100 protein-coding genes (2 of these 100 cut by a window edge) are annotated in these 115,343 nt (G+C 40.3%); 61 read left to right on the plus strand and 39 right to left on the minus strand.

Annotated features, from left to right (window positions below):
- Positions 1–788 carry the 5' portion of a pyridoxine/pyridoxal/pyridoxamine kinase gene (pdxK, locus tag ACIH2S_RS08990; RefSeq protein ID WP_108478183.1) on the minus strand. The gene continues 61 nt to the left of window position 1, outside the view, so 788 of the gene's 849 nt are visible here — the first part of the coding sequence; it begins with the start codon at positions 786–788; its stop codon lies off the left edge, out of view.
- Positions 789–1,444: 656 nt separating this feature from the next.
- Here pdxK and mdtJ point away from each other — a divergent pair.
- On the plus strand, positions 1,445–1,873 hold the full coding sequence (gene mdtJ / locus ACIH2S_RS08995) for a multidrug/spermidine efflux SMR transporter subunit MdtJ (protein WP_036948234.1): 429 nt from the start codon (positions 1,445–1,447) through the stop codon (positions 1,871–1,873).
- A gap of 1 nt (position 1,874) precedes the next feature.
- Positions 1,875–2,207, plus strand: coding sequence for a multidrug/spermidine efflux SMR transporter subunit MdtI (gene mdtI / locus ACIH2S_RS09000; protein WP_036948232.1), 333 nt, complete (start codon positions 1,875–1,877; stop codon positions 2,205–2,207).
- 1,002 nt (positions 2,208–3,209) lie between these two features.
- On the opposite strand, the gene ACIH2S_RS09005 is transcribed toward mdtI, so the two are convergent.
- Positions 3,210–3,557 (minus strand): RidA family protein, encoded by a 348-nt coding sequence (locus ACIH2S_RS09005; protein WP_036948225.1) that lies wholly within the window; start codon positions 3,555–3,557, stop codon positions 3,210–3,212.
- Between the two features lie 148 nt (positions 3,558–3,705).
- Between ACIH2S_RS09005 and ACIH2S_RS09010 the strand changes: the two genes are divergently transcribed.
- The 9 genes from ACIH2S_RS09010 to ACIH2S_RS09050 all read left to right on the plus strand — a co-directional run bounded on the left by ACIH2S_RS09010 (position 3,706) and on the right by ACIH2S_RS09050 (position 17,173).
- The gene (locus ACIH2S_RS09010; protein WP_036948222.1) at positions 3,706–5,631 is read left to right on the plus strand and encodes an ATP-dependent DNA helicase; all 1,926 of its coding nucleotides are present in this window, start codon (positions 3,706–3,708) and stop codon (positions 5,629–5,631) included.
- 103 nt (positions 5,632–5,734) lie between these two features.
- Positions 5,735–6,430 carry a tRNA (adenosine(37)-N6)-threonylcarbamoyltransferase complex dimerization subunit type 1 TsaB gene (gene tsaB / locus ACIH2S_RS09015; protein ID WP_108478182.1) on the plus strand — a complete coding sequence of 232 codons (696 nt, stop codon included), beginning with the start codon at positions 5,735–5,737 and terminating at the stop codon, positions 6,428–6,430.
- Between the two features lie 220 nt (positions 6,431–6,650).
- Complete coding sequence (locus ACIH2S_RS09020; RefSeq protein ID WP_036948218.1) at positions 6,651–7,253, plus strand: Slp family lipoprotein; 603 nt, start codon at positions 6,651–6,653, stop codon at positions 7,251–7,253.
- A 332-nt stretch (positions 7,254–7,585) separates the two neighbouring features.
- Entirely contained in the window at positions 7,586–9,274 is a 1,689-nt protein-coding gene (gene fadD / locus ACIH2S_RS09025; protein ID WP_108478180.1) for a long-chain-fatty-acid--CoA ligase FadD, read from the plus strand.
- 109 nt (positions 9,275–9,383) lie between these two features.
- Positions 9,384–10,505 carry a ribonuclease D gene (gene rnd, locus ACIH2S_RS09030; protein ID WP_349487799.1) on the plus strand — a complete coding sequence of 374 codons (1,122 nt, stop codon included), beginning with the start codon at positions 9,384–9,386 and terminating at the stop codon, positions 10,503–10,505.
- 524 nt (positions 10,506–11,029) lie between these two features.
- Positions 11,030–11,782 carry a Slam-dependent surface lipoprotein gene (locus ACIH2S_RS09035; protein WP_349487800.1) on the plus strand — a complete coding sequence of 251 codons (753 nt, stop codon included), beginning with the start codon at positions 11,030–11,032 and terminating at the stop codon, positions 11,780–11,782.
- 103 nt (positions 11,783–11,885) lie between these two features.
- Positions 11,886–13,295 (plus strand): surface lipoprotein assembly modifier, encoded by a 1,410-nt coding sequence (locus ACIH2S_RS09040; RefSeq protein WP_430248512.1) that lies wholly within the window; start codon positions 11,886–11,888, stop codon positions 13,293–13,295.
- Between the two features lie 18 nt (positions 13,296–13,313).
- The gene (locus ACIH2S_RS09045) at positions 13,314–16,343 is read left to right on the plus strand and encodes a TonB-dependent receptor domain-containing protein (RefSeq protein ID WP_349487802.1); all 3,030 of its coding nucleotides are present in this window, start codon (positions 13,314–13,316) and stop codon (positions 16,341–16,343) included.
- Between the two features lie 50 nt (positions 16,344–16,393).
- Positions 16,394–17,173, plus strand: coding sequence for a TonB family protein (locus tag ACIH2S_RS09050; protein ID WP_430248514.1), 780 nt, complete (start codon positions 16,394–16,396; stop codon positions 17,171–17,173).
- 73 nt (positions 17,174–17,246) lie between these two features.
- Here ACIH2S_RS09050 and minE read toward each other — a convergent pair whose 3' ends face one another.
- The 3 genes from minE to minC are packed head-to-tail and all read right to left on the minus strand — an operon-like array spanning position 17,247 to position 19,111.
- Entirely contained in the window at positions 17,247–17,543 is a 297-nt protein-coding gene (gene minE / locus ACIH2S_RS09055) for a cell division topological specificity factor MinE (RefSeq protein ID WP_036948203.1), read from the minus strand.
- Positions 17,544–17,546: 3 nt separating this feature from the next.
- Complete coding sequence (gene minD / locus ACIH2S_RS09060; protein ID WP_036948201.1) at positions 17,547–18,362, minus strand: septum site-determining protein MinD; 816 nt, start codon at positions 18,360–18,362, stop codon at positions 17,547–17,549.
- A gap of 23 nt (positions 18,363–18,385) precedes the next feature.
- Positions 18,386–19,111, minus strand: a complete 726-nt coding sequence (gene minC / locus ACIH2S_RS09065; protein WP_036948199.1) for a septum site-determining protein MinC — start codon at positions 19,109–19,111, stop codon at positions 18,386–18,388.
- Between the two features lie 129 nt (positions 19,112–19,240).
- Between minC and ACIH2S_RS09070 the strand changes: the two genes are divergently transcribed.
- The 8 genes from ACIH2S_RS09070 to ACIH2S_RS09105 all read left to right on the plus strand — a co-directional run bounded on the left by ACIH2S_RS09070 (position 19,241) and on the right by ACIH2S_RS09105 (position 28,327).
- Positions 19,241–19,510, plus strand: a complete 270-nt coding sequence (locus ACIH2S_RS09070; protein WP_036948197.1) for a YcgL domain-containing protein — start codon at positions 19,241–19,243, stop codon at positions 19,508–19,510.
- A 49-nt stretch (positions 19,511–19,559) separates the two neighbouring features.
- Positions 19,560–20,663 (plus strand): lytic murein transglycosylase, encoded by a 1,104-nt coding sequence (locus ACIH2S_RS09075; RefSeq protein WP_036948195.1) that lies wholly within the window; start codon positions 19,560–19,562, stop codon positions 20,661–20,663.
- A 20-nt stretch (positions 20,664–20,683) separates the two neighbouring features.
- Positions 20,684–21,340 carry a fumarylacetoacetate hydrolase family protein gene (locus ACIH2S_RS09080; RefSeq protein WP_036948193.1) on the plus strand — a complete coding sequence of 219 codons (657 nt, stop codon included), beginning with the start codon at positions 20,684–20,686 and terminating at the stop codon, positions 21,338–21,340.
- 17 nt (positions 21,341–21,357) lie between these two features.
- Positions 21,358–21,801 carry a YcgN family cysteine cluster protein gene (locus tag ACIH2S_RS09085; protein ID WP_196231028.1) on the plus strand — a complete coding sequence of 148 codons (444 nt, stop codon included), beginning with the start codon at positions 21,358–21,360 and terminating at the stop codon, positions 21,799–21,801.
- A gap of 1,670 nt (positions 21,802–23,471) precedes the next feature.
- Positions 23,472–24,047, plus strand: coding sequence for a fimbrial protein (locus tag ACIH2S_RS09090; RefSeq protein WP_036948189.1), 576 nt, complete (start codon positions 23,472–23,474; stop codon positions 24,045–24,047).
- Positions 24,048–24,135: 88 nt separating this feature from the next.
- Positions 24,136–24,837 carry a fimbrial biogenesis chaperone gene (locus tag ACIH2S_RS09095; RefSeq protein WP_108478174.1) on the plus strand — a complete coding sequence of 234 codons (702 nt, stop codon included), beginning with the start codon at positions 24,136–24,138 and terminating at the stop codon, positions 24,835–24,837.
- 8 nt (positions 24,838–24,845) lie between these two features.
- Positions 24,846–27,320, plus strand: coding sequence for a fimbria/pilus outer membrane usher protein (locus tag ACIH2S_RS09100; protein ID WP_349487804.1), 2,475 nt, complete (start codon positions 24,846–24,848; stop codon positions 27,318–27,320).
- Positions 27,311–28,327 carry a fimbrial protein gene (locus ACIH2S_RS09105; protein WP_196712347.1) on the plus strand — a complete coding sequence of 339 codons (1,017 nt, stop codon included), beginning with the start codon at positions 27,311–27,313 and terminating at the stop codon, positions 28,325–28,327. The genes ACIH2S_RS09100 and ACIH2S_RS09105 overlap by 10 nt, the downstream gene beginning before the upstream one ends.
- A gap of 239 nt (positions 28,328–28,566) precedes the next feature.
- On the opposite strand, the gene ACIH2S_RS09110 is transcribed toward ACIH2S_RS09105, so the two are convergent.
- On the minus strand, positions 28,567–28,878 hold the full coding sequence (locus ACIH2S_RS09110; protein ID WP_132495890.1) for a helix-turn-helix domain-containing protein: 312 nt from the start codon (positions 28,876–28,878) through the stop codon (positions 28,567–28,569).
- A 622-nt stretch (positions 28,879–29,500) separates the two neighbouring features.
- On the opposite strand from ACIH2S_RS09110, the gene grxB reads away from it, so the two are divergent.
- On the plus strand, positions 29,501–30,145 hold the full coding sequence (gene grxB, locus ACIH2S_RS09115; protein ID WP_036948175.1) for a glutaredoxin 2: 645 nt from the start codon (positions 29,501–29,503) through the stop codon (positions 30,143–30,145).
- A gap of 82 nt (positions 30,146–30,227) precedes the next feature.
- Here grxB and ACIH2S_RS09120 read toward each other — a convergent pair whose 3' ends face one another.
- Together ACIH2S_RS09120 and ACIH2S_RS09125 are read right to left on the minus strand one after the other, a co-directional pair.
- Positions 30,228–30,665 (minus strand): META domain-containing protein, encoded by a 438-nt coding sequence (locus tag ACIH2S_RS09120; RefSeq protein ID WP_108478170.1) that lies wholly within the window; start codon positions 30,663–30,665, stop codon positions 30,228–30,230.
- A 14-nt stretch (positions 30,666–30,679) separates the two neighbouring features.
- The gene (locus ACIH2S_RS09125; RefSeq protein WP_036948169.1) at positions 30,680–31,678 is read right to left on the minus strand and encodes a 2-hydroxyacid dehydrogenase; all 999 of its coding nucleotides are present in this window, start codon (positions 31,676–31,678) and stop codon (positions 30,680–30,682) included.
- A gap of 276 nt (positions 31,679–31,954) precedes the next feature.
- Here ACIH2S_RS09125 and ACIH2S_RS09130 point away from each other — a divergent pair, with 276 nt between their 5' ends.
- From ACIH2S_RS09130 to ACIH2S_RS09145, 4 genes are all read left to right on the plus strand, one after another.
- Positions 31,955–32,464: an AAA family ATPase gene (locus ACIH2S_RS09130; protein WP_230083116.1), complete on the plus strand. Its 510-nt coding sequence runs from the start codon at positions 31,955–31,957 to the stop codon at positions 32,462–32,464.
- 235 nt (positions 32,465–32,699) lie between these two features.
- Complete coding sequence (locus ACIH2S_RS09135; RefSeq protein WP_430248518.1) at positions 32,700–35,342, plus strand: YdbH family protein; 2,643 nt, start codon at positions 32,700–32,702, stop codon at positions 35,340–35,342.
- A gap of 38 nt (positions 35,343–35,380) precedes the next feature.
- Positions 35,381–35,566, plus strand: a complete 186-nt coding sequence (locus tag ACIH2S_RS09140; protein WP_036948339.1) for a YnbE family lipoprotein — start codon at positions 35,381–35,383, stop codon at positions 35,564–35,566.
- The gene (locus ACIH2S_RS09145) at positions 35,563–35,892 is read left to right on the plus strand and encodes a YdbL family protein (protein ID WP_036948161.1); all 330 of its coding nucleotides are present in this window, start codon (positions 35,563–35,565) and stop codon (positions 35,890–35,892) included. The genes ACIH2S_RS09140 and ACIH2S_RS09145 overlap by 4 nt, the downstream gene beginning before the upstream one ends.
- Positions 35,893–35,991: 99 nt before the next feature.
- Here ACIH2S_RS09145 and ACIH2S_RS09150 read toward each other — a convergent pair whose 3' ends face one another.
- Positions 35,992–36,591, minus strand: coding sequence for an FMN-dependent NADH-azoreductase (locus tag ACIH2S_RS09150; protein ID WP_036948157.1), 600 nt, complete (start codon positions 36,589–36,591; stop codon positions 35,992–35,994).
- Between the two features lie 222 nt (positions 36,592–36,813).
- Here ACIH2S_RS09150 and hrpA point away from each other — a divergent pair, with 222 nt between their 5' ends.
- Positions 36,814–40,713 carry an ATP-dependent RNA helicase HrpA gene (gene hrpA / locus ACIH2S_RS09155; RefSeq protein WP_349487806.1) on the plus strand — a complete coding sequence of 1,300 codons (3,900 nt, stop codon included), beginning with the start codon at positions 36,814–36,816 and terminating at the stop codon, positions 40,711–40,713.
- Between the two features lie 395 nt (positions 40,714–41,108).
- On the opposite strand, the gene ACIH2S_RS09160 is transcribed toward hrpA, so the two are convergent.
- Positions 41,109–42,500, minus strand: a complete 1,392-nt coding sequence (locus ACIH2S_RS09160) for an amino acid permease (RefSeq protein WP_036948151.1) — start codon at positions 42,498–42,500, stop codon at positions 41,109–41,111.
- 331 nt (positions 42,501–42,831) lie between these two features.
- The gene (gene ydgH, locus ACIH2S_RS09165) at positions 42,832–43,782 is read right to left on the minus strand and encodes a DUF1471 family protein YdgH (protein WP_036948148.1); all 951 of its coding nucleotides are present in this window, start codon (positions 43,780–43,782) and stop codon (positions 42,832–42,834) included.
- Between the two features lie 387 nt (positions 43,783–44,169).
- Between ydgH and pntA the strand changes: the two genes are divergently transcribed.
- Together pntA and pntB are read left to right on the plus strand one after the other, a co-directional pair.
- Positions 44,170–45,699: a Re/Si-specific NAD(P)(+) transhydrogenase subunit alpha gene (gene pntA, locus ACIH2S_RS09170; RefSeq protein ID WP_154599294.1), complete on the plus strand. Its 1,530-nt coding sequence runs from the start codon at positions 44,170–44,172 to the stop codon at positions 45,697–45,699.
- A gap of 13 nt (positions 45,700–45,712) precedes the next feature.
- Positions 45,713–47,101 carry a Re/Si-specific NAD(P)(+) transhydrogenase subunit beta gene (pntB, locus tag ACIH2S_RS09175; RefSeq protein WP_036948336.1) on the plus strand — a complete coding sequence of 463 codons (1,389 nt, stop codon included), beginning with the start codon at positions 45,713–45,715 and terminating at the stop codon, positions 47,099–47,101.
- Between the two features lie 185 nt (positions 47,102–47,286).
- Here the strand turns inward: pntB and uspE are convergent, their stop codons facing one another.
- Positions 47,287–48,231 carry a universal stress protein UspE gene (gene uspE, locus ACIH2S_RS09180; protein WP_036948142.1) on the minus strand — a complete coding sequence of 315 codons (945 nt, stop codon included), beginning with the start codon at positions 48,229–48,231 and terminating at the stop codon, positions 47,287–47,289.
- 126 nt (positions 48,232–48,357) lie between these two features.
- Positions 48,358–49,113, minus strand: coding sequence for an FNR family transcription factor (locus ACIH2S_RS09185; RefSeq protein WP_006659880.1), 756 nt, complete (start codon positions 49,111–49,113; stop codon positions 48,358–48,360).
- A gap of 342 nt (positions 49,114–49,455) precedes the next feature.
- On the opposite strand from ACIH2S_RS09185, the gene ACIH2S_RS09190 reads away from it, so the two are divergent.
- The 5 genes from ACIH2S_RS09190 (at position 49,456) to ACIH2S_RS09210 (ending at position 55,107) form a co-directional block, all read left to right on the plus strand.
- Positions 49,456–50,466 carry an NAD(P)H-quinone oxidoreductase gene (locus ACIH2S_RS09190; protein WP_080675593.1) on the plus strand — a complete coding sequence of 337 codons (1,011 nt, stop codon included), beginning with the start codon at positions 49,456–49,458 and terminating at the stop codon, positions 50,464–50,466.
- 402 nt (positions 50,467–50,868) lie between these two features.
- Positions 50,869–52,809, plus strand: a complete 1,941-nt coding sequence (locus ACIH2S_RS09195; protein WP_036948139.1) for a pyridoxal phosphate-dependent decarboxylase family protein — start codon at positions 50,869–50,871, stop codon at positions 52,807–52,809.
- A gap of 82 nt (positions 52,810–52,891) precedes the next feature.
- Positions 52,892–54,040: a tyrosine transporter TyrP gene (gene tyrP, locus ACIH2S_RS09200; protein WP_230480559.1), complete on the plus strand. Its 1,149-nt coding sequence runs from the start codon at positions 52,892–52,894 to the stop codon at positions 54,038–54,040.
- Positions 54,041–54,347: 307 nt separating this feature from the next.
- Complete coding sequence (locus ACIH2S_RS09205) at positions 54,348–54,887, plus strand: PadR family transcriptional regulator (protein ID WP_230082446.1); 540 nt, start codon at positions 54,348–54,350, stop codon at positions 54,885–54,887.
- Position 54,888: 1 nt separating this feature from the next.
- Positions 54,889–55,107, plus strand: a complete 219-nt coding sequence (locus ACIH2S_RS09210; protein WP_036948133.1) for a hypothetical protein — start codon at positions 54,889–54,891, stop codon at positions 55,105–55,107.
- Between the two features lie 199 nt (positions 55,108–55,306).
- Here ACIH2S_RS09210 and ACIH2S_RS09215 read toward each other — a convergent pair whose 3' ends face one another.
- Positions 55,307–57,052 (minus strand): ABC-F family ATP-binding cassette domain-containing protein, encoded by a 1,746-nt coding sequence (locus ACIH2S_RS09215; RefSeq protein ID WP_321146646.1) that lies wholly within the window; start codon positions 57,050–57,052, stop codon positions 55,307–55,309.
- Between the two features lie 414 nt (positions 57,053–57,466).
- On the opposite strand from ACIH2S_RS09215, the gene ACIH2S_RS09220 reads away from it, so the two are divergent.
- The 6 genes from ACIH2S_RS09220 (at position 57,467) to ahpF (ending at position 65,815) form a co-directional block, all read left to right on the plus strand.
- A complete protein-coding gene (locus ACIH2S_RS09220; RefSeq protein ID WP_036948127.1) occupies positions 57,467–57,943 on the plus strand; it encodes a GNAT family N-acetyltransferase in 477 nt (158 codons plus the stop codon).
- A gap of 401 nt (positions 57,944–58,344) precedes the next feature.
- The gene (locus tag ACIH2S_RS09225; protein WP_108478161.1) at positions 58,345–59,415 is read left to right on the plus strand and encodes an HlyD family secretion protein; all 1,071 of its coding nucleotides are present in this window, start codon (positions 58,345–58,347) and stop codon (positions 59,413–59,415) included.
- Between the two features lie 41 nt (positions 59,416–59,456).
- The gene (rbbA, locus tag ACIH2S_RS09230; protein WP_196712452.1) at positions 59,457–62,198 is read left to right on the plus strand and encodes a ribosome-associated ATPase/putative transporter RbbA; all 2,742 of its coding nucleotides are present in this window, start codon (positions 59,457–59,459) and stop codon (positions 62,196–62,198) included.
- Positions 62,199–62,200: 2 nt separating this feature from the next.
- Positions 62,201–63,328 (plus strand): ABC transporter permease, encoded by a 1,128-nt coding sequence (locus ACIH2S_RS09235; RefSeq protein WP_036948121.1) that lies wholly within the window; start codon positions 62,201–62,203, stop codon positions 63,326–63,328.
- Between the two features lie 222 nt (positions 63,329–63,550).
- Positions 63,551–64,114, plus strand: a complete 564-nt coding sequence (gene ahpC / locus ACIH2S_RS09240) for an alkyl hydroperoxide reductase subunit C (protein WP_006659869.1) — start codon at positions 63,551–63,553, stop codon at positions 64,112–64,114.
- A gap of 126 nt (positions 64,115–64,240) precedes the next feature.
- Entirely contained in the window at positions 64,241–65,815 is a 1,575-nt protein-coding gene (ahpF, locus tag ACIH2S_RS09245) for an alkyl hydroperoxide reductase subunit F (RefSeq protein ID WP_108478160.1), read from the plus strand.
- 107 nt (positions 65,816–65,922) lie between these two features.
- On the opposite strand, the gene ACIH2S_RS09250 is transcribed toward ahpF, so the two are convergent.
- The 3 genes from ACIH2S_RS09250 to ACIH2S_RS09260 all read right to left on the minus strand — a co-directional run bounded on the left by ACIH2S_RS09250 (position 65,923) and on the right by ACIH2S_RS09260 (position 68,659).
- Positions 65,923–66,249 carry a hypothetical protein gene (locus tag ACIH2S_RS09250; protein WP_108478159.1) on the minus strand — a complete coding sequence of 109 codons (327 nt, stop codon included), beginning with the start codon at positions 66,247–66,249 and terminating at the stop codon, positions 65,923–65,925.
- A 246-nt stretch (positions 66,250–66,495) separates the two neighbouring features.
- The gene (locus ACIH2S_RS09255; protein ID WP_036948113.1) at positions 66,496–67,077 is read right to left on the minus strand and encodes a YebB family permuted papain-like enzyme; all 582 of its coding nucleotides are present in this window, start codon (positions 67,075–67,077) and stop codon (positions 66,496–66,498) included.
- 94 nt (positions 67,078–67,171) lie between these two features.
- A complete protein-coding gene (locus ACIH2S_RS09260; RefSeq protein ID WP_430248524.1) occupies positions 67,172–68,659 on the minus strand; it encodes a PLP-dependent aminotransferase family protein in 1,488 nt (495 codons plus the stop codon).
- A 102-nt stretch (positions 68,660–68,761) separates the two neighbouring features.
- Between ACIH2S_RS09260 and ACIH2S_RS09265 the strand changes: the two genes are divergently transcribed.
- Positions 68,762–69,220 carry a GNAT family N-acetyltransferase gene (locus ACIH2S_RS09265; protein WP_036948107.1) on the plus strand — a complete coding sequence of 153 codons (459 nt, stop codon included), beginning with the start codon at positions 68,762–68,764 and terminating at the stop codon, positions 69,218–69,220.
- Positions 69,221–69,283: 63 nt separating this feature from the next.
- Here the strand turns inward: ACIH2S_RS09265 and ACIH2S_RS09270 are convergent, their stop codons facing one another.
- On the minus strand, positions 69,284–69,823 hold the full coding sequence (locus tag ACIH2S_RS09270) for an NADAR family protein (protein WP_036948323.1): 540 nt from the start codon (positions 69,821–69,823) through the stop codon (positions 69,284–69,286).
- A 216-nt stretch (positions 69,824–70,039) separates the two neighbouring features.
- Between ACIH2S_RS09270 and ACIH2S_RS09275 the strand changes: the two genes are divergently transcribed.
- Positions 70,040–70,948 carry an AEC family transporter gene (locus tag ACIH2S_RS09275; protein ID WP_036948104.1) on the plus strand — a complete coding sequence of 303 codons (909 nt, stop codon included), beginning with the start codon at positions 70,040–70,042 and terminating at the stop codon, positions 70,946–70,948.
- Positions 70,949–71,026: 78 nt separating this feature from the next.
- Here the strand turns inward: ACIH2S_RS09275 and ACIH2S_RS09280 are convergent, their stop codons facing one another.
- Positions 71,027–71,359: an MliC family protein gene (locus ACIH2S_RS09280; RefSeq protein ID WP_132495912.1), complete on the minus strand. Its 333-nt coding sequence runs from the start codon at positions 71,357–71,359 to the stop codon at positions 71,027–71,029.
- Between the two features lie 452 nt (positions 71,360–71,811).
- Here ACIH2S_RS09280 and ACIH2S_RS09285 point away from each other — a divergent pair, with 452 nt between their 5' ends.
- The 4 genes from ACIH2S_RS09285 (at position 71,812) to ACIH2S_RS09300 (ending at position 75,820) form a co-directional block, all read left to right on the plus strand.
- The gene (locus tag ACIH2S_RS09285) at positions 71,812–73,278 is read left to right on the plus strand and encodes an AMP nucleosidase (RefSeq protein ID WP_036948100.1); all 1,467 of its coding nucleotides are present in this window, start codon (positions 71,812–71,814) and stop codon (positions 73,276–73,278) included.
- Between the two features lie 18 nt (positions 73,279–73,296).
- Complete coding sequence (locus ACIH2S_RS09290) at positions 73,297–73,818, plus strand: GNAT family N-acetyltransferase (protein WP_108478156.1); 522 nt, start codon at positions 73,297–73,299, stop codon at positions 73,816–73,818.
- Positions 73,819–73,925: 107 nt separating this feature from the next.
- Positions 73,926–74,885 (plus strand): acetyl-CoA carboxylase carboxyl transferase subunit alpha, encoded by a 960-nt coding sequence (accA, locus tag ACIH2S_RS09295; RefSeq protein ID WP_430248528.1) that lies wholly within the window; start codon positions 73,926–73,928, stop codon positions 74,883–74,885.
- 44 nt (positions 74,886–74,929) lie between these two features.
- Complete coding sequence (locus tag ACIH2S_RS09300; RefSeq protein WP_036948093.1) at positions 74,930–75,820, plus strand: LysR family transcriptional regulator; 891 nt, start codon at positions 74,930–74,932, stop codon at positions 75,818–75,820.
- Positions 75,821–75,877: 57 nt separating this feature from the next.
- Here the strand turns inward: ACIH2S_RS09300 and ACIH2S_RS09305 are convergent, their stop codons facing one another.
- The 3 genes from ACIH2S_RS09305 to ACIH2S_RS09315 all read right to left on the minus strand — a co-directional run bounded on the left by ACIH2S_RS09305 (position 75,878) and on the right by ACIH2S_RS09315 (position 77,459).
- The gene (locus ACIH2S_RS09305) at positions 75,878–76,345 is read right to left on the minus strand and encodes a DUF1456 family protein (protein ID WP_036948092.1); all 468 of its coding nucleotides are present in this window, start codon (positions 76,343–76,345) and stop codon (positions 75,878–75,880) included.
- Between the two features lie 101 nt (positions 76,346–76,446).
- Positions 76,447–76,761 (minus strand): AzlD domain-containing protein, encoded by a 315-nt coding sequence (locus tag ACIH2S_RS09310; RefSeq protein ID WP_036948090.1) that lies wholly within the window; start codon positions 76,759–76,761, stop codon positions 76,447–76,449.
- A complete protein-coding gene (locus ACIH2S_RS09315; RefSeq protein ID WP_036948088.1) occupies positions 76,758–77,459 on the minus strand; it encodes an AzlC family ABC transporter permease in 702 nt (233 codons plus the stop codon). Before ACIH2S_RS09315 ends, ACIH2S_RS09310 begins: the two co-directional genes overlap by 4 nt.
- A 460-nt stretch (positions 77,460–77,919) precedes the next feature.
- On the opposite strand from ACIH2S_RS09315, the gene leuE reads away from it, so the two are divergent.
- Entirely contained in the window at positions 77,920–78,561 is a 642-nt protein-coding gene (leuE, locus tag ACIH2S_RS09320; protein ID WP_036948086.1) for a leucine efflux protein LeuE, read from the plus strand.
- Positions 78,562–78,726: 165 nt separating this feature from the next.
- A complete protein-coding gene (locus ACIH2S_RS09325; protein ID WP_430248531.1) occupies positions 78,727–79,533 on the plus strand; it encodes a tetratricopeptide repeat protein in 807 nt (268 codons plus the stop codon).
- A gap of 85 nt (positions 79,534–79,618) precedes the next feature.
- Here the strand turns inward: ACIH2S_RS09325 and ACIH2S_RS09330 are convergent, their stop codons facing one another.
- From ACIH2S_RS09330 to ACIH2S_RS09340, 3 genes are all read right to left on the minus strand, one after another.
- Positions 79,619–82,705, minus strand: coding sequence for an efflux RND transporter permease subunit (locus ACIH2S_RS09330; protein ID WP_132495920.1), 3,087 nt, complete (start codon positions 82,703–82,705; stop codon positions 79,619–79,621).
- Positions 82,702–83,793 carry an efflux RND transporter periplasmic adaptor subunit gene (locus tag ACIH2S_RS09335; protein WP_230083251.1) on the minus strand — a complete coding sequence of 364 codons (1,092 nt, stop codon included), beginning with the start codon at positions 83,791–83,793 and terminating at the stop codon, positions 82,702–82,704. Before ACIH2S_RS09335 ends, ACIH2S_RS09330 begins: the two co-directional genes overlap by 4 nt.
- Positions 83,794–83,905: 112 nt before the next feature.
- Complete coding sequence (locus tag ACIH2S_RS09340) at positions 83,906–84,817, minus strand: DMT family transporter (RefSeq protein ID WP_154599278.1); 912 nt, start codon at positions 84,815–84,817, stop codon at positions 83,906–83,908.
- A gap of 86 nt (positions 84,818–84,903) precedes the next feature.
- Between ACIH2S_RS09340 and ACIH2S_RS09345 the strand changes: the two genes are divergently transcribed.
- Together ACIH2S_RS09345 and ACIH2S_RS09350 are read left to right on the plus strand one after the other, a co-directional pair.
- Positions 84,904–86,241, plus strand: a complete 1,338-nt coding sequence (locus ACIH2S_RS09345; RefSeq protein ID WP_036948074.1) for a PLP-dependent aminotransferase family protein — start codon at positions 84,904–84,906, stop codon at positions 86,239–86,241.
- A gap of 28 nt (positions 86,242–86,269) precedes the next feature.
- Entirely contained in the window at positions 86,270–86,749 is a 480-nt protein-coding gene (locus ACIH2S_RS09350) for an NUDIX hydrolase (protein ID WP_272533949.1), read from the plus strand.
- Positions 86,750–86,755: 6 nt separating this feature from the next.
- On the opposite strand, the gene ACIH2S_RS09355 is transcribed toward ACIH2S_RS09350, so the two are convergent.
- The gene (locus ACIH2S_RS09355) at positions 86,756–87,379 is read right to left on the minus strand and encodes a LysE family translocator (RefSeq protein WP_036948068.1); all 624 of its coding nucleotides are present in this window, start codon (positions 87,377–87,379) and stop codon (positions 86,756–86,758) included.
- A gap of 219 nt (positions 87,380–87,598) precedes the next feature.
- Between ACIH2S_RS09355 and ACIH2S_RS09360 the strand changes: the two genes are divergently transcribed.
- Positions 87,599–88,474, plus strand: coding sequence for a LysR family transcriptional regulator (locus ACIH2S_RS09360; protein ID WP_036948066.1), 876 nt, complete (start codon positions 87,599–87,601; stop codon positions 88,472–88,474).
- 135 nt (positions 88,475–88,609) lie between these two features.
- Positions 88,610–89,713, plus strand: coding sequence for a D-alanine--D-alanine ligase (ddlA, locus tag ACIH2S_RS09365; RefSeq protein WP_036948064.1), 1,104 nt, complete (start codon positions 88,610–88,612; stop codon positions 89,711–89,713).
- A gap of 70 nt (positions 89,714–89,783) precedes the next feature.
- On the opposite strand, the gene ACIH2S_RS09370 is transcribed toward ddlA, so the two are convergent.
- Positions 89,784–90,572, minus strand: a complete 789-nt coding sequence (locus tag ACIH2S_RS09370; RefSeq protein WP_036948060.1) for a GNAT family N-acetyltransferase — start codon at positions 90,570–90,572, stop codon at positions 89,784–89,786.
- A 522-nt stretch (positions 90,573–91,094) separates the two neighbouring features.
- On the opposite strand from ACIH2S_RS09370, the gene ACIH2S_RS09375 reads away from it, so the two are divergent.
- Positions 91,095–92,024, plus strand: coding sequence for an acyl-CoA thioester hydrolase/BAAT C-terminal domain-containing protein (locus ACIH2S_RS09375; protein WP_036948058.1), 930 nt, complete (start codon positions 91,095–91,097; stop codon positions 92,022–92,024).
- Between the two features lie 49 nt (positions 92,025–92,073).
- Here ACIH2S_RS09375 and ACIH2S_RS09380 read toward each other — a convergent pair whose 3' ends face one another.
- On the minus strand, positions 92,074–92,856 hold the full coding sequence (locus tag ACIH2S_RS09380; RefSeq protein ID WP_349487810.1) for a GNAT family N-acetyltransferase: 783 nt from the start codon (positions 92,854–92,856) through the stop codon (positions 92,074–92,076).
- A 118-nt stretch (positions 92,857–92,974) separates the two neighbouring features.
- Between ACIH2S_RS09380 and yqfB the strand changes: the two genes are divergently transcribed.
- Positions 92,975–93,304, plus strand: coding sequence for a N(4)-acetylcytidine aminohydrolase (yqfB, locus tag ACIH2S_RS09385; RefSeq protein WP_349487811.1), 330 nt, complete (start codon positions 92,975–92,977; stop codon positions 93,302–93,304).
- On the opposite strand, the gene ACIH2S_RS09390 is transcribed toward yqfB, so the two are convergent.
- Positions 93,301–94,170, minus strand: coding sequence for a LysR family transcriptional regulator (locus ACIH2S_RS09390; protein ID WP_108478148.1), 870 nt, complete (start codon positions 94,168–94,170; stop codon positions 93,301–93,303). The genes yqfB and ACIH2S_RS09390 overlap by 4 nt on opposite strands.
- Before the next feature lie 108 nt (positions 94,171–94,278).
- On the opposite strand from ACIH2S_RS09390, the gene ACIH2S_RS09395 reads away from it, so the two are divergent.
- A complete protein-coding gene (locus tag ACIH2S_RS09395) occupies positions 94,279–95,202 on the plus strand; it encodes a DMT family transporter (protein ID WP_108478147.1) in 924 nt (307 codons plus the stop codon).
- A 45-nt stretch (positions 95,203–95,247) separates the two neighbouring features.
- Here ACIH2S_RS09395 and ACIH2S_RS09400 read toward each other — a convergent pair whose 3' ends face one another.
- From ACIH2S_RS09400 to ACIH2S_RS09410, 3 genes are all read right to left on the minus strand, one after another.
- Positions 95,248–96,237 carry a D-cysteine desulfhydrase gene (locus ACIH2S_RS09400; RefSeq protein ID WP_036948052.1) on the minus strand — a complete coding sequence of 330 codons (990 nt, stop codon included), beginning with the start codon at positions 96,235–96,237 and terminating at the stop codon, positions 95,248–95,250.
- Between the two features lie 15 nt (positions 96,238–96,252).
- A complete protein-coding gene (locus ACIH2S_RS09405; RefSeq protein ID WP_036948049.1) occupies positions 96,253–97,680 on the minus strand; it encodes a Na+/H+ antiporter NhaC family protein in 1,428 nt (475 codons plus the stop codon).
- Positions 97,681–97,880: 200 nt separating this feature from the next.
- The gene (locus tag ACIH2S_RS09410; RefSeq protein ID WP_036948047.1) at positions 97,881–98,423 is read right to left on the minus strand and encodes a GNAT family N-acetyltransferase; all 543 of its coding nucleotides are present in this window, start codon (positions 98,421–98,423) and stop codon (positions 97,881–97,883) included.
- Between the two features lie 174 nt (positions 98,424–98,597).
- Here ACIH2S_RS09410 and ACIH2S_RS09415 point away from each other — a divergent pair, with 174 nt between their 5' ends.
- Positions 98,598–99,440 carry an AraC family transcriptional regulator gene (locus ACIH2S_RS09415; protein WP_108478146.1) on the plus strand — a complete coding sequence of 281 codons (843 nt, stop codon included), beginning with the start codon at positions 98,598–98,600 and terminating at the stop codon, positions 99,438–99,440.
- Here the strand turns inward: ACIH2S_RS09415 and ACIH2S_RS09420 are convergent.
- Positions 99,437–100,336, minus strand: a complete 900-nt coding sequence (locus ACIH2S_RS09420) for a LysR family transcriptional regulator (protein ID WP_036948044.1) — start codon at positions 100,334–100,336, stop codon at positions 99,437–99,439. The genes ACIH2S_RS09415 and ACIH2S_RS09420 overlap by 4 nt on opposite strands.
- A 107-nt stretch (positions 100,337–100,443) precedes the next feature.
- Here ACIH2S_RS09420 and ACIH2S_RS09425 point away from each other — a divergent pair, with 107 nt between their 5' ends.
- The 3 genes from ACIH2S_RS09425 (at position 100,444) to ACIH2S_RS09435 (ending at position 104,675) form a co-directional block, all read left to right on the plus strand.
- The gene (locus ACIH2S_RS09425; RefSeq protein ID WP_108478144.1) at positions 100,444–101,628 is read left to right on the plus strand and encodes an MFS transporter; all 1,185 of its coding nucleotides are present in this window, start codon (positions 100,444–100,446) and stop codon (positions 101,626–101,628) included.
- Positions 101,629–101,704: 76 nt separating this feature from the next.
- Positions 101,705–102,769, plus strand: a complete 1,065-nt coding sequence (ada, locus tag ACIH2S_RS09430) for a bifunctional DNA-binding transcriptional regulator/O6-methylguanine-DNA methyltransferase Ada (RefSeq protein ID WP_430248534.1) — start codon at positions 101,705–101,707, stop codon at positions 102,767–102,769.
- Between the two features lie 499 nt (positions 102,770–103,268).
- A complete protein-coding gene (locus tag ACIH2S_RS09435; protein WP_230083118.1) occupies positions 103,269–104,675 on the plus strand; it encodes a PLP-dependent aminotransferase family protein in 1,407 nt (468 codons plus the stop codon).
- A gap of 99 nt (positions 104,676–104,774) precedes the next feature.
- Here ACIH2S_RS09435 and ydeE read toward each other — a convergent pair whose 3' ends face one another.
- Together ydeE and ACIH2S_RS09445 are read right to left on the minus strand one after the other, a co-directional pair.
- Positions 104,775–105,968, minus strand: a complete 1,194-nt coding sequence (gene ydeE, locus ACIH2S_RS09440; protein ID WP_036948034.1) for an efflux MFS transporter YdeE — start codon at positions 105,966–105,968, stop codon at positions 104,775–104,777.
- Positions 105,969–106,418: 450 nt separating this feature from the next.
- Positions 106,419–107,576 (minus strand): iron-containing alcohol dehydrogenase, encoded by a 1,158-nt coding sequence (locus ACIH2S_RS09445; protein ID WP_430248535.1) that lies wholly within the window; start codon positions 107,574–107,576, stop codon positions 106,419–106,421.
- 286 nt (positions 107,577–107,862) lie between these two features.
- Here ACIH2S_RS09445 and ACIH2S_RS09450 point away from each other — a divergent pair, with 286 nt between their 5' ends.
- The 3 genes from ACIH2S_RS09450 to ACIH2S_RS09460 all read left to right on the plus strand — a co-directional run bounded on the left by ACIH2S_RS09450 (position 107,863) and on the right by ACIH2S_RS09460 (position 110,803).
- Entirely contained in the window at positions 107,863–109,128 is a 1,266-nt protein-coding gene (locus ACIH2S_RS09450) for a M24 family metallopeptidase (protein ID WP_132495942.1), read from the plus strand.
- Positions 109,129–109,165: 37 nt separating this feature from the next.
- A complete protein-coding gene (locus ACIH2S_RS09455; RefSeq protein ID WP_154599270.1) occupies positions 109,166–109,828 on the plus strand; it encodes a CerR family C-terminal domain-containing protein in 663 nt (220 codons plus the stop codon).
- Positions 109,829–109,918: 90 nt separating this feature from the next.
- Positions 109,919–110,803 (plus strand): 4Fe-4S binding protein, encoded by an 885-nt coding sequence (locus ACIH2S_RS09460; RefSeq protein ID WP_187129099.1) that lies wholly within the window; start codon positions 109,919–109,921, stop codon positions 110,801–110,803.
- A 43-nt stretch (positions 110,804–110,846) separates the two neighbouring features.
- On the opposite strand, the gene ACIH2S_RS09465 is transcribed toward ACIH2S_RS09460, so the two are convergent.
- A complete protein-coding gene (locus tag ACIH2S_RS09465; RefSeq protein WP_430248536.1) occupies positions 110,847–111,740 on the minus strand; it encodes an alpha/beta fold hydrolase in 894 nt (297 codons plus the stop codon).
- 136 nt (positions 111,741–111,876) lie between these two features.
- The gene (locus tag ACIH2S_RS09470) at positions 111,877–113,064 is read right to left on the minus strand and encodes an MFS transporter (RefSeq protein WP_430248537.1); all 1,188 of its coding nucleotides are present in this window, start codon (positions 113,062–113,064) and stop codon (positions 111,877–111,879) included.
- A 110-nt stretch (positions 113,065–113,174) separates the two neighbouring features.
- On the opposite strand from ACIH2S_RS09470, the gene ACIH2S_RS09475 reads away from it, so the two are divergent.
- Positions 113,175–114,101 carry a LysR family transcriptional regulator gene (locus tag ACIH2S_RS09475; protein ID WP_108478136.1) on the plus strand — a complete coding sequence of 309 codons (927 nt, stop codon included), beginning with the start codon at positions 113,175–113,177 and terminating at the stop codon, positions 114,099–114,101.
- On the opposite strand, the gene ACIH2S_RS09480 is transcribed toward ACIH2S_RS09475, so the two are convergent.
- Together ACIH2S_RS09480 and ACIH2S_RS09485 are read right to left on the minus strand one after the other, a co-directional pair.
- Positions 114,098–114,727 (minus strand): helix-turn-helix transcriptional regulator, encoded by a 630-nt coding sequence (locus ACIH2S_RS09480; protein WP_036948015.1) that lies wholly within the window; start codon positions 114,725–114,727, stop codon positions 114,098–114,100. The two genes, ACIH2S_RS09475 and ACIH2S_RS09480, sit on opposite strands and share 4 nt — an antisense overlap.
- A gap of 85 nt (positions 114,728–114,812) precedes the next feature.
- Positions 114,813–115,343: the 3' portion of a threo-3-hydroxy-L-aspartate ammonia-lyase gene (locus ACIH2S_RS09485; RefSeq protein ID WP_196712355.1), read on the minus strand. 438 nt of this gene lie beyond the right edge of the window; only the last 531 of its 969 coding nucleotides appear in the window; the start codon falls outside the window, past its right edge — the gene reads right to left on this strand; it ends in the stop codon at positions 114,813–114,815.

Genomic DNA, 115,343 nt, shown 5'->3' on the forward strand with positions numbered 1-115,343 from the left:
AAACACGCCATTTTGGCTGCATCAGGAACCGATAATCCGGCTAATAATTGAGCGGTAAGCTCAGCGCCGAATAGGTCTCCAGTGCCCTTGGGTGTGACAGGGTAACGTTTATGGCGAATAACGGCGACATCCTGTTTAGTCACACAAACCACTTCAATGCTTTCCTCATCAGGTTGGAAAGCGCTCGTAATGATGACCCACTGCGTGTGACCTTTGAGTAACGAACGCGCTGCACGGGTGGCATCGTCTAGATTGTTTATCTCTTGCCCGCTGAGTGTGGAAAGTTCAAATTTGTTCGGGATAATCCCTGTCGCGAGTGGAATGACTTCATGACGATAAACATCAGCTATCGCTGGAGGAATATAAAAGCCACTATCTTCATCTCCCATGACAGGGTCGACAATGACAGGCATTTTAGGGTGTTGCTCGCGCACAGAGCCAAGCCAATTTGCAAGGTCGTGAGCTTTATCTGGGGAACCTAAATAACCCGTCAAAATGGCTTTAATGCTGTTTAAACTGCCACGTTCAACAAAGCCTTGTAAATAGCCACGAAACCATTCACCGGGTAATTCTCCACCATAACAAGTGGCATAGTGGGGCGTGTTGCTTAGAATAACGGTGGGAACTGCAGCAACGCGTAATCCTTGTTTGGTCAATGCGGGGACAGCGATGCTATTACCCACACTGCCATAGACAACTTGTGATTGAATGGAGACAACATCATAAGGAAGCGGGGTGGCATCGGCGGCGTTTTGAAAGCTATTTGACGTTAGCGTAAAGGTATCCATGACTCTCTCTTATTTGGTGTTCATTATTGCTATTTTCTAACGGATAACACGATAAGAAGCGTGTTGGCGTTAATTGTCAATCGTAACCGAAAAAATTCATATTGAATGGGATGTTAGCAGCATAAAAAAGGGTAAAAAAATTTTTTTTTGCTCAGATCCTCTAAAAATAAATGCGAGGAAAATTACAGAATTATTCGCAAAATAGACGCTGGCACTGTATTGCTTAGCATATTAATGAATATTTATGCATAAATATGATGGATTCAAAAAGCGTTTGTATTCATTGACTTAATAATTTTGGCGTGGTAGAAATAGCTTGAAACTAACAATTATATGAGGGTTCGGAGTAACTTGGATGGATGTCCATCCGATGAAATGAATGAGATATCATGCTTAGCGTGACTAGCATAAAGATCAGTAAGTCCCAAAGAAGATCAACACACAAGCTTTTCCTTTCCGCTATTCTTTCCAGTGAGTATCACTGGTGTGGCGCATTATAGCGTCCTTCTAGATTATTCAATTCGCTGAATAAAATCAGCACTCTTTTATTTTTATTTGAATTTTAAACAGCTTAAAGCTTAGCCATTAAGCTAATTGCCTTTCTGTCTTGTTCAAAAAACAGGCTATGGCGAAGCTGTATCTAGAGGGATACTATAATGATTTATTGGATATTTTTAGCATTAGCTATCGTGACTGAGGTCATTGGTACGTTATCAATGAAACATGCCAGTGTAAGCGGTGATTTCACTGGTATGGCTGTGATGTATGTGATGATTGCGACTTCCTATATTTTACTGGCGGTTGCGGTAAAAAAAGTGGCACTGGGTGTTGCTTACGCTATGTGGGAAGGTGTTGGTGTTCTGCTAATTACGACGTTCAGCGTATTGTGGTTTGGAGAATCACTGTCACCAATGAAAGTTGGTGGATTAGTTTTCCTGATCACAGGTATTGCATTGATCAAATCAGGCACCAAAAAAGCGACTGTTAGCCAATCAGCTCAGAAAGTAAAACAAGCTGCAAAAAATGCGGTTGATTCCGCCAAAGCCCGAGCTTTAGTGACAAAGACCGCTAAATCGGAGGTGTAGTATGGCCAGTCAATTTGAATGGTGGCATGCGGCATTTTTGATCCTCGCAGTGGTACTGGAAATTCTTGCCAACGTATTTTTAAAAATGTCAGATGGTTTTAGACGTTATTGGTTAGGAATTTTGTCTCTCATCGCCGTATTAGGGGCATTTAGTGCACTGGCGCAGGCAGTGAAGGGAATTGAACTGTCAGTCGCTTATGCATTATGGGGAGCATTCGGTTTAATCGCCACAGTTGCTGCTGGCTGGATCCTGTTTAATCAACGCCTAAACTATAAAGGCTGGGGTGGGTTAGTCCTCTTACTTATCGGTATGGTGCTGATTAAAATGTCGTAACGGACAATACAATTCTTAAAGCTATTAGTGTTTATTCTACAATATAGTACTAATAGCTTTTCAATATATAATTACATCTAAAATTAATACTTTCAGTGAAGTAATATATTTAAAATATTGAACTAATTTTCATAGAATAATATATGGTTATTCATTCGTTAATGAAAATAATTTTATCTCTATTTATTTTTTGAATGGCCGCCATTAGGCAGCCTATGGGCAAGGTAACGCAACAATTAAAGGTTACCAAGGGCGTTTAAGTGTGGATTATAGCATCTCAATAGCTCAGTCTACTCAACTTTCTGATATATCTATTAATTATAAAGACACTAGCTGTAGTGGCTATTTTACAATTCAATCACGACGTCATTTCCAAAAATGAATTTACTACAGTATTCACTAGTTTTTGAGAAAAATTAGACTCTCTTTATTGTATTAATTCATTTTTATGAAAAAAGGCATAAAATCCTTCAGAGTAGAAAATTTATTTATATCTATCATATTTTAGATGGAATGACTGAAAAGGTATGTTTATTTTTAAAAGTCAGCAATAAAGATAATGTTTACATTTTTATAATGAAGGTTGTTATATTTTATATATTACATGGGATTGGTTTTTATTTTATTTAATAAATATATTCATTTTTATGCCTCATAGAAAGGAAATATCATGAATGATGTAATGATAGTAACTCCACACAGTAGTTTCCGCGATAGATTGATTTATGATGGAATGGCTTTTCATTTGAGATGAAAAAAGAAGATGGGCAAACAGTAAGGCACTAAATAATACATTTTTTTACTTTCAATAAATAAATCAAATAGATCTGTAAAATAGGAGCCAAAAATTAGCTACTATCGTCATGCTATGGTATGTAGTGAGACAGAAAAGAAGTAAGAGAAGTGAGAAAATAAAAGGTCAAAACATCACGTTAAAAAATAATGCCGCTCAATTCAAGTGACGGCATTAAGCTGATGTTCTTTTTCAAGTATCAATCAAGACTAATCAATCGCCGCAACGATTTTGATCTCAACTTTATATTCAGGCTTCATCAGAGCCGCTTGAACAGTGCAACGAACAGGTGCGCTACCCGCAACAACCCATGCATCCCACGCTTGGTTCATGCCAGCAAAATCCGCTTTATCTGCAAGGAAGATAGTCGCATCTAAAATTTTGCTTTTATCTGAACCCACTCGGCCTAACATGACATCAATAGCGGCTAAGGTATCTGCGGTTTGAATAATAATGTCGCCATCCAGTTTTTCTGGGACGCTAGTGTAATAGACCACGTTGTTGTGGATAACAGCTTCAGACCAACGGGTATCTGGGTCAATGCGTTCAATAGTCATAATTGTTCCTTATTATCAATGCTAACAAAGGATATCAGTTTGCTACTATGATGAAAATCAGTTCATTGATGAAACGATAATTAGCTCAGCAGCCATCTTGAACTCATGGTAAAGTGTGCTCATCAACAGTAAGCAATATAGGTTCGTAGTGTCTAACGACTTTTCAGCAGATGGCTTTCTAGCAAAAACAATTCCCGGTTTCCAACCTCGAGCTGCGCAGGTCACCATGTCTGACGCGGTTACTCAATCTATTGAGCAGCAGCATGTGCTGGTGGCTGAAGCGGGTACAGGAACAGGGAAAACCTACGCTTATCTCGTCCCTGCATTACGAAGTGGCAAAAAAGTGATTGTCTCTACAGGGTCGAAAGCACTACAAGACCAGCTTTATCACCGAGATCTACCTACGATTATCGATGCGATGAACTACACGGGTAAAACGGCGCTTCTAAAAGGGCGTTCAAATTATCTGTGTCTTGAAAGGTTAGATCAGCAATCCCTTGGTGGAGGTAGCCTTGAACCCGAGATCCTCTCAGCGGTTGTCAGATTACGCAGTTGGTCCATCGAATCAGAACTGGGGGATACCAGTACTTGCCATGATATTGCTGAAGATAGCCCCGTTTGGCCGTTAGTCACGAGTACCAACGATAACTGTTTAGGCAGTGATTGCCCCCGCTACCAAGAGTGCTTTGTACTCAAAGCGCGTCGTAAAGCCCTTGATGCAGATGTGGTGGTCGTTAACCACCATCTTTTTATGGCTGACAGAGTGGTGAAAGATACAGGTTTTGGGGAGTTGATCCCCCAAGCGGATGTGATGATTTTCGATGAAGCCCATCAAATCCCTGATATTGCAAGCCAATATTTTGGTCAGCAACTCAGTAGCCGGCAACTGTTAGATTTAGCTCGCGATATGATAATGACGTATCGTACAGAACTAAAAGACCAAGCTCAATTGCAAAAAAGTGCCGATCGACTGACGCAAAGCACACTGGATTTTCGCCTTAACTTAGGGGAAAACAGCTTTAGAGGGAATTTACGGGAATTACTGAAGTTATCCGAAGTTCAGCGAGCGTTAACGCTACTGGATGATGCACTGGAACTCTGTTATGAAGTCATCAAAACGTCATTAGGGCGTTCCCAAAGTTTGGATTCTATTTTTGAGCGCGTGACGATTTACCGCAACCGTCTTAACCGCTTAAAGGATGTCACCATACCGGGTTATAGTTACTGGTTTGAGAGCTACGGACGTCACTTTTTATTAGCCTTAACACCACTCACTGTCGCGGATAAATTCAGTGAAATGATTGCTAGTACACCGGCTAGTTGGGTGTTCACGTCAGCAACCCTTTCTGTTAACGAAAAACTGAGCCACTTTACTGACCGCTTAGGTCTCAGCTCTGCGAAAACATTATTGCTCGCAAGCCCGTTTGATTATGAAAGCCAAACTTTGCTGTGTGTGCCTCGCTTTTTACCGGAGCCTAATCAACGGGGGAGCGCTCAAAAGCTTGCCAATATGTTACGCCCGTTAATTGAAAAAAACCGAGGTCGATGCTTCTTTTTATGTACCTCTCATTTAATGATGAGGGAATTAGCTGAAGAGTTTAAAGCGTCGCTGACATTGCCTGTGCTTATGCAGGGGGAAAGCAGTAAAAATAAATTGCTGGCACAGTTTATTGCGGCAGGAAATGCCGTTTTGGTCGCTACGAGCAGTTTCTGGGAAGGAGTTGATGTTCGGGGCGATGAACTGACCTGCGTGATCATCGATAAACTCCCGTTTACCGCGCCGGATGACCCGTTATTGCGTGCTCGTATTGAAGACTGTGAACTTCGAGGGGGAGACCCATTTACCGATGTTCAACTGCCCGATGCCGTCATCACATTAAAGCAAGGGGTGGGACGCTTGATCCGTGATACTAAAGATTACGGCGTGATTGTGATTTGTGACAATCGGCTCGTGACTCGCCCTTATGGAGAGGTGTTTTTGCGAAGTTTACCACCTTCGCCTCGTACGCGAGATCTGAATAAAGCGATTGAATTTTTGGCAACTAAGCGCGCGGAAGCGATTGAGAAACACTAATTTTATGCAATCCTGTGGGCGGTTTATGTTAAGATACCGCCCATCTTTCAGGTTGCCGTCATAAGGCGACAACAAAAAACCTAATATTTGCCGGAGTTTAGGCATGTCGAGTCGTATTCTAGCTGTTGATACAGCCACTGAAGCTTGTTCTGTTGCATTACTGTGCGACGGTGAAATTATTTCGCGTTTTGCAATCTCTCCTCGCGAACATACTCAAAAAGTATTACCGATGGTAGAAGAAGTATTAGCGCAAGCAGGCATTAAACTTAATCAATTAGATGCATTAGCATTTGGGCGTGGACCGGGTAGTTTTACTGGGGTTCGAATTGGTGTGGGCATTGCTCAAGGCTTAGCTCTGGGCGCCGATTTACCCATGATCGGTGTTTCCTCGCTGATGACGCTGGCACAAGGTGTATATCGAACAACGAATAGTTCCCGTGTGTTGGTGGCGATTGATGCTCGAATGTCCGAAATATATTGTGCGCAATATCAACGCGATGAGCAGGGTTTTTGGGTAGGTGAAGAAACTGAAGCTGTGATGCTTCCTGCTGATTTCAAATTAAAATTCACTGAATTAGAAGGGCAATGGAGTCATGCAGGAACGGGCTGGGCTGCTTATCCTGAATTATTAGAAGGCTTGTCCTTAAGTGACAGCCTAATCACGTTACCTGCAGCGCAAGATATGCTGCCAATTGCTGAGCAGCTGTGGCTAGCAGGTAAAGTGACTGCGGTTGAGAATGTCGAACCGACTTATTTGCGTAATGAAGTGACTTGGAAAAAATTACCGGGTCGCGAATAAATAGAATCAGCATGATTTTTTTCGAATGAAAAAATAGCTATCAGGGTAAAACCGATAGCTATTTTTTTAATCTAAGATATAGAATCGGTGTTTAATTGAGCTATTATTGAATAAATAAGCGTTAATAAAAATTGGATTGCACATATAATGTGATAAGGAATACCAGCAGTTTTAATACGTACTATCTCACTTTATAATGACTGCTAATTGGAGGTGGTAAATGAAAATTCAATTTAGCTACCGCTCGGCAATGAAAACTCTATTACTTGCGGGCATATTAGCGCTGGCAGGTTGCGTATCTATCCCTCAGTCTATTAAGGGATCAGTACCTAATCCTGCAGATAATCTTAAGTCGGTGCAAAATGCGCCGGAGATGTATATTGGTCAAGAAGCGCGTTTTGGCGGTAAAGTGTTATCTGTCTTTAATGAGCCGAAAAGAACGCGGATTGAGATAGCCGTCATGACGTTAAATAAATATGACGCTGCGCCTGAATTAAACTCCGCATCGCTTGGTCGAATCTACGCTTATATTAACGGGTTTGTTGAGCCAAACGATTTTAAAAACCGCTATGTCACTGTTGTGGGTAACATAACTGGAGAACAAGCAGGGAAAATCGGAGAGGTACCTTATCAATATGTGACAATGAATGTCACAGGCTTCCAACGTTGGAGCATTGCACAAAGCGTGATGATGCCACCGCCTGCGGGTCCATGGGGGTACGGGTATTATGGCTCCCCATATTACTATAATCATCCTTGGGGATGGGGCTATGGGTATCCAGTGGGGCCGGCTCAAGTACAGACGTATTTAACGGAAGATTAAGCAATAGTATTATTCTGCTAAAAATCCTAGTTAAGCTAGGATTTTTTTTATAAAAATACTGAGCATGAGTGGACTATTAATCGCTTAATTCTCCAAAAATTCCTGCCAACAGTGTATAATTACAGGTTATAAGCAGACTAAAGTTCTGGTGAATTAATCATAAGTTGATAGGGCGGCATTGACCGCCTTATTTTTATCTCGAAGGAATGAAATTTATTTAGTGATATAGCTCTCAACCTTAACATTGTCTAATTTTCAAACTGGTACAATGAGTTAATAATTTGTTAAAGGGTTGTGTAAAATAATAACTCACTAAATTCAGGAGTAACATTTTGGAAAAAATCTGGCTAAAAAACTATCCTGCTGATGTACCTGAAGAAATAAGTCCTGATGACTTCGCGTCATTAGCAGAGTTACTTGAAAACGCCGTTTCTCAATATGCGGATCAACCAGCGTTCATTAATATGGGCGCAGTGATGACCTACCGTAAACTTGAAGAGAGAAGCCGCGCATTTGCCGCATACCTACAAAATGGATTGGGTCTTAAAAAAGGTGACCGAGTTGCTTTAATGATGCCAAACTTGTTGCAGTATCCTATTGCACTGTTTGGGATCCTACGTGCGGGTATGGTAGCGGTTAATGTTAACCCACTGTATACCCCGCGAGAGTTAGAACATCAGTTAAATGATAGCGGGACGACAGCGATTGTCATCGTTTCTAACTTTGCACATACATTAGAAAAAATCGTTTTTAATACCAAAGTTAAACACGTTATTTTAACCCGCTTAGGGGATCAGCTACCGCGCCCGAAAGCCACAATTGTGGATTTTGTGGTGAAATATGTAAAACGGTTGGTTCCAAAATACAATTTGCCGGATGCCATTTCGTTTCGTCGCGCTATGCATCAAGGCTATCGAATGCAATATATCAAGCCGAATATTATTGGCGAAGATTTAGCATTCTTACAATATACCGGTGGTACGACTGGGGTAGCCAAAGGTGCGATGTTAACGCATCGTAATATGCTTGCGAATATCGCCCAAGCTAAAGCTGCGTATGGTCCTGTTTTACATTTTGGGCATGAATATGTGGTAACGGCACTGCCGCTTTATCACGTCTTTGCGCTGACCGTAAACTGCTTATTGTTTATCAGTGTGGGTGGCGTGAATCTGCTTATCACCAACCCGCGAGATGTGCCAGATACGGTGAAACAATTATCCCGCTATCCATTTACCTCGATCACGGGTGTTAACACGCTCTTTAATGCATGGTTGCAAAACCCTGAGTTTCAGAAGCTTGATTTTTCCCGTTTAAGGCTGTCTGTTGGAGGCGGAATGCCTGTCCATAAAGCGGTTGCTCAGAAGTGGCAAGCGCTGACGGGGCGGCATTTACTCGAAGGTTATGGCTTAACGGAATGTTCGCCATTAGTTTCTGGTAACCCATATAATTTAACCGCTTATAGTGGTAGTATCGGGATACCTGTTCCATCAACCGATGTGAAGTTTTTAGATGATGATGGGCATGAAGTTCCTCATGGTACTCCTGGGGAAATGTGGGTAAAAGGCCCGCAGGTGATGAAAGGATATTGGAATCGCCCTGATTCGACCAGTGAAGTGCTTATCGATGGTTGGTTAGCGACTGGCGATATCGCAGAAATAGATGACGAAGGCTATATTCGTATTGTTGATCGCAAAAAAGATATGATTATTGTCTCTGGTTTTAATGTCTATCCAAATGAAATCGAAGATGTTATTTCCATGCATCCTGATGTTATCGAATGTGCTGCAATTGGGGTGCCAAGCGAAAGTACTGGGGAAGCGGTGAAGGTTTTTGTGGTTACCAAAAATTCAGCGCTGACCGCAGCAGATCTAAAAACATTCTGCCGCCGTTCGCTAACGGCGTATAAAGTCCCGAAAATTTTTGAGTTTCGTGATGAGTTGCCGAAATCTAACGTAGGAAAAATTCTACGAAAAGAATTACGAGCCGAAGAGCAGCAAGAACGAGAAAAATCACCGTCATAGCCAACTAGCTGGTGAATTAACAAAAGCAATGTGTGTAACGCCGGTTTTTACCGGCGTTACTGTGTCAGTCAGATACACTTAACCAAATTATAATAAAGAGAAACTTGTTTTGAATTACCGTTTAGTCACAACAGATAGCGAATTAGCCCAAGTCTGCCAAGAGGCCAGTGATGCGCCGTGGTTAGCATTAGATACTGAGTTTGTTCGCACTAGAACCTATTACCCACAGCTGGGCTTATTGCAGTTGTATGATGGGAAACAGGTTTCACTGATTGATCCGCTATTAATGACGGATTTTAGCCCATTTAAGGCATTGTTAACCAATCCAAACCAATTGAAATTTTTACATGCAGGCAGTGAAGACTTAGAAGTGTTTATGCATGATTTTGGTTGTGTGCCTGAACTGATGATAGATACCCAAATCGTAGCGGCATTTTTGGGTTATCCTATTTCCTGTGGCTTTGCGACGTTAGTGGCAGAACATTTGGGAGTTGAGTTAGATAAAAGCGAATCTCGAACAGACTGGCTTGCCCGTCCTTTAAGTTCAAAGCAGTGTGATTATGCGATGGCGGATGTGCTTTATTTATTGCCGCTGGCTAAAATTCTGATGGAAAAAGTGACGGAAGCTGGCTATTTGGCCGATGCCCAAGACGAGTGTCAGCGTGTGGTTGCTCGCCGCCAAAAAACAGTCAAACCTGAAAAAGCCTACTTAAATATCACGAATGCATGGCAATTACGCGATGAACAACTTGCTTGCTTACAGTTGCTGGCGGCATGGCGTTTGGATCAAGCAAAAGCACGGGATATGGCGATCAATTTTGTAATTAAAGAAGAAAATCTGTGGAAAGTAGCGCGCTATTTACCGAGCTCTTTAGGTGAACTGGATGCCCTTGGGTTATCTGGACAAGAAATTCGCTGCCATGGTCGTCGTTTATTAAGTATTGTCGAAGATGCGAAGAAACTGGACGCCAGCCAGTATCCTGCACCCGTTGCTAATATTACTGAGCAGAGCCAATACAAAAGCATTTTTAAAGAGATCAAAGGGGTGGTGAAAGAAATCGCCGAGAATGAAAAATTCAACCCAGAGTTATTGGCATCTCGTCGACAAATTAACCAGTTATTAGCGGTGCATTGGGGGCTAAAAGAGAAATCATGTCAGCCTGAACTGCTTGCTGGTTGGCGAGGCCGGTTACTAGAAGCGCCATTAACCCGATTACTTAGCCAAGCGTAATTATGATAAAGGTACAAAATAGCGATAATTTTGTGCCTTTATACCATTTCTAAAACACTTTTTTTCTTGGGTAATTTGTTATTCATATCAATAAGCTTTATTCTCATCCCGCCAATATTAAATACTTATTCTTCTTTAAATAATAAAGATTATTATTTAGCACTAATCTAAAAATAACACTGCACTTTGGCATTAATGACACTATTTAATGCATTTCAATTCTGTAATTACTCTTAAAAAATTTGAAATATAAATAAAAACCAGACTTAAAATAACCCATTACAGCGATGATTAACATTTGTAGGGGGAGGGTTATTTTATAGTTTATTGAAAAATAAAAAGAAAAAAATCATTCTAATACAATGATTTTTAATTGAATTATAAAATCTCTATTTGTAAATAAAACTCATTCTCATAAAATCATTTCCAGTTTGTGGGCCTACAAATACGTCTAAGAGTACCAAGTAAAAAGTAAGAAGCATCATCTCCTTTTAATTTCTTATTTATATATAAGGAAATAACTTATGAATAAAAGCACTAAAGTTACATTAATTGCTATTTTGGCGGGTGTATCTGCTTATGCGAGTGCGGTAACGGAATCCGCGCAGAGCCAAACGTATGAGACAGAAAGATCGGATATAACAATAGGGGAAACTCAAGTAGCCCATGGGCCGTTTGGTGGTGAGGAAGGCTCACCTGGCGTTGGCTATCGTTATAAATCCGAAGGGAAACGAATATCATTTTCTGGCTTAACTAAAATGATCATGTTCCCAAAAGAGGGCAACGTCTATGTTCTTCCTAGAACTCCGCACGGTAATATTGATATGGGGAAATTCCAGTTCTCCAAAATCGCGGATGCTGAAATCTATTATGGAGATTGGTCACAAACTGGAGAGGAGGACGATGCCAAACATACCGCTTTCTTTTCTGGAAAAGATGCGACAACAGCTGTACCAACTGAAGGTAAAGCCACTTACACCATTGCTGGTATCAACCAATATGATGGAGAGAAACAACTCTCTGGTACATTTGAAGCCGACTTTGGTGATAAGGGCTATACAGGTTCATTACAGGGTCAAAATCTAAAAATTGCACTTGAAGGTAAAATTCAAGATGCGGGTTCATTCTCTGGTTCGGCAGTTGCCAATGATACCGTAACGGGTATGAACTATGGTCGCTTCTTTGGTGAGAATGCAGAGCATGTGGCGGGTATCGCGGTGTTTAACAGTAATCATGAATATGACACTGCCTTTGGTGGTAGCCAAACCGAAGAGTAATTTCTTTATTTAACACTCTTTGTTTAGCAATATCGTTGTTATCAGGTAGGCAAAAGTTATTTTGCCTACCTGTATTGTTATGGAAGAAGAAAAAGGAAGACGGATGAAAAAAATAATCAGCAAGATTGAGGTATTAATTCTATTATTGTTCTCTGTGAATTCATTTTCTAAGCAAAATTATGGGCAACAACAATATGAACAAATAATTGGATTTTTAACTGAAATAAATAACACAAGAAGTAAATCCTTAAATATAATTCCACTTAAAATAAACAAAAATGTCGACGACCTTGGTTTTATTCTTTATGATTTAGTCAATCGGCAGAAATTCCAAAAAATCGATGAAATATTACCTGAATATCTAAATGATAAAAATCATGACAAAGGTATGGTGGATTATATTTCAGCGGAGAGAGCCTATTTTAATGGTGATTACCCATTGGCGCTTAAATTTTATTTAAAAATGGTTAATGGAAGCCCTGATTCAGTATTTGCTGAAATGAAATTGGCTCATATCTATATAAAGAATAGTTATTATCGTGAAGCATTAGTTTTATACGGAAAAATAAAGAATAAATATCGAGTAAGTTTACCTGAAGAGCGAATAAAACAGATAGACAGTGAAATTACAGCATTAGAAAATCGAGCTAATTGGCAGGGAAATTTCAATGCGGATTTAAAGTATGACACAAACTATACCGAGGCTCACGGTAACAAGGAACAGCAATGTAATTCGATGTGGTGCATGCAAGGTAGCGAAATCAAATCCGGTTTGGTGTATGGCTTTTCAGGAAATGCCAATAAAGTCCTTTGGCAGAATCGAGGACATTCACTGTTGGCCAGCCTTGGTGGATACGTATGGGAATACCCACATCGCTCAGTAAAAAGGCGTTTTTCAAGTTATTCATCAGTAAGCTATCAGTATCTTTATGGGAATAAAAAGATCGCTTTTTCACCGATTGTAGATATTAATTGGCGAGGGCATTTGTTTGACCATTACAGTGTCGGCGCGAGCATTACAGGGGCATACTCCCCTAGTAATAAGCTTTATTTGCTATCCAATCTAACGTATAAAAATCAAGCTTTCTTTGGGAAACGAGTATCGCGATCAGGTTATGATATTAATTATAGTATAACGGCAATTTATTCGGTCAATCCACAATGGAGCTTATTTTCAAATTTATATGGTGGTAAAAACATTGAGCAATATAAAAGTGACAGTTATCAAGTGTCAGGGTTAACTGTGGGCTCAATCAATGTATTTAGCTCGAATAAGTTAGTCAATAAATTAACAAGTAGTAATCATACGTTTTTTGATTTTGACAGTGCACTTAATACAAAGCGACACGATGAGTCATGGGCGTTAAATAGCCAAATAATCCTATTAGGACACAAGTTTTTATCATTAACTCCAACACTCTATGTTAATTACAAATTCAATGATAGCAGTGCAAAAATAAGCTATTCCTATAATAAAAGCGAAGTGGGTTTAAATTTAAGTAAAACGTTTTAGTTCGTATTGAGATTTAGTATGAAAGTAACAGCAGTGGTGGCAATGAAAATTGCCACAGGGTTAACGATGGGTATCATTTCACTTTCGTCTTATGCCAGCTCAAGGGAACAGGTGGGCAATATACAGGTAAAAGATAGAACAGATACTATTAAGCTACGTGACCAAAAAGGTGCGGATGACCAATATGATAAAGATGAATCCAATATTTATATAAGTAAAGAAGCGGTAGAACGTTACAAAGGAACGAATCCCGCAGATGTTCTTAACCACGGTATTGGTGTGTATAGCGGGGATGCGCGCAATAGCGGTGCATTAGACCCGAATGTTCGCGGTATTCAAGGGCAAGGGCGCGTACCCGTCACAGTAGATGGTACAGAACAAGCCATCACAGTGTGGCGTGGCTACAACGGGGCTAATAACCGAAATTATGTAGACCCTAACATGATCAGTAGTATTACCGTAGTAAAAAGCCCAATGTTAGACCGTGATATTCGTACTTCAGTTGGTGGCGGCGTTGCGGTTAAGACTCTCAGTATTGATGATGTTGTGCCATTCGATGAACGCTTCGCAATAGATTTTAAATTAGAAACACGGACTAACTCAACCAAACCAAGAATTAACCAACTGCATTTAGGTACGGATTACCGTGATGATTTTCAGTTAATGGACAGTTTTAAAAAATATGATGAAAGAATGTCATTGATGATGTTTCGAGATCCGGAAGTTTCAGTTGAGCCGGATCAACCGGGAAGTTCAAATTTTTTTAATTTAAAAGATAGTGCTATGCGAGTAGCTCTGGGGTTACGGCAAGATAAATTCGACTTGTTATTTGCATATAGCCACCGAAACCAAGGTAATTATTTTGCGGGGCGTCATGGCGCAAACTATTTCCGAGAACCAATTATTCCTCGAGACAATAAATACTCAGAAAAAACGTTAGATCCTAATATCCCTTTTGTTGCCAATGTTTACTTGCCAACCAAAGAAGTGGGTAATACCTCCAGTAATATCGAAACCTTTCTTCAAAAAATAAATTTGCAGCTCTCTGAATCACAAAAAATATCCCTTGGTTATGTACACACAAAAAGCCATTACGGGGAAATTATGCCTTCACAAATTCGTTTTCATGATTTGGCTGGTGAAATTCCTCAATGGCCTTTAGCCAATATTAGCTTAAGTTCTTTCTATGCAAATTATGGATTTAAGCCCAACGACCAGTCATTATTGGATTTTAAATTGAGTTATTGGCTAACAAAAACAGATTTAAATTCCAATACGGCGGGTGGTGCTCCTAGGCAACCATTAGAGGAAGATTGGACAATTGAAATTAATGGCAAAAATCCTTATATGAACGGAAAATTGGTGGATGCCATTAAATTAAATCAACTTAATGACCGACAAGGTATTTCTTTATCGAATAAATCACAGTTAACTCCTAATTTTGATATTACGTTTATTGGCAATTTTATCCATGAAAGAATTAATAGTCATGAGGATTTATATGCGCCAAATGCAGAAATTCCTAAACGTAATGTTTTTAGAGCTATTCCACGAGAAGGTAAGCGTCAAGAATACAGCGGAGCAATTAAACTGGATTGGCGCCCCACGGATTGGTTAAATGTAAATGCGGGTCTACAGTACCAAAACTATTGGTCACGAGATTTATTAAGAGAACGTCGATTAAAAGTCAAAGACTCACGATTTGCTGTGCATCGAATTCAGCAAGCTATGAATTTCGAGTATTCGAGACCATTTACTGAAGAGGAAGCGCGTAAAGTGAGAGAGTATGTGGATAACAAAGGGCGTACTTTTGATGGCTACGATAAGGTTGGCAATTGGCATGACTATAGCATTGGTACTTCTAGAATTGAGTGGTTTGTCGCAGAAGCATTATCACTTCCTAAGTATTCCCTAAAAAAAGCCGAACACTATTCTACAATCCATGAAGAGTATGAGGGATTCCGTATTACCGGATTCGACTATATCAAATGGCGAGTGGATGAAGACGGCAAGCTGACAGTGGAGAATAACCCATTCTATAATGGGGAAATTGACCTCACAGAAGAAGTAATTGACCCGATTAGCCAGAAAAAAGTGAAAGCAATCATAGCCTATCGCGCTCCAAATAAAGAATGGGACTATATTTCAGTCAGTGAGAACGAAAAGTATAAAAACCCAGGTAAACGTATTAATTCCGCGTGGAGCCCATCACTGGGAGGATCAATTTACCTTTCAGAAAATGATCGTGTTTTTGCTCGTTATGCTGAAACCGTTAGAATGCCAAGTATTTTTGAAGATACCATTGGGTTTTCTGGTGCGGGTGATAGCGCCATAAGAACGCGGCCCTTTAAGCCAGAGCGCAGCCATACTTTTGAAATCGGTTATGTACGTAATTTGCAAAGTTGGTTGAAAGCAGAAAATGCTGCCGATTTTAGAATCAATTATTACCATAATATTATCGATAATGCGTTTGATCGTGATGGCAAGTTAGTTTTTGCGCAAATGGATCAGCACCGAACCGCCGGATTAGAAGTGTTAGCCCGCTATGATAATGGGCGTTTCTTTGGGGATTTAGGGGTAGATTTCCGGCTGAAAAATGAAGTCTGTGATGATGCTTCGATGGTTCATTTAGACCCGTTGAACAAGTACAAAGGATCAATCTGTACTGAAGGCGGTTTTCCGAATGGTTATCTTCGAACCCAGTTACAACCTAAGTACAGCATTCACACTAACTTAGGAATGCGTTTCTTTAATGAAAGTATGGAAGTTGGTGGGCGCGTAAGGTATCACGCCAAAACAGAGAATAAAGATGAAGCACAGATGGCGAGCAAGTTTGGTCCTTCTTATGCACCTTTAAACAATAACCCGATGAGTTGGAATGCGGTATTTGTCACGGATGCTTATGTTACCTACCAAGTGAATAAGAACCTGTTAGTGGAATTGTTAGCCTCTAACGTATTAAACGAATATTACATTGACCCGCTGACACGTAGCATGATGCCAGCACCGGGGAGATCCCTTCGTTTAAGTGTGACCAGTCACTTCTAAGGCTCAGCCCCAGCAAAGCACATTTGCTGGGGCTGATTAGGAATATCGCCATGAATTATTTTCGAATTTATTATGGATTACCGCTTTCTGGCTTATTACACGGCACCATTATTTATTTCTGTTTTTTTGCATTCAATTCATTGTCATTCAAAATGACAGCACCGTTAATTTCGCCAGTAGTGACCGTCGCGTTAACCCAGTTTTTAGTTGAGCAACAAGTGAGCATCCCCCAAGAAAGCCAATCGGTAACTGGCGGTGAACTCAATGTTATTGAGGAGCTTGAGTACGCCAATATCAAGGTCAGCAAGCAGCGTAACCAGCAAGATAATACCTCAAATACCGTCGCTGAAAGAACACCCAAAGAAGTGAAATCTGAAAAACGTAGTTCTGTAAAAAATAAGGCTAAGCCGGAAGAAAAAACCAAGAAAGAAAGCCTTCGAGATGATTTGCAAACTCAAAGAGCTAAAGAAGGAGAAAACACAGCAAATTCTTTAGCAGCAGGGCAGCAAGGTGATCTCGCTCATTTTTCTGATGGTGAAAATAGCATCAATGCCAAACAGCGCTATTTAGACCAGATCAAACGGGAAATTGATAGACATAAACAGTACCCGCGACGAGCCCGCAAAATGCGTATACAAGGTGATATTCAAGTTCAGTTTGATGTCACAGAGAAAGGTGAGTTGGTCAATGCGAAAGTGGTGGATTCAGAAAAGAGCCAATTTTTCGAGCAGGCAATATTGGATGCGATTAAGCGTTGCAAGCCACTCGGTAAGCCACCTGAAAATATGAACAGAAAAATGATATTAAAAATTAACTTCAAGTTAGACTAATACTGAAATCGCTAACAAAATCAAGCCGCTATGGCGTTATATAAATATAGCGATATAGCGGCATTGTACAATATTACTGTTCTGCTGGTTTTGCTTCTTTAACGTCTTTACCTTCTTCCGCTTCAGGAAGGGTGACGTTTAATTCGAGAACAGAAATATCATCATCTTTTTGTTCAAATTGTACGGATAACATTTCTGGGTCAACTTGAACATACTTGCAAATAACTTGCAAAATATCTCGCTTCATATCAGCAAGATAAGCTGGCTCACTATCACCGCGGCGACGTTCAGCAACGATGATCTGCAGTCGCTCTTTTGCGATATTTGCTGTCGTCTTTTTTCTCGACAGAAAGAAATCCAATAAAGCCATTATTTATCCCCCAAATAGACGCTTTAAGAAGCCTTTTTTCTCTTCTTCAATGAAACGCATAGGGCGATCTTCACCTAAAATACGTTCTACACAGTCGCTATATGCTTGTCCTGCTTCAGAGTCAGAGTCCAGAATGACAGGTTCACCTTGGTTAGATGAACGTAAAACAGACTGATCTTCTGGGATCACACCCACTAATGGAATGCACAGAATTTCTAAAACGTCTTCCATACTCAGCATATCACCACGAGTCACTCGACCTGGGTTGTAGCGAGTTAGCAATAAACGTTCTTTAATTGGGTCTTGACCTTGTTCTGCTCGGCGAGATTTAGAGGATAAAATCCCTAAAATACGGTCTGAGTCACGAACAGAAGAAACTTCTGGGTTAGTTGTGATAATGGCTTCATCAGCAAAATAAAGCGCCATTAATGCACCACTTTCAATACCGGCAGGAGAGTCACAGATAATAAAGTCAAACGCCATTTCGTTGCTGAGTTCATCAAGAATTTTTTCAACGCCTTCACGAGTCAGCGCGTCTTTATCACGAGTTTGTGATGCAGGAAGAATATAAAGGTTTTCAGTACGTTTATCTTTGATTAACGCCTGATTAAGAGTTGCATCACCTTGGATAACGTTAACGAAGTCATAGACTACTCGACGTTCACACCCCATGATTAGGTCAAGGTTACGCAGACCGATATCGAAATCGATAACTACGGTTTTCTTCCCTTTTTGAGCTAGGCCGGTAGCTATGGCCGCGCTTGAAGTGGTTTTACCAACGCCACCTTTACCAGAAGTAACAACAATTATGCGTGCCATGAATAATTCCTTGTAAATAAGGTCTAATTTAAGTATTCAATATTAAGTTTGTTATCAACTAAACAAAGTTTAGCTGCTTTGGCGAGAAATTCAGTAGGTATCTGATCGCTCAACCAATACTCGCCTGCAATGGACACTAGCTCTGCTTGCAAATGAGTACAATAAATCTGGCTTTCCATATCACCTGAGGCACCAGCAAGGGCACGACCTCTCATAACGCCATAGATATGAATATTACCATCTGCTAATAATTCTGCACCTGCACTAACATTACTTGTGACGATGAGATCACTATTTGGCGCATAAATACGCTGACCTGAACGAACAGGCGTATTGATAATACGGGTTTTGCGATAAGCAGATTCAATTGGAGCAGGTTGTGGGGCAATATCCGATTTCGCAAAAGTAACGTCATCCGTTGATGGTTCTGGCGCTTTTTTGCTTTTACCTTCAATAAGCACTGGTAAGCCCGCTTCATTGATCTTTTGTCTTAACAGTGGATCAGTACAGCCGCTGACACCCACAATTCGAAGACCTGCAGAGACAATCGCTTTGTGGATACTGTACATATCCGCATGGTGAGTTAATTCCGCAACATTAATAACAACTGGGGCATTTTTAAGAAAATCAGGAGCCTGATTGACCTTGTCTTGCAGCGCTTTTTTGATGAGTTTAGGCTCTTCACTGTGTAAGTGAATGACTGAAAGAGTAAAACTGCTGCCTTTAAGTTCTATTGGCGATTGTGGCATCTATCTAGACTCAGCAAATTAAAATTTCCGAAACAATCCTCGGGTGAAGATACTCAGTAAAACAATAGCATGTTATAGTTACTGCATACTTCAAGCAAGCTTACGAACTAAGAAAAAGAGTTAAATATAATGATTTGTGCAATTTATAGAAGCCCGAACCGTGATCAGACTTATTTATATGTCGAAAAGAAAGATGACTTTTCACGCGTACCAGAAGAACTCCTGAAGCAATTTGGCAAACCACAGTTTTCAATGTTAATTTCATTGGATAAACGTGAAAAGCTAGCAAATGCGGACATTGAGCGAGTTCGAGCTGACCTTCAAGACGTTGGCTACTACTTGCAATTTCCACCTCCGGTTGAAAATTTACTTTCTGAATATCGCGAATTAAACGACTAAGACAATTTAGGATGATCCTTAAAAAGCCATTATCGTCAGGAGGATAAAAATGAAGCCAACGTTATTATATACCTTAGTCGCTGGTGTACTTTTAGCAAGTTGCAGTGCTCCGCAAACCCAAAAAGCTGCAACTCAAGCAAACGAAACTCGAATTCTGACAACGGCACAAGAAGCTGCGATTGAGAAAGAAGTTATCGCACTAGATAAAGCTTTTCCAATTGAACAACGTGAGCCTTCACAATTTCCTGCCTATGTGGAATTGCTGAAACAACATGCTGCGGCTCAAGGTATCAAACAGTCTACGATTGATCGTGGCTTTGCTAACATTTATTTCCTTGAACGTGTCGTAAAAGCGGATAAAGGGCAACCTGAAAAACGCGCAACAGTGACGTTAGCCAGCTATTTAAAAAATGTCTTACCACAATCTCGCATTAATGCGGGTGTTGAAAAGTACTATGAAAACCAAGCGGTATTGAACGCAATTAGCCAGAAATATGGTGTACCGCCACAGTACATTGTCTCTTTATGGGGACTCGAAAGTGGTTTTGGTCGTTCACAGGGTAAAGAAGATGTAATTTCAGCGCTTGCCACACTCTCTTTTGAAGGGCGTCGTGAAGCACTGTTTAGTAAGCAATTATTAGCAGCCTTGGAAATCATGGATAAAGGTTATATTCCTGAAGATCAGCAACTGAAAGGTTCATGGGCTGGGGCGATGGGGCAGAGCCAATTTATGCCAACGTCTTATTTATCCTATGCCGCAGATGGCGATGGTGACGGCAAAATGGACATTTGGAATAACAAAGCCGATGTCTTTGCTTCAGTTGCCAACTATTTATCCACGGAAGGATGGCAATCTGCATTACCATGGGGCTATCAAGTTTCACTACCAGCTGATTTTAACCGTAGCTTAGAAGGGGTTAAAACGGAACAAGGAAAAACCGTTCAGGAGTGGGAAAAATTAGGGGTTAAATTACCTGCATTTTCTCGACTATCGCCAGATTTAAAAACATGGGTGGTTATTCCTGATGACCCTGAAGGTCGAACGTTCTTAGTGACCCAAAACTTCCGCACGATTATGCATTGGAATCGTTCATATTATTTCGCATTAAGTGTTTGTATGATGGCGGATGGTATCGCTGCAAAAATACAATAACGATAATAGGAGTTACCGATATGTATCAACATCGCGACTGGCAAGGTGCTTTATTAGATTTCCCTGCCAATAAAGTAGTTTGTGTGGGCAGTAACTATGCCAAACATATTAAAGAAATGGGTTCAGCATTACCTGAGGAACCTGTCTTATTTATTAAACCGGAAACTGCCCTGTGTGATGTGAACCAGCCAATTGTTATTCCTAAAGAATTAGGCTCGGTTCACCATGAAGTTGAGATGGCGATTTTGATCGGTATGCCTCTTAAAAATGCGGATGAAGATAGGGTTGCTCGTGCAATTGCCGGTTATGCAGTCGCACTTGATTTAACCCTAAGGGATTTACAGGCGAAATTTAAGAAAGCAGGGCAGCCATGGGAAAAAAGCAAAGCTTTTGATGGTTCATGTCCAATTTCAGGATTTATTCCCGTTAGTGGTACCAGTGACCTGCAAAATATGTCACTGAGTTTAGAAATCAACGGCGAGATTCGTCAGTCTGGCTCGACCCGTGATATGATCACGCCTGTTTTACCGCTCATTAGCTATATGTCCCGTTTCTTTACCCTACGTCCTGGAGACGTTATCTTAACCGGCACACCGGAAGGTGTGGGACCATTGGCTTCTGGGGATATGTTAAAGCTAACGATTAATGATAATTCACTGACCACTAGAGTCATTTAAGTATAGGATTTTGCAGTATTATGTCTCAGTTTTTCTGGCAGGTTAAAACCTTAGATGAAATGACCGATGAAGAGTGGGAATCTCTCTGTGATGGATGTGGGCAATGCTGCTTGCATAAATTAATGGATGAAGACACCGATGAGATCTATTTCACTAATGTGGCTTGCAACCAGTTAAATATTAAAACCTGTCAGTGCAGACATTATGCAGATCGTTTCAAATATGAAGCGGATTGCATAAAACTGACTCGGGATAATCTGGAAACATTCGCTTGGTTACCAAGTACCTGTGCATACCGTTTGTTAATGGAAGGAAAGCCGCTTCCTGCATGGCATCCATTGAAAACTGGTTCAAAAGCTGCAATGCATAATGAAGGTATTTCAGTTCGCCATATCGCAGTACGAGAAATTGATGTGGTAGAGTGGGAAGATCATATTATGAACCGACCAAACGACAGATAATGCATCACTAATCGACTCTTCTAAAAACCCGCTTCATTTACACTGAGCGGGTTTTTTATCCTTACGCCCTCATTAGATCCAACGCCATCAATTCGATTAAAAATGACAAATCGAACAAAAAAAAATCACTATTAATCACCTGTCAAGATTTTTTATTACAAAGAAGATATTTGTACTTTGTGGAACCTATTGAAATAGATTACTTATAAATGAGAACAAACTCGGTTTATATTTAGTAATGTTCAAATGTTAAATATTCTTTAATAAAAAGTAGAGTGATATTTAAATAATATTCAGTCAGCCTAATTCACACACATGGTGATTTTAAGTGATATTTCATAGCATATTGAAATAATATACTTTTTCTGTCTTATTTCACTCAAATATCATATTGTCATTCAAGAGCTAATTTAATGAGTCAATGTTATCTAAATAGAACTATTATTAACGTTATTGTCACGTTAGTTCACTGAAAAGATGGGTAGAATAGGTAGTGTTAAAATCGATTAGCACTTAGCTTTAAATGCTTTTTTGTTCGAAATGAAGACATAAGACAAATCAAAAACTCACAAAATGCGTTTTTAGGAATATTCCTAATATGCATTTTTTAGGCAATTTTTATAAATTTGGTCGAACTGTTATTATTGGCAAATAACCTTATATATCAATGAATTACGCAAATTCGCCAAATTTTGATACAGATCAAGTTTTTGGTTAAAAAGTACCACTTATTTAGTATTGTTAGATCAGAAATGATTATTTCCGCTTACATAGCCTCACACCCTGATACTCTTAATAAGATTAAATTGTCAAAGTCTTATTATATGACAGGAGCATTATCTTGCGGTATTTATGATTTTTTATCATAAATATTCTCCCTGCTTCTTTACTGTGTTTTTTCTATTCCCTCTACGATAGTGGTAGTCACTAAAAAATTGTTGTTATATAACTTTTTACTTTGCCCTAATGCGCAATAAAGTTATAGATAATTCTTTTACTCTCAATGAGAGTTAATTTGTGGGTTGGAATAATAATTCGATATTTAATTTTATTTATTGGCAAATGTTTCAATATGAACATGGGTTATTTTAATAAGAAAAATTTATCAATTACGTATTTTTAACACGTATAGCGTGACTCTATTTTGTAATCAAAAGACTAGAAAAAGTGTCTAAATGTAAATAAAAATACAAAATTTAACTTATATCTCAAATTTAAAATATTCACAAAAATCTTTTATATCTTATAAAATCGAAATTAAATTTTATAAATTTAAATATTTATTTTTGAATATGCTTATTCGGCCTCTAAATATGACTTATTAAGTGTAATTAATATATTGACCATTTCGATTAATAGATCATTTGCAATAGTCTATGCCTATCAAAATGTTAATAAGCTAAGGTAAAAACGATTTAATGACACATAAGTTTTTATGTATTCTTTGCTTCGAATTAGATGGTCATACAAGTTGTTGGTCAAAAACAGAATGCACTGAGCTACTTTTGATTTGTGCATTACAGGGATCTGTTAGAAGCTTTAAATATGCTGACTTCTGGCTGTATTTTAATACGGTCGAGCTCTGTTTTTGCTGTTACCCAAGACTGAATAAAAGACCTCTTAATAATTTGTATAAGCAATAAATAAAAAACTCATCTTAGGAATTGAAAATGAAAAAAGTTTTACTGACTGCTATCGCAGCAACAGTTCTTGGTTTCACAACAGCAAATGCAGCAACTTCAGTTGGCGGTGGCCAAGTTAACTTTAACGGTAAAGTTATGGATGTTTCTTGTAACGTTTCTGTTGATGGTCAAGGCAGCGATGCAACTGTGTATTTAGCACCTGTTTCTTTACAAGAAGTTAAAAACGGTGGCGCTAATACTATTCTAAAACCAAAAACTTTCGCTATCGAAATCAGTGATTGTGCACAAAGCGGCAAACCTGTTACTGATACTGCAGCCTTAGGCGTGCGTTGGACTGGTGGTAACTTAGCTGCTAATACTAACGGTAGCTTAGCTAACACTGTTGTTAATGGCGCTAAAAACATCCAATTAGCACTGTCTACTGACGGCGAAAAAACCACTAAAATTTTCCCAGGTCAAGCAAGCCAACCAAAAGCAGTTGGTGAGAAAAACGGTAGCAATACCCGTTTCACTTACTATGTTGGTTACTCAACAGCAACTCCTGACACTGTAAGCGCGGGTGAAATCCAAAGCTACGCGACTTACGAAATTACTTATAACTAATTTTTCAGTCAGTTTTTATCGACATTTTCGATAAAAGCATGAGTTAGTAAGCGGTGGGCTAACTGCCGCTTTTTGCTTTGAGGCCTACATGAAAGCCATTCTATTTAGCCTTTGCTTACTGTCGAGTATGACAGCATTTGCAAATAACATCATCGTTAACGGTACTCGTTTTGTTTATCCTAGCGATGAGAAAGAAATCACTATCCAATTAAATAATACGGCTGACCGCCCGGCTATGGCCCAGGCATGGCTTGATACAGGTGATGCATCTGAAACACCTGATACGATTAAAACGCCATTTCAACTCACGCCACCGATTTCCCGAATTGAAGCAAAAGGTGGACAAACTATCCGCATTAAGCTGATGGATAAATCCGCCTTACCACAAGACAGAGAATCCTTATGGTGGCTGAATTTGTTAGACATTCCACCAATGGTCAAAAATAAAGCAGAAGAAAATCAAAATGTGCTGCAATTGGCTATCCGTTCTCGTTTTAAATTTTTCTATCGCCCATCAGGCCTAGGTAGCCGAGAGCTTGCTCCTGAGCAACTCGTTGTTAAAGCAGATGGCAGCAAACTTAATATCGGCAACCCGTCGCCATACTTTATTACTATTACAAAAATTTCTACTGATGGTTCTAACGGATTGAATAATGAAACAATTTTTTTAGAGCCTAAAAGCCAGTCGACAGTGATACTCAAGCGAGCACTGACGTCAGGAACTAAAATTATTATTAACAATATCAACGATTACGGCTCAGATGTAGCGGTAAAAACTACCGTTAAATAGGATTTAGAATGAAGCAGAGAGAGTTAAAAAATAAATATACAAACTTACTCTCAGTGACAGGTTTAGTCACAGTCTGTGCTTTACCGTCGTTTTATGCTTGGAGTGAAGAAGATACCACGTATGAATTTAACAGCGGTTTCATTATAGGTAGCCAAGAAAACGTTGATTTTGACAGATTTAATACAACAGGGATTGGCCCAGGAAAATATTCCGTTGATGTATATACCAATGGGAGTTGGAAAGGGCGATACGACCTTGATTTCGTCGCAAAAGAAAATGGACAGTTAGGAACCTGCTATACCCCAGCCCTGTTATCTGACTTGGGTATTAATGTCGAAAAGTTTGCCCCGACGGCGAAACCCGATAGCAAAGAGTGTCTCTTTTTAACTCAGTGGAATAGTGATCCTGATGTTAGTGACACATTTCACTCATCAACATTACGAGTTGATATTTCTGTTCCTCAAATTTATGAGCAGAAATCATCTCGTGGCTATGTCTCTGAACAATTTTGGGAAACTGGAGTCCCTGCGTTGAATCTGGGGTATATGAGTAACTATTATGATAGTCGCTCAAACGGTAACAATAATGCGAGTGCTTATCTCGGATTAAATGCAGGATTAAGCTATGACGGTTGGTTATTAAAGCATATTGGAAATTTAAATTGGCAACGTAAAGAGGGTGCTAATTGGCATAGTAACCAAACCTATTTACAACGTCCTATTGTTGGATTGAAATCTAAAGCAACCGCAGGTCAGTTTTATACTGACGGGGATATGTTCGACAGTATCAGTTTATTAGGGGCTAAAATTGCCACTGACGATACAATGTATCCTGATAGCATGAGTTCTTTTATACCTGAAATTCGAGGTGTTGCACAAAGTAATGCCCTTGTTACCGTCAAACAAAATGACGTCGTTATTTATCAAACCTCGGTTTCCCCTGGGCCATTTAACCTCAATGATGTGTACCCATCTGGTTATGGTAATGACCTTGTTGTGACTATCAAAGAGGCAGATGGAAGTGAATCTTCTTTTAGTGTGCCTTACACGTCTATGGCACAGTTACTACGTCCCGGTTATACCCGTTATCAACTGTCAGGTGGTAAATCAGATGCTAAAGGCATCAGTAACCAACCGTTCATTATGCAAGGTACTTTGCAGCACGGTTTAAATAACACGTTCACACTGTATGGTGGAATCACGGCATTTGATGACTATCAGGCTTATTTGCTAGGTGCGGGTGTGAATACGGTTATTGGTGCGGTTGCCGTCGATGTTACCCAATCAAGAACGGTATTCAATCAAAAAACGGATATGGGGCAGAGTTATCGGTTTACTTTTAATAAGTTATTTTCTGATACTGACACAAACCTTGTATTAGCGGCATACCGTTATTCAACAGAAGATTATTACAGTCTTTCTAATGCGATTTACACGATTGATGCGGATAAGAAAGGAATAGATAGTTCATTAGGGCGTGAGAAAAACGGTTTTAGCTACACAATTAACCAAAATTTACCGTACGACTTAGGTAGTTTCTATTTCACTGGACGTATTTCAAGTTATTGGAACCGTAGCGGTATCGAAAAACAGTACCAATTAAATTACAACAACCAATTTGAACGTTTTTCGTATGGCATCTCATTTATGCGAGTCTATTCAGATAATACGCAAAGAACGCAAGATGACCGTGTGAGTTTAAATGTGAACTTCCCTCTCTATTTCGGGGATCGCAATTACGCTGCCATTACCTCAAACACCATCTTTAATAATGATAAATTTGGTTCTTCACAAGTGGGAGTTAATGGGTCAATTGATACAGATAATAATTGGACTTATGGTTTAAATACGTCGTTTGAAGAACATGGTAATAGTAATTTTGCACTGAATACGGGATATCAAACTTCGGTTGTGAATACGAATGCTAACTACAGCCAAGGTAATGGTTATCGTCAATATGGTGCTTCTGCTAATGGATCAATGGTGGTGCATGAGGGTGGAGTCACATTCTCGCCGAATACCTCTTCAACGATTGCATTAATAGAAGCGAAGGGGGCCGAAGGAGCTTCTGTCATGGGGTCACAGAACACCAAAATTGATAGCCATGGGTATGCGTTAGCGCCTTATGTTCGCCCTTATCGTATTAATAATGTCGACATTGACCCGAAAGGTAGCCCTGAAGATATCGTGTTTAACAGTACCACAGCGCAAGTTGTACCGTATGAAGGTAGCGTTGTAAAAGTTGTTTTTGATACGAAAGTTGAGAAAAACGCAGTGTATAGCGTCGTTCGACCGAACAGTAAAGCGCTGCCATTCGGTGCCAATGTGTTGGATCCTCAAGGGAATTACATTGGTGTTGTAGGGCAAGGTGGGACAGTCTTTATCAGTAATAATGAATCTAAACTTGCGACAGTGAAGTGGGAAGGCGGAGAGTGTTCGTTCCCATTAACGACGGAAAATAGTCAGGAGAGTCTATGTCAATGATCAAAAAATGGCGCTGGCTAATTGGTGCTGGTGTTCTCCTTACTACTCAGTATGCATTAGCTTTCGGGTATGCAGATGTTTGTTATCGCAAGAATGTAAGACCCATAGATCTCAATATGACCTTAGGCAATGTTGTTGTTGATCCAAACCTTCCTGTTGGAGGGGTTATTATGAGAAAACAATGGCCTATGCGTACTAATGGCTATCAATCGTATTTAACATGTTATGGAACGAATACGCTTCAAGCTGAAGTGGTGATGGGGGGTCTGCGTCATTTAGGTGATGGCGTTTATCAATCCAGTATTCCAGGAATAGGTATGAAATTTGAACGAGGTGGAAACCAAGTCAATATTCTCTATCCCGGTACTCATACGATTTATGGCGGACGAAATGGCGTAAGCGTATACCTTGAAAACTCAACGTTCACATTAACGTTGATAAAAACCGCAAGAAAAACAGGTTCTGGCACAATTGCCAATGGGCAGTACACCGAATATGGTTATAAACATAATACGGATCCATTAATTCGAACGTATCTACAAGGAAATGCGATCACGATTGTATCGCCATCTTGCTTAATCAATGGTGGACGAGAACAGAATGTGACACTCGCGCCGATAAAGCGTAATCAATTGACCGCTTATCAAGCGCCTGTAGGAGATATTGATTTTGATATTACCATGGAGTGTAACGGTGGAATTACCTCTTCAGGATTAACTACATTTAATATTGATTTTCGTGGAAATGCGTCGGCGAGTGATGTTAATGGCGTACTAAGAAATGAAGAAGCTGGAACTAATGGTGCAAAGGGTGTTGGTATTCAAGTAATAGAAAGAAGTAGTAAAGCACCATTAAGTTTTACTCGTAGTTATAAAGTCGGTACGGTAGTGAATAATCAGGATGACTTATTGATTTTTCCTTTAACCGCTCGATATTTTCCTTATGAGAGAGCCATTTCGGCAGGTGATGTTCGGTCACACTTAGTTTTCAATGTCACTTACGATTAAAAATCATATTCAACTTCAATAGGAAATCGCATATTTTTAATAAAACATATGCGATTTTTTTGTTTTTAAATTAATGCTGGTCAGTGGTGTGAGGTCGGATGTTTTATTATATATATAATATGCAGCTTTAATTTTTTAAAAGAAATAAAAAAATACCCAGAAAGCTAATTTTAATCGATGAAGATTAATGGTCTACATTAGCGTTAACTGGGTATTTTTAGATAATCGAAAAAAGATTATTATGCGTGATGTTTAGATGGAATAATTACACTTTCTGCTGCGTATTGTAATTCTCTATTCGGAATGTCGAATGAATGGTCATCGTTATTATTAATTTCACTTTTATAACCGTTAAAGAACCATTCAATAGGACACATTAAAATTTCAGCAATATCAAGCAGATGGTCAATTGGGATCTTGTTAACACCATTTTCATACCGCGATATTTGCTGCTGACTTAAATGTAACTTATTTGCTAGATTTGCACCTGACAAGCCTAGCTCTTTTCTCCGGTTTTTTATTCTAAGACCAATGACACTATGAATGTCCATATGACATACTCAACTTATTATTAAGGTTATTATCAGTCGTTTTCACTATATATTATATTAAATTACAAGCTGGTTTAAAAGCTAATAATTAAAATTAACGTCAAATTAAAGTATTTAACTTTCAATGATGGTCTTTCATTTTGTGATAATCACATTCAAAAATTCGACGTTTGTTTCTGTAGTGCCATTTTGAATATTCCGAATTAAAATAACAATAAGAATATCCCGCTAGAATTACGCGGTTAAACCTGTCTGTTTAATAAAATCAACATTTATCTTATTTGTTAGTTAATTGTTTAATATGTTAATTAGATTAGTTGAATCGTTTCATTATGAAACGTTGGGGTTGATTTTGGATGGTTTTCATTTTTGTTATCCTATAATTTATTCATTTTAATTCTAAATTAAAATATAAAATCAGGAATTTAAAATGCAATGTGTTACTTTTTTTGTGAATTAAATTTCAATTAATTTTATTTATTTTTGTTTTTATAATTAAATATAACTAGATTTATTATATTAAATAATAAAAAAGAAATTTCTTTAGCACTACACTAAGTATAAATATCAAGTATACTTAAGTTAACTTAATTCGCTTTATCACTGAGTGTGTGAGGGTAATATGAAACTGTATATCTATGATCATTGTCCATTTTGTGTTCGCGCCAGAATGATTTTTGGCTTAAAAAAAGTTGCGGTAGAAGAAGTGATTTTGTTGGATAACGATATCGAAACCCCAACACGTATGATAGGGCGTAAAATGGTACCTATTCTAGAGAAAGAAGATGGTAGCTATTTACCTGAGAGTTTAGATATTGTGCGCTATATTGACCAATTAAGTGAGCCTCGTTTAGCCGCAGGGGAAATTAGCCCTGAAATTGATAGTTGGTATAAAGCAGTTTCGTCGACGGTATCTAAATTAGTGACACCACGTTTTACTGAATCTGAGTTTCCTGAAATAGCGACGGAAGCGGCTAAAACCGCGTATATCCAGCGTGTTAGCAAGTTTCATGGAGATGATTTATCTGTACTGCGTAAAGAAACGCACACGCTGTTGATTGAGTTAGAGCCGCATATGGATCTATTAGATGTATGGCTAGAAAAGCGTAACAAAGCACTTGTAGATATTAATGATTTTATTATCTTCCCTGTGTTGCGTAGCTTAAGTATTGTGAAAGAAATAGGTTTTAGCACCACAATTCATGACTATATGGACCGCACATCAAAAGCGACAGGAATTAATTTGTTATTCAGCCAAGCCAAATAATATTTAAGCAATACTAATATAGGAAGATAAAAAAACCGCCAAATTAAGAATGGCGGTTTTTTATTTTGCAATAAAAGCAGAATTACTGCATATAATCACTCAAGATATAAACAAGTTTATAATGGCCTTGTGTCAACGTTAAATGATCTTTGGTTAATGTTACTGTTGCACCATTTGTCAGCATACGGTTAATTAAGGTATCCCATCGTGAAAGATCTTCATCTACGCACTCTAATTCTGTTTTACTTAATGTTTTAACTTTTAGTGTTGCATTATTAATTGCACCCATTCCGTTAAAGTCATTACACATAGAGGCAGAGACAAACATTTTTTCACCGAATGAAATGGACGGTGCGGTCTGTTTTTTGGCAATGCGCTGACCATCCACTTCAGTTAAGACAAAATTATGATGCATCAGCTGCTGCTCAAGGGATTGCTGACTACTACCTGCCTTTACCTGATGGGTTTGGCAAGCTGCAAGTAACAACCCAAAGAGCGTTAGAGGGATCAATCTTTTCATGATGCGAGATCCTGCTAAGGCTTCACTACGTTCGGGCAATTTTCGCCACGACTGATTTGTTGAATATTACTCAGTGTTGTTAAGCTGATACTTGTTAAGGCTTCTTCGGTTAAAAACGCCTGATGGCCGGTAAATAATACGTTATGACAAGAAGATAATCGGCGGAAGATATCATCTTGAATTACATCATTAGATTTATCTTCAAAGAATAGATCTCTTTCATTCTCATACACATCCATACCTAATGCGCCAATTTTTTGGGATTTGAGCGCATTAATCGCGGCAGCCGAATCGACTAAAGCTCCACGGCTGGTATTGATGATCATTACGCCTGATTTCATGCGATTAAACGCGTTTTCATCCAGCAAATGGTGGTTTTCCGGTGTTAAAGGACAGTGCAGAGAGATAACATCGGATTCTCGATACAAGGTGTCTAAATCGACATATTCGGCACCCAGATCAAGGACGGCTTGGCTTGGGTATGGGTCATGAGCCAGTAGGCGCATTCCAAACCCTTTTAAAATTCGTAACGTGGCTTGACCAATTTTACCTGTACCAATAATGCCCGCAGTGCGGTTATGCATGTTAAAGCCAGTTAGGCCTTCGAGAGAAAAGTTAGCATCTCGAGTACGTTGATACGCGCGATGAATACGGCGATTCAAGCATAGCATCATGCCAACAGCATGTTCTGCAACAGCTTCAGGAGAATAAGCAGGAACGCGAACGACTTGAATTCCCAACTCATGGGCTGCATCTAAATCAACATTATTAAAGCCAGCGCAGCGTAACGCGAGAATATGCACATCGAGAGCCGCGAGCTCTTCCAGCACAGCACGGTTTGCTTCATCATTAACGAAAATGCAAACTGCGTCAGCACCGACGGCATTTTTAGCTGTCTGAACCGTTAATGGAAAATCAAAGTATTCAATATTAAAATTAAACTCTGATTGTTGGTTGACCTGTTCCATATGTTTGCGATCATACTGTTTGGTGCTATAGGAAACAATTTTCATCAGAGGAACTCCATAATTTATAGGAACCAATAAATGACAAAGTGTAGGTAAAATAAACAAACCTACAAAAATATGCGTTCAGAATAAGACAATTAGTGATGTAAATCACCTCTAAATTAAGAAAATATCTTACTGTTTACGTTTGATTTTCGTTTGCTCACTATCTTTAACAAAGACGGCCATTTTTAGTGTTAAAATAATGCCATTGTTAAGTTTTATTTTTCTTCTTTTACAGAATAGATTGGTTTTAAAGAACAAAGAACGTTAAGGAGCAGCGTGAAAATTTGCATTATTGGTATATCAGGAGCAGGGAAAACAACGCTCGCTCAAAAGTTATCGGAAGAATTTAATCTCCCTGCATATGGCTACGATGACATTTATTGGAATAAAACCCAAATGGAGTACGTTAAAAATACGCCGGAAACCATGAACTCACTGATTTCGGAGATAAAATCTAAAGAAAGGTGGATAATGGAAGGCTCTTATGACAAGCGTTTAGCGCCTTTTTTTGTCGATTGCTCATTAATCATTCGGCTCAACATTCCTTACCGAGTTTGCGCTTTTCGGATCATTAAACGCTTTTTAATATCGCAATTAAAGGGCATGCGACCAAAAGAAACCTTGATGAATACGTTAGAACTGCTGCGTTTTGCTAAACACTTTGATCAGCGATTGGATGAGTTTTTTGCAGCTAATCCGATATTTGCCGAGAAAGTGAAATTTGCACATGATACACCATCATGTTTTCGTGAAATTGCCAACTATACAGCATCACATATTCACTAAGAACTGACTGAAAATAATGAAGTAACGGAGTGAACACATAGGGTTAAGTTGTTCATTTCTGCTTTAAAAGATTAGAATATATTTATCTGAATGGAGATAGTTATTATGGAAATGACCTACATCGCAATGCAAGTCGTTGAACTGCTCGTTCCAATGCATCCTTTCGCTTTATTTTCATCCATATCATCAATGATATTTATCGCTGCTTCATGAAGATGATGCTCAGAGAATATTCATGAAACGGGCAATAAAAATACTGTTTTTCTTATTAGGGGTGAGTGTTGTGCTCCTAATCATATTATGGTCAACATTAACCCGTTGGGCGCCCATTGTTGCGAGTCATTTTTTACCGCCGCCAGTGACGCTGTCACTTTCTGAGCCACAACTTGTTAATCATCAAATTAGATTCCCTAGTGTGGGATTAAGTGCAAATAATTGTTCTCTTGTCACAGTAACGGATGCCAGAATCTCTTTTTTCCCGATTAGAGCCAAAATTGATGGGCTTGATGTTAATGCGGAATGTTTGGATAGCATCAAAACGAGTGAGGAGTCACCAAGTTCTCCTATCAATATCACCGAGATACTGGATGCACTCCCTCAATTTTCACTCGTCATTGATAAAATCACACTGCATTCTTGGGAACAATATCAAGGGAGTTTATGGTTACGCAGTACCGCTGATTCTCCACTTATGTTGGATTATCAGGGGGAAAATGTACGGGTTTCTTCTTTTGTTAATTCACAAAATCAACTGATTGTGCAGCAATTTTCGGCAACATTACCTCAGAGCACATTAGCGTTAGAAGAGTTGCAAACACTGGATCAACGTAAGCCACAAGAAGAGCCTCAACATATTGAATTAACCGCGCAATTGGCTTTACCTCTGACGACGGCTCAACTGCCCGAAACGGGAGATATCGAAGCGCAATTTAAGCTTATTGAGTTAAATAAACGCTTAAATACAAAATTGCATTGGCAGCGCGACCAAGGATTGCTGACTGTGACGGATCTTGAGCAGCAACAAGAATTATTCCATCTTCCATGGCAGGTTTCATCATCACAAGTGATCGTAACGGATGGTCAATGGCGCTGGGATGATGCACAAGTTCCACTTCATGGTGGAATTGCATTTCAAATTGATAACTGGAATCAAGCCCTGAGTGAGTTTGTGGTTTCAGGACGTTTGAATATGTTGACTGATGCAAAAAAAGGAAAAGCTAACTTAGTTCTTACCCTTGAACCTAGCCGTATCAATCTCCTCGATGCAAATATTGATTTTAGACTCAACGGTCAAGTGAAATACGATGACATGGTGCTGGATATCAATTTGCCAGCAAAAATTGCAGGTCAGTTGGTTTCACCCACCGTTGCATTTATGCCCGGCTCATTAATGAGAGCCTATGGGCAGGTTTCACCGACAATTCTGTTACGGGAAATACGCTTACCTTTGGCGGGTACGCGTTTAAATGCCGACGGAATTTCGGGGCGCTTACAAGCAATTTTAAAAGTAAAAGAACAATATTGGGGTGACTTTGATATTCATCTCGATGGTAGCGCAAATAAGTTTAATATTGATAAAGGTAAATGGTTCTGGAATTACTGGGGAAATGCTAAGTTGCCTGCTTTAGCCGCTCGTTGGGATATGAAAGGTAACGGTAATTGGCAAGATACGCAATTAACGCTCAATAGTTTAAATACGGGATTTGACCAAATTAAATATGGTTTACTCTCCATGTCTGCTCCACGCCTTAAATTGACATCGCCGTTGGTTTGGCAGAGAGAACCAGCAAAAGCTGATTTTTATGGCGCGTTGCAATTAACCAGTAATCGAATGCTATTTGATGCCGGCAGCTATTTGCCTAAAATTACGGCTAATGCAGAACTTAAAGGTACATCCCCTGCTAGTTTTCAGTTAAAAGGGGATTTAAGTACTAGGCAAGTAGGACCTATCGTTATATTTGGACGCTGGGACGGTGAACGTCTGCGTGGTGAAGCACGTTGGCCAGAGCAGTCAGTGAAAGCATTTCAAACATTAATTCCGAAAGACCTAAATATTGAATTACGGGAGGGTAAACTATTTTCTCAAGCCGCTTTTTCCATGACTCCAGAAAATGGTTTTATTGCTGGTGGGCATTGGCGAGTGCAAAATACGAGCTTATGGATGAAGGATGGTGAGCTTAATGGTTTGGATTTTGTCTTACCGTGGAAATTACATAATAGTACGTGGACATTAGGTGAAAAATCGCCCGTTGAATTACGAATAAAACATGTCTCGAACTTATTCGAATTCACCGATATCAAAGCGGATTTATCGGGAACATATCCTCCAACGGAAACGCATCCGATCCAACTGAGTAATGTTGGATTTAAAATGTTAGGTGGTGAAATTAATCTCGATTTACTTCGTTGGCCACAAAATAAACCCGCGACGATAAGTGTCCACCAAGTGGAACTTAGCGAGTTATTCACAAAACTAAAAGTCTCACAATTTGCTGTTTCTGGTCGAGTAAATGGCGAGTTGCCATTTTACCTGAATAACCCTGATTGGATTATTAAAGGGGGATGGATGGAAAATAGCGGGCCTTTGACATTACGCTTAGATACCAATTTTGTGGAGTCTATCGCCAAAGATAATATTTCAGCGGGATCGGCAATTGGGTGGCTACAATATCTTGAAATTCAACGCAGTCGTACGGATGTGAATGTTACCAACTTGGGATTACTCACCATGTCGACTATTCTTGAAGGATATAACACCAAAGAAGCCAAGAAACGTGAAGTTCACTTAAATTATCACCATGAAGAGAATATTTTTCAGTTATGGCGTAGCTTACGTTTTGGCACTGGCTTAGAAGAATGGCTTGAAAAGAATATATAGAAGAGAAAAGGACTAACGTGAAAACATTAAAATTGATCATGATGATGGCAATGGCATCGCTATTAACGGCATGTTTACGCGTAGAAGTCGCTACGCCAGATAAGCCAATTAACATCAATATGAATGTTAAGATTGAACATGAAATCCAAATTAAAGCTGACCGACAAGTCGAAGAGTTATTGAAAGAAAACAGCGATCTATTCGGTGAGGTACCTGCAAAATGATGAACTGGTTTAAAGTCGTCACGTTATGTTCCACATTAAGCATATTTTCTGCATTTGCTCTGACGGTGGAAGAAGGTAAAACTCACGGTCTGGTAGGGGAAACCTTATCGGGATATTTGGCGGTAATTGACCAAAGTAGTGCAGATGCAAAGCAATTGGTTGAACATATCAATACTGAAAGAAAAAACCGATATACAGAAATTGCAGATAAAAATGGGCTTAAAACCAACGATGTCGCAAGAATGGCAGGGCAAAAATTGGTTGAACGTGCACCCGCGGGAGAATATGTACGCGGTATTAATGGGCAATGGATGCTGAAAAAATAAAAATGCGCACTATTTTTAATTTTAGATGAAATAAGTGCGCATTATTTTCGATGCTAAATTAAGAACCAGCAGTAAAGCGTTATTTAACGAGGCATACTGTTAAGCAATCAGTGAATCAATATGGTTTTTCGCATGTGATTGCGCTTTCTCTGCTGATTCAGCGCCTAACGAGGTGCCTTCCGCGAAAACAAACTCAATGTTTTTAATGCCAATGAAATTCAAAAATAGGGTGATGTAAGGCACCATGATATCCGTTGGTGTATCTTTATAAATCCCGCCTCGGCTAGTCAGAACATATGCACGCTTATTGGTTAATAGCCCCACAGCACCTTGTTCGGTATATTTAAAGGTATGACCAGATCGAGCGATAAAATCAAAGTAATGTTTCAGCTGAGAAGGCACTGAAAAATTGTACATCGGTGCGGTGATCACTAAAACATCGCTTTGTTTAATCTCATCAATGAGTTGATTTGATAGGTTTAAATGTGCTTGTTGCTGCTCAGTTTTAGTGTCAGTAGGTGCAAAAGCTGCTAAAATTTCGCCATCAATCGCAGGGATCGGCTGGTTAACTAAATCTCGAACTATAAATTCATCATCGGGATTTTTTTCTTGCCACTGTTGTACAAAATAATCAGCCATTTTATTGCTGTGTGAATAATCTGCCAAAATGCTTGATTTCAATAGTAGTACTTTACTCATTATTTTCCTCGAAACTCATGTGTCTATCTCATCAGATAATGATGATACTCGGTATGTGGCAGATTAATAGGAAGAAATTTAGAAGTCATACTTCAAAAAAACTGATGGTATTTGTATGAAATAACTAAAATCATAAAATAAACCTAAATATTATCTTTAGCCACCACATGATTATAGGTTGATGAGTGGCGTTATAATGAATTGAAAAATAAGGATTTAAGAATGGATTCCATTCTATCAGCATTACATGCTGACATTGAACAAACATCACTGCGTGATCAATGGCAACTGAAGAAACGCCTTCACGGCATCTCAAAAATACAAGATCAAAAATCTCGTATGGCAGTTATCGAAGTCATCAAAGGGGATATTGAAAAGGCAAAACAGAAGGTTGAGAAAAAACGTCTGAATATGCCGAAAATTGTTTACCCTGAAAACTTACCAGTTAGCCAAAGAAAACAAGCTATTTTTGATGCGATTAATCAGCATCAAGTGGTGATCATTGCTGGTGAAACGGGGTCAGGTAAAACCACGCAGATCCCTAAAATTTGCTTAGAGCTGGGCCGTGGCGTGAAGGGCTTTATTGGTCATACTCAGCCAAGAAGATTAGCGGCTCGCTCAGTGGCTTCGAGACTTGCACAAGAGTTAGAGTGTGAGCTAGGTACAAATGTCGGTTATAAAGTCCGCTTTAGTGACCAAGTGAGCGATACCACCCAAGTTAAATTAATGACGGATGGTATTTTACTGGCGGAATTGCAGAATGATAAATTGCTATTGCAATATGACACAATTATTATCGATGAAGCCCATGAGCGCAGTTTAAATATTGATTTTATTTTAGGTTATTTACGTCAATTATTGCCTAAGCGCCCTGATTTAAAAGTCATTATTACATCAGCGACGATTGATCCAGAGCGATTCTCTCGACACTTCGGTCATGCGCCAATTGTTGAAGTTTCAGGGCGAACATACCCAGTTGAAGTGCGTTATCGCCCAATTATGGGGGACGATAATGACAGCGAACGCGACCAAATTGACGGTATTATCGATGCAGTTAATGAGCTAGGGCGTGAAAGTGCCGGCGATATTCTGATTTTTATGAGTGGTGAGCGAGAAATTCGTGACACCGCTGATGCACTATCCAAACTACAGCTGCGCCATACGGAAGTCTTACCGCTATTTGCACGGTTATCTAACAGTGAGCAAAACCGAATTTTCCATCCTCATGGTGGTCGCCGAATTATTCTCGCAACGAACGTGGCAGAAACCTCACTGACGGTTCCGGGGATCAAGTATGTGATTGATACGGGTTATGCACGTATCAGCCGTTATAGTTATCGCACCAAGGTACAACGCTTACCGGTCGAAGCGATTTCACAAGCCTCTGCCAATCAGCGTAAAGGGCGATGTGGTCGTGTTTCGGACGGTATCTGTATCCGCTTGTATTCTGAAGAGGATTTCTTATCTCGACCGGAGTTTACCGATCCTGAAATCCTAAGAACCAACCTGGCGTCGGTCATTTTACAGATGACCTCAATCGGACTTGGGGATATTGCGGCATTTCCATTCGTTGAAGCACCGGATAAGCGTAATATTCAAGATGGTGTCAAATTACTGGAAGAGCTTGGTGGGATCCAACCTCACAAAGATGCAGATAAAGGTTATCGATTAACCGATATCGGACGCCAGCTAGCACAGCTCCCCGTTGACCCGCGTTTAGCGCGAATGGTGATTGAAGCCAGAAAATATGGCGCGGTACGCGAAACAATGGTGATCGTTTCGGCATTATCGATTCAAGATCCCCGCGAAAGACCGCTTGATAAACAGCAAGCTTCTGATGAAAAACATCGACGTTTCCATGATAAGCAATCGGATTTTCTGGCATTTTTAAATCTGTGGGATTATTTAAAACAGCAGCAAGAAGAATTATCTAACGCACAATTTAGAAAAATGTGCCGTCAGGATTTCCTTAATTATTTGCGAATTCGCGAGTGGCAAGATCTCTACACGCAGTTGCGTCAAGTCGTGAAAGAACAAGGGTTTGCTATCAACAGTGCTCCAGCAGATTTTCGCAGTATTCATGTCTCGCTATTGGCAGGGTTGCTCTCACATATCGGCCAGAAAGACGCTGAAAAACACGAGTTTACGGGAGCGCGAAATGCGCGATTTACTATTTTCCCAGGTTCTGGTTTATTCAAAAAACCACCGAAGTGGACGATGGTTGCTGAACTGGTTGAAACATCAAAGTTGTGGGGGCGGATTGCGGCTTCGATTGATCCTGAATGGATTGAACCTCTAGCTGAGCATTTAGTGAAACACCACTATAGCGAACCCCATTGGTCAAAATCAGAAGGTGCTGTCACAGCATCGGAAAAAGTGACTTTATACGGGTTACCGATTGTTGCTTCACGCCAAGTCAATTATGGCTCTATTGATCCATTATTATGCCGCGAACTCTTTATTCGTCATGCACTGGTGGAAGGTGACTGGAATACCCGTCACGCGTTCTTTAGAGCTAACCTAAAACTGTTATCAGAAGTAGAAGATCTGGAACACAAATCACGTCGCCGTGACATTTTAGTGGATGACGAAACGCTATTTGCATTTTATGACCAGCGTATCCCGAATGATGTGATTTCCTCTCGCCATTTTGATAAATGGTGGAAGACTGTATCAAAACAGCAACCGGATTTGCTCAGTTTTGAAAAAAATATGCTGATCAAAGAAGATGCAGGAAATGTATCGGCGCTTGATTACCCGAATTATTGGCATCAAGGCGATCTTAAATTCCGTTTAAGCTACCAGTTTGAACCAGGCACTGATGCCGATGGAGTCACCGTTCATATCCCATTAGCCATTTTGAATCAGGTACAAAATGTGGGCTTTGATTGGCAAGTACCGGGTCTGCGCCATGAATTAATCGTTGCGTTAATCAAATCATTGCCTAAACCTATCCGTCGTAATTTTGTGCCTGCACCAAACTATGCATCTGCATTTTTGGAACGAGTTCCGACCCCAGAAGGTAGCGTGTTAGATAAGCTAGAGCGCGAACTGCGTCGAATGACGGGGGTAACGGTCGAGCGTGAGGCTTGGCAATTAGATCAACTCCCAGTGCATTTAAAAATGACCTACCGAGTGGTGAATGACAAAAATAAAACCGTCGCGGAAGGGCAAGATCTGGATGCTTTAAAAGACAGCCTCAAAGAAAAAGTGCAAGAGACATTGTCCGAGGTTGTGGATGATGGTATTGAACAAAGCGGCTTGCATATTTGGAGTTTTGGCGAGTTACCACAACGTTATGAACAAAAACGCGGAGGATATTCAGTTAAAGCCTATCCAGCGTTAGTGGATGAAAAGAACAGTGTGGGGATCCGTGTTTTTGAAACCGAATTTGAACAACAGCAAGCAATGTGGGGCGGAATTCGGCGATTATTACTCTTGAATATTCCATCGCCAATCAAATATTTGCATGAAAAGCTGCCGAATAAATCCAAATTGGGGCTCTATTTTAACCCTTACGGTAAAGTGCTTGAGTTAATTGATGACTGTATCGCGTGCGGTATTGATCAGCTGATTGCAACTTATGGCGGCGCGGTATGGACTGAAGAGCAGTTCGAATCATTGAAAGAGTATGCGAGAGCGGAATTGAACGATGTGGTTGTGAATATCGCCAAGCAAGTTGAGCAAATCTTAACGGCTGTATTTGCTATCAATAAACGGTTGAAAGGCCGCGTTGATTTTTCGATGGCGCTCGCATTGTCTGATCTCAAAGCTCAAATGTCAGGATTGGTATTTAAAGGGTTTGTGACAGAGCAGGGCTGGAAGCGATTACCGGATATTTTGCGTTACTTAAACGGAATTGAACGTCGATTGGAAAAGTTAGCCATCGATCCAAATCGTGACCGTGCTCAGATGAGCAAAGTTGAACACGTACAAACCATGTGGCAGCAGTGGATGAGTAAACTAACGCCACTACAAAAGCAGTTACCGGAAGTACAGGAAGTTCGCTGGATGATTGAAGAGTTACGAGTGAGTTTATTCGCTCAACAGCTTGGAACGCCATACCCGATATCGGATAAACGGATCATTCAAACCATGGAAAGTTTAACGCAGCAACTATAGCTAGGGGTCAATGATAGCGTTAGGCTGGGATAATTTATTGTTTAATAAGATAAAAATGCGCGATGTGGTAACGGTACCGCTCGCGCATTTTTTTATTGTGAAATTATTAATTACGGATAAGCTTTACTACCCAACCCCATTTTAGTTACAACATGCTAATGGTTTTTACCATTCCTACATTAACAACTGAGTTGTCTGCAATATATTTGCCTTGCTAGCGTGGTTTGGGGCTTATCGTTTTTTGAATTTCTGTATTGGTGAATAGTCATTCAAAAACTACATCACCAAAAGGATGATAATTGTAAAAAGCGAGGAGGTTGGTCAGGGGAAAAGAAGATAATACAAAGCGAGCTAAATTCAATACGTTAAATTTAGCTCGCGACTAAAGAGCGGGATTAAGCTAATAGGGAATATAACGCTGGCACTGAGGCTATTGCAATTCCAAATGCTAAGATTTTCTCTATTAACTTCAGTGGGGCTTTTGCTGTTTGCTGTGAACGGGCATACAGAAAAATAATGATCCCCGGCGCATAGAGCACCACAGAGAGCATTAAGTTAATCAATCCAGATGCGTACAACAGCCATAATCCATAGACAGCAGCAACAAAACCAACCGCGAGCAGGGCTTTGCTATGACGTTGATAAGCAACTTTGACTAAAAAGGCACCGACTAAAAAGTAAGGAACCAAAATCATCTCTGAAGCGATAGTCAGCAGAGTATTGTAGTTACTGCCACTTAACCAAATTAGCACTAATGATAGTTGAACTGCACCGTTGGTGAACCATAACGAGGAAGATGGTGCATCATTCTTATTTAATTTATTGAAAATTTTAGGGAATGATTGGTATTGTGCGGCAATATACGGAACTTCAGCCGCCATAATTGTCCAGCTCAAATAGGCACCACAAACAGAGATAATCAAACCTGCGGCAATAATGATGTCACCGCTAGAGCCAATTAAAGAGACCATTAAAGTCGCCATCGACGGGTTTTTAATCTCAGCCAGATCGGCACGAGGCATGATCCCAAGAGATAGCAGGGTGACAAGAATATAGATAATTAATGCGGAGCTTACCGCAAAAATGGTAGCTAGACCGACATCACGGCGGTTTTTCGCCCGAGCGGAGACGACAACAGCCCCTTCAATACCAATAAAGACCCATAAAGTAATCAGCATGGTGTCTTTAACTTGCTCCCAAACGGGAATACCAAGGTCAATACCGCTAAAATCGGCATCAAAAATATCGAGCTTGAAGGCAAAGAATGCGAGTACGATAAATAACCCAAGAGGGACTAATTTCGCCATCGTAGCGAGTTTGTTGATCCCCGCCGCAGTTTGCACACCGCGAAGAACTAAGTAATGCACAACCCACAGTAAGATAGATTCACCGATTAGAGCTTGCCAAGTATTACCATCGCCAAACACAATGTTATCCGGTGTGTCAGTAAAGAAACTGATAGCGGCAAAGACAATCACTAAATAGGAAACGTTGGCGACAACAGCACACAACCAATAGCCCCATGCAGAACAAAAGCCAATAAACTCACCAAATCCTACTTTTGCATAAGTAAATATTCCGCCATCCAGGTCAGGACGAATTCTGGAAAGGAGTAAAAGAGAGAATGCAAGAAATAAGATCCCTACGCCCGTGATGGACCAGCCGATGATTAATGCTAATGGGCTTGCCACTTCAGCCATATTCTGAGGAAGGCTAAATACACCAGCACCAACCATTGAGCTAAGAACTAGCGCGGTGAGTGCAGTAAGGCTTAATGTATTTTTCAATGTATATCCTGGTTGTTGTGCAATCAAAAGTTAAAATCACGTTAAGATAGCAATGCTATAAATGGATTCACTGTCACAGCTTTTAAATCCAGTTGGATCACCTGCTAAATTAGAGTGTGGATTCTACGAATGAAATGCGCCAGATGCAATGGGAAAATATGCACAGAACAAGATGTTTTATTCACTTTCGCTATTTATGGTAAATAGGCTCACATTTTATAAAGTGCTAATTTGAGCTGTTCAGGAATAGGTATCAGGAAGTAGGGCAATGCAAACAAAAAAAGCCAGCTTAATATTTAAGCTGGCTTTCATAATAAAGTAGAGCTATCGACTATTTGAACAGGTCTGCACTGATGGTGACGCTGCCACCATTCGACTGCCATTCACGAGTGATATGGTAGTATTTTGCACCTTTAGCTTCTGCACGTTTGGCGATTTGATAACGAACTTCTGGGGTATTAGTGTAATAACCGGAGAAAGTAATGGAATCAAATGGAACCATCATGGCTGCTGCTGTTTTGTTCACTTCTTCAATGACATAACCACTTGGTAATGTCACGCTAGTACGACCCGGCTGGCTTGAGGACGTTTCGAAGAAACGACCAACAGCTTCGGTTGGTTCTTCTGAGCTTGCAACGCCAGGGATCAGAACTTTATCAGCAGCTTCACCACCCTGCGCTAATAACGCACGACCCGCCTCTGAATCAGCAGGAACAACTGCTTCTTCTTTTTGAATTTGGCGCTTAGGTGCATCTTTCTTATAGATATATGCGGTTGCTAAAGTGTTACCACCGTCATTCATGGCTACGTTGCGAACCACATAAAATGAGGCTGCATCTTTTTCTTTGGCTTTTTTCGCGATTGCTTCGTATAAGTCCGGTTCAGATGGGTAGAAACCACTTACAGTGACGGCATCAAAAGGCTGATACACTTTTGCGTCCGCTTTAGACATTTCTTCAACACCACCGAAAACTCGGCGAGCAGATTCTTCACGTTTTGATGCATCTTTTGCGTATACATCAGCAACAACACGCATGTTGCCACTGTCACCTATATCATCAAGGCTTTGGATGTAAAAGGCATAAGCCCCCATCTTATCAGCCCTACGGGAAACTGCATCGGATGCTTCATAGATAGCATTAAAACGCCCAGTGACGGTTATACGCTCATAAGGTTGTAATTCGGTAGCCTGTTTTGGCGTTAATTCAACAGCCGCCTGTGTAGCGGTTATACTAGTTAATGATAGCACCGCGGCTGCGATGACCGTAGTTTTCAGCTTCATACAAAATCCTTCCGCCTTGCGCAATTTATTATAAACATGCTGAATAATAGTTGTAACACATGGCGGTGATTATTACACGTAACTGCCCATGTTGTCGCACTATTTTATTTTTATAAGACACAAATAATGATTGACTAGTCAAATTTACCAGTTTTTTTAAAGTATCCAGTATTTTATTGACCTAAAACTAAGATTTCCACGGTGAATTCCATTTACTGTCTTAGAATCGTGATCAATTATGGATCAATAAGGCTAATTTCAGTAGGTTATTAGAACATTTTATATCTGTTCAACGACAAAATAGGACTTTTCCTTTTGATAAGGCAGTCATTTTTTTGGCGAATAACCTACAACATAGATTACTTCGAGCTTTAAAAAGGGAATATTATGCGAATTGGTATACCAAGAGAACGACTTGCCAATGAAGCGCGTGTTGCCGCTACACCATCAACAGTCACCCAATTGTTAAAATTGGGTTTTTCGGTGTGTGTTGAGCAAAATGCGGGACATTTAGCAAGTTTTGATGATGCAGCTTATGAGCAAGCTGGTGCAGAAATTGTCTCTCGTGAGAGCGCATTTTCTGCGGATATTGTGTTTAAAGTGAATGCACCATTGTCGGACGAAATTCCTTTATTAAAAGAAGGGGCGACTTTAGTCAGCTTTATTTGGCCGGCGCAGAACCCTGAGTTAATGGAGGCATTAAAAGCCCGTAATATCAACGTAATGGCAATGGATGCAGTGCCGCGTATCTCTAGGGCGCAATCGCTTGATGCATTGAGCTCAATGGCAAATATCGCCGGTTACCGCGCGATTGTGGAAGCAGCTCATGAGTTTGGACGCTTCTTCACCGGACAAATTACTGCTGCTGGTAAAGTACCGCCAGCAAAAGTGATGATCATCGGTGCGGGTGTGGCGGGCCTGGCTGCGATTGGTGCAGCAGGTAGCTTAGGCGCAATTGTTCGCGCATTTGATACTCGCCCTGAAGTGAAAGAGCAAGTTCAAAGTATGGGTGCTGAGTTCCTCGAATTAGATTTTAAAGAGGATGCGGGGAGTGGAGATGGTTACGCGAAAGTGATGTCTGAAGCCTTTATTAAGGCAGAAATGGCGCTATTTGCTGCACAAGCAAAAGACGTGGATATCATTGTAACGACAGCGCTTATTCCGGGTAAACCTGCGCCAAAATTGATCACCAAAGAGATGGTTGAATCAATGAAGCCAGGCAGTGTGGTGGTTGATCTTGCTGCACAAACGGGCGGTAACTGTGAGCTGACTCAAGCGGATAAATTGGTTGTCACCGATAATGGTGTCAAAATCATCGGTTACACCGATTTACCAAGCCGTTTACCAACGCAATCATCTCAGCTATATGGTACTAACCTTGTTAACTTGATGAAGCTGTTATGCAAAGAAAAAGATGGCGAAATCACGATTGATTTTGATGATTTAGTCATTCGCGGCGTTACGGTTATCAAGCAAGGCGAAATCACTTGGCCAGCACCGCCAATTCAAGTTTCAGCTCAGCCACAAGCGAAGCCGAAAGCCGTTGAAAAGGTGAAAGCGCCAGAGAAGAAAATGTCACCGGTAACCAAGATGGCACTGATGGCACTGGCTATCATTCTGTTTGGATGGTTCGCCAATTCAGCTCCAGCCGAGTTTTTATCGCACTTTACCGTCTTTGCGCTAGCTTGTGTGGTGGGATACTACGTGGTGTGGAACGTCACCCATGCGCTGCATACCCCGTTGATGTCGGTCACTAACGCCATCTCAGGGATTATTGTTGTTGGTGCATTGCTGCAAATTGGCAGCGGTGGCTGGGTAAGTTTCTTATCCTTTATTGCGATCTTGATCGCAAGCATCAATATTTTCGGTGGGTTCACAGTAACTCAACGTATGTTAAAAATGTTTCGTAAGGGATAAGGAGTAACTTATGTTGTCAAGTGGAGTTGTGACAGCAGCCTACATCGTTGCTGCTATCCTATTTATTTTCAGCCTTGCGGGGCTATCTCGCCATGAAAGTTCTCAACGAGGGAACACATACGGCATTATCGGTATGGGGATTGCCCTGATTGCAACCATCTTAGGACCTCATAGCGCGAATGTGGGTTGGATGATTGTGGCAATGGTGATCGGTGCCGTAATTGGTATTCGTTTAGCCAAAAAAGTTGAAATGACCGAAATGCCTGAGCTGGTTGCTATTTTGCACAGCTTTGTGGGTTTGGCAGCGGTACTTGTGGGCTTCAACAGCTTTATTGCAAGTGAAGGTCATGCCAGTAGCGTGATGGAAAATATTCATTTAACGGAAGTTTTCTTGGGCATTTTCATCGGTGCGGTCACGTTTACAGGCTCAATTGTGGCTTATGGCAAACTGTCAGGAAAAATGTCATCGAAGCCGATGATGCTACCAAATCGCCATAAGCTTAACCTTGCAGCCTTAGTCGTTTCATTTATTTTGCTGGTTATTTTCGTTAAAACTGACAGCGTTGGCTTACAAGTGTTTGTCATGTTGATCATGACCGCGATTGCATTAGCCTTCGGTTGGCATTTAGTTGCCTCTATCGGTGGTGCAGATATGCCAGTGGTTGTTTCCATGCTGAACTCATATTCAGGATGGGCAGCGGCAGCGGCAGGTTTCATGCTCAGTAATGACTTACTTATCGTGACAGGGGCCTTAGTTGGTTCATCGGGTGCTATCCTTTCTTATATCATGTGTAAAGCAATGAACCGTTCGTTTATCAGTGTTATTGCTGGCGGGTTTGGTACTGATGGTTCATCAACAGGTTCTGAAGAAGAGATGGGCGAATACCGCGAAACGACAGCGGAAGAAGTGGCTGAAATGTTGAAAAACTCCACTTCAGTGATCATCACTCCGGGCTATGGTCTGGCGGTAGCTCAGGCGCAGTATCCGGTGCATGATATTACGGCAAAACTGCGTGAACGTGGTATCAATGTTCGTTTCGGTATTCACCCAGTTGCAGGGCGCTTACCGGGGCACATGAACGTACTGTTAGCGGAAGCGAAAGTTCCTTATGACATCGTATTAGAAATGGATGAAATCAATGATGATTTCGCCGAAACAGATACGGTGCTGGTTATCGGCGCGAATGATACCGTGAACCCAGCGGCACAAGAGGATCCAAACAGCCCAATTGCGGGTATGCCTGTGTTAGAAGTTTGGAAAGCAAATAATGTCGTTGTGTTTAAGCGCTCAATGAATACAGGGTATGCAGGGGTACAAAACCCACTGTTCTTTAAAGAAAATACTCAAATGTTATTTGGTGATGCGAAAGCCAGCGTGGATGCAATTTTAAAAGCGCTGTAATTGCTTATCATTGACAATATAAAATAAAACGCCCTGAATTCAGGGCGTTTTTATGTCTGAACATTTTCTTTTAATTATTAATTGAATATGAGTAATTGAGAAGGGCACTAAGAAGATAATAATAAAAAGCTCACAAAAATTGTCTATTTATGAGCCTCTAAATATGATTATTGTTACCAGCTTAATTAATCATCTGCGGCACTAATAGGGCAGACAAAACCATCAGGTTTAATCGCTAATAAATCGCATTTTAGCTTATCAATAACATGTTCAGCAGTATTACCTAAGAATGCAGCTGAAAGCCCAGTACGACCTAATATACCGAGTACCACGACACCTGCGTGTAACTCTTCACACATGTCAGGAATGATTTTTTCAGGTAACCCTTCACGAACATGGGTGTATTTCTCATCAATCGCAAATTTCTGCCGCAGGCTTTTCATGGCTATCAGATGCTGACCGCGTAGGGCATTGTTATACAAGCTTGGGTCAAAATCAGGCAGCTCAATGGCAATGTTCATTGGCGCAATCGGGTAAGCGCTAACTAAATGAATTTCCTGCTCTTTAATAACCCGTCGCGCGAGATCTTGAGTTTTCTCAACCAATTTGATATTTAGGTCATCATGGTAAGATTCTTCATTAGAAAGATTCACTGCAACCACAACAGAACCGTGATCTGGCCAAACTTTATCTTTTACCATCCAAACAGGACACGGGCATTTTCTTAATAAATGCCAGTCTAGCGGGGTAAAAATGATGGACTCTAAGTTGTCAGTTTGATGCGCCATTTTCAGTAGAAGGTCATGTTGACCGCTGATCACTTCCTGAATGATGGCTTCATAAGGCTTGTTGTGCCAAATGACTTTAATTTCTATCTCAATACCCGCTTCTAAATAAAAATGGGCTTGCTGTTTGATCCAAGCAGCTTTTTGGCTGATCACCCCTTTGCGCATCGCATTGCGTTCTTCAGGAGAAAGCAGGGTGGTCATGTCATAAGATAGGTCGTAGATAGGCAGGAAGGCTTTTATCCGTCCGCCATTACGCTGCACGATATAAACTGCACGCCTTAATGCCGGTTGATCATCCTGATTTGGGTCGATTGCTACTAAAAGATTTTTATAGTTAGCCATGCTGACATCCTCTCAATAAACGGATAGTTCCATCTCTCTAAACTATGTTATTGGGGATAAATACGCAAGAAATGTGATTAAAAAGTAACAACGGATCACAAAGTTTGTGACCCGTTTATAGGAATACTAGCAAGAAACAGGGGATACTTTACCAGCGATATCAGTCAGTTTCGCCATATCGTCGATGGTAATATATTTACCTTTAACGCTGAGCATACCGCTTTTTTGGAAGCGGCCTAACAGACGGCTAATTGTCTCAACGGTTAAGCCAAGGTAATTACCAATATCGCCACGAGTCATGGTGAGTCTGAATTCTCTTGGTGAGAAACCACGCTCAGCAAAACGATGAGATAGGTTAAGAATAAATGCAGCTAAACGCTCTTCCGCATTTTTCTTAGATAATAAGAGGATCATTTCTTGGTCCCCTTTAATTTCACCGCTCATCAGGCGCATAATTTGCTGGCGCAGGTTAGGCATTTTGCCAGATAAATCGTCCAGCGTTTCAAATGGAATTTCACAAACCATTGAAGTTTCTAGCGCTTGAGCAAAACTTGGGTGCTGTGTATGAATAATGGCATCAAAACCAACGAGGTCGCCCGCTAAGTGGAAACCAGTGATTTGCTCATCGCCTTCTTCAGTAATGGTGTAGCTTTTAATTGTGCCAGAGCGAATAGCGTATAAAGAACGTAATTCATCGCCGGCTTTAAATAAAGCTTGGCCTTTTTGAATAGGTTTTTTACGTTCGATAATATTATCGAGTTGATCCAGTTCGTGTTCATTCAGAGTAAAAGGAATACACAGCTGACTAATACTGCAATCCTGGCAATGAATAGCACAACCACCAGACTGGATGCGACGAACAACTCTTTTTTCTGGGATCATATTAAATGCTCAATCAGGTTAAAATTATTGATATGAGTCAATTTTAGCATAAGATAATTGATCAGGTAAGGGCTATATAAGACAGAAACGAGTTATTAAATAAAAAAGCAAAGAATGCTAAATTTACCAATCTAATAGATTCAGCAGATCATGCTAATTTACGGGATATTCGCAATTTCATGATTTGACATATATTAAATACATAAATTTAATATATAAAAAGAGGGACAAAAAACTTAATAAAAACACGTTTTATTTTACGTCATTTATTAGCATTAAATTAACACAAGAATAAACAGAAAAATATCATTTTTTCCTATTAACTTATAAAAAGAGGTCATAATGAATAACAATTTGATGTCGTTGCCCCCATTAATGACAGCTGTCGACATTATTGATCCAAGCGTTTCGGATGAACTGCAGCTAATAGAAATTCCGCTCCCTAAACTCCTTCCTGGTCATTTAATCGTTAAAGTGGAAGCCTCAGGTGTTAACCGTCCTGACATTTTCCAACGCAAAGGCTCATACCCACCACCGCCAGATGCTTCACCAATCATGGGACTTGAGGTATCAGGTACAGTTGTGGCTAAAGCTGATGATGTAACAACGTGGGCGATAGGCGACCGAATTTGTGCACTTGTAGCAGGTGGTGGTTACGCAGAGTACTGCTTAGTGCATCAGGATATTGCTTTGCCATTAGGAAATTTATCCTTTGAAGAAGGGGCTGCTATCCCAGAAAACTTTTTTACTGTTTGGGCGAATATGTTCCAGATTGGGCAGTTGAAAAAAGGGGAAACAGTACTTATTCATGGTGGTACCTCGGGTATTGGTAGTGTCGCCATCATGTTAGCAAAAGCCTTTGGTGCCACGGTGATAACGACGGTTGGCTCAGAAGATAAAGCGATAGCGGCGAAATCACTTGGTGCGGATTGTGTGATTAATTACCGAACAGACGATTTTGTTAAAGTGACTCAGGAGTATACAAATCATCATGGTGTGAATATGGTCGTCGATATTATTGGTGGAGACTATGTCAGTAAAAATTACGTAGTAGCCGCAAAATTTGGACGGATTATCCAAATTGGCATGATGAAAGGAAACCCAACTCAGCTGAACATGATGCCAATGATGGTAAAACGTTTAACCCACACTGGATCGACAATGCGCTCTCGAAGTAATGAAGAGAAAGCGCAAATCGCAAAAGAGCTGCATCAGCAAGTTTGGGGAATGTTACAGAATGGTAAGATAAAACCAATAATTAACAAAATATATACATTGTGTCAGGTGGAACGTGCACATCACCATATGGAGTCAGGGGATTTGATTGGTAAAATTATTTTAGTAAACAGGTAGCTACGACCTAACTATTTTTTAATCTTTATATAATTAGATAATAATTACGTAGGGTATTATTTGTTATTTATAACAAATAATTTACATTATCAAGTCTTTTGAGCGTAAATATCTCTTTACAGATGATTAATTTTTGAATTTTTGTGCCTGTCCACAAATCCGAACAAAATTAAGATGAGTTTGTTAATGTTTTAATGAAGATGGATTATATCTATAGACAAGTTGGCTCATTAACGGCTTGTCTACTACTGAATATAGGTTAAGGATATAAGTCTAGTCATATCATTAACAAGTTGTCATTCGACACAGACATCCCCCCGTTATTGCACTTTCCAATGATAATGAGTTGAGTAACTTAATGCAGCTGGTGCCAGCCAGCTGTAGTTTGAAGGTGTAGTGATAATGAATAATTTTAAAAATAAAAGCATGAACGTAGATGCATTGTTCCTCGGACCTAAATCTGAAAATGCGGTATTTTTCAGAGAAATGATGGAATATGCAGTGACTGAGCATATGCATTGGCGTTCTGGTTATCATCCTGAAGATCCCGATTTAATTACTACCGTCGATAGATATGCACCGGAATATCGGGATACGTTATATCGCACTGAAGGTATCCTTAATCAGCTTTCCTCAAAGTTAAAAACTACGTCAGTGCCTTGGTTTTCACCGCGTTACATGGGGCATATGAACGCGGATACTTTGATGATCTCCAATCTCGCGTATGTCATGGCTATGATGTATAACCCAAATAACTGCGCACAAGAATCTTCACCGACAACGACGGTATTAGAAATCGAAGCGGGGTTAGATTTATGCGGTATGTTTGGGTATGACGTGCAAAAATCTTGGGGGCACATTACCTCGGGTGGCACAGTAGCTAACTACGAAGGGTTATGGGTCGCGAGAAACATTAAAACCTTACCTTTAGCCATGGCATCCCACCCTCAAGCCAAACAACTCTTAACGGATGTTTCAGAAAACGCGTTACTGAATATGCGTACCAGTGATGTATTGGATCTGATTGATGAGTTGAAAAAGCAAGGGTTGTTTGAAGAAATTCGCAATCTGACCTGCCGAGGCACCGGTGTTGAACAAGGTAAACTCGGTAAATTGTTAGTGCCGCAATCCAAGCATTATTCGTGGATGAAAGCGATGGATATCTTAGGGTTAGGGCAGCAAAACATTGTTCAACTTCCCGTTGATAAACGTTATCGCACGGATGTTTCGCAAATGCGTGACATCGTTTTCTCATTGATTGAAAAAGGCGAGCCTATTCTTGCCGTGGTCGCTGTTGTAGGTACCACTGAAACAGGTGCTATTGATAACGTCGCTGAAGTCATTAAATTACGCGAGGAATGTGAGCAACGCTTTGGCGTTTCATTCTATGTGCATATTGATGCGGCGTATGCAGGTTATGCCTGCGCAATGTTCCGTGATGAAAACAACCAATTCCTTGAATATGATGCGCTTATTGCTCGTTACCATGACGAAGGTGTTTTCCCGCCAGATATCGTTTGGCCAAAGCCTGATGTTTATCAGAGTTTCCGAGCTTTAAACCAAGCTGACTCCATCACAGTCGATCCGCATAAAGTCGGTTTTATCCCTTATGCTGCTGGGGCGATTTGTATGAAGGACAAACGCATTGTCGATTTGATTTCCTATCATGCTGCCTATGTGTTTGAAGAAGTGAAAGAAAGTAGTCGTAAAACCGATAAACAACAGAATGTATTACTGGGTTCATCGATTATGGAAGGCTCAAAAGCTGGTGCGACGGCAGCGGCGGTATGGGCTGCACATCGGTTAGTTCCGCTGAACTTATTGGGGTATGGCAAAGTCATTGCGGCTGGGGTAACAACCGCCAATTGGATGATTGAAAAAATCAATGCCAGCGAGCCGTTTGTGATTGATGGGCGTGAGTTTACATTGGCAGCGATGCCTGCACCAGATTTCCACATGATCAACTTTATGTTCAGGGAAACGGGAAACACCTCACTAGAGAAACAAAACCAGTTAAATAAACGTTTGTATGAACTCTGTTCTTATGCAGCAGGACGCACTTATGCAAATGATTTTTTAACGTCGTCAACATCACTAACCCATGAAGAGTACGGTGATAATCCTCAGAATCTGTGTCTAGAGGCGAATTTCAAGGAAGAGGAATGGCACAAAGTCCATTCAATTTATGTATTAAGGGCCGCAATTATGACCCATTGCCTGCGTGATAAACAGCACTTCGATAACTACTGGAATGAATTAAGAAACATCTTTGAAGACAAACTACAACAGCTCATTGATGAAGAAAATAAACGTAATCATTCCATTCAAAAAGTTAGTGTTTAATTAATTTTGTTAGGATCTCAATATGAAAAATCGCACACTTGGTAGTGTTTTTATTGTTGCAGGTACTACGATCGGCGCTGGAATGTTGGCAATGCCAATTGCAGCGGGAAGTAATGGGTTTTCAGTTAGTTTGGTGATGTTGTTTGGTCTGTGGGCGCTAATGTGCTACACCGCATTATTGCTGGTAGAAGTTTACCAGCATGAATCCCATGAAACAGGGATAGGTAGCGTTGCTCAGCGCTATTTAGGCTCGAGTGGGAAGTTCATCACGGGTTTTAGTATGATGTTTTTAATGTATGCCTTAACCGCCGCCTATGTGACGGGAGCAGGGCAAATCATTACCTCCAATCTGAAAGGTAGTTTTGCCATTGAAATGGCAGACTGGATGGGCATTGTCGTCTTTACCATCATTGGTGGTGGGGTTGTTTGCTTTGGTACTTCATCTGTCGATTTTATTAACCGCATCTTGTTTACCGCGAAAATCGTCTTTTTAGTGATCATTCTGGCAATGATGTTCCCGCATGTGGAACAGTTAAATTTACTATCAGCACCAACCGATAAAATTTTGATCCTCGCGGCTATCCCAGTCTTCTTTACCTCATTTGGTTTCCACGGAAGTGTGCCAAGTGTTGTGAAATATATGGGCGGTGATGTCAAAAAACTGCGAATTATCTTTGTGTTAGGAAGTGCGATTCCGCTAGTTGCTTACATTTTATGGCAAATCGCTACGCTGGGCAGTATTGGCACGAATACCTTTGTGGGAATTTTAGCTGAGAATTCTGGGTTAAATGGACTACTGGAAGCCATTAAAGCAGTTGCACAGTCAGGTAAAACTGAATTCGTCGCGCAAATGTTTATGAGCCTTGCATTAGCCACATCATTCCTTGGAGTTGCGTTAGGTTTGTTTGACTTCTTAGCCGACTTGTTTAAGCGCCAAGATAATGCATCAGGGCGTATCCAAACTGGGCTGATTACCTTTTTACCTCCACTTGTTTTCGCATTGTTTTACCCGAAAGGTTTTGTGATGGCGTTGGGTTATGCGGCAATCGCGCTGTCTATCTTAGCGTTATTACTGCCAAGTGCGATGGCTCTGAAATCTCGTCATGTTAATCCTCGCAAATATCAAGTACTCGGTGGTAAGCCAGCATTAGTGATTGTGTTCCTGTGTGGTATTGCAGTTATCGGCATCCAGCTCGGTATTGTCTTCAAAGTTCTACCGGATATTGGCTAACACTAACGAGTTATTGTTTTGATATAGAAAGCCAGTTCTCTCGCAGAACTGGCTTTTTTCATTTACTTGGATCACTAAAAACACTTTTTGTACTCTAAGACGCTAATTTTCTCGCTATCATAATGATAATAGTTATCATTAGCACGTATTGATAAAAACAGATATATCTAATTCTGGCATTATTCAGAAAACAGATTATGATATTAGATATATCGGTTTTTAATTTTTTGCACATTTACTGAGAGACCAAATGGACAATCCAAAAAACCTCGATACATGTCTATGTGAGGGGAAAAGTGTTCGGCGCATGTTTAATCCAAAACAGCTGCGTATTTATATTTTGCATTTACTCGTAGATGGCGCGAATTATGGTTATGAATTGATAAAAAAAATCAGTGAGGAAACGGCAGGGTTTTATTGCCCAAGCCCTGGCGTGATTTATCCGACACTGACATTACTGGAAGAGCTGAATTTTATTTCAACCAGTAAAGAAACGGGTAAAGGGCGTAAATGCTTTGCCATCACGCCGGAAGGTCGCTGCTTTTTACTTTTGAAAGCGGACATTCTGGCTGAAGTTAAAATGAAGCTAAATTATGCGCAAGAGCTGAAAGCGGGTAACCAATTTGCCAATGAAATTGAGTTAGCGGTAGATAAATTCAAATCATTACTCCGGCATAAAATTGTATTACAGCAGTTATCAAAGCAAGAATCGGCTCAAGTGGTGGATATTATCAACCAAGCCGTAAAACGAATTGAGCAAGTGAATGAGGCGCTATTAGTTTCTGAAAATAACGTAGTCTCGGAAAATAACGCCGTTTTAGAGAAGAACGCAGTAGAAGGAAAATAACATGGCAAAAACCCGTCATATTATCCAAGTTAAAGAGCAAATTCATATGAAAGAGACCATGCAGCCAGAACAAGTGATGCAGCCGGAAGAAAATAAGCAAACTGAGCCAAAAGAAGAACAGGCAGATTCCGTGCCGAAGAGTAAGGTTAAATTTAAAGAGGTAGTTTGTCCTAGTGTGCCAATGTCATACTTTAAGCGAGCAAAAAAACAGAAATATTAAGTTAGATGTAACACAGGTGGCAAAACAGTTATTCATAAAATGAGAGTAAATAGGGTGATTGACCCCATTTCACCGATAAGGATTTGCGTTACTTTATTAATAATTATTTTGTCACGGTATTATTTTATCACGGTATTGTTTTGTTATTGAAGCAATGAAAAGCCCCTAGTGCACGTTGGCATCTAGGGGCTTTATTATTTTAGATCTCTAGCAAAGTTTGAATTCGCTTCATTTCCTCAATCCACTGTTGCTGAAGAAGAGGCTTCTGATGCGCAACTTTACGTTGTTTATCTGCTGCTAACTTTTCTTCCAGCTCCAACAGCTGCTCAAGTAGGTCATCTTCATGAGAATGAGGCATGACCCCTTGTGCATTTTCAGAAATTAAACGGGTTTGGCTCTCTTCCAACTCGTTCTCTGAGAAGGCGGATTGTTTCTCTATCTTCTGGTAAATTTCTTCCAGATCCAGATACTCTTCCAAGCGATTATTATGAATATACCAATAACGCTGGCAACTATTTTCAATTAACCATTTATCATGACTAACGACTAACAGCGCCCCTTCGAATTGGGAAATTTGCTCACTCAGCGCTTCCTTACCTTCAAGATCAAGGTGGTTTGTCGGTTCATCCAGCAAAATTAGCGCATATTGCGCCAAACTTAGCCCAATAAATAACAAACGCGCTCGTTCACCACCACTTAGCGTTGCCACTTTTTGCTGATGGCGAGAATAGGCAAATCCTGCACTGATCAGCGCCATTTTTCGCTGTTCATCGGTGATAGGGGCAAAATGCCGCAATGCATCGATTAAACTATCATGGTCATTCAACTGAGTTAATTGCTGATCGTAATAACCTACTGAAATCGTTGGATGGAACTTTAACTGTGTTTCATAACGCAGGTCAGCAAGATATTGCTGCCAAATCAAACGCAGTAGCGTGGACTTTCCGCAGCCATTGGCACCCATAATGGCAATTCGGTCACCGCTTTTCACTTGCGAAAAGGGGACTGAAAACAGAAATTGTCCATCCGGCGTGGTGACTTGTGTATTATCTAACTCAAGTACTCGATCCGCAGGTATCGCTTTTCCATTCAGTAACAATTGCCATTGATAGCCTTCAGTGAGGTCTGTTTGATCCTCTTTTAAACGATCTATCTGTTTTTCCATTTGCTTCGCTTTTCGAGCAAGCCCTTCATTGTCATAAACTTTGCCCCAAATCGCTAACCGCTTGGCACTTGAAGCAATACGGTCAATTTCCTTTTGCTCGGCGTTAAAGCGATGCTCATCGGCGCGGTCGGTTTCTGCTAATGCTTGGCGTGCTTGGCTGCATGGAAGCCGATAAAAATGCAGAGTTTTATCTCGCAAAATCCACGTACTGTTTGTCACCTTATCCAACAAAGATTGGTCATGAGAAACCAACACAAAGCTACCTTTCCAACTTTGAAGGAAATTCCCTAACCAAATAAGGGTAGGTAAATCCAAATGGTTACTCGGTTCATCTAACAGCAATAAATCAGGCTGGCTGATTAACGCGCGCCCTAACAGTAAACGCGTATGTTGACCGCCACTAATGGCATTTGCCGATTGCTCCCACTGATGAGGTGCAAACCCTAATTCCGTTAATAACACTTCTGCTCGCCAACGTTCAGAAACATGTTCTTGCGTGGGCAGTTTTTGCAGTAGCGCATCTATCAAGGTTAATGGGGCGACTTCCGCAGGAAGATGCTGCTCGATATACGCAGTCACACAATGATTGGAATAGGTAATTTGCCCGCTATTTGGCGATAACTGAGAGGTCAAAAGCTTCAATAAGGTACTTTTGCCGCTACCATTGTGACCAATCAAACCAATACGGTCACCTTGAAGTAAAGTGAAGCTGATATCAGACAGTAATGAGGTGGTGGAGGTATCGTAGTTTAATGATTTTACAGATAATAATGTGCTCATAGCTTACTCAATTTCTAGGCGTAAAAACGCCGGGTATCGTCGATACGACAACCCAGTAAGCTGAGAAAAGACTCTTTAGCTGCTTTGCTCAGGCAGGGTTATCGCAGTGTAACACTGTGAAAGCCTGAGCTCTGGCGATTACCAAAGAAGTGTGAGTATTCAATAAGATCACACAACAGCATAAGATTAGCCTCCTTTTTTATTTTCAATATTTCGGTTGAACAATGGGGTGGATGATAGCAAAGAAGGGGATTTTAGAGCAATAGACCCATTCATTCTGTTTATCTGTTGTTACGAATTATTGGTATAAATCATTCTTATAATGGCGTTGCTTTGATGAATAAAACTGCTGAGCGTTAGGGTTTAGCGCCATCGATGGTTAAAATTGAGCCTCAAACAACAAGAGAGATAATAATGGATATACAAATTAGAACGGCAACCCGTGAAGATGCCCCGCTGATTTTAGACATGATTATTGAGTTAGCCGTCTATGAAAAAGCGCGTCATGAAGTAAAAGCCAGTGTTGCTGATATTGAAAACTCATTGTTCGCACCAGACTCCAAAACCGAAGCGTTACTGTGTTACGTTGACGGTAAACCGGCGGGTTATGCCGTATTTTTTACCAGTTATTCAACATGGTTAGGCAATAATGGGATTTATTTAGAAGATTTGTACGTTTCACCCGAGTGCCGTGGCGCGGGGGCAGGAAAAAAACTCCTCAAGCACATTGCTCAATTGGCTTTTGAACGCCAGTGCCAGCGCTTAGAGTGGAGCGTATTAGATTGGAATCAGCCAGCCATTGATTTTTACCAAAGCATCGGTGCACAACCACAAGACGAATGGGTTCGATATCGCATGGATGCTGAAACAATTGCGAAGTTTGCCAATTAATTTGCTAGCAAAGCAATATTAACTGCTAAAAAAACATTAACGCTTAAATAATATTTTCATCACCATGTCAAAGCCAGCAAATAACGTTGCTGGCTTTATTGTTACTTTTTTATATTCCTATCTACACTTGAAACAATCTCTTTTTTCGAGAGGGTGACTTTTTTGTGATACATAACGATTTAACCTAAGCTAAATTCTGATAAAGTTATAATAAATAATAAGATAGCATCGCAAAATGGCTGTTATATAGACTTTGTCCGTTATAAAAATAATAAAACAATAAAATGTAGATGATATTTATTTCAAGATAAAACAGTTTTGTAATGTGACTAATTAATTTAATTATCGACCAAAAACAACTGTGGTTCACTAATTTATTCAATGAATAGAGAAGGGATGGTATGAAAATAAATAAGCGCAAAGTATCGTTTTATCTTATTTTGGTTCTGGCAATTATAGCGGCCGGATATTATTACTGGAGCCAAAACTCGAGTAGTCTTCCAGAGGGTTTTGCACAAAGTAATGGCAGAATTGAAGCCACCGAGATAGATATAGCGACTAAAACAGCGGGGCGAATTGATACCATCCTTGTCAAAGAAGGGGACTTTGTCCAACAAGGGCAAGAACTCGCCCGTATGGATACCCGTGCCCTACAGGAACAACTCCATGAAGTACAAGCTCAGTTACGCCAAGCCATTAGTGCGGTTGCCACGGCAGAGTCAGGGTTAGTGCAGCGCAAAAGTGAAAAGCTGGCGGCTCAGGCAGTCGTTCGTCAACGTGAAGCGGAGCTAGATGCTGCACAAAAACGGTTAAATCGTTCTCGCGTCCTAGTGAAAACTAAAGCCGTTTCTCAACAGCAAGTGGATGACGACACAGCACAAATGCAAGGTGCAAAGGCTGCGCTTGAAGCTTCAAAGGCTCAAGTTGCTGCATCCACCGCCGCCATTGACTCTGCACAAGCGGGTATCGTCCAAGCAAAAAACCGCGTAGAAGCTGCAACGGCAACAGAAAGACGAATCACGGCTGATTTAGAAGACAGTATTCTAAAAGCACCACGTAATGGACGCATTCAATATCGAGTGGCGGAGCCAGGTGAAGTCCTTGGTGCGGGTGGTCGCGTGCTGAACATGGTGGATTTAAGTGACGTGTATATGACCTTTTTCTTGCCAACAGAACAAGCTGGCAAGGTTGCTCTTGGAAGTGAAGTTCATATTATTCTCGATGCAGCCCCAAATATTGTGATCCCAGCCAAAACCTCATTCGTTGCCAGTGTTGCACAATTTACGCCTAAAACAGTGGAAACCCAAAATGAACGCTTGAAACTAATGTTCCGCGTTCGTGCACGTATTTCTCCTGAATTGCTGGAAAAACACCTTGAATATGTCAAAACAGGTTTGCCCGGAAAAGCATACGTTCGCTTAGATGCACAAGCCGCATGGCCAACTGATCTTGAGGTGAGATTACCACAATGATCGCTAACACAATGATCCATAAAACAAAGACCGATAAATTGATGGATGATGTGATTGTTGATTTACAGCATGTCAGCCAACATTACGGTGATAACTGTGCGTTGGATGACATCACTCTCGCAATTCCTGCTCGAAAAATGGTGGGGCTGATTGGCCCTGATGGCGTGGGCAAATCAAGCTTAATGTCACTGATTGCAGGCGCCCGTGTGATCCAGCAGGGGCAAGTCAATGTACTCAATGGGGACATGCATAACAGCGACCATCGTCGCAATGTCTGCCCCAAAATTGCCTATATGCCTCAAGGGTTAGGGAAAAACCTTTACCATACGCTTTCCGTGTACGAGAACGTGGATTTTTTCGGCCGATTATTTGGGCAATCCAACGAAGAGCGAGCGTATCGCATTCAGGATCTTCTTGAAAGTACAGGGCTAGCTCCCTTTAAAGACCGACCCGCAGGAAAGTTATCGGGAGGAATGAAGCAAAAGCTAGGGTTATGCTGTGCGTTAATTCATGACCCAGATTTATTAATTCTTGATGAACCGACAACGGGAGTTGACCCCTTATCTCGGGCGCAGTTTTGGGATCTTATCGACCGCATTCGAGAACGCCAAACCAATATGAGCGTGCTGGTGGCAACGGCCTATATGGAAGAAGCGGAGCGATTTGATTGGTTGGTGGCGATGGATGATGGCAAGGTGATGGCAACTGGGCATGCTTCTGAATTAAAAGCCCAAACGGGTTGTAATGACCTCGAAGCGGCCTTTATCGCGTTATTACCCGAAGAAAAACGTGCTGGTCACCAAAAAGTGGTTATTCCTCCTCGAGATACACGAGGTGATGACGTTATCGCTATCGAAGCTCAGGATTTAACGATGCGTTTCGGTAACTTTGTGGCGGTGGATCATGTGAATTTTAAAATTCCGAAAGGGGAGATATTCGGTTTTTTAGGTTCCAATGGGTGTGGTAAATCCACCACCATGAAAATGTTAACAGGCTTATTGCAAGCCAGTGAAGGTCAAGCGTGGCTCTTCGGACAAGAGATTGACCCAAAAGATATTGAAACTCGCAAGCGCGTGGGATACATGTCCCAAGCTTTCTCCTTGTACAGCGAATTAAGTGTTCAGCAAAACCTTGAATTACACGCCAAGCTATTCCACATTCCCGAAAATAAAATTAACCAGCGCATTGATGAAATGTGCCAGCGTTTTGACTTGGACGATGTGCGTGAAACGCTGCCTGATGACCTGCCGCTAGGGATACGCCAACGCCTCTCTTTGGCTGTGGCGGTTATCCATCAGCCGGAAATGCTGATCCTTGATGAACCGACTTCTGGGGTTGACCCTGTCGCGCGGGATATGTTCTGGAACTTAATGGTCGATCTTTCAAGACGTGACGGTGTCACTATTTTTATCTCCACCCACTTTATGAATGAAGCGGAACGCTGCGACCGTATTTCATTGATGCATGCGGGCAAAGTACTGGATTGCGATACGCCAGAAAACCTGATCGAAAAGCGTGGATTAGATACCTTAGAAGCCACGTTTATTGCCTATTTGCAGGATGCGGTGGGCGATAAAGATACGGGCAAAGAGACCGCCCCTGAATTTCATGTTGATGCAAAACTGAAAGAGCAAGCAGCGGAAGCACTCAAAAAACGCTTCAGTTTACGACGCTTATTTAGCTATAGCATTCGTGAAGGTATGGAGTTACGGCGCGATCCTGTACGTTCCACATTAGCGTTATTAGGGACGGTGATCCTGATGTTTATCATGGGATATGGGATCAGCATGGACGTGGAAAACCTACGTTTTGCTGTGCTCGACCGAGACCAAACGGGCTTAAGCCAAGGTTATACGCTGAACTTAGCAGGTTCTCGCTATTTTATTGAGCAGCCTCCATTGCAAGATTATGAGCAGCTCGAATCAGGTATGCGCAGCGGAAAAATCACTGTGGCGATTGAAATTCCACCTAATTTTGCTCGTGATATTGCCAAAGGAAATAACGTTAAACTGGGCGTATGGATAGACGGTGCGATGCCAAACCGAGCGGAAACGGTGCGTGGTTATGTGCAAGCGATGCATTTAGCGTGGTTAAGCACGATGGCGGCGCGTCAGCCGGCAGGTGTTGCAGGAATTCCGGCTATTGATATTGAAACACGCTATCGTTATAACCCGGATGTTCGTAGCTTACCGGCGATTGTTCCCGCCGTTATTCCTCTATTATTAATGATGATCCCTGCGATGCTCAGCGCGCTCAGTGTAGTGCGTGAAAAAGAGTTGGGCTCAATTATTAACCTTTATGTCACCCCGATCACCAAATTAGAATTTCTGCTCGGTAAACAACTTCCTTATATTGTTTTAGGGATGTTCAACTTTGTTTTACTTTGCATTTTATCCGTCTATGTTTTTGGTGTGGAATTTAAAGGTAGTTTCTTGTCATTGAGTCTAGCGGCATTTTTGTATATCACCATTGCAACGGGAATGGGGCTGCTGATTTCCTGTTTTATGAAAAGCCAAATCGCGGCCATTTTTGGGACCTCGATTATTACCTTGATCCCCGCGACACAATTTTCCGGCATGATAGACCCAGTTTCTTCCTTGGAAGGGATTGGTCGCTGGGTAGGGCAGATTTACCCAACATCCCACTTTTTGACGATCACACGGGGAACCTTCTCTAAAGGGCTTAATTTCTTTGATTTACAAGCTTCATTTATCCCGCTAGCCATCACGATCCCGATTGTGATTGGCTTGAGTGTTTATTTCCTGAAAAAGCAGGAGGCATAGGGATGTTTCGTAAAATACAGAATATTTTTAACTTAGGCGTGAAAGAATTACGAAGCTTAGGGCGCGATAAGGCAATGCTGGCACTGATTGTGTTTGCGTTTACGGTCTCGATTTATTCATCTGCAACGGTAACGCCGGGTTCGCTGCATAATGCCCCGATCGCCATTGCTGATCAGGATAAATCTCAGCTTTCAAATCGTATCATTAATAGCTTCTATGAGCCGTATTTCTTACCGCCAGCGGATATTGTGCCGAATGAAATTGATGGCTTACTGGATAGAGGTGCCTATACGTTTGCAATTGATATTCCACCTAACTTTCAACGGGATGTACTTGCAGGGCGCCATCCTCAATTGCAAGTTAATATCGATGCAACGCGCATGAGTCAGGCTTTTTTAGGGAATAGCTATATCCAAAATATTACCCTAGGTGAAGTGAACGAATTTCTGGCGAAATACCGCAGCCAAGGGCGTTTACCGGTTGATCTTGAAGTGCGTATGCGGTTCAACCCAAACTTAACGCAATCTTGGTTTGGTTCGGTGATGGCTATCATTAACAACATTACAATGTTATCGATTGTTCTAACTGGCGCTGCACTGATCCGAGAACGTGAACATGGTACCGTCGAGCATTTAATGGTGATGCCGTTAACGCCTTTTGAAATCATGATGTCAAAGATTTGGTCGATGGGATTAGTGGTACTGATTGCCTCGGCAGTCTCGCTGTTGCTGGTGGTGAAAACTTTGCTACAAGTACCGATTGAAGGATCGATATTGCTGTTTATGTGTGGGGTGGCGCTCAGCCTGTTTGCCACTACATCGATTGGGATTTTTATGGGAACGATTGCGCGCTCAATGCCACAATTTGGTCTATTGATGATCTTAGTATTATTACCGTTAAACATGCTTTCTGGGGGGATGACTGCCCGTGAAAGTATGCCGCAACTGGTACAAGACATCATGCTAACCATGCCGACAACCCACTTTGTTAGCCTAGCGCAAGCCATTTTATATCGTGGTGCGGGATTCGAAATTGTGTGGCCGCAGTTTGTTATTTTAGTGGTCATTGGTAGCGTATTCTTCAGCTTTGCATTAATGCGCTTTCGCAAAACCATTGCCACAATGGCATAGTTTTTATTGCATCAGCTCCCATTAAATTACCTCGAATTACTTCTCACAAAACGCTTGCAGATTTTATCGGCAAGCGTTCTAATGCTGCACCATATAAAATACTATGCCTATCAATTTTTAATTAATGATTAGATTTTGCCTATCAAATCGATAGCAACGACTGATTGGATTAAGTCTCTGCGAAACAGTAACTTAATAGTCAACCAAACAGGAGGACATCAAATGTCATTAATTAATACTCAAATCAAACCTTTTTCTAATCAAGCTTTTAAAGACGGTAAATTTATCGAAGTAACAGAGAAAGATGTTGCGGGTAAATGGAGCGTTTTCTTCTTCTATCCAGCGGACTTCACTTTCGTTTGCCCAACTGAATTAGGCGACATTGCTGACCATTACGCTGAATTCCAAAAAATGGGCGTAGATATCTATTCTGTATCGACTGACACCCACTTTACTCACAAAGCATGGCACGAAAGCTCTGAAACCATCGGTAAAATCAAATATGCGATGATCGGCGACCCAACAGGTGCTCTGACTCGTAACTTCGAAAACATGCGTGAAAACGAAGGTCTGGCTGACCGTGGTACATTTGTTGTTGACCCACAAGGTATCATCCAAGCTATCGAAATCACTGCGGAAGGCATTGGTCGTGACGCTGCTGACTTACTGCGTAAAGTTAAAGCTGCTCAATACGTTGCAAGCCACCCAGGTGAAGTTTGCCCAGCTAAATGGAAAGAAGGTGAAGCAACACTGTCTCCATCTTTAGATTTAGTCGGCAAAATCTAATCGATAACCCTCGATAAGAATATTGCAAAATAAGCCACGTTGCAGGCGCTAAACACAATTAAGTAAAAGCCTGCAACGGGCTATTCGACGGGTATATGTACCCGATTTTATGACCAAGGGGATTACATGCTCGATAATAATTTACAGGCTCAATTAAAAGCCTATCTGGAAAGATTAACTAAACCCGTAGAGTTAGTTTCGAATTTAGATGACAGCGCAAAATCAATTGAAATAAAACAATTACTTGAACAAATTGCGTCGCTGTCTGACAAGGTGACTGTGCGTGAAGAGCACGATGTTGCACAAAGAACACCTTCATTTTTAATCACCAACCCAGGGACTAATATTGGCGTGCGTTTTGCGGGCTCACCATTAGGCCATGAATTTACCTCTTTAGTGCTTGCTCTCCTGCAAGTGGGTGGTCATCCATCTAAAGAAGCACAAGAATTGTTGGATCAAGTGAAAGGGCTGGAAGGCGACTTTAACTTTGAAACTTACTATTCATTATCTTGCCATAACTGCCCTGACGTCGTGCAGGCGCTGAACTTAATGGCGGTATTGAATCCGAACATCAGCCATACGGCGATTGATGGTGCGCTGTTCCAAAACGAAATTGATGAACGCAACATCATGGGTGTTCCTGCTGTTTTCTTAAACGGCAAAGAATTTGGTCAAGGTCGCATGACATTAAGCGAAATCGTGAGCAAGGTGGATACCAATGCTAACGCGCGTGCGGCAAAAGCGATTAGCGAACGTGACCCATTTGAAGTTCTGATCATCGGTAGTGGTCCAGCGGGTGCATCCGCTGCGGTTTATACTGCGCGTAAAGGCATTCGTACCGGTGTTATCGGTGAGCGTTTCGGTGGGCAAGTCATGGATACCGTTGATATCGAAAACTATATCTCGGTATTAAAAACTGAAGGTGCAATTTTAGCTGGCGCCCTGAAAAATCATGTGGATAGCTACAATGTGGATGTGATTGATGGTCAATCCGTTACTAAGCTTATTCCTGCTGAACAAATTGGCGGATATCACCAAATCGAAACCGCATCAGGCGGTGTGATGAAGGCGCGCAGTATTATTATTGCTACTGGTGCACGCTGGAGAAATATGGGGGTTCCGGGCGAACAAGAGTACCGCACAAAAGGAGTGACATTCTGTCCTCACTGTGATGGTCCATTGTTTAAAGGCAAACGCGTCGCGGTAATCGGTGGTGGTAACTCCGGTATCGAAGCAGCTATCGATTTAGCGGGTATCGTTGAGCATGTGACGGTATTGGAATTCGCGTCAGAATTGAAAGCGGACTCCGTGCTGCAAGCCAAAGCCCGCAGCCTGAGCAATATCGATATTATTTTGAATGCTCAAACGCTTGAAGTTAAAGGCGATGGCAGCAAGATGACTAGCTTAGAGTACAAAGACCGCACGGATGAAAGCGTGCACTCTTTGGAAGTAGCAGGTGCGTTTGTTCAAATCGGTTTATTACCAAATACCAATTGGTTAGGTGATACTGTTGCTCGCAATCGTATGGGCGAAATCGAAGTCGATGCACGTAATGAAACCAGTGTGAAGGGCGTATTCGCCGCTGGTGACTGTACAACAGTGCCTTATAAACAGATTATCATTTCCGCCGGAGAGGGTGCCAAAGCCGCATTGAGCGCATTTGACTACCTTATCCGCACAAGTACCAGAACCGCTGAATAGCTCATAGTTTAGCGGGTTGTAGCCAAAAGGCACTCGGGGGCGAGTGCCTTTTTTTGTGGTTCTAATAATCAAGATAAGTAAGGCAATTTCATTAATATAATTGCTAATCACTTTACCCACACATCCACAACTTTAGCCACCACTGGTAGTAATTGAGTCAATATCACACTACCCACAAACCATAAAATGATTTTATTGGCGCTGGCGGCTAAAGCTTCTTTGGTGGAATAGTTGGATTTAATTACGGCGATATTGGTTTTGACTTCATGCAGATCATTTTTCATTTTATCGATCTCTTTTTCTAAGCTATTTAACTTTGAATCCATATTATTTCCCCCATGAGATGCTCTTGGATGATGTTGTTTAAATGAATTATCGCTGTAAGAAACAAATAACATTAAAGGGACTTGTTTTTCTCGGAATTGATTCGCCATTGCGTTTCTCCTCAATCCTTTTACTGAACGTGCTCATCCATTAATTGCGTTTTGAACAAACGAACGGGCATAAAAATCGGTGTATGGGGTAGGAGGGTATTTTGATGAGGAAATAGAGTCAAAAAATAGCGTGAAGATAGTGCTGAAGTTACTCCTAAAAACGTTGAGTTGCTAGCTAAAGCCCTGTGGTTCAGGGCTCTTTATCTGTGTAGTCAGAGTCAATCAATCAGTTGTTAAATGCAGGGATTAATGAATATCTTCGTGACTACGGTACACCAAAGAAAGCTCTGGATGATGCCATAAGCTAGCAGGGGTGACGGTCGTGCGCTCCCAAGGAATGGAACCAATAAACCACAGCTTCCAGAATTTTAATTTGGCATTCGGATTTTTTGTTAATAATTCTTGGAAAGTTTCGATTTCACCAATACGAATAGATAGGGCAGATTGGTAAATGTCGAATACAAATTTGGAACAAAACTGGCGTGATGAATCGTATTTAAACCCTGTATGGTAAAACTTATTTAATCGTGGAAAAACTTGTGTCACTAACGCTTGTTTTTGTGCCTCGGTTAAATGTGTGGATAAGCGGCGCACACTGTAACGATGCTCAGATGAGCGGGCAATAAAACGGGATAATGTGGTGGTAGTCGATAAAGGAATGCGGCTTTCAGCCACTAAATAATCGTCACCATCATGACCGATGATCATGCCCACATGGTTACTCCAACACTTTGATGCAGAAGCGATTTGGCGAAAAACTTCAGTGCCGATACTGGTGAAAACAATGTCACCGATTTCCAGTTCATATGGGTAGCTTATTTTTGTCATAGACACCTCAATAGAGTGAAAAGTTACATTGAGGTCATCTTATAAGCCGTCCAATACTAGCGGCAATCGGAATTGCGGCGAATATCATTTCTGTTTAACTTGGGTATATTTTCAACAATGCTTCACTTAATAACTGAATATTCTGGATGATTTTTTGTTCAGTGTGGGCGGCATATCCAAATAGAACGGCATCATTATTTTGGCTGTTAATACAATAACGAGATAATGGTTGTGCACCAAAACCAAGGTTACGACACTGTTCTAGGATAATCTCTAAGTTATAGCCTTTTCTTACCCAACAGACGGTATGAATTCCTGAATCATTCATTTGGGCATCAAAAATATGCGGGAGATATTGATTGATGGATTGGCAAAAAGCAGTTTGGCGTTCATAACAAATTTTGCGGATCTTACGAATATGTCTCGCGTAATGACCTTCTTGAATAAACTGCGCTAAAGCGGCTTGTTCTAAATAACTACAATGACTGTCACTGTAATATTTCATCATCGTAAAAGCTTCACTCAGACTTTCTGGCACAATTAAAAATCCAAGGCGAAAACCGGGATACATCATTTTAGAAAATGTACCGGCATATATAACACGTTGATGATTATCAAGCCCTTGTAAGGCTTGAATCGGTTTGGATAGAAAACGAAATTCGCTGTTGTAATCGTCCTCAAATATCCAAGCATTGTTCTGTTGCGCCCAATCTAATAGTGCAAGACGGCGGGGTAAACTTAAAGTTGTTCCAAGTGGAAATTGATGTGATGGTGTGGTGTAAATCAGTTTGGCATCACCATGATGTGCAGCCGCGTATTCAATATTCATTCCTTCATTATCGGAAGGGATCGGTGAAATATTGGCGCCAGCGGCGGTTAAAATTGCACGAGCACTATCATAACCAGGGTCATCGAGCCAAACAGTATCGCTTTGTTTTAATAAGACTTTAGCTACTAAATTTATTGCCTGCTGGGTTCCGTTGACGATAATAATTTGCTTGTCATTGCAATGAACACCTCGGGTTGAACGCACATAATCAGCTAATAATTTTTTGAGTGGTATATAGCCATCAGGATGATTATAGTGCGTGATATCATGCTTGGATTTTCGCCAAACTCTTCCTAATAACCGCCCCCAAAGGTCATGGGGAAACTGATCAACACAACCAACGCCAATATTAAATATTGAGCGCTTATTGGTATTTGGACGTGATTGTTCCCAAAGTGGCTGAAGGTTATTCAATATGGAGTTCAGATAAAGTGCAGGATTCTCTTGTTGGGAAGCCGCCTGTTTGGTGCTGATTGGACGAACTAGCTCATCAGGAATTTGTGCAGAAACATAGGTTCCAGAGCCTTGCTTTGAATATAAATAGCCTTCATCGATTAAGCGTTCAAACCCTGCAATTACCGAGTTACGAGAAATTGACATCATCTCAGCTAGAGCCCGAGTCGAAGGTAATTTTAGGCCAGCAGCAATCCGTCCATCCAATATTGCATTACGGATCGTATGGTAAACTCCTTCATTAATTCGACCCTGTTCAATTAATAACAGTGGGAACTGAGCTTGCTGCTTTCGTCTCATAAGTGGATCCTAAATAAATAACAAAAGTGTATCTTATACAGTACCAGATAGCTCTGTACTATAACCTCATTCAGTTATATGTCTACAAATGGAAGGGTTATTATGAATAATGCAGAACTACCGGTATCTATTGAGTTTGTTTCCCCTGAGCACTACCCAGAATGGTTAGTTTATTGGCTGGAATATCAAAAATTTTATCAAGTGGATTTAAGCGAAGAAATTACATTAAAAGCATGGGCTCGTTTCTTCGACGAAAAAGAACCAATGCACTGTGCTGTCGCATTAGAAGGGAGCAAAGTAGTTGGTTTTGTGAACTATCTTTACCACCGTTCCACTTGGGCAGAAAATGATTTTTGTTATTTAGAAGATCTTTATGTGACCCCTGAAGTTCGTGGCCGCCATGTAGGGAAGCAATTAATTGAGTTTGTTCAGCAACAAGCGCAGCAGAAACAGTGTGGACGTTTATATTGGCATACCCAGGAAACCAATTTACGTGGACAAAAGTTATACAATTGGGTAGCAGAAAAACCGGGTGTTATTGAATATAGAATGCCACTATAAATGAGTATTCAATAAAATGAAGACCCGCTGTTTGATAACAGCGGGATATTTGTGCTAAAAATCTTAATTGGCTAATTGTGTCCGTACTTCCATTAATGCAAAGCCCAATAAATTTAAGCCTTTCCACGTAAGCGGATTTTCAATATTCTCCGTATCTTCCGCTAAACCAATTCCCCATATTTTATCGACAGGGCTCGCTTCCACAAGGACACGCTCATTGGTTGCCAATAAGAACTGCTTTAGCGCGTCATTTTGAGAAAACTTGGCTAAATTAGCTTTTACAACAATATCAAATCGGTTTGCATCCCAAATATCTTGTTTAAAGCCACGAACTTCTCGTCCAAAGGCTTTGGCTGCTCCAGGATTCGGAGCATGGATAATTTTTTGCAGAATTTCACTATCACCAAATAAACGCGCTTTTTCTGCCATCATAAAATGTTCAGCACTGGCGAAACGGTTACCATCAACGATAAAAGGGGCGGGATACCATTGGCTAAAACAGCTTTTTGTAATTTGCTGTTGTTTGGATTGATGCCCCCAGAAAAAGACATACTTAAATTTCTTACCAGTTCGGTAGAGCTTACAAAGGTTTTTTATATCCATAGGACTAACTTGAAAAATAATAATTAGATTTAATGAGAGTAACGATAAATAAATGTGTTGGCTATCGGAAAAACCTGCACTGTATTTTTGAATAAAGCTCACACTCTGGAAAGGTATCTATATGTATCGTTTTTTTTAACTAACGTCTCATTGATTTTAACGATATAGTCACATTTATCAATTCATAATGGTTTGAAAAAAAAGAATTTCTTAATCATGGAAAAGATCTTACTCGTGTTGTGGCCGTTGTTTGCTCTCATCGCAATGGGTTTTGTTTTACGTAGAACAGCACTATTTTCTGCCGATTTTTGGCCTAGCGCAGAAAAACTCAATTACTTTATTTTATTTCCTGCATTATTAATAAACAGTTTGGCGAGTGCGCCACTCAATAATCCCAAATTACCCTATCTTGCCTGCGCCATTTTTTTCATCCTTGCTGTAAGTTCACTGCTTGTCGTGATAAATAAATATTTATTTAGAATACCAATCCCACGATTTGGAGCTCACATTCAAGGAATCATTCGTTTTAATACTTATTTAGGATTGGCGATTGTTGCGGATCTTTTTGGATCAGAAGGGATTGCGATTTCAGCGGTGATTATGGCGATTTTAGTTCCCAGCTGTAATGTTATTGCGGTACTGTCGTTAAGTGCAGGAAAAAAAGTTTCATTAAAGCAGTTAGCCATGCCTATTGTGAAAAATCCATTGATTATTTCTTGTGTCGTAGGAATATTATTAAATTTATTACCGATAGGTTTACCATTTGGGTCTGATCAATTTTTAAAATTATTGGCAGCAGCCAGCTTACCTTTGGGGCTAATTTGCATTGGTGGGGCATTACAAACAGCAACGCTCAGAAAAGAGTTTAAGCCTATTATGGTTTCAACATTGTTTCGCTTGCTTGCTATGCCTATTCTAGCCTCATTTACGGCTTATTTATTTGAATTACCTACATTAGAAAGTGTGCTTTTAGTTATCTTTTTCTCCATACCTACTGCACCAACATCCTATATTTTAACTAAGCAACTTAATGGAGATAGTCAATTAATGGCGGGGATCATTACTTTCCAAACTATTTTTGCCGTTATTACATTACCGCTAGTTTTAACATTAATTACCCAATAAGATTATTTTTATATAAAAAAGCAGCATCATAATTATTGCTATGCTGCTTTTTACGATTACGTGTAGTTAGATATACAATTATTTAACCAGTTTACAATCACGACCTTTATCGTCAGAAATACGGTTATTAACAGCATCATCTTCAGAAATAGTGGCTAAGTTTAACCCTGCTTTGCTGCTCCATAGTTGGAAGTTTTCACCAACATAGCGAGCGCCACTCGCGGCTTCTTTGCTTTTCAGTAAAATCAGTTCATCGCTGTAAAGCATCACTGCTGTATCTTGATTAGGGAAAGAAACTTTAATTTTTTGTCCATCACAGTTATAAGTTTGTGTTTTCGCTGCAAATGCAGATGAAGAAGCAGCCAAAATTGATAATGCAGCGATAGAAGAAACTAAAAGTGTTTTTTTCATTGGATTTCCTTAATACCTTTTAAGTATTTATACCAGCGTTCATAAACATTGAAACCATAAGCTACAGCGACATAGTATTACTTTTAAATATACATTGTATAAACATTTATTCACTATTTGATGAAATTTAATAATGTTCTTAATTTCGGGTTTATTCCTTTATTAAATAAAATTACAAATATCGTAGAGGATATTTTTTCTGAAGGTTAATAATTCATTTAAGGTTTAAAATAATCTATAAGCACTATCTTAAAGTTGATTTAAATACTTTTTTTTCTAATTTTAATTAATCTTGAAATTGGTGATAGGTAAAAATAGCTAAATAACAAATAGGATAAACGAAAATTTTAACTTATTAAATTTTCAAGGATTAAATGCAATTTCTTGTGAGTGTTCGATGAATAACATACACTGAAGGCGTAAATTTTACGTCATTTGATAAGGAGTTAAGCGTGTCTTTGGAACAATGCCGAAAATATGAAAATCTTTCTATAGAAGAGACAATCGAAACACTCTCATTACTCTATTCAAATGCCATTGAAGCCTTGAGAAATGCCATTGCAACCTATGTTGATAAAGGGACATTACCGGATGTTAACGCACGAGAAAATGGGTTGTTTGCCTACCCTGAGTTGTGTGTAACTTGGGAAGGAAAGGTTGATCATTGTGAAAAAACGCGAGCTTATGCCCGTTTTGTGAAACGGGGAGATTACAGTATTACTGTGACCCAACCTGACTTGTTTCGAGCTTACCTCGTTGAGCAATTGACCATTTTTCAACAAGATTATGACGTATCTTTTGCAGTTCGTCCGTCTAAGACTGAAATTCCATATCCATTTGTGATTGATGGTTCAGATTTAATTCTTGATAGAAGTATGAGTAGCAGTTTAGCTGCTCATTTTCCTATTACAGATCTCTCTCATATCAGTGATGATATTACGGATGGCTTATATCATGTGACGGACGATATGCCATTATCCCACTTTGATGCACTCCGCGTAGATTTCTCTTTAGCGCGACTAAAACATTATACGGGAACACCACCTGAGCATGTTCAGCCTTACATTTTGTTTACCAACTATAACCGCTATGTTGATGAGTTTGTGAATTGGGCCTGTGAGCAAATTCGTGATCCAGAAAGCCGCTATATCGCGTTATCTTGTGTAGGGCATAATTATTTAACCGCTGAAAATGCCGATCCTCAATTTGCTACATCCGATTTAACATGGAAAAAATTCCAAATGCCTGCATATCATCTGATTGCACGTGATGGCGGAGGAATTACATTAGTGAATATTGGCGTTGGTCCAGCAAACGCGAAAAACATTTGCGACCATTTAGCAGTATTGCGTCCTCACACGTGGCTAATGATAGGTCACTGTGGTGGGCTGCGTGAAAGCCAAAAAATAGGTGACTATGTTCTAGCTCACGCCTATTTACGTGATGACCATATTTTAGATGATGTATTACCACCAGATATTCCTATTCCAAGTATTGCTGAAGTTCAGCGGGCGCTTTATGACGCCACTAAACAGGTAAGTAATATGCCTGGTGAACTAGTTAAACAGCGTTTACGTACGGGAACTGTGGTTACAACCGATGACCGTAACTGGGAATTAAGATTTTTTGCAACCGCACGCAGATTTAGCCTTAGTCGAGCCGTTGCTGTGGATATGGAAAGTGCCACCATTGCCGCACAAGGTTACCGTTTCCGTGTCCCATATGGCACATTACTTTGCGTTTCGGACAAGCCGATTCACGGGGAAATCAAACTGCCGGGACAAGCAAATAGTTTTTATGAAGGCGCAATATCGGAGCATCTACAAATTGGGATCCGTGCCATCGATCTGCTACGACAAGAAGGTGATAAGCTACACTCCCGAAAATTAAGAACATTCGACGAGCCGCCATTTAGGTAATCTAGAGGAGGGAAATTCGTGATCCCTAAACTTGAAACAGATAGGTTAGTTTTAGCAAAACATGAGGTTAGTGATTTTTCAGCACTTTCGCAGTTATGGGGACAACGTTCAATGGTTCAGCATATTGGCGGTGTTCCCTCAACGGAGCGCGAATCATGGATGCGTATGCTCGCGTATGGCGGACTTTGGCCTTTACTCGGGTTTGGTTATTGGGCGGTGAGAGAAAAAGCGACAGGAAATTATGTGGGAGACCTTGGGTTTGCCGATTTTCATCGCATTGTTGAACCCCACGTTAAAGGTATTCCAGAAGCGGGATGGGTGATTGCGCCTGAATATCAAGGCAAAGGTTACGCGACGGAGGCGATGCAAGCTGCATTATCTTGGTTAATCGCGGAGCAGAAACACCAAGAAAGTATCTGCTTTATAGGACCACAAAATATACCGTCACTGCGTGTTGCTGAAAAGTTAGGGTATATACAAGATAAAGAAGTGTTCATGAACGGCAGTATCTCGGTATTGTTGCGTAAAAATCTTATCTAGCCTTAATTATCCCATTTTTGATAACTATCAATCCTATTCTTATTTATAGAATAGGATTGATCCTCTCAGTAGACTCTTAAAATTACTTGGTTGATTTTAAGGTCACTATGTCTAGCCACTTTCTTGCATTCGAAAAACCTATTATTGAGCTTCATGAAAAAATTGAAGCATTAAATGCCTTTAAGCAAAAGGGTCATCCATCAGAACTAAAACTTGATGAAGAGATCCAATTATTAGAAAAAAAATGCCAATCACTCACTGAGAATATTTTCTCTTCTTTAGGTGCATGGGAAATAGTGCAATTAGCACGTCATCCAATGCGTCCCTACATGCTTGATTATATTTCTCTTATATTTACTGAGTTTCAGGAATTTGCGGGGGATAGAGCATTTGCTGACGACAAAGCTTTAGTTGGTGGATTAGCACGTTTAGACGGTCGCCCAGTTATGGTAATGGGGCAACAGAAAGGGCGGGATACGAAGGAAAAAGTAAAACGTAATTTTGGAATGCCATCCCCTGAAGGTTATCGAAAAGCGCTTAGATTAATGAAAATGGCGGAGCGATTTAAACTGCCAGTTATTACCTTCATTGATTCAGCAGGGGCTTATCCTGGTGTTGGCGCTGAAGAACGTGGGCAAGCTGAAGCAATTGCGCGCAATATTCAGGAAATGTCTTGCCTAACAACGCCGATTATTTGTGTGATCACCGGAGAAGGTTGTTCCGGAGGCGCGCTCGGGATTGGTGTGGGGGACAGAATTAATATGTTGGAATACAGTACATACGCAGCAATCTCTCCGGAAGGCTGCGCTTCTATTTTATGGAAAGATTCCCAAAAAGCGCAAGTTGCGGCTGAGGTGATGGGAATGACCGCGCCTAGACTAAAAGCGCTGGGAATTATCGACACAATTATTCCTGAACCGTTAGGCGGAGCGCATCGAAATTACGCATTGGCTGCACAATATCTGAAGCAGCAACTTATCTACGATTTAAACCAACTTAGTGCATTAGATAAGGATACGTTATTGGATCTACGCTACCAAAAAATAATGGAAATTGGCTATTGCTAATGTTATTAGTGGGGCATTAATGAACACTAAAATTAGGTTGTATTATGCCTGTTGATCTTAATTTACTAAAGGTATTTGTTGCAGTGGCCACTCAGGGAAGTTTTGCTAATGCAGCAAAACATCTCTCAATGCCAACATCAAATGTGAGTCGGCAAATTAAGCAGCTTGAAACTCAACTTAATTGCCGATTGATTGAACGGACTACACGGCAAATGCGTTTAACTGAACAAGGTACTTTATTATTAAATAAAAGCCAAAAATTGTATTTAGAATTAGATGAAACCTTGCAACAAATTAGCACCTCAAAAATATTAAGTGGCACTTTGCGGTTAACTATTCCAAGTGAATTTGGCAGTGTATTATTTGCAGATTTACTGGCTCAATTTGCGCTTACTCATCCTGACCTTGCCATCCACTGTGACACGCAGCTAGCCCCTCTGGATGTTATTGGTGATGACGTGGATTTATTACTGACTTTTCATCGTGGAGCATTGATTGATAGTAGTTATCACTCAAAATTGGTTAAGTCATGGGAAAGTGTTGTCGTTGCTGCTCCTAAATTAATTGAAAAACAAGGGATACCCAGCACCGTGGATGAACTCAGCATGATGCCCTGTATCACGAGTTTCAGTGCGTTGCAGGGGCAGCCATGGATTTTTAGCACACATGATGGTCAGTTAAAAAAAGTCAGTATAAACAGTCAGTACCGTGTTAATAGCGGTATTCTTGCCAGTGCGGCGGCACTTAATGGGTTGGGATTTGCTATTTTATCAAAAGAGGGGTGCCAAAGCGCAATTCAAACGGGAACATTGGTGGAAGTTAGTTTTGATGATATGTATCCAGCGCCGATTGAGCTACGTGCTGTTTATGCCTCAAAACGTTCACTTTCGCCGAAAGTTGATACCATTTTGAGTTATTTGCTGAAAAATATCTAGGCCGATATTACTATCAGCCTATTGCCATAATGCCAATAAACATTATGGTGATCCGAGTTATTTATTTCCGCGTAGGCGTAGTGTTAAGCCTTTTAATAGGTAACGTAATAGTTGGTCGCCACATTCACGATAATTTTTATGTTCTGGATTACGGAAAATAGCACTTAATTCTGGTTTTGAAACTCGGAAATCAACAGATTGGTAGATTTCCAGTAAATCAACATCTTTCAGTTCAAAGGCAACACGTAATTTCTTGAAAATAATATTGTTATTGATTCTATCTTCAACTTCAGGCGCTGGACGACTTTCATCTTTACCACGGCGATGGTAAATCAATCCGTTAAGAAAGTGACCGAGCACAAGGTCGCTACATTCAACGTAGTCTGGATCGGTATCTTTCTTTAGCCAGAGGCTCATTTCTTCTTTTGTGACTGAAAAGTCTGCAAGTTTTACGATTTCAACCATCTGAGCATCGCTCAAATCCAACATATAACGAACACTTCGTAAAACGTAATTATTTAGCATGGGGTTAATTATCCAACGGATCGATTAAAAAACAGGCTTATATTAGCCATGAAACGTTATTATAAAGCAAAGGCGGCTACCGATGCTTTATAAATTATTGGTTAGCCCATAAAGTAAATCAGTCCATAGAAAAAGACTAAAGTTAATCCGACGGTTACTAACATATTTTTCAGTAAGGATGCAGCCACAACGCAAAATAGCGCTCCCCAAAGATAAGGATTATCAGGAAAACTACGCAATTCATGGTTTTCTAATAAGATTACAGGAGCACAAATTGCGGTAAGCAAACAGGGGGCAGAATAACTGAGTGCTTGGCGTACAATTAATGGTAACCGTATGGGTAATTGAGGGATCAGAAAAATATAACGGAGAGAGAAAACAACAGCCGTTAAACTGATAATTAAAATCCAGATCATTTTTCTTCCCTTAATAAACGAGAGACACCAACAGAAACAAACATTCCACCAACACCGGCAATCACAATTGCACTACTGAACGAATGCATTGATAAGGTAATTGCTGTAATTAATGAAAATAAAACACCACAGGCGGTACTTATTTTTTTAGTGAGTGGAACTACAATGGCCAATAGTGTCGCGACGACTGAGAAATCTAAATGTAATTTACTTAAATCACCCACCAAATTTGCCATCACAATGCCGCATAGGCTGGTGACTAACCACACAAGATAAAAACTAAATCCGGCACCAAATAAATAGGAAAAACTGAGGGCTTGACGCTTGGCTGCACTAATGGCGAATAGCTCATCAGTTAATAGAAAGCCAATGCTTAAACGTTGTGGTGTCGTAAAATTCTTTACGTGAGGGCGCATGGTTAGCCCATATAAAAGATGTTGTGATGTAATAAAGAAGACAGAAATCACAATTGTAATATAGCCTGCCCCAGAGTTGAGTAAACCTAGGGTGACTAACTGAGCTGCGCCTGCAAAAACCATTGCAGACATTGCGATGCTTTGCCAAAAAGAAAGCCCTGTTTCAATGGCCATGGAACCTGCAAGAACTCCCCACGGAATAACTGCAAGATTTAAGGGTAATGTATGGACAGCTCCATCCATCATTGCGCGTTGCCATGGCTTTGGTTGTTGAGACGACATCGATGTGCACCTGTATGTTGAAATGTCATTCATTGAATAAAAGTCTAAACAAAGACAATGTTGATTTAACTACAGGTATTTAGAGTAAAAATTATTATTCGATACGCTGTAGGTATCCATTGTTATATCGTGAAATGTGGAACAAATCACTATCTCTACCTACAGACTTTAAATGGTATTAAAAACTAACTTTTTATTAGTTTATGAAGTTTTATATTGATTAAAAATTTTTTTTGGCTTGATGCTGGTTAAGTGATTTTGATTGGGGTTTAATTTCAATTTCAACTGTCAACATCTATATCAATGACTAGATTATAATTAAATTGCTAGATTTATATTCTGTATATTAACATATCTCTGGTGATATCTTTTATTAAAAATAAAAAATGTGTATCATAGTACCCATTAAGCAAGAATGTGAATTAATTGTTATAACTTTTATTGAGTTAGCGGGTTTATTATGCTTGAAAACTTCGGTATTACAAACTTATGGACTTATCTTATCGGTGTAATTTTTATTACATTGGTACCAGGCCCTAATTCTCTATTTGTTTTAACGAGCAGCGCAAAATATGGTGTAAAAAATGGTTACAAAGCAGCACTTGGTGTATTTACTGGTGATGCATTGCTCATTTTTTTATCATTCTTAGGTGTCGCGTCTTTAGTCAAAACGTCTCCTATATTTTTTAGCGTGATCAAGTATGCGGGTGCTACCTACTTATTTTACTTAGGTATTAAAACGTTGTATGCAGTATTACATAAAAAAGAATCTGCAACAGATGTCGATGGGATCATATTAGAAACAAAAGGCACTTATAAGAAAGCCGTCTTTCTAAGTTTACTAAATCCAAAAATGATCATTTTTTATGTTTCATTCTTTATTCAATTTATTGACCCAGCGTACCCAAGTGCAGGGGTACCATTCTTCGTGCTCGGCGTGATATTAGAAGCATGCAGCATGTTTTATCTATCAATGCTGATATTTGGTGCTGTTGCAGTGACCAACATGGTAAAACACAATAAAAAATTATCTAAATTTTCAAATAGCTGTATTGGTGCCGTCTTTTTAATGTTCGGTGCAAAATTAGCATTAACAGCCTAATTTATTGATTTATAAATTTTTACTAAAGGATAGCTGGCAAATGTGCCAGCTATTTTTTTGTTTTTAATTTATCTTTTCAGGTTTTTTCCTGTTTGCCTTCAGAGTGATGCCTGTCATCATGATGCTAATTTAGTCACGACTAAGTAAGCCGCTGTACAAGGAAGTATGAGTACGGCTATATACAAAACCATCGAATTGATATTAACTGAGGTTGTTATGCACATTCTGGGATTATTAATCTATTTTATTCCTGCAATTTATTTCGCTGTCCATTCAATAAAAAGTAATCAAAACTCTTATTGGTTGTTCATTTTATTTGTTTTCCCAATTTTGGGCTCGATTGTTTATGCGCTGGTCATTTGGATGCCGACTATGCGTTATTCCCGCCATGGGTATAAGTTAGAAAGAGCGATTAAAAAACAATTAGCCCCAAATAAAAGCATCAATCAAGCTCTAAAAGAGTATGAATTAAATCCGACTACGAATAGTTGTGTAACACTAGCAGATGCATATACCGATAAAGGTGACTATCAAAATGCGATTAAATACTATCAGGAATCACTGCAAGGAATTAATCAGTATTCACCGGATATTATGTTGAAATATGCGGATGCACTGTATGAAGCGGGGGAGTACACGCGTTGTAAAGAGACGTTAGACCTATTGTGTGAAAAAAATTCAACGTTCAACTCGAATGCAGGTCATTTTTTATATGCTCGTTCTTTAGTACGCTTAGGTTTGGTTACAGACGCTGATAATGAGTTTCGTGCCTTATTAAGTCATCGTGATCATATTGAATACAAGGTTGCTTACGCTGAGTTTTTATTTGAACAAAAACGTGTGATTGAAGCGATGCCATTAATTGATGAAGTGATTAAAACCTATTCACTTTTACCCAAAGCGGCACAAAATTATAATAAGCACTGGTATCAAACGGCTGTGAAATTAAAAAATAGTAAGTTAATAGAATAAGTTAGCTTTCAAATACAATCATTAAAAACATCTCGTTATTGGCTCTCCATCGTTGGTATGGAGAGCCAAATTATTGCAATTATTCCTACCAGCGTTTTATATCTCTATCAGATTGAGTGACAGATGTACATTTCGCTAATAGCGGCAATGTTTTCTTTTTCAAATCATCCATCAAGCTATAAATAACGGGAACAAATAGTAAGCTGAGAACGGTTGAACTCATCAAGCCGCCGATAACAGCAACTGCCATTGGTGCTCTAAATCCCGCATCAGCTCCAGTTGTGAGTACGAGGGGGATCATCCCTGCAATCATGGCAAAGGTGGTCATAATAATAGGACGGATTCGTTCCTGACCCGCTTCGATAATAGCTTGTTGTCGATTTAAACCAGCTCGTTCTTTTTCAAGAATAAACTCCACCAAAAGTATCGAATTTTTGGTGACTATTCCCATTAACATTAAAATACCAATAATGACAGGAAGATCTATCATTGCACCATATAACACTAAGGCGATAATGGCTCCCCCGATAGAGAATGGTAGTGCCACTAAAATCGTTATAGGTTGCATAAAATCTTTAAACAAAATAATGAGTATGGCGAATACCAGTAGTACACTGAAAAGCATTGTTGTACTAAAACGTTCAAACATATCGAGCATGAACTCCATATCACCATACTCTAATGGCTCAATACTTTTTGGTAGTGATTGATATTCAGGAAGTTCGACAACGCGTTCCAATGCTTCGCCAAGTGATAACCCATCTAAATTACCTTCAATAGACATTTTCCTAGCTCGATTTATGCGGTCAATCTGTGATGGTCCATCGCTAAAATTAATGTTAGCAACGGATTTAAGTGGCACAGTTAAATCGTTACCGCTACGAATATAGAGATTACGCAACGCGCTTACGTCATTTTTTTGATTGTCAGGTAAAACAACCTGTAACGTTAATTGTCTATCCGGTAAATTAAACTTAGCGCTGCGAGAGTTCGATTCTCCCATTGTTGCCACTCTTAATGTATTGGCGATTTCTTCTACATTAACTGCAGTTCTTCCTAAATCTTGCAGGTCAGGGGAAATAATCAGCTCTTTACGTAAAAGTGGTTTAATAACACGCACATTATTAATGCCATTTACGTTGGCAACTGCATCGCGAAGCTTATGCATTTGAATTTCTAGCTCTTTGGGATCAGCTCCTGTAAAGGTCAATGAAAATTCTTTATTTCCTTCGCTATTACTGAAGGTATAGCGTGCATCTGGAGTTTGTTGTAATAGGTGAGAAATTGAGTTTTCAAACTGTTTTTGTGACATTTCACGTTCATTTGGTTCTGTTAATGTCAGAATTATTTGGCCTTTATGCTGAGCTATTCCATCGGCGTCATCACTGATCCCCGCAATGGTATAAATTGACTTTATTTCAGTACGTGACTTCAATTGTTCAGTCATATTCCTAACCGCTTTTTGCGTTTCTTCGACAGGGGTTCCCGGCGGTAATTCCACTTCAATCTGGCTAACACTAATATCGCCTTCAGGCATAAAGCCAATAGGCAGATAAGTAATACTGGAGATTGAACCAATCAAAAATATAAATGCGAATGAAAGGGCGAGTTTGCGATGTTTCAATGTCATTACTAACAATTGAGAATATCGATTGATCCAGTTAGGTACAGAATGTTCGGTCACTTTCTTTTTTGCAGGTAATAAAACATAGGCCGCCATTAATGGCGTAACTAATCGGGCTACTAGTAACGAAGATAAAACAGCCGCGGAAACGGTAATACCAAAAGGCACAAAGTATTTACCAACAAAACCGCCAATAAAACTGACGGGTAAGAATACCGCAACAATAGTGAGTGTGATGGCGACAATGGCAAAACCTATCGCGTCTGAGGCTTTTAAAGCGGCTAAATAAGGGCGTTCGCCTCGCTCTATGTATTTTTGAATATTCTCAATTTCGACAATTGCATCATCGACCAAAATACCGATGACTAATGTCAAAGCAAGCAGTGTCATACTATTAAGTGAATAACCAAATATTGCCAATACCAAAAAGGTGGGAAGGATAGATAAAGGCAATGCAACAGCCGCGACCAAGGTAGCTCGCCAACTTTTTAAAAAGAAGAAGACAATGATAACGGTTAAAAATGCACCTTCTAATAAAGTTTGGATTGTTAAATGGTAGCTTGACTCCGTATATTTCACAGTTGATGAAACAAGCTGAATAGAAATATCAGGATGTTTCAGTTTTAATTGTGCAAGTTCATGTTCAACATTATTTGCTACCTCGGTATCACTGGAACCTTTTGCACGAAATACGGCGAAACCAACTACATCTTTACCATTTAATTGCGAAATAGTTTTGGCTGTTTTTTGACCCTGATAAATTGCAGCAATATCCCCGAGTTTAATCCACTGTTGATTACCAATAGGTAACTGAATATCGTTAATTTCATCAACGTTCTTTTTTTCACCTAAAATTCGAATAGTATGTTGTAGGTCATTATATTTAGACGAGCCACCAGCGGAATTTTGATGCACGCTTCTGAGTAATTCATTAATGCTCAGAATAGACAATTGTAATGCTGCAAGTTTATCGGTATCAGGCTCAATACGAATAACGCTATCAGCACCACCAAGGCGGCTAACTTTTTGTACTCCGTGAGCCGTAATTAACTGCTTACTGACTGTATCATCAATAAACCAAGATAAATCGGCAAGGGATTGGCTATCTGATGAAACGGCGTAACGTAATATTGCACCGCCTTCGATATCAATACGGTTAATTAATGGTTCATCAATTGTTTGCGGTAAATCACTGCGGATTTGTGCGATTTGTTCCCGAATATCATTGGTTGCAATATAGGCATCCACGGTTAAATCAAATTCAACCGTGGTGGTGGAAATGCCTTCAGTGATGGTTGATGTGATATGACGGATCCCTGGAATACCAGAAACTGCCCGTTCAACTGGTTTCGTGATAGCGTTTTCCATTTCGGTCGGGGATGAGCCATCTTGCGTAATGGTCACTGTGACTATTGGAAAATTAACTACCGGGTTTGCAGTAACAGGCAATTGATTAAAAGAAAATATACCCGCAATTGTGAGTGCTAAGAACATAACTATAGTAGGAATAGGGCGCGTGATTGCCCATGAAGATAGTTGGAGTTTCATTGACTATCCTTGGCTGGGGTCACTGTATCATTTTCAGTTAAAAAGGCTTGGGCATTGGTGACAACAACGGTATCACTCGAAATAGGGGATAAAATCTCTATACGACCATCATGAATTTTTCCGGTGGCTATTTTTTGCTGCTTCACTTTATTATCAACAACAGTGAAAATAACTCGTTCACCATTATCTAATGTTCGAATGGCACTGTATGGGAGCGTAGTTTGCAGTTTTTCTTGATTGGAAATAATCGCGGTACCTGATTCTCCAGCTTGTAGATTATCTCCATTTTCGGCGAGAGAAATACGAATCTTTCCTTGTTGTGAAATAGGATCTACTTTCGGTGCTAAGTAACGTAATTTTCCTGCTATTTGATGGTTGTTAGGCGTTTTTAATTGAATAAACTTCAGATTTGATAAACGTTTTAATTCTGAAATATGCGCTAACGCATCAAATTCAATTTCACCATCTTCAATGATTTTAAACAGTAACTGATTATCCGTTAACATTCCGCGAATAGCATGACGCTCACTGATCACGCCTGAAATAGGCGCAATGATCCGTGACTTATCTTGTTGGCTTTTTTCTTTCGCGAGCTGAGCTTGTAATTGACGCAGTTCTGCTTTATTAGCATCTAAAAGTGCATTAGCCGCTAAAGATTCTGATTTTGCTTTTTCAAAGTCGTTGGCAGAAATAACCCCAGTTTTAGCCAGAGGAGCTAGACGAGAAAGTTCTTTTTGCGCTTGTTCTGCCACTGCTTTTTGCTGCTTAATATAGGCTGTGGCTTTTTCAGTTTCAGCTTGTAACTGGCTTACAGATGCATTTTGGAGTGGAGATTCTAATATGGCGAGTAGTTGGTTTTTCTCAACCCATTGACCTTCTTCAACCAGTACATCAATCACCATTTGTTGTTGCAAAGGTGAGCCAATCGCAATTTCATTTTTTGCAACAAATGTTCCCGGTAAGGACAAGGTTTCCGTATAGGGTATTTGCTTAGGCGAAGTCACACTTAATCGCATGGTTTCAGAAAATGAGACCGGCGATATAAACAGCATACAAAACAGTAGGGAGGTAATACTAAAACGTTTCATAAACCCATAAATCCTAATCGTGATATTGAGGGTAAATTAATGAAATCGCCTCAGCATTACCATAAACCAAAGTTAAACCTTAATTTTCCGTTAAGGTTAGTTATTTCAATATCTAACGTGAAAAACGTTTTGAACCAGCGACACACAGAATGACTCCAAGCGTAGACATGATCATGACGCTATTAACTGTTTCATTAAGTAGCCAAGCGGAAAGTACTAATCCAATAAACGGTTGTAATAGTTGCAATTGACTGACGCCCGAAATTCCGCCTTCAGCCAGCCCTCGGTACCAAAAAAAGAAACCAATTAGCATACTAAATAGAGAGACATAACCTAGGCCCATCCATGCTTCAAATGGCACAGTAGAAAACGTGGGTGGTAAGCGCAAAATACTGAATATCACCATGATGGGTAACGCTAAAACCAACGCCCAGCAAATCACCTGCCAACTCCCTAATGATTTTGAAAGTACAGCACCTTCTGCGTAGCCCAATCCACAGACAATCACAGCAATGACCATATATAAGTCACCTTGCCATGCGTGAGTGGCTCCTTGAAGAATTGCGAAGCCGATTACAAATAAACTTCCCATGACTGAAAACAACCAAAACAATTTGCGAGGGCGCTCGCCTGCCCGTAAAACGCCGAATAAAGCGGTAGACAAAGGAAGCATCCCTAAATATACAATGGAGTGAGATGAGCTAATGTACTGTAATGCAACAGCAGTTAAGAATGGAAAGCCAAGCACCACACCAAATGTCACGATAAGAAGAGGAATCAACTTTTGTCTTGCTGGGATTTTTTGGCGTAAAGCTATCAAAACAATCAGAGCCAAAATTCCAGCGATGGTAGCCCGTAGAATGGTCAAATAATCGGGCGAAAACCCACTGATAGCCAGTTTGGTTGCGGGAAGTGAGCCACTAAAAATAGCAACACCAATAAATCCACTGATCCAACCGCGAGTGGTATGAGAGGGATCCGTTATGGAAACACTGCTCGATGTTAATCGTTTAATTTGATTCATAATTGACCGTTATTATTAGTAATTGAGTTTTACTAAGCTAATCGACATAATCATGACAATCAAAAAATTGTCATAGGTACAATTTCATGACTCAGAATCGTTATAAGCAGTATGTTGACTTGCTTTCAGCGCAAATCATGAGTGGCGAATTGAAAGCGGGGGAGCGTTTGCCTACGCATCGCCATTTTGCGGAAAAATCGGGTATTTCCTTAGTGACAGCTTCTCGGGTATATCGAGAACTGATTGAACGGGGCTTGATCATCGGGGAAACCGGGCGAGGCACCTTTGTCCGAGATATCAATCTATTGCCCAAGTTAAGTATTGAGCAAGATGTCGCTAAAAACGCGTTAGACCTGAATTTCAGTTATCCGATTGCGAAAGAACAAACCAAACTATTACGGGAATCGTTACGGGAAATAGCGGTTGGTGGTGATCTAGAAGGGATTCTTTATTATCAACAACATACAGGGCGGGAACATGAAAGAAAAACGGTCGCTAAATACTTAAAACAGCGTGGGTTAACTCATGCAACGGCAGATACAGTGGCTTTAGTGAGTGGTGGGCAACATGGTTTAGCTACCATCATTTTAGGTATGTTCAGTCCTGGGGATATTATTGCCGTCGATGCCTTAACTTACCCGGGGTTTAAGGCTCTTGCAAAAATTTACCATTTAGAACTGATATCTGTGCCTACGGCAGAAAATGGTCCAAACTTACAAGCGTTGGATAAGCTATGCCAACAGAGAAAAATTCGAGCTTACTATGCGATGCCGACTTTGCATAATCCACTAGGCTGGGTGATGAGTTTATCGGAGCGTAAAAAGTTGGTGGATATAGCTAAACGGCACCAATTTTTCTTAATTGAAGATGGATCTTATGCCTTTTTGCAGCGACCAGCAGTTGTTCCATTAGCAACGCTGGCACCTGAAATTACATTTTATACAACAGGTTTTTCGAAGAATATTGCAACGGGATTACGTGTCGGCGCGGTACTGGCACCGCAACAATATATTGAAAACATCGAGCGTATTATCCGAATTACAACATGGAATACACCGGCAATAACCACGGCTATCCTCTGTGATTGGATTGAAAAAGGTGAGGTAGATAGCATTGAAAGGGATAAGCGACGGGATGCAAAAATACGGCAAGCAATAGTCCAGAAAATTTTTACGGATATACCCTATATTGCGCATCCTGCTAGCTATTTTGTTTGGTTACCATTACCTGATGGCGTACGCGCAGATGCAGTCGTCAGTGAATTAAAAAAGCAAAATATAGCCATTAGCAGCGCAGAGTCTTACAGCACATCAAACTCAGTACCGCAGGCGTTAAGAATAGCAATTAGTACCTTATCCCATGAAGAACTGGCGGTGGCAATAGCGGCGATTAGGGGCGTTGTATTGTACTTAATTGATTTATAAAAATGATAGGTATAAAGGAAGAAAAATAGTGGAACATATCAAACATTTTACGGCGACGGCGATGATCTGTAATTCCCGAGGGGAATTTCTATTACATGAGCACCCTAAGCTAGGTATCTGGCTACCTCCTGGAGGTCACGTTGATCCAAATGAAGAACCACAAGATACCGTTGTTCGTGAAGTGTTTGAAGAAACAGGCTTACGGTGCCGAGTGATTGATTGCCGCTATCCGTTACACTCTAAGGTAAATGATTCAAAAAATACTCTCTCTTTACCAATTCCTTTAGCTATTTTAAAAGAATTCATTGCAGATAAGCGCCAAGGAGATCATTGGCATATCGATATGGTTTATCTCTGTGAGCTCATAGACGAAGAAATCCAATGCAATGCAGATTTTCATTGGATTTCTCTGAGTAAAATGAATGACTTAAACCTTCCTAAAGATGTGGTGGAGCTTGCCATTATGGTGAATGAACATTTTCAAAATGGTTCGGTTCATTCGAAATGAATTCAGTCATGATGAAATACTAAAAAAGAGCAAAGAGATACCCAGAATAATTAATAAGGCGCCGATAACTCTATCCATAATGAATTGATATTTTAAGATTTTATTTCTAATCAATGGTGCTGCAAAAAATAGAGCAATTAAACTAAACCAAACCCAATGTGCAAAAGAAATAAATAATCCGTAGCTGAAGTTTAGCCATTGAGAATTACCAGCTTGGATCACTTGGGTGTAGACCGAAACAACGAAAAACATCGTTTTAGGGTTGAGTGCATTGGTTAAAAAACCCATTTTAAATGCGGAAAATGAAGAGGGTGCTGATGTTGGGTTAAGGTTATCGCTGGCGTTAATGGCTGTTTTGTTTGTTAGGGATTTAAAGCCGATATACACCAAGTAAGCGACGCCAAGGAGTTTGACTGCCATAAATAATGTAGGGGAACTCATAATGATCAGAGTCACGCCAAAAATGGTATACAACACATGAATTTGCACTCCAGCAGCAATACCAAGGGCACTGAGTAAACCCGTTTTGGTGCCATAGGAGTAGCTATTTCTGGTGACCATAGCGAAGTCGGGACCAGGGCTAATAACCGCCAAAATAGTGATGGTGGCAACAGCGATAATTTCATTCATAGTGAGATCCTAATGGTAATAAAAACTGACTTAATTTTTGGGTGAAAAATAGATTTGATTAATTAGATACATTGATTATCAATAGATTGTAGTTAGATAAAAAGCGATTTATTCTCAATGAAATCTGTCAGTTTTCGTTACCTATTTAATTGTGAAACTACTCATTTTATAAGCTTCTTGATTTTATAAGCCCCTTAATTTTATGAAGACATTAATTTTATGAAACTGCCTCCATTAACATCGTTACGGTTTTTTGATGTTGTTGCGCGCTATGAAAGTATTATTAAAGCCGCGCAAGAGCTGCATGTTACGCACAGTGCAATTAGCCGCCAGATAAAATTACTTGAGGAGCATCTCGGTGTTTTACTGTTTGAACGGCGTAATCGAGCTATCTTTTTAACAGAAGAAGGTAAATTGTTATTTCAAACAACAACACACTTATTCCAGCAACTTTCTGATACCGTCGAAAAAATTACGCAGCGTCCTCATAACCAAGTAGTTAGTTTATCGTGTGAGCCGACCATCGCAATGAAATGGTTGATCCCTCGTTTAACTGATTTTTATCAGCAACACCCTGAAATTACGGTACATTTGATTGCCGCAGGTGGTCCTATTGATTTTAATAAGGCGGGAGTCGATCTTGCTCTTCGTCGTAATGATTTCACTTGGGATGACAATATTTATGCGAAGAAAATATGTGCAGAATGGATGGGCATTATCAAGAAAAATGATAGCCAACCCTATCATGAGATGAACTTACTTGTGCCAGCCTCTCGGCCAAATGTTTGGCGTACATGGCAAGCCCGTAGTGGCACCAATTTACAACATAATAAACAAGTTAATTTCGAACATTTCTACTTGTGTTTGCAGGCTGCATTAGCAGGACAGGGCGTTGCTATTGCATCGTTCCTAATGGTTGCTGATGAAATTAATACACAACAATTAATGGCCCCAGAAGGTTTCATTGAAGATGGTTCGGCATATTATTTACTTTCACCCAAAGAAATAAAAGCAGATACCCCAGCGGCCATTTTTATGGAATGGTTGGAAACAAACGTGAATCAAAGCCTGTTGTTAACTCAGCAATCGGCATAAAATTTGTATACTTTTAAGGGTTTGGTCATTTAATCACCGAACCTACTTGCGTAGTGAAGTTTTTATGCCCTAACTATTTCGCTGCGTGCTATATTTCCCAGAATCGTTTTTGATGTCTTTATGTTGGAGTAAATAATGAGCAAAATTCGGGTTGGTGTCATTTTTGGTGGTAAATCCACTGAGCATGAAGTTTCGTTGCAATCAGCTAAAAATATTATTAATGGATTAGATCGTAGTAAGTTTGATGTTTGCCTTATCGGTATTAATAAAGAAGGGCAATGGCATGAGTATGATGAAGCGAACTTCCTGTTACATGGCGATGATCCTGCTCATATCGCGTTAAATACTCCAAAGCGTAGCATTGCAATCGTTCCAGGCAAACAAAGTGAACAATTCATTTCTCTAGAAGATGCTAAACCTCTCCCACAAATTGATGTGATTTTCCCAATTGTCCACGGTAACTTAGGTGAAGATGGTTCTTTGCAAGGTTTACTGCGTATGGCGAATCTGCCATTTGTTGGACCGGGTGTTCTAGGCTCATCAGCTTGCATGGATAAAGATGTCACCAAACGTCTTTTAAGGGATGCAGGGTTGCACATTGCACCGTTTATTACGCTATTGAAAAGCGGTCGTGGTGAAATTAGCTATGCTGCAACGGTTGAGAAACTGGGCTTACCATTATTTATTAAACCAGCTAACCAAGGTTCATCGGTTGGGATCAGTAAAGTTAATAATGAAAGCGAGTTTAACACGGCATTAGATTTTGCATTCTTATTCGATGTAAAAGTGCTGATTGAAAGCGCTGTAAAAGGGCGTGAAATCGAGTGTGCGGTGCTTGGAAATGAACACCCACTAGCTAGCCCATGTGGCGAAATCGTGCTGCATGACAGTTTCTATGCTTATCATACTAAATATATTGATGAAAATGGTGCGTCTGTTGTTGCTCCGGCGGATTTAGAGCAAGATGTGAGTGAAAAGATCCGTGCAATTGCACTTGAAGCTTATCAAGCCTTAAACTGTAGCGGTATGTCCCGCGTTGATGTATTTTTAACTGAAACGAATGATGTTGTGATTAATGAAATCAATACATTACCGGGTTTCACTAATATCAGTATGTATCCGAAACTGTGGCAACAAGGCGGTATGACTTATCAAGAATTGATCAGTCGTTTAATTGAACTTGGGATTGAAAAATTCCAGCAAACAGCTGCATTAAAAACAGCCTGCGATGAAATTTAATCTCTGATATTTTCCGCAATTTTTGCCGATAGCGGCCTGCTATCGGCAATATCACTATAAAGTTATCTCATTAATTCACTGTGTTTTTGTTGCACCAAACATAATTGATGTAACGGAATAACGGCTCAAATCCAAATTTTTTATATAAATCAAATCCTGCTTCTGAAGCATCTAAGAAGCAATGTTCGACTCGTTGTTGACGACAAAATGCGAGAGCATAATCAATAAGCTGAGAAGCATAGCCTTTACCTTGAAACTTAGGTTCAGTACCGATATCGTCGAAACGTGCTAATTCGCCTTCAATGGTGACCGTCATGGATGTTGCGGGCTCTCCATTGACCAATAAGACTAAATGGAATTGCGGTGCACCTTGTTGCAGGGCATCTTCGTGGTAGCGAACATACTCTTGGATCACGGTATCATGCTCTTCGGAAAGGTAGAACGCAGAAACCAATGGTTTAGCCCAAAGGGATAAATCATGGTTTGCGAGCACGATATCTACCTGATTATCAGGCAAATCAACTTCTTTTTGCTGTGACAATGTTAGTGCCATTGCAGTTGTGACGCTGTCACGTTTATAGTTAAGTGCTTCAATATCTTTGACGACTTTTGGCAACATCTCTTCAGGGATCACCAAAGTGTGATTCTTTTTCTGCGATACGAACAGGTTGTATGCTTGCATAAAAGCATGATGAGTAGAGTCGGGTTGCAGATAAATAAAATTGAACGCTGGGGAGTTTAATGGCGTTAAATAACAAATTGTATGTTGTGCAATCTGGATACTGTGCTCACAAATCGAAGTCCAAAACGTCTTTTCGATCGATTGGTAATGTCGTAAATAGTAGAGCGGTATGTTCATTAGTCAGTTACCTGATACAAAATGTGTTAGTCAAAATGGAGCAAATAATAAATCTGGCCCCATGTAAAATTTTGTTAACTTATTGGCAGTAAAGCCTTTGTGATCTATCTATTGATAATAACTAAACCTTTAAAATCAGCAACCGTTGCGGCAGTTGTCATCTTATCTTTAGCCTTAGATCCCACTCTTGTGCAACGTTTTCAGTGTCATTAATCAATATCTATAAAGTAAATTTGAAGATAAATTAAGGCGTTTCGTGCGATATGCAGATAGATTGTTATTTAATGCTATCTTACATTGCTCATTTACTCTATAAAATGTCATGTAAATTTATAAAAAGCTTTGTAACTCAATGAGATTATCTTACTAATTCATCCATTATGATAGTGGAAATAAAGAGATCGTACCTGCATAAATATGCTAAATAGAGTGACGTAAATAAGATAAATAGAGTTGTAAATGTTATATGCTTCAATGTATTGTTTTTGAAAAATAAAAGATGACTGGGGTTACGTTAAGGTAATGCAAAAATTTATATTGGTTGCCCTGTATTTAGTGGGTTATTCAGTGTTTGTAGAATCTGCTGAAAATCCTTTTGATAGGCAAATACTGAAACACGATGATAAAGAAATCCATTATTACCTACTTAAAAGTGACTCTAATCCCTCTAAAGAATTATTGGTATTAATCCAAGGCTCCGACTGTAAAAGTGTCGTTAATAACCAAAACCTGATTAAGAATTTTAGGGGAGTATTACCTAATAGTGATGTGCTTTTAGTGGAAAAAACAGGCTTAACACCAGATGTAGGGTTACATGATCCAAATTCCTTAGAAGAGAACTGCCCTGTGGAATATATGAGAAATGATTCTTATTTTGAGAGAGTGGATAACTATATTGCTGTGCTGAACCAGTTGAAAAATCAGTATCAGCATATTGTTGTATTAGGTGGTAGTGAAGGGGCGGTAGTCACGAATATTATTGCGTCTAGAGTTAATTTTATTGATGCGGCTATTTCACTAAATGGTGGCGGACAATTTTTTATTAATGATGTGATTTACAGCATTAATAAAAGTCTACCTGCTGAAGAAGCGCAAGGTGCAATAGAAGGATTTAACCAGTTTGCAGATGCAGTTTTGCATGATCATTTAGATGATGACCAGTTTCCCAGTAATCACGGACAAAATTGGTGGTATGAAGCCTTAACGATAGATAATAAAAAACTACTTCAAGGTGTTCGTAAACCCCATTTAGTGATCCAAACGCTCACCGATATTAATGTGGATGTGGAAGGTTCACAGAAAATGATGAATGAGATTAATAACCCCAATATTACCTATAAAACTTATTCCACATTAGACCACTATTTTAAAGACAGTCAGGACAATAATCAGACAGCAGTCGTTATCGCTGATATTCAGGATTGGTATACAAAATTAAATATCAAAAAATAGGTTGGGTAGATACCCAGCTAAAGAATTCTTAGTTGGGTATTTAGGGATTCTATTCTGAAATGTAGCTGTGATATTTAAAAATCGGTTTAAAACCTAGTTTTTGATAAACCGACAAACCATCGCTAGACGCTTCCAAATAACACTGCTTGATTTTATGTTGAAGACAAACCTGTAAGGCATGTTTAATCAATGCCGTGGCACATCCTTGTCTCTGGAATTCAATATCTGTACCAATATCATCTAAGCGCGCAATGTCATTGTGTAACGTGAGTGTCAGTGATGATACAGGGGTCTGCTGATTAAATAAGACAAAATGCATGATATTGGTTTGCTTGTCCAACGCACGCTGATGATAGCGAATATATTCATCAATGATGGATTCATCATTATCACAATCAAGTTCATTGACTACAGGAAACGAAGTAATAAGCGGTTTCGACCAGTCAGAGAGATTATGATTGCTAAGCTTTATATGATAGTCGTCTGGTAACTGATTTTCCGTTTTGAGTTCATTTCCCGTAAATTCAAAGACCATCGCTGTTGATTCATCATCATCAATAAGATCATGCTGTTGTATACAATTTGAGAACTTGGGTAATTCATCGGTGTGAACAACTAAAATATAGGGTTTTGACTGTTGTTGAAATAATGTATTTGCCGCTTCAAAGCCAGCAATAGTTGCTCCTGAATGTAAGTAAATATAATTAAAAGCGGGAGTTTTTAGCTCAGTAAAATAGGCAAACGTATTTGGCTCTACATGATGCGTCTTTAGGCAAATAGCAGACCAAAAAATATTTTCTAATGAGTAAAAACACGCTTCGTTGTGAGTCATTTCATTGTGTCCTAATAAATTAACTGAACGTTCCTAGTCTATTGAGCAAATTGAGATTGCTGTCACTATGGTACATGGGATAGCATTTGTTTAATTAAGAGAAGATTAAGGAATATCTGTGAACAATATCCCCGAAACCATTACGTTCTTTGAGCGTTTATTACCACTGGTTGTTTCCGGTGACAAAGTGATCACCATTCGTGATGAAAGTGAGAGTCATTATGTACCAGGCTCCGTTGTCAAAGTCCACGCTTTAGAAACTGGCGAGTACTATACCGATATTGAAATACTTTCTGTTGAGCCGCTAAGCTACGATGATATTTCAGAGTATCACGCGACCCAAGAAGCGATGACATTGGAAACGTTGAAAGCTTTAATTCGTGAAATTTACCCAACAGAAAATTGTCTGTATGTTATTCATTACCGATTAACAACGGTAAACGCTTAATCACGATAACGGCTTTTTACTAGCTTAATAAATGCTTTTGTGGCTGGAGACGCATCACTGTAATTATTAACAGCAAAGGCAATATCCCGAGTCACGCGGGGAATTAATGGTTTTACGACGATGTTGTTAATATTTTCGGGGATTGCGAGTTGAGCCACAATCGATACGGCTTCATTTCGTGCAACTAATGAAAACGTACTGAGAAGCTGGCGGGTCCTAAATTGAATTTTAGGTGTCAGCTTTTGTGCAGAAAATAGTCCCATCACAATTTTACCTGAACCGGCTTGAGTTAAGTTGAAGGGGTACTCACACAATTGTTTTAGTGTAACTCCGTCGTACTGAGTCAAAGGGTGGTTTAGCGGTAAAATAGCCACATATTGGTCGTGTTTTATGGGAAAAGTATCAAAGCGTTCGTCTGGCAAGACCACAACACCAATATCTATGCGCTTTTCTTGCAACCATTGAGCCACGCTCTCATCGTCTCCCTCATCAACAATAATTTCAATGCTTGGGTATTGCTGACGAAAGACCTTTAGTAATGGAGGCAAAATACCCGTTGAAGAACCGGGGCCGAAAGATCCTATCCGTAAAACACCTTTCTTTAATCCATTGGATGCTAGCGCTTCTTGGCGCATTGCTTCTTGAAGGCTCAGTATATGTTGGGCGCGATTTAGCAGTGTGTTACCAATTTCGGTCAGAGTGACTTGGTTTTGTTCTCGCGTAAATAAACTGACATTGAAATCTTTTTCAAGGGATTTAATGGCATGTGAAACCGCAGATTGGGAAATATTCAAAGACATTGCCGCCAAGGTAAAACTTTTTAGCTCAGCAACACGGGTAAATATTTCCAGTTGGCTTAGTGTCATGAGTAAATACTCATTTGATTATGATCTTGGATAACAAATACCTTATCCGTATCGAATGACTGAGTCAATAAAGTACACAATATCTGATATGGATGGGGAAACATCGCGATGGAATTAAAAATAACCAAAAGGCAGGTTCAACAAAAGTCAGTCAATATTGTTGTTCTAAAAATGATATGTGTCTCGATATTATGGGGAGGAACATTCATTGCTGGTAGGATGTTACAAACCGATATATCACCATTATTTTCAGCGACGCTTCGCTTTATTTTTGCGAGTGTTGCATTGCTTATTTTGCTGAGCTGCACTCGTATTGGTTGGGTAAAAGTGAATTCGCGTCAGTTTTTTCAAATTCTCTTGTTGGGATGTAGCGGTGTATTTATCTACCAAGTCTTTTTTTTCTATGGGCTACAGCTTATTCCTGCGTCTCGAGCGGCACTGTTGGTGGCAATTAATCCTGCGATGATTGCTTTAATTTCCTATTTATTATGGCGAGAAAAAATCACGAAAATTAAAGGTGTGGGTATTGGTTGTTGTGTATTAGGGGCAACAATATTGTTATCAGCAAAAACGTCAGATGTGAGTGGGTTTTTAACAAACCAAGGTGATCTTGCCATATTAGGTTGTGTAGTGAGTTGGGGGATTTATACCGTTGCAGGTAAAAATGTTATCCGCGAAATTGGCGCTATACATACGGTTGCATATGCCGTGCTATTAGGAACTGCACTATTGGTTATCGCGTCAAGTATCATGGGGCAATTAACACTTAGCGCGATTATACACTTAACAAATACCGATGTTATGAGCCTGTTATACCTTGGAATATTAGGCTCAGCACTGGCTTATATTTGGTATTACCAAGGTGTTGATCAGTTAGGTGCCGCGGGAGCCGGGTCATTCATTGCACTTAATCCGTTGACGGCGGTAATAATAGGAACGCTGTTTTTAAATGAGGAAATTACATTCTCTGCATTATTGGGGGGGATAGTGATTATCTTCGGGTTATGGGTAACGAATAAATCGCGAGCCTAAAATAGGCGCTCTATGGAAATAACTGACTCCATAGAGCGATATTTATTATTTAATGGTTTTGTTAATTTCTGAATAGGCGAAAAGGGCTTGAGCACCGCCAGTATGGACAAATAATACAGGTGTTTTTTCAGAGGAATTGTCTAAATAATCAATCAAACCCGCCATGGCTTTTCCTGTATAAACGGGGTCAAGAAGGATCCCTTCTTTTTGAGCTAATAGCGCTATTGCATCTAAACCACCGCGGTTTGGCATGCCATACATTGGTGCGAAGAAATCATCCCAAAGTGTAATGTCTGGTGTTTTTTTAATTTGCAGTAATTCTGCTAATTCAGTTTGCAGTTTTTCAACTTTTGGTGCCTGATCTTGCTGTTTACGAGAAACGGTGACACCAATGAGTTGTGAAGTAGGGAGTAATTCTTGTAATCCAATCGCTAAGCCAGCGTGAGTTCCGGCACTGCCAGAAGCCACAATCACTTTATCAAATTCAATATTGGTCGGTTTTTGTTGAGCAATTTCAATCGCACATTGAACATAACCTAATGCGCCCAGACCGTTGGAACCACCAACAGGGACGATATAAGCATCTTGCAAGTCTAATGATTTAATTAACTCTGCCATTTGTGCTTGTGGATCGGTTAATTCGTCACACATGACGCATTGAGTACCAAATAAATCGGTCAGGAGCTTATTGCCATTATGCAGGAAATTGCTGTCTTCACTTTGAATAGGATTTTCTAATAAAGCGACACATTTCAGTCCGTACATTGCCGCTACCGCAGCAGTTTGACGAACATGGTTTGATTGAATCGCACCTGCTGTCACAATAATCTTTGCATTTTGGGCTAAGGCATCCGCCATTAAAAACTCAAGTTTACGCAGCTTATTTCCGCCCATTGCTAACGGCGTCATATCATCGCGTTTAATGTAGATTTCTCGACCATATAAACGCGATAAATTATCGAGTCGATTCAATGGGGTCGATGCTTTAAGCAAGTCAACTTTTGCGAACTGAGTTAATTTTTGTTGAAGAGACATCTAAATTCCCCTGTATTAATTGGTAAATCCTAAATAGAGATAAATGGCAAGTACGAAGCTTGCTGTTACTAATGCATAAGGCATTTGAGTGCGAATATGTTCAATATGATCACAATCAGTAGCCATAGAGGCAACAATGGCATCCGCAGAAATAGGTGAGGTCATGTCTCCGAAAATAGACCCTGATATGGCTGCGCCAATCATATATTCAATAGGCATACCGACGGATAACCCTAATTGAACACCAATCGGGATCATAATGGCAAAGGTTCCCCATGAGGTACCCGTAGCCAGCGACATAATAGCGCTAATGATAAAGATAAAGCCGATAGAGAATCCAGGTGCCATAATGCCTTGAGTGACTTCAGCAATATAAGCGCCCGTATTCAGTTCAGAAGATACATTTCCCATCAAGAAAGCTAAAATCATGATGGAGCTGATTTTTAACATGCTGGCATAGCCAATAAATAGCTCTTTAAAGAAGCTATCAATATTTAATAGCCTTCTTCCGATAAACCAACAAAAAGAAACTGCGGTACCGAACATAACGCCCCAATAAACGGACGTTGAGCCGCTCCCTTTACTGAAATCCCCATCACCTGTGATATATAAGGCCACTGGAACCATTAATACAGTAGAAAGAATAGGGATGAAAAAGTTCAAGGCTGAATGGGCATTCGGATGTTCAATAATCTCTTCCTCTTCATTTGTAAGTGAAGATTCGGCTAATTTTCCTGCCATGAAATTTTCTTGATACTTCATTTCGGCTTTTTTCATTGGTCCCCATGAAACATTGGTGAACACATAGAATAAAATGGTGACCAATGATAGCCATGCCATTAAGTTGTAGCCGATAGATTTAATTAAAATATCGAAGGGTTCACCTGAAATAAGACCTTGGGAAATTTGTACACCAATGAGTCCCATAATCACTGCACCCCAACCATTTATAATAGCTGATGAACAAACAGAAACGCAGGCGGTTTGAATAAGATATGACATTTTTTCTGGGGCAACGCCATATTGTCTGGCTAAATTCTTAGTGGATGCCCCCGCGACTAACTGGTTGATGGAACTCTCAATAAAAATTAAGGCAGTAATGACTATGGCGAGTAATTGTGTTGCCGTTCTATTCTTAATTAATTTTGTTTTATTTGTCAGTAGCTGAACTAATGCACGAACACCGCCTGTGACGACGACTAGGCGCATAATCCCACCAATCATGACCATAAAGACGATGGTACGAGTGTTGCCGGCGGAAGAAAATGTATCGATGATGCCATCCACAGTTCCGCGAATGCCGAGTAATACATTGTGGTCATTAATGACGGTAAAACCGACTAAAATACCGAGCATTAATGAAAGCATCACCTGTCGAGTGAGAATAGCTAAAAGGATAGTGACAATTGGCGTGATAATTGTCCAAATACCATAGTCGTGCATGTGTTTACCTTGGATATTTTTATTGTATGACGTGTAGTTTATAAATATCAGGAAATCATAGCATTGATGGAAGTAGGCTGTCGGATATTTTCATTATATTGCCGTAGATTGTTACAAAATCCATGCTGAAAGTCAGATAAACTGCAAGATTATGGTATTGAAGGGTACGCTATCTTTTTGAGATAGCGTAGTAAGGGTTATTAAGCTTGTGATTGCCACTGCTGATAAGTGATGCGACTAATTTCTTCAGTCTTTGTCTCGCCAATAAGCTCAATAAATTGTGGGGCTAATGTTGTGTAATATTGGAAACCACATTTTTCTTGAGCAATTTTAGATTGTTGATTACCTTGGAAATAACCGCACCATAGATTATCCAGTTTGAGATTTTTAAATCCATGTCGCATGATTTCTCGGATAGCTTCAGGAATGAGCCCTTTTCCCCAAAATGGTACGCCTATCCAATAACTCACTTCCGCATCGTTATCCCCAATTGGAAAATTACTCTCTTTTCCGATAGATAAACCAATCAAGCCAATGGCTTTGTTATCTTCTTTTAGCGCAACGGCAAACACACCATCGCGCATAAAAATGGATTGAATAATTTTCGCACTTTCTTCGACGCTCTGGTGAGGTGGCCAGCCTGCAATAGGGCCGATACGTTCATCTTTTGCATAATGATAAAGGTCTGCCGCATCAGTAATATGCCAAGGGCGTAAAATCAGCCTTTGTGTATATAAAATCATGTTATTTTCTCTTTATTGCATTGATATTATGCCACCTATTTTAGGTATTTATTTGCTTTTTTTAATAGTTTAACCTCGGTATTTTGGGTACTTATGAAAACTGACATTTTAAAGAAACTAGGTAGAATAGGTTAATAAAGCTAATGGCATGAATGAAATGTGAGTGTGTTGAACATGAAAGAGTTGCAGCAGCATCAATCTGTATGGGAAGGGGTAGTCAGCATCGGCTCGACGACACTGGAAGAATTGCAAAATACAGTATTGTCTCCAGACTATGTGACGCTATGTATTTGTAGGCAAGGAGCTGGGATTTTCAATATTAATTTTAAGCGCTATGCCTTACGCAAAAATGAGCTCTTTGTTTTGTATAATGACACTTTTGTTACGTTACAGAAGCGTTCTCGGAATTTTATTGTAGATTACATCCATATTGATAAGACGTTTGCCACAGATATTGCATTTGTTTTACCTAATTCATTGTTTGCCTATTTTAATTTTCAACCACGTTTATCAATGTCATCGGCACAATCCACACTATTTTCACATTGGTATCAGCTATTTTTATATTACCACCAAGAACGCGCAGAGTATGGGAAATTACAATTACGGCAACATTTACAAAATCTATTTTTAGAAATTGCTAATCAGGTTAATCATGCACAATCCCATTTTTCAGATGAACGTAGCCGTAAATCACAATTATGTTGGCAATTTTGGACATTAATAACCCAGCATTGTAAACAGCAAAGAGAGGTTAAGTTCTATGCGAATCAACTTTCGATTACACCGTTTTATTTATCGCAAATTGTGAAGGACTTCTTCAACGATCCGCCCAAGGCACTGATTGATAGACAAGTGGTTTTAGAGATTAAAGCTCTGTTAGAGAGAAGAACGTTCACCATTCAGGGTATTGCGGATGAATTAAATTTTGAAGACACCTCGTATTTATGCCGCTATTTTAAGCGGCATACTGGTGCAACATTAAGTGAGTTTAGAAAAAGAGTGAATAAGAATTAACTCGGGTCGATTTTTGTCGAATGTTTTTTAATAAAATCAATAAAGCAGCGTAGCCTTGGAGAAACAGCTTGGTTGCGATAATAGACAGCATTAATCGGCTGTTTCATTGTTATCGTTTTTTGTTCTAGCACCTTCACGAGTCCGCCATTGGCAAAGGCATCTAAGCTTACAAAGTCGGAAGAAGAGAGAATGCCAGTTCCTTGCAGCGCTAAATGATGTAGCACTTCGCCACTGGCGCAGGCGATATGGGGGGTAATTTTGAGTAAGCTGCCATCGGCGTTTTCGAGTGGCCAATAATTTAATGACTCTGGCGTTGTGAAACCGAGCAAACAATGCTTATGGAGATCCTCTATCGTTTCCGGTATTCCATATTTTTCTAAGTAAGCGGGGCTAGCAACTAGCCTTTTCTGGGTATAACCCAATAGTGTTGCACTGAGTGAAGAATCCTTTAACGTGCCAATTCTAAACGCGACATCCGTTTTTTTCTCTAATAGGTTTGTCACACCTTCATAGTTATTTATTTCTAACTCAACTTGGGGATATCGTTCATAAAATAGAGGGATCAACGGAGCAATTACATGGGTTAAAAACGGGGTAGAAGCATCAATGCGTAGCTTACCTGATGGAATCGATTGGCGAGCGGATAGCAAATCTTCGGCTTCTTGAGCTAATCGGACTATTTCTCGCGCTTTTTGCAAAAATGCAGCACCTTCATCACTAAGTTTGATGGCGCGAGTGGTTCGGTAAAGTAGCGTGGTTTTGACTTTCTCTTCTAAACGCAATAATGCACGACTCACGGTGGATATCGTCATGCATTGCTGGTCGGCTGCTGCTGTAATAGAGCCGTAATCGACTACGCTGATAAATGTTTGGAGCTCTTCTAATGTGATTTTCATTATTGCATTTCCCGCAAAAGTTATTCTCACCATAATGGGTTTTTCAACCGCTTTCAATATGGAAGAATTGCCGCCGGTCAATTGATATTGGTTTATAAGGCATAAAAATGAGAATAAACACAGCATTGCTCGCGTTATCTGTTGGAGCATTCGCCATTGGTATTACCGAGTTTTCTCCGATGGGAATGCTTCCCTATATCGCTGAAAACCTGAATGAAAGCATTCCTTCTGTCGGTGCGATTGTGGTGATTTATGCGCTGGGAGTGATGATTGGAGCGCCAATCATGACGCTATTATTAGTGAGTAAGCGCCCAAAAGTTGCGTTGGTTTTTTTAATGGCTATTTTCACGGTGGGGAATTTATTATCGGGTTTAGCGCCTAACTTGGTGACGCTGTCACTTTCAAGGTTAATTACTAGCCTAAATCACGGGGCATTTTTTGGTTTAGGTGCCATTGTTGCGGCCAGTGTGGTTCCTGCTGGTAAACAAGCGAGTGCGATTGCGGCAATGTTTATGGGGCTGACCATTGCGGGTATTGGTGGCGTTCCATTAGTCACTAAAATAACCCAATTAATCGGCTGGCGTGAGGCATTCTATTTAATTTCGGGTATTGGATTGCTCACGATCGCCAGTTTAATTTTTGCGATTCCTGCACGTTTACAAGGTAGCCAGGTTAACGTTAAAAATGAATTGCGTATTTTAAAGCGCCCATTAGTGATGTTAGGTATGTTATCGACGGTACTCGGAGCAAGTGCAATGTTTACCTTGTATACGTTTATAACGCCAATGTTGATGAATTTTATTCAGGCTTCAGATCAGACAATTACAATGATGTTAATGGTCATTGGCGTTGGTTTTAGTATCGGTAATTATCTTGGTGGTTATTTTGCGGATAAAAACTTATATCCAACTTTATTAACTTTGTTTGTATTATCGGCAATAAGCATGGCGATATTCCCAATAATTGCGACAAATATCGCTGGCGCTACTATTGGCTTATTATTCTGGAGTATTGTTAGCTTTGCACTCGTTCCACCCATTCAAATTTTAGTGATGAATGCGGCTGTTGGCGCACAAGCGCTAGCATCTTCCGTGAATATTGGCGCATTTAATTTGGGAAATGCCATTGGTGCTGCTGTTGGTGCGGCGATTTTATCCCATGGTTACAGCTACACGACGATGAGTCTTATGGGCGCATTATTGGCGATAGTCGGGTTTATAGTGATTTTGCTGATCGTACGCCGGAAAAACAGCGAAACACAAACGCAGGACGTAATGTGTAGCGCGAATTAAAAAGCAAGGTTTGGAGTGTTCGACATATAATAACCAGAGATACTGATCACGGTGAAATCAGTAAAGGGTTAAATATATGTCGACGAAAAATCAATGGGTCACAGATGAGCAGCGCTGGAATGCGCTGAAACTACGAGATAAAACCGCAGATGGTTATTTTGTGTATGGTGTGAAAACATCGAAACTTTATAACCATCCATCCGCAGCGGGACGATTACCGAAGAGAGACAATGTGCTGTTTTTTGATAATGAGCAGCAAGCGATAGCGCAGGGATTTCAGTCGGGAAAACGTCGTCGTCACGAAATGTCACAGCAAGCTCAGTTTTATCAAGAAAAAATTGAACTTGCTTGTCGGTATATTGAGCAAAACACCCAGAAATATACATTGGCTGAGTTAGCTGATTATGTCGGAATAAGCCCGTTTCATTTTCATCGATTATTTAAATTACAAACTGGATTAACGCCTAAAGCCTATCGCGATGCTTATCTTCATCAGAAAGTACAAGCACAATTACAGGAAAATGAACGGATCACTGACGCTATTTATAATGCGGGTTTTCATTCGAACAGTCGTTTTTATGAAACAGCAAATTCGCGATTGGGCATGACGCCGACAGCGTGGAAATTAGGTGGTGAAGGAAGCAAAATCTATTTTGCTCTGGCCGTTTGCTCGCTAGGAAATGTACTGGTTGCACAAAGCCCGATAGGCATTTGTGCAATTTTATTCGGAGATGACCCTGAACAATTGCTAAATAACTTACAGGATAAATTTCCCCATGCTCAGTTGATTGGTGGAAATAAAGCATTCGACCAAGTGGTTTCTAAAGTTATTGGGTTTATTGAAGCCCCAGAAATAGGTTTTGATCTTCCTTTGGATATTCGAGGAACTGCATTTCAGCAACGAGTGTGGCAAGTGTTAAGGAATATTCCTGTTGGGAAAACGGTGAGTTATCGTGAAATCGCAGAAAAGATGGGAGCCCCTAAATCGTTTAGAGCAGTGGCGAATGCATGTGGTGCAAACATGCTAGCTGTAGTGATTCCATGCCATCGAGTAGTGAGAACGGATGGTGGATTATCGGGATATCGCTGGGGGATCGACCGAAAGCGGGCATTATTACTAAAAGAATCTGCAAAAAAATAATAAGGTCTATTTTGAAATAGAATAAGGCTGCGCCAATATCTCTATTTCCGCAGCAATTTTCAATATAAATATCATATATATTCTCTAATTAGATAGTTTTGAATTTACAATTATCGTTTTCTATTTATTATAGTGCGCGGTTTCTGTTTTATATCCTTCGAAAATTAATTTAATTAAGGTCAGTTTAATTTTTTTAAATAAACTCTTAGATTTTTTGATTTTTATATTTCTCATATTTTTTCCTTGTAAATAATGAGATTACCCATCGAAAGATGAATGTAATTGGTTGTGTTAATATAAATTTTGGGTATGGTTTGCCCTTTATATTTTTTTCATATTCCATAAATAAAATCCTATTGCTGTATTTTGTTTATTTAGCTTCGCATGAGAAATTGACTTAAAAAAGTGACAGATTGGCTTTTTTGTAAAATACAGATCATCTCAGCGAAATCTGTATTACATTACAGATACGGGATTCGATTTTAAGGAAATGAGTGCGATGCTCTATAAACAAATAGCCCAAATGCTGCAGAGCAAAATCCATCGAGGAGAGTTTCTTGGTGGGGAGAAAATGCCGTCGGTACGTGATATTAGTCGCTGCCATGATGTGAGCATTACCACGGCTCAACTGGCTTATCGTGAACTGGAACGGTGTCAGCTCATTTATGCAGTACCGAAATCGGGTTATTTTGTGATCCCTGAAAAGGCCACAGCACCATTGCCTAAAGTGGCTAACTATATTCAAAAGCCTGTTCATATTGATAAATGGAACCCGACGATGGACTTCCTGCGTGTTGAAGAGCGTGCAGGAGTCACATCATTATCGTGTGCGGTACCTAATATTGCAGATAAAACCTTAGAGCCATTATGGCAAGAAATGAATATGGTGGCGCGGCGTCGTAATCCGTTAACACTTGAGTATGATAGCTTGCAAGGGTTAGCCGCGCTCAGAGAGCAAATCTATCATGTATCTGATTATCGTCAGTCATTTACCCCTGATGATCTTGTGACGACCACCAGCGCCCATCAGTCGATTTCTATTGCAATTCAAGCATGTACCCAAGCCAATGATGTGGTTGCTGTTGAATCACCGACGTTTCCCGGATTATTGCAAACGCTTTATGGGCTGGGCCGTAAAATCATCGAAATTCCCGTTGATCCTCAAACAGGAATTAACTTGGAGAGGTTAGAAGAAGCTTTCCAATGTTGGCAGGTCAAAGCGGTGGTGGTCACGCCGACATGCAATAACCCGATGGGCAGTATTATGCCGGAAAAAAATAAACAAAGGTTGCTTGAGATGACTAATCGATATCAAGGTACGATTATCGAGAATGATTGTTTAGCGCCTCTTGCATATGCTTATCCGCGTCCGTCAACGATCCAATCTCTGGATACCGAAGGTCATGTGATTCTGTGCAGTTCATTTTCTAAAACCGTTGCACCGGGAACACGGACGGGGTGGATAATCCCCGGTAAATACAAAGAGAAAGTTATGCATTTAAAATACTTATCGCATTGTTCTGGCGAAGTTTTTATGCAGCAAGTGATGAGTAATTTCTTAAAAGAAGGGCACTATTTTTTGCATTTACGCCGAATGCGTCAGCAATATCGTGAATTACAATGTCAATATCGGGAATTAGTTGAAACGCATTTTCCTGCTAATACTCGAATTTCAAGGCCTCAAGGTGGATTTTCATTATGGGTCGAGCATCCGGCAGCAGATACTGCGAAATTGATGGAGATTTTACATCGCAATAAAGTGACGGTATTGACGGGAACCCACTTTGCTACAGGCGATTGCTACCCAAACCACCTGCGTATTAATTATGCTTTAGAGTTGATCCCAAGACGGCGTAACGCGATAAAAATTCTCGGAGAAACCTTAAAAATGAGTCTGTTGAAATAGGGCATTGAAACAGAAAAAAGAAACCCGCTAATAATAGCTATTAGCGGGTAATTAAACATAAGGAACATTATTTATACAGCAAACTACGTTTACCGCAGTTTATATTGCCAATGCGAGGGTTTGTTTATTTTTAATTCGCATGCCATTAAGCATACTTAACCATGCCAGCACTGTCACTACCATTAAGATAATAAAGATAAAATACGGAGGAAGTTCAGTCAGAACGAACCCCGTCATCATAGGGTTAAATGCCCCGCCAAGTAGCCCCAGCGCTTGAGCAGAAAAATAGCTGGATTTCATGCCTTCAGGGGCAATGCTATCAATTAGCATATATTCCCCTGGTGCGTAAATAAGTTCGCCCAATGTGAAGATAAATGAACCTAACGCCCATAAATAGAGATTATCCCCAGATCCCATAAATACCGCTAATCCCCCTAGAAAGAATACGCTACCAATGGTCATTAAGCGTCTTAAGTTATCCGGCGTAATACGTTTACCTACCGTGTATTGCAAAGTGACAACGACGACGGCGTTGACAGGTAAAATCACACCAATTACTGCTTGTGCAAAATCACTGTTAGCAACGGTGATTACATATTGGGAGATCCACGTGGTAAAAGAGCCGAAAACGAGTGAGCCGAGAAAAGTGGAGAGAATAAACCAAGCCAATGCACGGTCGTGGAGCATTGCTTTAGGGTTCCACACTCGCGGTTGACCATCAACATGGCTAGCAGGTTTGGTGCTTTGAACAAATCGCTGAATAAAAAAGATAGGGGCGGCTGCGGAGACTGCCGCTAGCCAAAATGGTAAATTAATGCTGTACATTAATAACCATGTGCCCATTGGGGGCCCGACCGTCCAACCGATATTGATAAAGGTGTAGTTGAGGGAAAATACTTTAGTTTTTAAGGATAATGACAAAGTATCTGCAAAATAGCCTTTTAATACAGTCGAAAAAACAGAATAAGAGCAGTTAATTAGTGAGAAAAATATAATCACCAATAGTGCATTGTTCATCAGCGGAATTGCAATAAATCCACAAATAAACGCTATCACCGCAATAAGCATGCAGCGTTTTTTATCGACTTTATCCGCCAGCATGCCAAATCCCATACTGAATAGCACGCCGACCGTTAAGGCAATAGTCATAGCAACACCGACGATATCGATCGCCATATGGTATTGGCGTGTCAGATAAATCGCCATAAATGGTAATGTGGCGCCGCGCCCGATGGTTAATAGCAGCGAAGACGCGAGCAGGGCAGTATTCGAGATATTGGATTTAGAAAACATGGCTCACGACCTAGGAGTACATTGTTGTTATAAAAATGGTTGTTATAAAAACGATTGTTACAAAAATGTTTTATATAATTTTATTATATAAAATACATAAAATTGCGGCACCAAGAAACGGGTTATTAGGGCGGGAAATCAAAACAATATTTTGATCATGCTATTGTGCCATTGCCAACCAATTATCTGGCTAAAGATAGCGGCGACGCAGATAGTAGAGTTATCTGCTATCAGCTTAACTGCATAAAAAATCAATTAATTATTGATTCATCATCCTATTTAATCGGCATATAAACTAAGAGCCGGTTGCCTTTCTCAATATCAAAAGTCATCGTTTTTGGTGCGCGGCGTTATTGTTGAAATGGTTGGTCGCGGAAGTGAACTTAAAACCCTGTTCGAGTCATTAAAAAAGAGCGCAAGGGAATGCGCTCTTTTGATAATACACGGTCATTATAATGAAGCGAGATAAATTCGACGGCTCACTTCAGGGGTAATATCACGGTGTTCCCCGAGTGTCACCATGCTATGCGCCACGAGGCTCTCAACTAAAGGCTCCACGATATCTTGGTTGAGCTGATAATCTTTAAAGCGTGTTTTTACTTGCATTGCTTCGAAAAAGTTTCTTGTTAATTCAATGGCTTTGAGTGCTTTTTCTTTTTCGCTGCCTTCACGGATATCCCAGACGCGTTCTGCATACTGCGCCATTTTCGCTTGTTTCTGAGACAGTTTTTCTTCCATTAAGGAAGGCAGGATAATGGCTAAGGTTTGGGCATGATCTAAACCGTAGAGAACGGTGATTTCATGACCTAACATGTGGGTTGCCCAGTCTTGCGGTACGCCAACACCAATTAAACCATTTAACGCTAATGTTGCTGTCCACATTAAATTGGCGCGCACATCGTAATTGGTTGGATTTGCTAAGGCTTTCGGGCCAATATCGATCAAGGTTCTCAGTAGACCTTCAGCAAATGTGTCTTGAACATTGGCATTTACAGGGTAGGTGAGGTACTGCTCGATAACGTGTACGAACGCATCCACAACCCCATTGCTGATTTGACGAGGTGGTAATGAGTAGGTTTTAACCGGGTCTAAAATAGAAAATTGAGGGAAAACTTTGTCACTCATAAAGGCTAATTTGGCGTGTAATTCTTCACGCGTGATCACAGAGCCTTTGTTCATTTCAGAGCCAGTAGCAGGGAGGGTTAACACCGTACCAAAAGGTAATGCGTGTTCAATAGTGGCACCGCCGCTGGTCACCACTTCCCATTTATCTCCTGCGTAATTGACTGCCGCCGCGATAAATTTAGTACCATCAATGACGGAGCCACCGCCAACAGCCAGTAAAAAATCATAACCTTCGTGTTCAATTTGCGCGACAGCTTTGATTAAGGTTTCATAGCGAGGGTTGGCTTCAATCCCACCAAAATAGCCAATCTGGCGATTTTTCAATGCACTCGTAACTTCATCGAGGGTGCCATTCTTGCGAGCACTTTCACCACCAAATAGCACAAGGACTTTTGCATTCGCGGGAACCAATCGGTCCAATTCACTTATTTTACCTTCACCAAAAACAATGCGCGTTGGGTTGTAAAACTCAAAATTATTCATATACAAACCTTTGGTTGGGAATGGTAGGGGATGTCATTTGGCATCGGTTAGGGTTAAAAATGTTGAGATTACTCTAGTATACACTTGAAACTATTCAAAGGATGATCAAAATGTTTGGTTGGAACTTTGTTTATTTATAGCTGAATTTTCAATTCACTATCCGTTTTTGGGGCAAGTAATTTCCTAGCGATAGCACTTAATGCTTATGATTAATTTGACTTCGATATCACTACGATCAATATTTAATTCATTCAAATGAATTAAATATAATGCAAATGAGGAAATTATGATGAATTCAATGATACCTGTTCCATTTACCCTTAAAGAGCGTGATAGACGATGGGATTTGGCTCGTAAAATCATGAAGGAGCATGGTCTGGAAGTTTTGATGGTGTATGGCGATAGAGAGTCCGCCGCACCGGCACCATTTTGTATCGATCATTATTTTACCAATGACAGACTAGGATCTGTGGTGCTGTTCCATCAAGATAAAGCACCAATAGTGGTGACATTTGCGCCGATGATGGTGGCTGACCATATGCAGGCGTCTTTACGCAATGATATGCAATGGATTTCACCTGAGCAGATTATGGTGGGAAAAACAGGGCGCAATATCGGCAATATTTTGATTCAGTTAGGGGTATCGCCGAATGCTCAGATAGGCGTCATTGGGCTTGAACCATATCCGCCGTTCTATTTTGATGGTGCGATGCCGTTTAATACGTTGTCAGGTATTAAAGAGCAATTACCGAATGTAAATTTTGTGCCTGTTTATAAAGCCTTTTTCCAATTAGCCTCGGTCAAAAGTGATGAGGAAATCGCGCACATCAAACATGCAGCCATGATTGGTGAAGCCATGAGTGAGGCGATGCGCAAAACAGCTATTCCCGGAAATACCGAAGCGGATATTGCTGCGGCAGTGACTTCAACGTGTTTATCGATGGGTGGGTTTACCGCAGAAATTTTGATGGGGTCAGGTCCTGAATATATTGGTTGGGGACAACCAGCATGGCAGTACCGTTCGCAAAAACCGAGGGAAATACAATATGGAGATATTGTATTAACTGAAATTTTTGCACTGTATGGGATGTATGAAACTCAGCATCAAGCTGCGGTAGCGGTGGGGAAAATACATCCGAATATTGAGCGAGCTGCGCAAGTTTCGCGAGAATGTTATGAGATAGGTGTAGAGAATCTCAAAGAAGGCATTACCTTTGGGGAGTTGGTGGACAAAATGGAACAACCATTATTAACGGCAAAAGGTTGGCATGTTCATCCGCTTATTCATAGCATTAATCCTTATGGTCCAATTGGCTTTGGTACGGCTCCCGGAATCGAAATATTACCGTTAGCTCAAAAATATGGACATATAAGCCGATTGCCTAATCCTGGGCGTGAATTAGTCTTAAAAGCAGGAATGACATTTGCGTTTGAACCCAATTGTGCCTTTGATTATCATTTATGTAATTTAGGCGGTACCGTTATTGTGGGAAAAGATAAGGGGATAGAATTAAATAATAATTCGACGCATTTAATGCGTGCCGACGTATAATGTTACTTATTTAATGTAATTAGGGTTTCAGCTGCATATGACAGAAATAAACAAAAACACACTCTCTTCGGAGCTGACGAAAGAAAAATTAATCAATGAAGGCATCAAACAGTTTGCTCTTTATGGTATTAATGGCGTGAGAACTCGTCAACTGGCTGAAAGTGCTGGAGTTAACCAATCTGCCATCCCTTATCATATGGGAGGAAAGATGGGGGTCTATGCAGCTGTTATCCATAAAATTGCGGCAGATCTTGCCCAAATGAGCAATGTAAGCGTATTTGATGTGCAGTTTGAGCAATTAAAATCACGGGCAAGCCATGAGGTAGTAAAGGTTGAATCATTACTACGGTTATTAATAAAAGGGCTGGGATTAGCGTTGTTGTCGCCGGGGCATGAGTATTATTCCATATTAATCCTAAGAGAGCAGTTAGAACCTACAGAAAATGCAGATATTATCTTTAAAGAGTTTATCGAGCCTTTTCATTCTCGCTTAACTTCACTTGTCCAATTTATTACGGATGAAGATCAAGCGACGGCGATTATTTCAGCACATGCTTTAATTGGGCAAGTTTTGGGATTTGTGATTGCGAAAAAATCACTATTAAAACGCTTGAATCAAAAAAATCTTGATAAAGATTTATTGGACAAAATCCTAGAGCAAGTGAGTGTCTTTGCGTGTAATGCCGTCATATCTCGTTAATTTTTAATTTATGTCATGTTAATTTTAAGCCGTTGCATTAAGATGATAGAAAGTTATTAAGCTTAATCATCAAAGGTAAACGAATAGATTATGCGGCGGTTCATTCAGTTAGATCTTCCTCCAGAACCTGTTATTAATGAAAAGTGTGTCCATAAGCGCTTGAAAAATAGTGTTTGTGACAACTGTGCGAGCAGCTGTCCTGTGGGTGCGATTTCTTTTGGTTTTATGGATGCGAAAATTGATAATGAACTGTGTTATCAATGCGGTAACTGCCTGTTTACCTGTCCAGTCGATGCCATTGAAAATATTCAACCTCATGAACGAACCTACCAAAATGGCTTTTTGGTTATCAGCCATGATGAGCCACTTGCTAGCCCTGAAGAACTGATTGTTTGGCATCGTCAATATGCCATTCGAGGTATGCAAATTCCTGAACCGTTGGTGGACAAATGGTTGCCAGCTTTAGCCGCATTAAATTTAAAACTGGAAGCATTACAAGAGCCTATTTGGAGTTTGACCATCACCAAACCTGCGGAAGTGGATAGTGGGCGGCGTAGAATGCTTTTTCGTCAAAAATTAGATAGTCAGCCATTAGATAGTGGCAAGGTTAAAACGGGATTAAATGCCAGAAAACAGTTTTATCCTGAAGATAGCTGGTTCCATATTGCATTAGATACGGCGAGTTGCATTTTATGTGGCGCATGCGCGAAAGTGTGTGATGAGCAGGCGATAGAGCTTGAAGATCATCAATTTAGTTTGGACGATAAGCGTTGTACCGGTTGTATGAGTTGCCAAGTGGTTTGTTTCCCAAAATCAATTCAAGTTCATCCCCATGTTGCGAAAAATAGCGAATCACAGCATTTCCATTATTTCGATGGGACATGCCAAAAATGCCAATTACCTTTTTCGGCATGGACTGCGGAAGAAACTCTGTGCCCAATTTGCGCACAACATAAACAGCAAGGCTGGCTATAAATAAACGCCTCGTTTCAGGCGCTTATTTACAAACTTAACTTTATTAATTAACTTCACTATCTCGCATATTCTCAATAATCATTTCAGCAATTTGAGGGTTTAATGCGGCTGGCGTATCGTGCCCCATACCTTCAATCACTTCTAATTTTGCCGTTTCAATATTATCAAAAATATCCTGACCTGAAGTGACGGGGAATAATGGGTCAATAGAGCCGTGTATCACCAGCGTTGGGGCGGTGATGGCACTGAGGAGTGGCCTTAAATCACCCGTTACTGCAACGGCGGCTAACTGACGTTTAGTGCCTTCTGGAGAGTAGTTACGCTGGAATGCTTGTGCAATATAATCACGGCAATTTTCTTCATCGAACGGCACGCACGTTGAACTAATGCGGCGGTAAAATGCGAGTTGCCCAGCAATGTAGCCTTCAAAATCCTGTTTAGGATCTACGCCAGGAGACATTAGCATTTTCATGACATCCGGCTCGCTTTGCGGCAATTGCTGATTGCCCGTTGATGACATAATTGGACAAAGTGAAAGAGTGCGGTTCGGAACTTTTGATGCTACTACTTGCGCTATCATTCCCCCCATTGAACGTCCTACAATATGGGCTTTTTCGATGGATAAGCCATTTAACAAGGCGATAATATCATTGGCCATTTCAAATAAGGTGTAGGGAACATCGACATGCTCGCCGTTTTGTAATCGCTCAGCCATTTCTCCGATATTCAGTGGCGGGTAATTATCTAAATGTGGCGATAAGCCCGCATCACGGTTATCGGGACGGATAATATAAAAGCCTGCATCTGCAATTTGTTGGCAAAATTCTGATGTCCAACTAATGTTATGTCCACCTAACCCTGCAATAAGTACGACAGCAGGATGTTCTGACTGACCAAAGGTATCGTAATACAGTGTTAATGGTGCTGTTTTTGTCATTTTATTTCCCTATTTTTGGTGATAGCTATTTATGCAATAACTCAGCAAGAAAGGCTAGCGCTAAAAAAAACAATCGTTACTAATTTAAACGCCATTTACTTTAGTTATTAATAATAAATCGACTTTGTTAGAGAATTTAGCGAGCTTTTTTCTGGTAATAATTGATCCCTAACAGTGCAAGCGCAGCTACAAATGACAATACCGCGACATGTAAATTGCCAATTAACCCATACAGTGAGACGAAAACACCACCAAGTGCAGAGCCTAAGGCGATTCCGCTATTAAAAAAGGCAATATACAGGGAGCTTGTGGCTTCAATATTATGGGCGCTGTAACGCATCATCCAGGTCATTAAAGTGACTGATACGCCACCATAAGCAATTCCCCAAAGTACCATAATGGATAATGCCATCCATACACTCAGCGGAAAGAATATATACGCTCCTAAACTTAAGATAAGACCGCTGGCTATCATCACGACCGCAAAATTTAGGTGTTTGTTGGCGGTGAGCCCAAATAGGAAGTTACCTACGATACCTGCCAACCCGTAAATCAGTAATAAGCCTCCTAAAAGGTCGACTGAAATCAAATCATTATTGGATAGCAGCGCACGAATATAGGTAAACGCCATAAAATGCCCGGATACAATAAGCAGCGTTATCAGCAGCCCATTCATAATGATGGGACGCTTGATTTCAGTGATAAACGTTTTGAAGGTGGGAGATACCATCGCGGGAAGTGCGGGTAATTGCATGAGTAAAGAGAGGAAAAGTAACAATGAAATAAAGGACATTGAGGCAAATGCTGCACGCCAGCCTAACCATTCGCCCATTAAAACGCCGAAAGGCACGCCCAATACAGACGCTGCTGCCACGCCACCAAAAACTAACGACGTTGCTAGCGCGACAGAGGGGGCTACCACTAAGCGAGGCACTAACCCGCCTGCTAATGCCCAAATAATGCCAATACAAACGCCAACAAAAAGACGACTGATCAAGAGTAGCCAATAATACGGTGTTAAAGCCGCCACTAAGTTACAAAGGGTTAGTAAAAGCGCCCCAATCAATAACAGTGTTTTGCGGTCAACAGAACGCGTAAATAACACAATCAGCGGTGAGCTGATGGCGGCGCTGATAGCAGGAAGTGTCATTAAGAAACCGGTGGTTGCTAAAGAAACAGAAAAATCTTCCACAATCGGCGTTAATAGCCCTACAGGGATCATCTCGGTTGTCACCACACTGAAGGTCGCCAACATGAGCGTCAGGATGGCTCCCCATCGCTGTTGAACAGTTGCATTGGCTTCAATCGTTATTGTATTCATCATATAAAGTTCCAAATAATTACGGTCAGTAAATAGTTTCAAGCGTGAATTGATCTTATCTGGGACATTATTGATAATAAATATCACTGCTGTGGCTTCATTGGGGATAAATCGTGTCTAATTCAGCATCATTACTGATGGATAACTTGTTCGACTTGAAAGTCTTTGTGGATGTGGTTGAAACAGGAAGCTTCACGCATTCTGCGGAAAGACTGGGTATTTCGCGTTCAGCCGTCGGGAAATGTGTCGCGCGATTAGAAAACCGAATACAAATTCGCTTATTGCATCGCACAACGCGAAGTCTTCGCTTAAGTGATGAAGGGCAAACGGTGTATGAAGGGGCGCTCAAAATTTTACACGAAGTCGCCAATATCGAAAATGAACTGAGTCAGGGACAACAACAACCGAAAGGGTTATTGCGCATTACGGCTCCGGTCATATTTGGACGTTTGTACATCATGCCTATTGTCAAAGAATATGTACGGCGATGGCCTAATGTGGAGGTAGATGTCCATTTCTCGGATGACTATAGCGATATTGTCGGGGAAGGGTTTGACCTCGCCATTCGTATTGGGGGAAATGATGATAACCGGCTGATCCGTAAAGTCTTAGCGCCACATCGCATGGTCACTTGTGCATCTCCTGCCTATTTACAACGATATGGTACTCCGCAGAGCATTTCAGAGTTAGTAAAGCACCAAAAGTTGGCGTTTAAACATCGGGGCAGTGTGGTTTCGTGGCAATTTCATACCCCTCAGGGAAAGCAACTATTACCCGTATCAGGGCGCCTGACGTTGAATGACACTCAGGCAATTCTAGATGCCAGCATTGAAGGCGAAGGAATTTGCCAGTTAGGGGTTTTCTTAGTGGGAACTGCTATTCAGCAAGGGCGACTACTACCGATATTGAGTGAATTTTCTCGCCAAGAATCATCGATTTGCGCTTTATATCCGACAAAACGTTATTTGCCGCTCAAAGTGAGCTACTTCCTAAAGTTGATCGATGAATGCTGGCAAGGAAAAGCAATTTGGGATTTTTAACTGTCTTTTTTGGCATATAAATAGACCGAAGCTCGAGAAACCCCAAGGTGTTGCGCGATGGTATCCATGGATTTTTTAATATCAAGAAGACCTTCTTTGCGTAAAATCTCGATTAAGGCAACTCGGTCATCCGCCTTCAAGGTACGTGGAGTGGCGGCGATAGAAGCGGCGTATTGATCGATGCGAGTACGAATAGCTTCGCTGCCGTTGGGTTCTAGATGCTCTTTGACGGGGCTGCATCCCACCTCTGTAAATTGTGACAGCATACTTTGCATACTGCGAAACTGGGTCATATCTAAATTGAGGCACAATGCAGCAACGTATTGCCCAGTTTCATCTTTGATACCGATTGATGTGCTCTTGGCTGGGCGTCCATCTGGAAATTGATTGGCATAATTGGCGATGATATTGGGGAAATCGGCGGATTCAATACGGGCGAGACCCAATTCAGTTGTCGGTTGACCTTCTTTGCGCCCAGAGAGGTTGTTATGAATTGAAATAATCGAATGTTCGGGGTTTTTCAGATCATGAACCACTACTTCACAGAAAGGGGCGAAGGTCTCACTTAACCCTTGTGCTATGGCTTCAATTTGTGCCAATAAACTGTTTTCTTGTGGCTTTGCCATAACTCTACCCCTTCATCTATTTTGGATATCTCTTTAAATATTAAACTATTTTTTTCAATTCTAATAGAGAAGGGGCATAAATTGCTTAAGCTAACATTAATTCTGCGAAGCGTTTAATGTCCACATTTCCGCCGCTAATAATAATCCCAATACGTTTGCCGCGCAGCTGTTCTTTCATTTTCAAGGCGGCAGCGAAAGAAAGGCAACCTGTCGGCTCCACAATTATTTTCATACGCTCAGCATAGAACTTCATGCGATCAACTAATTGCGCATCGGTCACAGTTAAAATGTCATCCACATTTTGTTTGATTAGCTCAAAAGTGTAGTTCCCCACATGTTGAGTTTGTGCACCATCCGCAATAGTTTTTGGCGTATCAATGTGCACAATTTTTCCACTACGGAAAGATTGCTGCGCATCATTACCGGCTTCAGGTTCAACTCCATACACTTTGCAATTTGGCGATAATGCCCGTGCGGCGAGTGCGCATCCAGAGAGTAGCCCACCACCGCCTAAGCAAACAAATAGGGCATCCAGCTCGCCAACTTCCTCAAACAGCTCTTTGGCCGCAGTACCTTGACCCGCAATAATATCCACATGGTCGTAAGGTGGGATGAT

It is taken from the genome of Providencia lanzhouensis, from assembly GCF_050469745.1.
Lineage (GTDB): Bacteria > Pseudomonadota > Gammaproteobacteria > Enterobacterales > Enterobacteriaceae > Providencia > Providencia lanzhouensis.

Coding starts and splice junctions, on each gene's coding strand:
- ACIH2S_RS09410 (WP_036948047.1), bottom strand. CDS start 98,423: ATGATTTTATATACACAAAGGCTGATTTTACGCCCTTGGCATATTACT.
- ACIH2S_RS09265 (WP_036948107.1), top strand. CDS start 68,762: ATGAATAATGCAGAACTACCGGTATCTATTGAGTTTGTTTCCCCTGAG.
- minD (WP_036948201.1), bottom strand. CDS start 18,362: ATGGCACGCATAATTGTTGTTACTTCTGGTAAAGGTGGCGTTGGTAAA.
- ACIH2S_RS09355 (WP_036948068.1), bottom strand. CDS start 87,379: ATGAATGAAATTATCGCTGTTGCCACCATCACTATTTTGGCGGTTATT.
- minE (WP_036948203.1), bottom strand. CDS start 17,543: ATGGCTTTATTGGATTTCTTTCTGTCGAGAAAAAAGACGACAGCAAAT.
- ACIH2S_RS09375 (WP_036948058.1), top strand. CDS start 91,095: ATGCAAAAATTTATATTGGTTGCCCTGTATTTAGTGGGTTATTCAGTG.
- ddlA (WP_036948064.1), top strand. CDS start 88,610: ATGAGCAAAATTCGGGTTGGTGTCATTTTTGGTGGTAAATCCACTGAG.
- ACIH2S_RS09435 (WP_230083118.1), top strand. CDS start 103,269: ATGCTCTATAAACAAATAGCCCAAATGCTGCAGAGCAAAATCCATCGA.
- tsaB (WP_108478182.1), top strand. CDS start 5,735: ATGTCGAGTCGTATTCTAGCTGTTGATACAGCCACTGAAGCTTGTTCT.
- ydeE (WP_036948034.1), bottom strand. CDS start 105,968: ATGTTTTCTAAATCCAATATCTCGAATACTGCCCTGCTCGCGTCTTCG.
- mdtI (WP_036948232.1), top strand. CDS start 1,875: ATGGCCAGTCAATTTGAATGGTGGCATGCGGCATTTTTGATCCTCGCA.
- ACIH2S_RS09270 (WP_036948323.1), bottom strand. CDS start 69,823: ATGGATATAAAAAACCTTTGTAAGCTCTACCGAACTGGTAAGAAATTT.
- ACIH2S_RS09020 (WP_036948218.1), top strand. CDS start 6,651: ATGAAAATTCAATTTAGCTACCGCTCGGCAATGAAAACTCTATTACTT.
- ACIH2S_RS09140 (WP_036948339.1), top strand. CDS start 35,381: ATGATGATGGCAATGGCATCGCTATTAACGGCATGTTTACGCGTAGAA.
- accA (WP_430248528.1), top strand. CDS start 73,926: ATGTCTAGCCACTTTCTTGCATTCGAAAAACCTATTATTGAGCTTCAT.
- ahpF (WP_108478160.1), top strand. CDS start 64,241: ATGCTCGATAATAATTTACAGGCTCAATTAAAAGCCTATCTGGAAAGA.
- ACIH2S_RS09145 (WP_036948161.1), top strand. CDS start 35,563: ATGATGAACTGGTTTAAAGTCGTCACGTTATGTTCCACATTAAGCATA.
- rbbA (WP_196712452.1), top strand. CDS start 59,457: ATGGATGATGTGATTGTTGATTTACAGCATGTCAGCCAACATTACGGT.
- ACIH2S_RS09305 (WP_036948092.1), bottom strand. CDS start 76,345: ATGCTAAATAATTACGTTTTACGAAGTGTTCGTTATATGTTGGATTTG.
- ACIH2S_RS09095 (WP_108478174.1), top strand. CDS start 24,136: ATGAAAGCCATTCTATTTAGCCTTTGCTTACTGTCGAGTATGACAGCA.
- ACIH2S_RS09250 (WP_108478159.1), bottom strand. CDS start 66,249: ATGGCGAATCAATTCCGAGAAAAACAAGTCCCTTTAATGTTATTTGTT.
- ada (WP_430248534.1), top strand. CDS start 101,705: ATGTCGACGAAAAATCAATGGGTCACAGATGAGCAGCGCTGGAATGCG.
- ACIH2S_RS09360 (WP_036948066.1), top strand. CDS start 87,599: ATGAAACTGCCTCCATTAACATCGTTACGGTTTTTTGATGTTGTTGCG.
- ACIH2S_RS09185 (WP_006659880.1), bottom strand. CDS start 49,113: ATGATCCCAGAAAAAAGAGTTGTTCGTCGCATCCAGTCTGGTGGTTGT.
- ACIH2S_RS09450 (WP_132495942.1), top strand. CDS start 107,863: ATGATGAATTCAATGATACCTGTTCCATTTACCCTTAAAGAGCGTGAT.
- ACIH2S_RS09400 (WP_036948052.1), bottom strand. CDS start 96,237: ATGTCTCTTCAACAAAAATTAACTCAGTTCGCAAAAGTTGACTTGCTT.
- grxB (WP_036948175.1), top strand. CDS start 29,501: ATGAAACTGTATATCTATGATCATTGTCCATTTTGTGTTCGCGCCAGA.
- ACIH2S_RS09005 (WP_036948225.1), bottom strand. CDS start 3,557: ATGACTATTGAACGCATTGACCCAGATACCCGTTGGTCTGAAGCTGTT.
- pntA (WP_154599294.1), top strand. CDS start 44,170: ATGCGAATTGGTATACCAAGAGAACGACTTGCCAATGAAGCGCGTGTT.
- ACIH2S_RS09300 (WP_036948093.1), top strand. CDS start 74,930: ATGCCTGTTGATCTTAATTTACTAAAGGTATTTGTTGCAGTGGCCACT.
- ACIH2S_RS09070 (WP_036948197.1), top strand. CDS start 19,241: ATGATTTGTGCAATTTATAGAAGCCCGAACCGTGATCAGACTTATTTA.
- minC (WP_036948199.1), bottom strand. CDS start 19,111: ATGCCACAATCGCCAATAGAACTTAAAGGCAGCAGTTTTACTCTTTCA.
- ACIH2S_RS09455 (WP_154599270.1), top strand. CDS start 109,166: ATGACAGAAATAAACAAAAACACACTCTCTTCGGAGCTGACGAAAGAA.
- hrpA (WP_349487806.1), top strand. CDS start 36,814: ATGGATTCCATTCTATCAGCATTACATGCTGACATTGAACAAACATCA.
- ACIH2S_RS09275 (WP_036948104.1), top strand. CDS start 70,040: ATGGAAAAGATCTTACTCGTGTTGTGGCCGTTGTTTGCTCTCATCGCA.
- ACIH2S_RS09110 (WP_132495890.1), bottom strand. CDS start 28,878: ATGGACATTCATAGTGTCATTGGTCTTAGAATAAAAAACCGGAGAAAA.
- ACIH2S_RS09280 (WP_132495912.1), bottom strand. CDS start 71,359: ATGAAAAAAACACTTTTAGTTTCTTCTATCGCTGCATTATCAATTTTG.
- ACIH2S_RS09345 (WP_036948074.1), top strand. CDS start 84,904: ATGACTCAGAATCGTTATAAGCAGTATGTTGACTTGCTTTCAGCGCAA.
- ACIH2S_RS09255 (WP_036948113.1), bottom strand. CDS start 67,077: ATGACAAAAATAAGCTACCCATATGAACTGGAAATCGGTGACATTGTT.
- ACIH2S_RS09465 (WP_430248536.1), bottom strand. CDS start 111,740: ATGACAAAAACAGCACCATTAACACTGTATTACGATACCTTTGGTCAG.
- ACIH2S_RS09315 (WP_036948088.1), bottom strand. CDS start 77,459: ATGTCGTCTCAACAACCAAAGCCATGGCAACGCGCAATGATGGATGGA.
- ACIH2S_RS09445 (WP_430248535.1), bottom strand. CDS start 107,576: ATGAATAATTTTGAGTTTTACAACCCAACGCGCATTGTTTTTGGTGAA.
- ACIH2S_RS09480 (WP_036948015.1), bottom strand. CDS start 114,727: ATGGCAAAGCCACAAGAAAACAGTTTATTGGCACAAATTGAAGCCATA.
- ACIH2S_RS09105 (WP_196712347.1), top strand. CDS start 27,311: ATGTCAATGATCAAAAAATGGCGCTGGCTAATTGGTGCTGGTGTTCTC.
- ACIH2S_RS09310 (WP_036948090.1), bottom strand. CDS start 76,761: ATGATCTGGATTTTAATTATCAGTTTAACGGCTGTTGTTTTCTCTCTC.
- ACIH2S_RS09215 (WP_321146646.1), bottom strand. CDS start 57,052: ATGAGCACATTATTATCTGTAAAATCATTAAACTACGATACCTCCACC.
- ACIH2S_RS09100 (WP_349487804.1), top strand. CDS start 24,846: ATGAAGCAGAGAGAGTTAAAAAATAAATATACAAACTTACTCTCAGTG.
- leuE (WP_036948086.1), top strand. CDS start 77,920: ATGCTTGAAAACTTCGGTATTACAAACTTATGGACTTATCTTATCGGT.
- ACIH2S_RS09370 (WP_036948060.1), bottom strand. CDS start 90,572: ATGAACATACCGCTCTACTATTTACGACATTACCAATCGATCGAAAAG.
- ACIH2S_RS09045 (WP_349487802.1), top strand. CDS start 13,314: ATGAAAGTAACAGCAGTGGTGGCAATGAAAATTGCCACAGGGTTAACG.
- ACIH2S_RS09040 (WP_430248512.1), top strand. CDS start 11,886: ATGAAAAAAATAATCAGCAAGATTGAGGTATTAATTCTATTATTGTTC.
- ACIH2S_RS09190 (WP_080675593.1), top strand. CDS start 49,456: ATGAATAACAATTTGATGTCGTTGCCCCCATTAATGACAGCTGTCGAC.
- ACIH2S_RS09075 (WP_036948195.1), top strand. CDS start 19,560: ATGAAGCCAACGTTATTATATACCTTAGTCGCTGGTGTACTTTTAGCA.
- ACIH2S_RS09405 (WP_036948049.1), bottom strand. CDS start 97,680: ATGCACGACTATGGTATTTGGACAATTATCACGCCAATTGTCACTATC.
- ACIH2S_RS09390 (WP_108478148.1), bottom strand. CDS start 94,170: ATGACACTAAGCCAACTGGAAATATTTACCCGTGTTGCTGAGCTAAAA.
- ACIH2S_RS09380 (WP_349487810.1), bottom strand. CDS start 92,856: ATGACTCACAACGAAGCGTGTTTTTACTCATTAGAAAATATTTTTTGG.
- ACIH2S_RS09460 (WP_187129099.1), top strand. CDS start 109,919: ATGCGGCGGTTCATTCAGTTAGATCTTCCTCCAGAACCTGTTATTAAT.
- ACIH2S_RS09210 (WP_036948133.1), top strand. CDS start 54,889: ATGGCAAAAACCCGTCATATTATCCAAGTTAAAGAGCAAATTCATATG.
- mdtJ (WP_036948234.1), top strand. CDS start 1,445: ATGATTTATTGGATATTTTTAGCATTAGCTATCGTGACTGAGGTCATT.
- tyrP (WP_230480559.1), top strand. CDS start 52,892: ATGTTGGCAATGCCAATTGCAGCGGGAAGTAATGGGTTTTCAGTTAGT.
- ACIH2S_RS09195 (WP_036948139.1), top strand. CDS start 50,869: ATGAATAATTTTAAAAATAAAAGCATGAACGTAGATGCATTGTTCCTC.
- ACIH2S_RS09415 (WP_108478146.1), top strand. CDS start 98,598: ATGAAAGAGTTGCAGCAGCATCAATCTGTATGGGAAGGGGTAGTCAGC.
- ahpC (WP_006659869.1), top strand. CDS start 63,551: ATGTCATTAATTAATACTCAAATCAAACCTTTTTCTAATCAAGCTTTT.
- ACIH2S_RS09395 (WP_108478147.1), top strand. CDS start 94,279: ATGGAATTAAAAATAACCAAAAGGCAGGTTCAACAAAAGTCAGTCAAT.
- ACIH2S_RS09135 (WP_430248518.1), top strand. CDS start 32,700: ATGAAACGGGCAATAAAAATACTGTTTTTCTTATTAGGGGTGAGTGTT.
- ACIH2S_RS09425 (WP_108478144.1), top strand. CDS start 100,444: ATGAGAATAAACACAGCATTGCTCGCGTTATCTGTTGGAGCATTCGCC.
- ACIH2S_RS09470 (WP_430248537.1), bottom strand. CDS start 113,064: ATGATGAATACAATAACGATTGAAGCCAATGCAACTGTTCAACAGCGA.
- ACIH2S_RS09340 (WP_154599278.1), bottom strand. CDS start 84,817: ATGAATCAAATTAAACGATTAACATCGAGCAGTGTTTCCATAACGGAT.
- ACIH2S_RS09220 (WP_036948127.1), top strand. CDS start 57,467: ATGGATATACAAATTAGAACGGCAACCCGTGAAGATGCCCCGCTGATT.
- ACIH2S_RS09225 (WP_108478161.1), top strand. CDS start 58,345: ATGAAAATAAATAAGCGCAAAGTATCGTTTTATCTTATTTTGGTTCTG.
- ACIH2S_RS09050 (WP_430248514.1), top strand. CDS start 16,394: ATGAATTATTTTCGAATTTATTATGGATTACCGCTTTCTGGCTTATTA.
- ACIH2S_RS09335 (WP_230083251.1), bottom strand. CDS start 83,793: ATGAAACGTTTTAGTATTACCTCCCTACTGTTTTGTATGCTGTTTATA.
- ACIH2S_RS09150 (WP_036948157.1), bottom strand. CDS start 36,591: ATGAGTAAAGTACTACTATTGAAATCAAGCATTTTGGCAGATTATTCA.
- uspE (WP_036948142.1), bottom strand. CDS start 48,231: ATGGCTAACTATAAAAATCTTTTAGTAGCAATCGACCCAAATCAGGAT.
- ACIH2S_RS09120 (WP_108478170.1), bottom strand. CDS start 30,665: ATGAAAAGATTGATCCCTCTAACGCTCTTTGGGTTGTTACTTGCAGCT.
- ACIH2S_RS09125 (WP_036948169.1), bottom strand. CDS start 31,678: ATGAAAATTGTTTCCTATAGCACCAAACAGTATGATCGCAAACATATG.
- ACIH2S_RS09035 (WP_349487800.1), top strand. CDS start 11,030: ATGAATAAAAGCACTAAAGTTACATTAATTGCTATTTTGGCGGGTGTA.
- ACIH2S_RS09260 (WP_430248524.1), bottom strand. CDS start 68,659: ATGAGACGAAAGCAGCAAGCTCAGTTCCCACTGTTATTAATTGAACAG.
- ACIH2S_RS09330 (WP_132495920.1), bottom strand. CDS start 82,705: ATGAAACTCCAACTATCTTCATGGGCAATCACGCGCCCTATTCCTACT.
- ACIH2S_RS09205 (WP_230082446.1), top strand. CDS start 54,348: ATGTTTAATCCAAAACAGCTGCGTATTTATATTTTGCATTTACTCGTA.
- ACIH2S_RS09420 (WP_036948044.1), bottom strand. CDS start 100,336: ATGAAAATCACATTAGAAGAGCTCCAAACATTTATCAGCGTAGTCGAT.
- ACIH2S_RS09090 (WP_036948189.1), top strand. CDS start 23,472: ATGAAAAAAGTTTTACTGACTGCTATCGCAGCAACAGTTCTTGGTTTC.
- ACIH2S_RS09080 (WP_036948193.1), top strand. CDS start 20,684: ATGTATCAACATCGCGACTGGCAAGGTGCTTTATTAGATTTCCCTGCC.
- ACIH2S_RS09325 (WP_430248531.1), top strand. CDS start 78,727: ATGAGTACGGCTATATACAAAACCATCGAATTGATATTAACTGAGGTT.
- ACIH2S_RS09235 (WP_036948121.1), top strand. CDS start 62,201: ATGTTTCGTAAAATACAGAATATTTTTAACTTAGGCGTGAAAGAATTA.
- ydgH (WP_036948148.1), bottom strand. CDS start 43,782: ATGAAGCTGAAAACTACGGTCATCGCAGCCGCGGTGCTATCATTAACT.